Origin of the sequence: Streptosporangium sp. DT93, assembly GCF_049844535.1 — a bacterium.
Taxonomy (GTDB): domain Bacteria; phylum Actinomycetota; class Actinomycetes; order Streptosporangiales; family Streptosporangiaceae; genus Streptosporangium.
Map to the genome: position 1 here is coordinate 59,897 of NZ_JBNCLF010000006.1, position 113,731 is coordinate 173,627.

Below are 113,731 nucleotides of genomic sequence, written 5' to 3' on the forward strand. Positions count from 1 at the left end.
CGTCCCGTGGTCCGGGACGTGCCGCGCGGCGGACGGGCGCCTCGCGGTTCACCGCGGGGCGCCCGCCGCTCAGGACCGGCTGGCCTTGGCGAGCCGCTGGATCGCGGCCGCGTAGACCTCGTCGGGGTCCAGCCGCCGCAGCTCCTCGGCCAGCAGCTCCGACGTCGGACGCCGGGTCAGGGCGACCCTGCGGTCCGGCTGGCCCGGACGCGAGAGCGTGGCCAGGTGGCCGTCGGTCCGCGTGACCACGATGTCGCCGTCGGCCGCCGACAGCTTCACCGAGGTGAGGCCGGGCCCCTCGGATTCGGAGACCTTCACGGACACGCCGAGCCGCTCGCCCAGCCAGGCCGCCAGCAGCAGGGCGCTGGCGTGGCCCGCCACCGCCTCCACGCCGCCCCGCTTGACCTTGCCCACCGGCTGGTCGAACGCGGCGGCCAGCAGGCTCCGCCACGTCGTCAGCCGGGTCCAGGCCAGGTCGGTGTCACCGGGCACGTAACCGCGGGCCCGGCCGACGATCGCCTTGACCGCGTCGCTCGCGGACCGCGCGTCGACGATGCGGCGCTGGGCCAGCATGCCGATCGGGTCCTTGGCCGGCACGTCCGGGCACTCGCCGGGCCACCAGGCCACCACCGGGGTGTCGGTGAGAAGCAGCGGGCTGACCACCGAGTCGGCGTGCCGGGTCAGCTCCCCGTACAGGCGCAGCAGGATCACCTCGCCCGGCGTGGACTCGCCGAACCGGATCTCGGCGTCGAGCCGGTTGGGCTCGCCCGCGTCGCGGGAGATGACGACGAGGATGCGGGAGGGGTGCTCCCTGGCCGCCTCGGTCGCCGCCCGGACCGCGTCGTACTGCTCGCTCTCGCCGCACACCACCACCAGGGTCAGCACCATGCCGACCGCGGGGGTGCCCATCTGGTGGCGCAGATGGGTGAGCTGCGAGGAGATCTTCGAGGCGGTCGTGCCGCTCAGCATGAAACTGGTCATCTACAGCCGCCTCCAGACGCGCCCGTCGCGGGCCATCATCTCGTCGGCCGAGGCCGGACCCCACGTGCCCGCCGGGTACTCCTCCGGCGGACCCTGGGAGCTCCAGAAGTCCTCGATCGGGTCGAGGATCTTCCACGACAGCTCCACCTCCCGCTGGTGCGGGAAGAGCGGCGGGTCGCCGATCAGCACGTCCAGCAGCAGCCGCTCGTAGGCCTCGGGGGAGGACTCCATGAACGACTCGCCGTAGGCGAAGTCCATCGAGACGTCCCTGACCTCCATCGCGGTGCCGGGCACCTTGGAGCCGAACCGCACCGTGATGCCCTCGTCCGGCTGCACCCTGATGACCAGGGCGTTCTGCCCCAGGATCTCGGTGTCGTCCTTGCTGAACGGCAGGTGCGGCGCGCGCTGGAACACCACGGCCACCTCGGTCACCCGCCGGCCGAGCCGCTTGCCGGTGCGCAGGTAGAACGGCACCCCGGCCCAGCGCCGGTTGGCGATCTCCACCTTGATGGCCGCGTAGGTCTCGGTGATGGAGTCCGGCGGGATGCCCTCCTCCTCGGTGTAGCCGATGACCGGCTCGCCGCCCTGCCAGCCGGGCCCGTACCGGCCGCGCGCGGTGGCCAGCGACAGGTCCGCCGGCAGCCGCAGCGCCTTGAGGACCTTCTCCTTCTCCCTGCGCAGCGAGTCGGCCCCGAACGAGGTGGGGTCCTCCATGCCGACCAGGGCCAGGAGCTGGATCAGGTGGTTCTGGATGACGTCGCGGGCCGCGCCGATGCCGTCGTAGTACCCGGCCCGGCCGCCGATGCCGATGTCCTCGGCCATCGTGATCTGCACGTGGTCGACGTACCCGCGGTTCCAGATCGGCTCGAACAGGTTGTTGGCGAAGCGCAGCGCCAGGATGTTCTGGACCGTCTCCTTGCCCAGGTAGTGGTCGATGCGGAACACCGAGCTCTCCGGGAACACCGCGCTGGTGATCGCGTTGAGCTCCTGGGCGCTCTCCAGGTCGTGACCGAAGGGTTTTTCGATCACGACGCGGCGCCAGGCGTCGTCCGGGCCGTCGGCCAGGTCGGTCCGCTTGAGCTGCTCGACCACGACCGGGAAGAACTTCGGCGGCACCGACAGGTAGAAACCGTAGTTGCCGCCGGTGCCCCGGGTCTGGTCGATCTCCTTGAGCATCATCGCCAGCGCGTCGAACGCGCCGTCGTCGGTGAACTCGCCCCGGCAGAAGAAGATGCCCTCCGACAGCTGCTTCCAGACCTCCTCGCGGAACGGCGTCCGCGCGTGCTCCTTGACCGCGTCATGGGTGAGCTGCGCGAAGTCCTGGTCCTTCCAGTCGCGGCGGGCGAAGCCGACCAGCGAGAAGCCCGGCGGCAGCAGCCCCCGGTTGGCCAGGTCGTAGATCGCCGGCAGCAGCTTCTTGCGGGCCAGGTCGCCGGTCACGCCGAACAGCACCAGCACGCAGGGCCCGGCCACGCGCGGCAGGCGCTTGTCGCGCGGGTCGCGCAGCGGGTTGGCCTCGATCACGGCGTCGGTGATGCCGACGCTGGAGGCGGCGGTGGCCGCCGTGGTCGTGTCCGTCCCCTTGCCGGGACTCTTGTGCCCCTTGTGCCCGCCCTGACCGTCGGAGGCGCTCGCGGCGTCCTTCTTGCCCTCCCCGGCGGCCGTGGGGGAACTGTCCTTGCTCATGCGAACCTCCCGCGTCCCATCAGACCTCCCTGGCGGCGGCCAGCAGGCGCGCGACGCCCGCGACGCGGTCGGTCAGGTGCAGTCGTACGGCCGGACGCCCGCGCCCGGTCAGCGCTCCCAGGTCGCCGAGCGCCTGGGCGAGCTGGAGGCGGCCCAGCGTGTACGGCTTGCCGGGCACCTCGACGTCGTCCTCCACGGCACCGGTGATCTGCAGGAACGCGCCGTTCTGCGGGCCGCCCTTGTGGTACTGGCCGGTGGAGTGCAGGAAGCGGGGGCCCCAGCCGAAGGTGACCGGGCGGTCGGTGCGGATGGCGAGCATCCCGCGCAGCGTGGCCGCGTCGGCCCCGCTCCACACGTCCGTCATCTCCTCGAACGAGGCGCCCTCGGCGTAGGGGGCGTCGAAGGCGGCCTCGCGGTCGAGGTAGGCCATCACCGCGAGGTAGCCGTCGGAGGGGATCGCCTCCAGCAGCCGGGTGAACACGTCGGAGAGGTCCTTGGCCTCGCCCTCCCCGGGCAGCTCGCCGTAGACCTCCACCGGGCCGTCGACCAGGATCGGCGTGCCGACCGGCAGCTCGGCCCGGTCGAGCAGCGTGGCGGTGTTCTCCTTGGACTCCGACACGTTCGGCTGGTTGAACGGGTCGATGCCCAGCACCCGCCCGGCCACGGCCGTGGCGTACTCCCAGACGAGGAACTGCGCGCCCAGCGGCCCGGCCACGGTCACCACGCCGTCGGTGTCGATCCCGGCGAGCAGTTCGTCCTCGGCGTCGCCCGGGTCGGCGCCCACCACCGGCAGGATGCCCCTGCCGGACTTGCCGGTGGACTCGGCGACGAGCTGCTCGATCCAGTCGGGCAGGCCGTTGATCTCCGACAGGCCGTCCTCGATGACCAGCTTGTCGCGTCCGGCGGCCGCGGCGGCCCCCAGGGCGGCGCCGAGGTCGAGGCCGGGGTTGCCCTCGGTGCGCGACAGCAGCGGCAGCACCTCGGCGGCGTCGTCGAGCAGCCGCTCGACGTCGGCCCCGGCCAGCGCGCTGGGCACCAGGCCGAACGCGGTCAGCGCGCTGTAGCGCCCGCCGACGTTCGGGTCGGCCAGGAACACCTGGTAGCCGGCCTCGCGGGCGCTGGTCTCCAGCGGCGAGCCCGGGTCGGTGACGACGACGATCCTGCTCGCCGGGTCGATCCCGGCGTCGCGGAAGGCCTTCTCGTAGATCCGCCGGTGGCTGTCGGTCTCGACGGTGCCGCCGCTCTTGCTGGCCACGACCAGGATCGTGCTCTCCAGCCGGTCCGACAGGGCCCGGCGCACCTGGCCGGGGTCGGTGGTGTCGAGCACGGTCAGCGGCACGTCGTCGGAGGTCGTGATGACCTCCGGGGCCAGGGAGGAGCCGCCCATGCCGGCCAGGACCACGTGGTCCAGGCCCTCGGCGCGGGCCCGGCGCACCAGCGCGTCGATCTCGGGCAGCAGCTCCCGGCTGGTGTGCGGCAGGTTCAGCCAGCCGAGGCGGACGGCCGCCTCGGCCTGGGCCTCGGCACCCCACAGGGTGGCGTCGCCGGAGGCCAGCGCCTGGGGAACTCCCTCGGCGGCGAGCCGCCCCGCGGTCTCGGAGGCAAGCTCGGTGAGGTCGTCCTCACCGAACGTCACGGACACTGACATGTGCTCCCTCACGCCTTCTTCAGCTCGGCGGAGACGGTCGCCAGCAGCTCGGTCCAGGAGGCCTCGAACTTGTCCAGGCCGTCCGTCTCCAGGAAGCCGACGACGTCGTCGTAGTCGATGCCGACCTCCTTGAGGGCGGCCATGGTGTTCCACGCCTCCTCGTAGGAGGAGCGGATCGTGTCGCCGTCGATCTTGCCATGGTCGGCGGTGGCCTCGAGGGTCTTCTCCGGCATCGTGTTGACCGTGCCGGAGGTGACGAGCTGGTCGACGTAGAGCGTGTCGGGGTAGTCGGGGTTCTTGGTCCCGGTGGAGGCCCACAGCGGGCGCTGCGGCCGGGCCCCGGCCTCGGCCAGCGCCTTCCAGCGGTCCGAGGCGACGACCTCCTCGAAGGCGGCGAAGGCCAGGCGGGCGTTGGCGAGCGCGGCCTTGCCCTTGAGCGCCGACGCCTCGGGGGTGCCGATCTTGTCGAGCCGCTTGTCGATCTCGCCGTCGACCCGGCTGACGAAGAACGAGGCCACCGACTCGATGCCGCCCAGCTCCAGGCCCTTGGCCCTGGCCTGCTCCAGGCCGGTCATCCAGGCGTCCATGACCGCGCGGTAGCGCTCCAGGGAGAAGATCAGCGTGACGTTGACGCTGATGCCCTCGGCGATCACCTGGGTGATCGCCGACAGGCCCTCGACGGTGGCGGGGATCTTGATGAACAGGTTGGGCCGGTCGACCAGCCACCACAGCGCGCGCGCCTCGGCGACGGTCTTGCCGGTGTCCTTCGACAGGCGCGGGTCGACCTCGATGGAGACCCGGCCGTCGGTCCGGCCGCCGCTCTCGTAGACCGGCTTGAGCACGTCGGCGGCCCAGCGGATGTCGTAGGTGGTGATGGCGCGCACCGCCTCCTCGACGTCCACGCCGCGGATCTTCAGGTCGTGGATCTGCTGGTCGTAGGCGTCGCCCTTGCTCAGCGCCGAGGCGAAGATCGTCGGGTTGGACGTGACGCCGACCACGTGCCTGTCGCGGATCAGGTCCTGGAGGTTGCCGGTACGCAGGCGCTCGCGGCTGATGTCGTCCAGCCAGATGGAGACGCCCTGCTCGGACAGTTTCCTGAGAATCTCACTCATGATCAGTTTCCCGTCGTCTCGCCCTTGTCGGCTCCGGTCTTGGCGAGGGTCGCCTTGGCGGCGGCGGCCACGCGCTCGGCGGTCAGCCCGAACTGCTCGTACAGGGTGCGGTAGGGGGCCGAGGCACCGAAGTGGTCCAGGCCCAGGATCACGCCCTCGTCTCCCACGAACTCGCGCCAGCCCAGCGGGATTCCCGCCTCGACGGCGACGCGCGCCTTCACCGAGGGGGGCAGCACCGACTGGCGGTAGGCCGCGTCCTCGGCCTGGAACCACTCCACGCACGGCATCGACACGACCCGGGTGGTGATGCCCTCGGCCTCCAGGAGCGTGCGGGCCTCGACGGCCAGCTCGACCTCGGAGCCGGTGGCGATCAGCAGCACCGACGGCTGGCCGTCGGAGGCGTCCTGCAGGACGTAGCCGCCGCGGGCGACCTTGGTGGCGTCGCGGGTGCCCTCGTAGACCGGCAGGTTCTGCCGGGTCAGCGCCAGCGCGGCCGGGCGGTCGTGGTGCTCCAGCACGACCTGCCAGGCGGCGGCCGTCTCGTTGGCGTCGGCCGGGCGGACCACGTCCAGGCCGGGGATGGCGCGCAGCGCCCACAGGTGCTCGATGGGCTGGTGGGTCGGGCCGTCCTCGCCCAGGCCGATGGAGTCGTGCGTCCACACGTAGGTGACCGGCAGCTTCATCAGCGCCGCCAGCCGCACCGCCGGGCGCATGTAGTCGCTGAAGACCAGGAACGTGCCACCGTAGGGACGGGTGCCGCCGTGCAGCGCGATGCCGTTCAGGATCGCCCCCATGCCGTGCTCGCGGATGCCGAAGTGCAGCGTGCGGCCGTAGGGGTGGCCGGGGAAGTCCTTGGTCTGGAACTCCTCGGGGATGAAGGACGGCTCGCCCTTCATCGTGGTGTTGTTGGACTCGGCCAGGTCGGCCGAGCCGCCCCACAGCTCCGGCAGCACCGGCGCGAGGCTGCTGAGCACCTCGCCGGAGGCCTTGCGGGTGGCGACCGAGGAGCCGATCTCGAACGTCGGCAGCGCCTCGCTCCAGCCCGCCGGCAGCCGCCGGGAGGAGATGCGGTCGAACTCGGCGGCGCGCTCGGGCTCGGCCTCGCGCCAGGCGTCGTAGCGGGTGTTCCACTCGGCGCGGGCGGCGCGGCCGCGCTCGACGACCTCGCGGGCGTGCCCCAGCACGTCGGAGGGAACCTGGAAGTCCTTCTCGACCTCCAGGCCCAGGATCTTCTTGGTGGCGGCGACCTCCTCGGCGCCCAGCGCCGAGCCGTGGATCTTGCCGGTGTTCTTCTTGTTCGGCGCGGGCCAGCCGATGATCGTGCGCAGCCGGATGAACGACGGCCTGCCGGTCTCGGCGCGGGCGGCCTCCAGGGCCTCATGCAGCGCCTCGACGTCCTCGACGTAGTCGCCGCTCTGCGTCCAGTCGACGGTCTGGGTGTGCCAGCCGTAGGCCTCGTAGCGCGCGACGACGTCCTCGCTCAGCGCGATCTGGGTGTCGTCCTCGATCGAGATGTGGTTGCTGTCGAAGACGACGGTCAGGTTGCCCAGCCTCTGGTGCGCGGCGAGCGCGCTGACCTCGTGGCTGATGCCCTCCTCGATGTCACCCTCGGAGGCGATGCACCAGATGTCGTGGTCGAACACGCTGGTGCCCGGCGCGGCGTCCGGGTCGAACAGGCCGCGCTCGCGGCGGGCGGCCATCGCCATGCCCACCGCGTTGCCCAGGCCCTGGCCCAGCGGGCCGGTGGTGGTCTCCACGCCCGCGGTGTGACCGTGCTCGGGGTGGCCGGGGGTCAGGCTCTGCCACTGGCGCAACCCCTTGAGGTCGTCCAGGCTCAGGCCGTAGCCCGACAGGTAGAGCTGGATGTAGAGGGTCAGGCTGCTGTGCCCGGCCGACAGGACGAACCGGTCACGGCCCGTCCACGAGGGATCCGACGGGTCGTGCCGCATGACCCGCTGGAACAGCAGGTAGGCGGCGGGCGCCAGACTCATCGCGGTGCCCGGGTGTCCCGAGCCCGCCTTCTCAACCGCGTCCATGGCCAGAGCCCGTACGACGTCGACCGCGCGGCGGTCCAGGTCGCTCCATTCAAGGGTTGGCACGAGTTCACTGCTCAAGTGCTCGATCTCCGGATCTTTAATCGTGTGATGATGGCACCGGTCTGGCTATTTCCCGCCCACACCGGACCCTAACGGTTTCGGGCGCGCCGTCGTGGCGCGGACGCTCCGGGGGCGGGCTCGCGGGATCCGTGACCGGCGCGGACGCCTTCCCCGGGGGGTGGCGCGCCGTGCCGCTTCCGTACCCCGTGCCAGGACCGGCCCCCCCTGCAACTACAGTGAGTCCTCAAGGCTGGCTGGTGCCCGCATTCACGGATCCGCTCTAATCAGAGGTTACGCGTTGACCCCGCACGTGCTGGAAGCGCCTTAGATGGTGCTCACCGACAAGCAATCGACGGCCCCGCGCGAGCCGGGCGCGACCCCGCACGCGGCGGGCGCGGCCCGCTCCCTCGGCGACGTCGTGAAGGCGTACGTGGCCCTGACCAAGCCGCGGATCATCGAGCTGCTGCTGATCACCACGCTGCCGGTGATGTTCCTGGCGGCCAAGGGCCTGCCGCCGCTCTGGATCGCCGTCAACACGCTGCTCTTCGGCACCCTGTCGGCCGGCAGCGCCAACGCCCTGAACTGCTACATCGACCGCGACATCGACGCGGCCATGCGCCGCACCCGGCGCCGCCCGCTGGCCCGCGACCTGGTGCCGCCCACCAACGCGCTGATCTTCGGGATCGTGCTGGGGGTCCTGTCGACCCTGGGGCTCGGCCTGACGGTGAACTGGCTCGCCGCGGGCCTGTCGCTGGCCGCGAACCTGTTCTACGTGCTGGTCTACTCGATGATCCTCAAGCGGCGGACCTCGCAGAACGTGGTGTGGGGCGGGCTGGCCGGGTGCATGCCGGTGCTGATCGGCTGGGCGGGCGTCACCGGGAGGCTCGACTGGGCGCCCGTGGTGCTCTTCGGCGTGGTGTTCTTCTGGACGCCCCCGCACACCTGGACCCTGGCGATGCGCTACAAGGAGGACTACGCCGCCGCCAAGGTCCCCATGCTGCCGGTGGTCGCCACCGAGCGCCGCGTGGTGATGGAGAGCATCGCCTACACCTGGGCCACGGTGCTCTGCTCGCTGCTGCTGTGGCCGGTGGCCGGGACCACCCTGATCTACCCGGTGGTGGCCGCCGTCCTCGGCGCCGCCTGCCTGTGGGAGGTGCACCGCCTCATGGGCCGGGTCAACGCCGGCAAGACCGGGGTGGACCTGCGCCCGATGCGTTTCTTCCACTGGTCCAACGCCTACCTGGCGCTGCTCTTCCTGGCCGTGGCGATCGACTCGATGTTCGTCTGAGCCTTCCGGGGCGTGCCGGAGTCCGGGCGGGACTGGGTGTTTCGTGGTAGTTCTCCGGATTTGAGGAGACGTTCCGGCTTTACGCGAGTCTTCGCAGGGCAGGGAACCGCGAGGGGCCGAGGGGCGGTGCCAGGGGAGGGCGCTCATGGTCACCGACGGCCGGCGGGGGCGGGATCGCGAGATCACTCGCGAGAACGGCTCCTCACCCGGTATTGTCACGGAATTCCGGACGGCCGTACGGGGCCGCCGGACCGTCGGCAGGGCGTGGGGGCCCCGCCGCCGGACGATCCGCCGTCCGGTGACCCACCCGGTGATCCGTGTCCGGCCGATCTCCGACGCCGGAGGTGGATTCCCCCTGTCTGAACCGTGGTGTGCGCCCCAGCGGTTACGGTTGCCACATGTCCAGCCGTGACCCCCGATGGGTGCTCAGGGACCGCCCGTCGCGCGCTCTGATCGCCGGGCTCGTGGCGACCGGGCTCTGCGGCCTGGTGTCGCTCTCCTTCGACGTGCTGAACGGCGACCCGGTCTACTTCTTCATCGCGCTCCTGCTGGCGCTGGCGCCCGTCCCGGTACTGCTGGCCGCGGTGCTGGCGCTGGACCGGATCGAGCCCGAACCGCGCGGCAACCTGATCTTCGCGTTCGCCTGGGGCGCGGGGGTGGCCGTCCTGTTCGCCGGAGTGATCAACTCCTTCAACCTCATCTACCTGGAGAGCACCGTCCAGCTGGGCTACGACTACGCGCGCAGCCTCACCGCCACGTTCGGCGCCCCCCTGGTGGAGGAGACGATGAAGGGCCTGGTGCTGCTGGGCCTGCTCAGGTTCAGGCGCGCCGAGCTGGACGGCCCCACCGACGGCATCATCTACGCCTGCATGGTCGGCCTCGGCTTCGCCATGAGCGAGAACGTCAGCTACTACGTGGCCGCGCTCGACGAGATGGGAGCGCAGGGCCTGGCGGTGACCGTCGTGCTGCGCGGGGTCCTGTCGCCGTTCGCGCACCCGCTGTTCACCTCGATGATCGGCGTCGCGGTGGCCTACGCGGCGCAGCGGAGCGGGCCGGGCCGGATCCTCGTCATCGCCGCCGGATGGATCGGCGCCATGCTGCTGCACGGCATCTGGAACGGTTTCGCCTCCTACGTCGGCATCATCGGCCTGGCCATCGCCTACGTGCTGCTGATGATCGTGCTGTTCGTCCTGATCTGGATCGTCTTCCGCGACCGCAAGCGCATCATCGGGCTCATCCAGGCCTACCTGCCCGCCTACTGGGCGACGGGACTGGTCTCCTCCGCCGACGTCGCGATGCTCTCCTCCCTGCCGGGCCGCCGTCAGGCCAGGCAGTGGGCCAGGGCGAACGGCGGGCGGGCCGGGTCGCGGGCGATGAGCGACTACCAGCTCGCCGCGACCGAGCTGGGCCTGCTCCACGAGCGGGCCAGGGGGCACGTGATCGACGAGCCCACCTTCAACAGCGAGCAGCGGGCGCTGCTGGAGTGCATGGCCGCCTCCCGCGCGCGGTTCCCGTCCGTGCCGCCCCCTCCGCCGCCTTCCGGCCCCGGCGGGCCGGCACCGGTGTACGGGCAGGGTCCGTAGCCTGACGGCGCTCGCCGGGCGGGGGCGTCGCAGCGGCCGGACGGGGGTGGCGGCCGAGCCGCGGCCGGTCCTTCGGAGGGGTCGCCTTCGGGCCGCCGTTTCCCGGGTGCGCTCACCCCGGGCGGAGCGCCGCCTCCAGGGTGGTCTCGCGCGGCCCGGGGAAGACGGGGGAGGAGTCCAGGACCACCGAGTCCAGGAGTCCCTTGGCCGCGGCGGCGAACTCGCGGGCCGCGTAGGCGTAGGTGGAGGCCCACCGTCGTGACGAGTCGTCGCCCACGCCGAAGGTCTCCAGGCCCGCGGTGCGGCAGAGCGCGACGGCCCTGGGCAGGTGGAAGACCTGGGTGACCACGGTCAGCCGGGTGGCGCCGAACACGGTACGGGCCCGCACGCAGGAGTCCCACGTGTCGAAGCCCGCGTAGTCCAGGACGAGCGCGTGGCCGGGGATCCCGCGGGCGATCAGGTAGTCGCGCATCACGGTCGGCTCGTCGTACCCCACCCGGCCGTTGTCTCCCGACAGCAGGATCGCCCTGACCCTGCCCGCCCGGTACAGCTCTGCGGAGATGTCCAGGCGCCTGGCCAGCATGGGGGAGGGGGAGCCGTTGAAGGCCGCCGCCCCCAGCACCAGTGCCACCGGTGCCCGGGGCACGTCGGCCGTCCAGCCGGGCGAGGATTCGGCGACCAGGCGGTGTCCGGAACTGGCCAGCCAGACCCAGGTCAGCGGGGCGATCGCCAGGACGCTCAGCAGCACGGCACCCTGGTAACAGAGGCGGAGAGTCCGCCGTGACGGTGACATCCGGCCATTCTCCCGGCCGTACGGGAGCGAGGTCGAACCCGCGAGGTCAGAGCGGGGTGGAGCGGGGCCGGCGTGGGGCGGGTGCGGGGTGGCGGTCGGTGCGAGGGCGGGCGGGGAGGGGCCGGGGTCAGGCGGGGACGCGGTCGAGACGGCCGGGCCGGTCGGTGCCGCCGGTCCCCGCAGGCTCGGCGGGGACGTGCGGGCCGGTCGCGAACAGCACCCGCAGGGCGCAGACCCAGACCAGGGAGGCGCCGAGCACGTGCAGGTTCACCAGGGCCGCGGGCACGCCCGTGAAGTACTGGACGTAGCCGACGAGGCCCTGGGCCGCCTCGACGGCCAGCAGCGTCCACGCGGTCCGGCGGGCGCGCCCGGAGGCGCCGGTGATGTGCAGGGCGAACGCCAGCGCGAAGGTCAGGCCGACCGTCACGTAGGCGATGTCGGCGTGGATCCGCGCCACGGTCTCGATGTCGAAGCCGAACCGGGAGGCCATCTCGTCGCCGGAGTGCGGACCGGTGCCGGTCACCACCACGCCCGCGACGACCAGGACGAACACCGACGCCACCAGGGCCCGGGCGAGCGCGCGGACCTCGCGGCGGACCGGCCGCCCGGGACCCTCGTGCCCGGTGGCGGGCACCTGCGCCCGGGAGCGCGCGTACAGCGCGTACGCCGCCGCGGTCATGCCGATGGAGACCACGAAGTGCACGCTCACGGTGACCGGGTTGAGCGCGCTGCGCACCACCAGGCCGCCCCAGATTCCCTGGAAGGCCACGCCGATCGGCTGCAGCCAGGCCAGCAGGACCAGGTCACGGCGCCGGGGCGCCAGTCGCAGGGCGGCCAGCAGGCAGGCCACGGCGACGACCAGCACCACGAAGGTGAGCAGCCGGTTGCCGAACTCGATCGCCATGTTGATCGGCGAGATCTCGTCGTGGGCCATCGGGACGAAGCTCTCGGGCGTGCACCGGGGCCAGGTGGGGCATCCCAGTCCCGAGCCGGTGACCCGCACCGCCGCGCCCGTGACGGTGATCAGGACGTTGACGACCACCGCCGCCAGCGCCCAGCGGTGCACGGTGGGGAGGGTGGGCGGGCCCACGATCCGCGCCGCGCTCAGGACACGCGGGCCGGCCAGGGCGAGGAGGTGCTTCACGGCTCATATGGTAGGCGGCCGGGCAGGCGGTCCCGTGACGGCCCCCGGCGGCCCCCGGCGGCCCTGCCCCTTCCCGCCGTCGGCCCCGCTCTCTCCCCCACGGCCTTCCGGCCGGCCCTTCGGCCCGTCCGTGACATTCGCGGGGCCGTGGCGGGCTCGTCGGGACGGCGGGGGAACCGGCCGGGCGGGGGAACGGCGGGGGGCGGATGCGGCCCCGTAATGTCTGATTTGGTGCATTGATCCGTTTAAAGGTATGTGACATAGTACTGACGGATCCGGGCTTCGGGAGCGAGGTGGAACATGCCGGACGTGGTGGTCATCGGGGCCGGGGTCGTCGGCGCGGCCTGCGCCTACTACGCCGCCCGCGCCGGACTCGACGTGGTGGTCGTCGACCGCGGGCCCGTGGCGGGCGGCACGACCGGGGCCGGTGAGGGCAACATCCTGGTCTCCGACAAGGAACCGGGGCCCGAGCTGGACCTGGCACTGCTCTCCAACCGTCTCTGGCGCGACCTGGCCGGGACGGGGAGCGGGACGGCGACCGAGGCCGGGGCGGGAACAGCGTCAGAGACGGTGACGGCGGCGGCGATCGAGGCCGGGGCGGGAACCGGATCAGGAAAGGCGACCGGGACCGGGGGCGTGGCGGGACGGGAGGCTCCCTCCGGTGGCGGGTTCGAGTTCGAGGCCAAGGGCGGCCTGGTGGTCGCCGAGACCGACGAGGTCCTGGAGGCGCTCACCGGCCTGGCGGCCGCGCAGGGCGTCGAGCACGTCCTCGCCGGCCCCGGGGAGCTGCACGACTACGAGCCCCACCTGGCCCGGGGGTTCGCCGGAGGCGTGTTCTACCCGCAGGACGCCCAGGTCCACCCCATGCTGGCGGCGGCCGGGCTCATCCGGCTCGGCGCCGAGCGGTTCGGCCGCGGCGCCCTGATGCTGCGCACCGGCGTCACGGTGACCGGCTTCGTCCACAGGGGCGGCCGGATCGCCGGTGTCACCACCGACCAGGGCGAGATCCTGGCCGGGGCCGTGGTCAACGCCGCGGGCACCTGGGGCGGCGAGATCGCCGCGCTGGCCGGGGTACACGTCCCGATCCTGCCCCGCAGAGGGTTCATCCTGGTCACCGAGCCGCTCGCCGGGCCGCTCGTGCGGCACAAGGTCTACACCGCCGCCTACGTCACCGCGGTGGCCAGCGACTCCGCCGGGCTGGAGACGTCCGCCGTGGTGGAGAGCACCCCGTCGGGGCCCGTGCTCATCGGCGCGAGCCGGGAGCGGGTCGGCTTCGACCGCACGGTCTCCGTCCCGGTGCTCGAACGCCTCGCCCGCCAGGCGGTGGAGCTGTTCCCGGCGCTGGCGGACTACCGGGCGATCCGCGCCTACTGCGGGTTCCGCCCCTACTGTCCCGACCACCTGCCGGTGATCGGCGAGGATCCCCGGGCGCGGGGCCTCTACCACGCCTGCGGCCACGAGGGCGCGGGCATCGGCCTGGCCCCGGCCACCGGTCACCTGATCGCCCGCCTCCTGGCGGGGCTGCGTCCCGAGCTGGACCTCACCCCCTTCCGCCCCGACCGCTTCACCGAGGAGGCGTCGTGAATCCCGTCGGCAGTGCCCGCGAGGGAGACGGCCCGCCGTGCGGGGGCCTCGCGAAGGACGCTCTCGTACGGGCCGTTCCCGTCCGGGGCGCTCGCGTTCTTCCTTTCGTACGGGTCACGCCCGTCCGGGGTGCTCGCGTCCTCCCCTTCGTACGGGCCGTTCCCGTCAGGGGCGCCCACGTCCTTCCCGTGCGGGAGACGGGCGCGACCGCGGGGGACGTGCGATGAGGGGGCCGTACGACCTGGTGCGGGCGCGGCCCGAGCCGGAGTTCGAGATCGGCGTGGACGGCACCGCCGTCCCGGTGGTCCCCGGCCAGACGATCGGCGCCGCCATGCACGGCGCGGGCATCCGCTCCTGGCGGACCACCAGGTTCGGCGGACGCCCGCGCGGGCTGTTCTGCGGCATCGGGGTCTGCTTCGACTGCCTGGTCACCGTGAACGGCGTCCCCTCGCTGCGCGCCTGCCTGACCGAGGCCCGTCCCGGGGACCGGGTGACCACAGGCGGTGCCGGCGGTGCCGGCGGCTCCGCCGGCGACGAGGGGGAGAACGGACGGGAAGGGGCGGTGAGCGGCCCGTGACGCGGATCCACGACCTGGCCGTCGTCGGTGCCGGCCCCGCCGGGGTCGCCGGCGCTCTCACCGCCGCCCTGTCCGGGCTCGACGTGGTCCTGCTCGACGGCGCCTCCAGGCCCGGGGGCCAGTACTTCCGGCGTCCCGCCGAGGGGTTCCACGCCGGCCGGCCCGGTGCGCTGCACCACGGCCTCGACGGGTTCACCCGCCGCTGGGAACTGCTCGGGGAGCGGGCCGAGGTGCTGCTGCGCCACCGGGTGTGGGCGGCCGGGCGCACCGCAGGGACGATCACCCTCCACTGCCTGGAGGGCGACCGCGAGGAGCGTCCCCGCACGGTGACCGCGCGCGCCCTGCTGATCGCCACCGGCGCGTACGACAGGCCGCTGCCCTTCCCCGGCTGGGACCTGCCGGGCGTGCTCACCGCCGGGGCGGCGCAGGCGTTGCTCAAGGGGGATCTGGTCCTCGCCGGGCACAGGATCGTGGTCGCCGGTACCGGGCCGTTCCTGCTCCCGGTCGCCGCCGGCCTGGCGGACGCGGGGGCCCAGGTGCTCGGCGTGTACGAGGCCAACAGCGGGTTCGGGCTGGCCGCGCACCCGCTGCTCGCGGCCGGCCGGATGGGGGAGGCGCTGGGGTACGCGGCGCGCCTGGCCCGCCACCGGATCCCGTACCGGGGACGCCGGGCGGTGGTCGCCGCCCACGGACGGGACGTGCTGACCCACGTCACCGTCGCCACCCTGGACGCGGAGTGGCGGCCGGTCGCGACGAGGACCGTCGAGTGCGACACCCTGGCCGTCGGTTACGGCTTCGTCCCCCAGCTCGACCTGCCGGTCCAGCTCGGCTGCGCCACCCGCCGCGACCACGACGGCGGCGCGGTCGTCGCGGTGGACGCGGGCATGCGCACCAGCGTGCCCGGGGTCTACGCGGCAGGGGAGAGCACCGGTGTCGGCGGCGCCGTCCTGGCCGAGGTGGAGGGCCGCCTGGCGGGCCACGCCGCGATCGCGGACCTGGGCCGACCCGTCCCGGCCGTTTCCGTTCCCGCGGTCCCGGCCGGTTCCGTGTCGCCCGATCCCGCGCTGACCCGCCGCAGGGACCGGCTCGCCGCCTTCGCGCGCGCCCTGCAGGAGGCGTACCCGGTAAGGACCGGCTGGCAGGACTGGCTCCGCGACGACACGCTCGTCTGCCGCTGCGAGGAGGTGTCCCTGTCGGCCGTACGCGAGGCCCAGGCCATGGGCGCCGCCGACGCCCGCTCCGTCAAGCTGCTGGCGCGGCCGGGAATGGGCTGGTGCCAGGGCCGGATCTGCGGCTACGCGATCGCCTGCCTGGCCGGTGAGGACCTCGCGCCGGCCCGGCGCCCGATCGCCCACCCGATCCGTCTCGGCGCCCTCGCGACGCCGACCGGCCCTCATCCTCCCGATTCCACCGGCGAGCCCGACTCCGCCGGAGAGTCCGGTTCGACCGGTGAGATCGACCCATCGGAAGACCCGGCCTCACCGCGAAACCCGGCTCCGCCGCCAAGCCCGACCTCACCGTGAAGCCCGACCCCGCCGGAGAACCCGACCCCCTCGGGGAGCCCGGCCCCCACCGGAAGGACGAACAATGACGACCCGCGTGAAACCCTGGCACGGAGTGACGGTGGCCACCGCGCTGCCCCTGAACGAGGACCTCTCCGTCGACCTGGACGGCTACGCCGGGCACTGCCGGTGGCTGGTCGACTCCGGCTGCGACGGCGTCGTGCCGAACGGGTCGCTGGGGGAGTACCAGACCCTGACCCCCGAGGAGCGGGCCTCGGTCGTGGAGACCGCGGTGGCGGCCGTCGGCGGTGACCGGGTGATGCCGGGGGTCGCGGCGTACGGCTCCCTGGAGGCCCGCCGCTGGGCCGAGCAGGCCGGTGAGGCCGGATGCCGGGCGGTGATGCTGCTCCCGCCGAACGCCTACCGCGCCGACGACCGTACCGTGGTGGAGCACTACCGGGAGGTGGCCGCGGCGGGCCTGCCGGTGGTGGCGTACAACAACCCCTTCGACACCCGCGTCGACCTCACCCCCCGCCTGCTGGCCACGCTGTACGGCGAGGGGCTGATCGTCGGGGTCAAGGAGTTCAGCGGCGACGTCCGCAGGATCTACGAGATCGCCGAGCTCGCCCCCGGCCTGGACGTGCTCGTCGGTGCCGACGACGTGATGCTGGAGCTGGTCACCGCCGGTGCGGTCGGCTGGGTCGCCGGGTACCCCAACGCGCTGCCCGTCTCGACCGTGGCGCTGTACCGGGCGGCCGCCGAGGGGGACATGGCCACCGCGCTGCCGCTCTACCGCGCGCTGCACCCGCTGCTGCGCTGGGACTCCCGGCCGGTGTTCGTCCAGGCGATCAAGCTCTCCATGGACCTGGCCGGACGTCCCGGCGGCCCGTGCCGCCCGCCCAGGCTCGCGCTCGTCGGCGAGCAGGAGGCCGCCGTGCGCGCGGACACCGAGAAGGCGCTGGCCGAGGGCCTGCGATGACCCCGCCCTTCCACGTCCCCTCCGTCCAGCCCGTCCCCGTCCCGCCCCTGAGGGGACCCCTCTCCCGCGAGGAGCGCCCATGAGGACGAAGCGGGTCTTCCACGCGGTGGACTCCCACACCGAGGGCATGCCCACCCGGGTGATCACCGGAGGGGTGGGGGTCATCCCGGGCTCCACCATGGCCGAGCGGCGCGAGCACTTCCTGGCGAAGATGGACCACGTCCGTACCCTGCTCATGTACGAGCCGCGCGGCCACTCGGCGATGAGCGGCGCCATCCTGCAGCCCCCCACCCGGCCCGACGCCGACTACGGGGTGCTCTACATCGAGGTGTCGGGCTGCCTGCCGATGTGCGGTCACGGCACCATCGGGGTCGCCACCGTCCTCGTCGAGACCGGGATGGTCGAGGTCGTCGAGCCGGTCACCGTCATCCGGCTGGACACCCCCGCCGGGCTGGTGGTCGCCGAGGTGCGGGTGGAGGACGGCGCCGCCGTCGAGGTGACCATCACCAACGTGCCCTCCTTCAGCCTGGGCCTGGACCGCGTGGTCCGGGTGCCCGGCATCGGGGAGGTCGTCTACGACCTCGCCTACGGCGGCAACCACTACGCGATCCTGCCGATCGAGGCGGTGGGCCTGCCGTTCGAGCGCTCGCACAAGCAGGAGATCCTGGACGCGGGCCTGGCCGTGATGGGGGCGATCAACGAGCAGGACGAACCCGTCCACCCGCTGGACCCCGGCATCCGGGGCTGCCACCACGTGCAGTTCACCGCGCCCGGCTCCGACGCCCGGCACTCGCGGCACGCGATGGCGATCCACCCCGGCTGGTTCGACCGCTCGCCGTGCGGCACCGGCACCAGCGCCAGGATGGCCCAGCTGCACGCCAGGGGAGAGCTTCCGCTGGACGCCGACTTCGTGAACGAGTCGTTCATCGGCACCCGGTTCGTCGGGCGGCTGGTGGAGGAGACCCGGGTGGCGGACCTGCCCGCGGTGGTCCCGACCGTCACCGGGCGGGCGTGGATCACCGGTACCGCGCAGTACTTCCTCGACCCCTCCGACCCGTTCCCCGCCGGTTTCCTGCTCTGAACGCCCGCTCGTCGCCGCCCGCCCCGGCTCGACGGCCTGAATTCCGGCTGTCCGGAAACCGCTGTGCCGGGAGCCGGGGCAGGCTTCTCCCGGGGCGCTGGAGAGGCGATTCGTGCCCGGCGGGATGGTTGTGCGGGGAAACGGCCACTTAACGCTAACGGTCTTGTTTCGGCCCTTGACGTTGTCCTTCACTTACCCATGCAATGTCACACATCACCAGATGTGAGGAGCGGCAATGCGCGCCATCCCCCTGAAATCCTTCACGTCCCTGGCCGTTCTCGGTCTCCTGGTCACCGGATGTGGCCAGGGACTGCTCGGTGGCGGCGACGACGGCGACGCCGGCCAGGCGGCCGGCAAGAAGGACGAGCCGATCGTGCTCGGCATGCTGATCCCGCAGTCGGGCAGCGAGGCCGCCATCGGTCCCTACATGAGCAACGCGGCGCAGCTCGCGATCGACGAGATCAACGCCAAGGGCGGCGTGCTCGGCCGCCAGCTGCAGCTGAAGACCGCCGACGACGCCTGTGACGCCCAGTCGGCGGCGGCCGGTGCCAACAAGCTGGTCACCGAGGGGGTCGACGTCTCCGTGGGCGGTTACTGCTCCGGGGCGACGCTACCCACCCTGCCGATCTTCGGCAAGGCCGGCATCCCGATGATCATCCCGGCCGCCAACTCCCAGGAGCTGGTGGACCAGAAGCTCAAGCACGTCTTCCTGATCAACGGCACCGGCTCCCAGCAGGCCACCGCCGCCGAGAAGTGGATCGCCAAGCAGGGCTCCAAGAGCGTCGCGCTGATGCACGACAACACCAGCTACTCCAAGGACATCGCGCTGCGCACCCAGACCCTGCTGGAGGCCCCCGACGGTCCCGAGCCGGTCGTCACCGAGGCGGTGACCCCCAAGGAGAGCGACTACAGCGCCAACATCACCAACGTGCTGGCCAAGAAGCCCGACTTCGTCTACTGGACCGGCTACTTCCAGGAGGGCGGCCTCATCGCCCGCCAGCTCCGCCAGGCCGGCTACAAGGGCTCCATCATGGTCGGCGACGGCTCGGTCTCGCCCAAGCTGATCGAGATCGCCGGCGACGAGGCCGCCGAGGGCCTCTACGCCACCATGACCCAGACCCCCGACACGCTGGAAGGCGCCGAGGGCTGGATCGACGCGTACAAGAAGAAGTTCGGCAGCGACCCCGGGCCGTACTCCAACCAGGCCTACGACGCGGTGCGGCTGGCCGCCGAGGCGGTCACCAAGGCGGGCGGCACCGACGGCCCGAAGGTGATCGCGGCCCTGGAGGCCGTCGACGGCTTCTCGATGTTCTCCGGGCCCCTGAAGTTCACCCCCGAGCACACCCTGGCCAACGGCGGATTCCAGATCCTCGTGGTGAAGGGCGACGCCTTCGCCCTGCAGGACTCCCTCAAGTGACCGGGAACACCTCGCCCGGGGCCTGCGGCGGCGACGCCGGGGGCCTCGGGAGCGTGCCGGGCGGCGAGAGCGACGCCCGCCCGGAGCCGCCGGAGGAGCGGTCGCCCGGCTACCGGGGCAGGCACCGGAGTCCGGGCGCGAGCGGGGGCAACGGCGGCAGCGGCGGGCACGGCGGCCCGGACCGCCCGCCGGGGAAGCGGGCGGCGCGATGACGCAGCTCGTCTGGAACGGCCTGTTCGTCGGCTCGTTCTACGCCCTGGTGGCCCTGGGCTACAGCATGGTGTACGGCATCATCAAGCTGCTCAACTTCGCCCACGGCGACCTGTACATGCTGGGCGCGTTCGCCGGCTTCGCCATCCTCGGCGCGGTCGGCGGCGTGACCTCCTCGATGGCCCTGCCGCTGCTGCTGGCCGTGCTGCTGGCCACCATGGCGCTCACCGGCCTGGCCGGGGTCGCGCTGGAGCGGATCGCCTACCGCCCGCTCCGCCGCGCCCCGCGCCTGTCCCTGCTGATCACCGCCGTCGGCGCCTCCTTCGCCCTGGAGTACGGCATGCGCGCCGTGGCCGGGGCCGACCCGCGGGTCTACCCGGTACGCCTGGGCGGCACCTCGATCGAGATCCTCGGCGCCCGGATCACCCTGCAGCAGCTCGCCCTGATCGCCGTGGCGGTGGTCCTGATGGCCGGGCTCAACCTGCTGGTCACCCGCACCCGCCAGGGGCGGGCCATGCGGGCCATCGCGCTGGACCCGCGCACCAGCGCGCTGATGGGCATCGACGTCAACGCCGTGATCTCCCGTACCTTCTTCATCGGCTCGGCCCTGGCCGGGGCCGCGGGCGTGATGGCCGGGGCCTACTACGGGAAGATCGACTTCCTGATGGGCTTCCTCATCGGCCTCAAGGCCTTCACCGCGGCGGTCATCGGCGGCATCGGCAACATCCCGGGCACCATGCTCGGCGGGCTGCTGCTCGGTCTGCTGGAGTCGTTCGGCACGTTCTGGCTGGGCGGCGAGTGGCGCGACGTGTTCGCCTTCGGGGTGCTGATCCTCTTCCTGACCGTCAGACCCACCGGCCTGCTCGGCGAACGCGTCACGGAGCGGGTGTGACGGCCGCGACCAAGGTCCGCCGCCGCGGCACGGACCGTCCCCCCAGCCGGGCGTCGAAGCTCATGCAGAACAGGTGGGCCGGGCTCGCCGGCCTGCTGATCGCGCTGCTGGCGCCCTTCGTCGACGCCAGCCCGTACGCGCTGTCGGTCATGACCAGCGCGGCCATCGCCGTGATGCTCGCGGCCGGGCTGAACATCGTGGTCGGCTACTGCGGCCTGCTCGACCTGGGCTACGTCGCCTTCTTCGCGGTCGGCGCCTACACCAGCGGCGTGCTCGCCACCCGGTTCGACCTGCCGCTGATCGCCACGGTGCCCGCGGTGATCGTGGTCACCGTCATCGCCGGGATCGTCATCGGCGCGCCCACGCTGCGGCTGCGCAGCGACTACCTGGCGATCGTGACGCTCGGCTTCGGCGAGATCATCCGGATCACCGCCAACAACCTGGACGTCACCGGCGGCCCGTCGGGCATCTACGGCATCCCGACCCTGGTCGAGAACCCCGCGGTGTTCTACTACGTCACCGTGGCCGTCGTCTCGCTGGCGGTCCTCGGCTCGGCGCGGCTGGGCCGCTCCCGGCTGGGACGGGCCTGGCGGTTCGTCCGCGAGGACGAGGACGCCGCCGAGGCGATGGGCGTGCACACCTACCGGGTCAAGCTCGCCGCCTACATCGCCGGCGCGGTCTGGGGCGGCCTGGCCGGGGTGCTGTTCGCCGCGCAGCTGTCGGCCATCTCGCCGGGCAGCTTCACCTTCCTGGCGTCGGCGCTGGTGCTGATGGCCGTGGTGCTCGGCGGCATGGGCTCGGTCTCCGGCGTCGTGGTCGGCGCCGTCGTGATCAGCATCCTGCCGGAGATCCTGCGCGACCTGGCCGACTACCGCTACTTCCTGTTCGGGGTCCTGCTCATCGCCTTCATGCTGCTGCGCCCGCAGGGTCTGTGGCCGGCCCGTTCCAAGGAGGTCCCGTGAGCCTGCTGAGCGTGACCGACCTGCGCCTGACCTTCGGCGGGGTGACGGCCATCGACGGCCTGTCGTTCTCGGTGGACGAGGCGGAGATCGTCTCGGTCATCGGCCCCAACGGGGCGGGCAAGACGTCGGCCTTCAACTGCGTCACCGGCTTCTACCGGCCCACCTCGGGACGGATCACCCTGCGCGGCAGGGACCTGCCGGGGTTGCGGCCCTCGGCCGTGGCCGCCCTCGGCGTCGCGCGCACCTTCCAGAACCTGCGGCTGTTCGGCGAGCTGTCGGTCCTGGACAACGTACGGGCCGGATCGCACCTGTGGCTGCGCCAGAGCGTCTTCGACGCCCTGCTGCACACCCCCCGCTACCGGCGGTCCGAACGCGAGTGCACCGAGCAGGCCCACCACTGGCTCGACTTCGTGGGCCTGCGCGGCGACCGGTACGGGCAGGCCCGCAACCTGCCCTACGGCGAGCAGCGCCGCACCGAGATCGCCCGCGCCCTGGCCCGCAAGCCCGACCTGCTGCTGCTGGACGAGCCGGCCGCCGGTCTCAACCACGGCGAGAAGACCGAGATGCTCGACCTGATCCGGCGCATCCAGGCCCTGGGGGTGGCCATCGTGCTCATCGAGCACGACATGGGACTGGTCATGGAGGTCTCCGAGAGGGTGGTCGTGCTCAACTTCGGCAGGGAGATCGCCGACGGCCGTCCCGAGGACGTCCGGCGCAACCCGGCCGTCATCGAGGCCTACCTCGGCGGCGACATCACCGCGGGGGAGAGGGACACCGAGACCGCCGGGAGTGACGCCGATGCTTGAGATCGAGAACCTGGACGTCCACTACGGCGGCGTGCACGCCCTGCGCGGGCTCTCCCTCTCCCTCGCCGAGGGGGAGATCGTGGCCCTGCTCGGCAACAACGGCGCGGGCAAGACCACCACGCTGTCCGCGGTCTCGGGGCTGGTACGCCCCAGCGGCGGCACGGTGACCTTCGACGGACGGAAGATCACCGGTGGGAAACCGCACCGGATCACCGCGTCAGGACTGGTGCACGTCCCCGAGGGCCGCAGGATCTTCAGCACGCTCGCCGTCCACGAGAACCTCCAGCTCGGCGGCTACCTGGTCCGCGACCAGGCGGAGGTCCGCCGCCGGATCGAGCGGGTCTACGAGCTGCTGCCCCGCCTGGCGGAACGGCGCACCCAGCAGGGCGGCACGCTCTCGGGCGGCGAGCAGCAGATGCTCGCCATCGGCAGGGCCCTGGTCACCGGGCCGCGGCTGCTGCTGCTCGACGAGCCGTCCATGGGCCTGGCCCCGCTGGTGGTCGCCTCGGTCATGGAGCTCATCGCGGGCATCAACGCCGAGGGGACCTCGGTGCTGCTCGTCGAGCAGAACGCCACGGCCGCCCTCGGGATCGCGCACCGCGGTTACGTGATCGAGAACGGCGCGTGCCTGCTCGCCGGGTCCGCCGCCGAGCTCCGCCGCGACCCCCGGGTGGTCGAGGCCTACCTCGGCGGACTCTGACGGGGAACCGCGCCGCGGGGCCCCCTGCGGGGACGGCGGGCCGGGACCCCGCGGCGCCGCCCCCGCAGGGGGCCCCGGATGTTCGGTGGCCGACGGACGGCCTGGGAGGATGTGACGGTGGCGGGTTCCGCCCACCGGGACGTGGACGCGGTCGATAGGAGAGGCTCCGGTATGGCTTCGAGGGCGGACGGCCGACTCGACCTGCCCGCGGTGGGTGAGCGGCAGAGCCTGCGGGAGCAGGTGGCCCACGCGCTGCGGGCGGCCCTGATCACCGGTGAGATGCGGCCCGGCATGGTCTACTCCGCCCCGCTGCTCGCCGCCCAGTTCGGGGTCTCCGCCACCCCGGTGCGCGAGGCCATGCTCGACCTGGCCAAGGAGGGCCTGGTGGAGGCGGTGCGCAACAAGGGCTTCCGGGTCAACGAGCTGTCCGAGCGCGACCTGGACGAGCTGGCCGAGATCCGCGAGCTCATCGAGGTGCCCACGGTGACGCGGCTGGCCGGCGCCGATCGCGCGCCGGTCCTGGAGACGCTCCGCCCGATGGCGCAGGAGATCGTCGACGCGGCCGAGCGGGGCGACCTGCTCGCCTACGTCGACGCCGACATCCGCTTCCACCTGGAACTGCTCGCCCTGGGAGGCAACTCCCACCTCGTGGAGGTGGTGCGCGACCTGCGCAACCGGGCCCGCCTGTACGGCCTGTCGGGCCTTCATCGGCGCGGCAGGCTCGCCGACTCCGCCCGCGAGCACCTCGCCCTGCTGGACCTGCTCGCGACCGGGGACGCGAGCGGCGCCGAACGGCTGATGCTGCACCACATCCAGCACGTCCGGGGCATCTGGGCCGGCTCCTCCGAGCCCTGACCCCCGCGCCGCGAGCCCGGGTCAGCCGGCTCCCGGGACCACGCGGGCCGCACGTCCGGCGCCGGAGCGCCCCGCGGATCACCGGGGGAGCCCCTCGGGCCGGTCGCAGGAGCGCCGGGTCAGCCCGAGGAGCGGGTGGCGCCCAGGGTCGCGACGACCACGCAGCCGACCGCGGCCCACTCGCGCGCCTGGAGCACCTCGCCCAGCACCACCAGGCCGACCAGCGCGGCCACCGCCGGTTCCATGCTCATGAGGATGCCGAAGACCCGCTTGGGCATCCTGCGCAACGCCTCCAGCTCGATCGAGTACGGGATCACCGACGAGAGCAGGGCCACCCCCAGGCCGATCAGCAGCACCTCGGGCCGGAGCAGGTCGGTGCCGCCCGAGGGGATCCCGACGGGGGCGATCACCACGCAGGAGACGATCATCGCCAGGGAGAGCCCGGTCGCCCCCGGGAAGCGACGGCCGACCGAGGCCGACAGCAGGATGTAGGCGGCCCAGCAGGCCCCCGCGACCAGGGCGAAGGCGATCCCGGTCCAGCTGATCCTGGACGTGGCCGCCCCCCAGGGGGCCAGCAGCACCACGCCCGACCCGGCGAGCACCACCCACAGCAGGTCGAGACGGCGGCGCGAGGCCGCCACCGCGACGCCGAGCGGGCCGAGGAACTCGATGGCCACCGCGATCCCCATGGGAAGGCGGGCCAGCGCCTCGTAGAACGACAGGTTCATCACGCCCAGCGTCATGCCGAACGCCACGCCCGCCGCCACGTCCCCCCGGGTCAGCCCCCTCAGCCGGGGCCTGGCGACCGCTCCCAGGATCAGCGCGCTGATGGCGATCCGCAGGAACACCACCGCGCTCGGCGAGAGCTGGGAGAACAGGTCCTTGGCGAACCCCGCGCCCACCTGGACCGACAGGATGGCCAGCAGGACCAGCCCGGACGGCGGGACGGCGTCGGAGGCGGCCCTCAGCAGCGCCCTGGACCTGGGCAGGCCGGGCTCGTAGGGTTCTGCGGGCCCGTGCAGGGCTTCGGCGGTCACGGCACTCCTCAGGCGCAAAAAGGTCGGTGACACCTTACCGGGTGGGGCGCCTCCTCCCGGGAACGTCCGTCATCCGAGACGCGCCCCGCTCCTCGTGCCGCTCTGTACCGCTCCGTGCCGCGCCCCGCCCCTGGTGCCGCTCCGTGCCGCCGGGTCCTCAGCGGGTGTAGAGCGCCACCGTCATGCCCGGCACCCGGCCCGTCCGCCAGGCCTTGGCGCGGACGAACCCCTCCTCCCGCAGGACGGCGACCCGGGCGACGCGCGCGGCCGCCTCGGACCCGCCCCGCCAGATCACCCACACCCGGTCGCGACCGGTGAGGGCCGCGGCCAGGTCGGCGTGCTCGGGGTAGCCGAACGAGTCCGGCAGCGGGTCCGGACCGGCGAGCATCACGTCGTCGGGCAGGCCCTCGCCGCCGTAGTACAGCAGGCCCTGCCGCAGCGAGGAGCGCCCGTAGACGAGCGCGTCCCCCGGCCGGGCCTCGGCGGCCAGGATCCGCGCCGCCCGGGGGTAGTTCTCGTGGTGGCCGTCCTCCCCGCGCACGTCGAGCTGGCCGGGGAACCCGGCCGCCAGCACGCCCGCCAGCGCGAGCCCGGCGGGCGGGCGGGGCAGCGCGGCGAGCGCGAGCCCGGCCAGCAGCGCGTACGCGGGCACCGTCGCGAACAGGTAGCGGTCGACGTAGACCGGGGTGATCAGGTGGGACGTCGCGAACAGCAGCAGGGGCGGCAGGAGGGCCCAGCAGGCCAGCAGCGCGACCCAGAGCCGGTCGGCGCCGTGGCGCCGCAGGAAGGGGGCCGCCGCCGCGAGCAGGAGCAGCGCTCCCCCCGCCAGGGCGGTGCCGCCGATCATCCTGGGCAGCGCCAGGAACACGCCGGGCCCGGGCAGGGTGATCCAGCTGATCGCGTGCCGTTCGGCGAAGCCGGCCGCCGCCAGGACGGCCCCGGGGACGAACCCGGCCGCCAGGCAGGTCAGCGCCCTGGGCAGCACCCCCCGCCCGTACAGCGCGACCGCCGCCAGGTGCGACACCGCGACGAGCAGGGCGAACACCTGGGTGCAGCCGAGCAGCGCCACCGCGGCCGCGTACCCCCACCACCCCCGGCGCCGGCCGGGCTCCTCGACGGCGCGGTGCAGCGCCCAGGTGGCCAGGACCGCGGCCGCGGCGGCGAACGCGTAGGAACGGGCGTTCTGCCCGTGGTAGGACACCGACGGCAGCGCCACGTAGACGGCCGCCGCGGCCAGCCCGGCGGGCCACGAGCCCAGCCGGCGCCCCAGGTCGGCGATGAGCGCGGTGGCCACCCCGACGCCGAGCGCCGAGGGCAGGCGCATCCACCACTCGGCCTGCCCGAACTCCAGCCACAGGTGCATGAACGCGTAGTACGGCAGGAAGTGCCCGTCGATGTGCAGGGCCAGCTCCCACAGTCCCCCGGCGCTCCGGCGGGCCGCGCCGAGGGTGGCGAGCTCGTCGGAGGAGTGGGAGACCGTGGAGGAGCCCGCGACGCAGACGAGCGTGGCGACGATCCCCGCGACGAGACTCGGCCACCTCCGCGCCGGTCGCGCCGGGACCGGAGGGGAGGGACGGCGCGTCCCGGTAATGATCACCCGGAGGATGCTAGGGGGTAAAGATCATCTCCGTGCCCCTTTCGGGGAGGAAAGTGTGATCACTCCCAGCGGAAGGTGCGGGCCGTCAGCAGCAGCGACACCGCCGCCCACGCCGCCAGGACCGCCACGGCCGCGAGCGGCGGCCCCGCGCCATCGCCCAGCACCGCGCGGAGCCCGCCGGTGAGCGCGGAGATCGGCAGCAGCTCCAGCACCGGCCGCACCGTCTCGGGGAACCGCTCCAGCGGGAAGGCCACCCCGCCGCAGGCCAGCAGGACCAGGTAGACCAGGTTCGCCGCGGCGAGCGTGGCCTCGGCGCGGAGCGTCCCGGCCATCAGCAGGCCCAGGCCGCTGAACGCGGCGGTGCCCAGCACGACCAGCAGCAGCGCCGCGAGCGGTGAGCCGGCCGGGCGCCATCCCAGGCCGAGCGCCACCGCGCAGATGACCGCGACCTGGATGACCTCCACGGCGATCACCGCGAGCGTCTTGGCCAGCATCAGCCCGGTCCGCGTCAGCGGGGTCGCGCCCAGCCGCTTCAGCACCCCGTAGCGGCGCTCGAAGCCCGTGGCGATGGCCTGCCCGGTGAAGGCGGTGGACATCACCGCCAGCGCCAGCACCCCGGGGGTCATGAAGTCGATCCGGGAGCCGCCGCCCACGTCCAGGATGGGGGCGGCGGAGAGCCCGACGAGCAGCAGCACCGGGATGATCATCGTGAGCAGGAGCTGCTCGCCGTTGCGGAGCATCGCCCGGATCTCCGCGCCGGTCTGGGCCACCACCATCCGCCCCAGCGGCGCGGCCCCCGGGGCCGGGGTGAGGTCCAGGGTCGTCATGCGCGTCTCCTCAGAGGCAGGGCCGGGCGCGGCGGGGCGCTTCAACGGAGCTCACGCCCGGTCAGTTCCAGGAAGACGTCCTCCAGGGTGCGCCGCTCGATGCTGAGGTCGTCCGCGGTGACCCCCTCGGCCGCGCACCAGGTCGTCACGGTCGCCAGCAGCTCGGGCGCGACCTGCCCCTCGATGATGTAGTGCCCGGCCGGCGACTCCTTGGCCGCGCTGCCGACGGGCAGCGCGGCCAGCAGCTCGTCCAGGCAGAGCCCCGGCCGGGCGCGGAAGCGCAGCTGCCGCTCGGCGCCGGTGAGCGAGGAGGGGGTGCCCTCGGCGACCACCCTGCCCCGGTCGATGATCACGATGTGGTCGGACAGTCGCTCGGCCTCGTCCATGTGGTGGGTGGTGAGCACCACCGCGACCCCGCTCGCGCGCAGCTCGCGGACCAGCTCCCAGCAGGCGTGCCTGGCCTGCGGGTCGAGGCCCGCGGTCGGCTCGTCGAGGAAGACCAGCTCGGGACGGCCGATGACCGCCCCGGCCAGCGACAGGCGCTGCTGCTGGCCGCCGGAGAGCCTGCGGTAGGGGGTGCGGGCGTGCTCGGTCAGCCCGAGCCGCTCCAGCAGCGCGGCCGGGTCGAGCGGGCGGGCGTGGAAGCGGGCCATCAGCCGCAGCCACTGCCCGCAGCGGGCCGCGGGCGGTACGCCGCCGGCCTGGAGCATCACCCCCACCCGGGCCCGCAGCCCGGGCGCGGACGGGTCGAGCCCCAACACCTTCACGCTGCCGCCGTCGGCCCGGCGGAACCCCTCGCAGATCTCCACGGTGGAGGTCTTGCCGGCCCCGTTGGGGCCCAGCACCGCGGTGACCGCGCCACGGGCGGCGGTCAGGGTCAGTCCGTCGATCGCGGTCGTCCCGCCGTATCTCTTGACCAGGTCGACGATCGCGACGGCTGGGGAGTCCATGGCCACGAGTTTAGAGACCGCGCCCGGCGCCTCCGCTGCCGGACCACGCGTCCGGCGCGGCAGGCCGTCCCACCGGCACGCGCGAGCATGCCCCACCGGCGTGTCGTGATCCCTCCACCGGCACGCGCGACCGGTCCCGGCCGGCGTGTCACGGCCGTCCCGTCGGCACGCGCGACCGGCCCCGCCGGCCGGGTGCCGCCCCTCCCGCCGGCGGGAGGGGCCGCCTCGCCGGCGTGTCGCGGCCGGGCCACCCGGACGCCCCCGGAGGTTCTTTTGTGTGAAATTTCCGAAACCAAGGAATTCGGCCGTCCCGTCGGTGGTTGGGACGCTTCGGCTCACGTGGCCCGTCAGGGCCCGTGGGTCGTCGTGTGCCGACACGTCGGCCGACCAGTCCCATACCGGTGACCGCGGAAGGTCGCACGCCGGTGACCAGCGAGGGAGTACGAGTATGACCGCGGCCGTCGTCGAGCCGGGGGTGGCGCCGGACACGCGGCGCAGGACACTCCTGCTGCTGATCCTGGGCGCGCTGTCGGCGATCGGCCCCCTGTCGATCGACATGTACCTGCCCGCCTTCCCCGCCATCGCCGGGGGCCTGGGCACCGGGCAGGCGCAGGTGCAGCTCACCCTCACCGCCTGCCTCATCGGCGTCTCCGCCGGGCAGGTCGTCGCCGGGCCGCTCAGCGACGTCCGGGGCCGGCGGGGCCCGCTGCTGATCGGCATCGCCGCCTACGCCGCCGCCTCCCTGCTGTGCGCCTTCTCGCCCTCGGTGTACGGGCTGATCGCCTTCCGCCTGCTCCAGGGCTTCGCGGGCGGCGCCGCGCTGGTCATCGTCCGCGCGATCGTCCGCGACCTGTACGAGGGCGCGGCCATCGCCCGCATCTTCGCCACCCTGATGCTGGTGACCGGCCTGGCCCCGATCCTGGCCCCGATCGCCGGTGCCCAGCTGCTCGCCCACACCTCCTGGCGGGGCGTCTTCGTGGCCCTCAGCGTCACCGGGCTGCTGCTGCTGGTCGCGGCGCTGGCCGGGGTGCGCGAGACCCTCCCGGCCGACAGCCGCGAGAGCGGCGGGCTCCGGCACACCCTGGTGACCTTCTGGCACCTGCTGCGCGACCGTTCCTTCATGGCCGCCGCGCTGGCCGGCGGGATGGGGTTCGCCGCGATGTTCGCCTACATCTCCGGCTCGCCGTTCGTGCTCCAGGAGGTCTACGGCACCTCGCCGCAGGTGTTCTCCCTGGTGTTCGGGCTGAACGCGCTGGGCCTGACCGTCACCGCGCAGATCGGCGGGCGCCTGGCCGGGCGCCGGGTGGACCCGGCCCGGCTGATCCTGCTGGGGCTGCTGCTGAGCGTGGCCGGGGCCGCGACGATCCTGGTCACGGTCGTGGCCGGGCTGGGGCTGCCGGCGCTGGTCGCCGGGCTGTTCACGATGATGTGCGGGGCCGGGTTCGTGCTGCCGGGCAGCGGCGCGCTGGCCCTGGCCGGCCAGCCCCCGCAGGTCGCCGGGAGCGCGGCCGCGCTGACCGGCGTGCTGCAGTTCGGGCTCGGCGCCCTCGCCGCGCCGCTGGTGGGCCTGGGAGGTGAGGGCAGCGCACTGCCGATGGCCGTCGTGCTGACCGGGTTCACCGTCGCCTCGCTCGCCGTCTTCGCCGTGCTGAACCGGAGGCCGGGAGGCGTTTCCGCAGGTTAGGTAAGCCTTTCCTACGTGATGCATCACATTCTCGACACGCCAGCACTGGTTTGTCAGCGGGGAAGTAATTACGGCACACTGATGTTGTGAAATACGTGACCGGGATGCGTGACACCGAGATGGCCGCCGCCGTGCGGCTCTCCGGCGTGTCCGCCGAGCGGAGCACGCGTGCGCGCGTCGCCCGGCTCATCCTGGAGCACGGACCGATCACCGCCGCCGCTCTCGGCGAGCGGCTCGGCCTGACCCCGGCGGCGGTGCGCAGGCACCTGGACGCGCTGCTGGCCGAGGGGATGGCCGAGGCCCGCACCGCCAGACCGCGCGGCCAGCGCGGGCGCGGGCGGCCGGCCAAGCTGTTCGCGATGACCGACGCGGGCCGCAGCGCCTTCGAGCACGCCTACGACGACCTGGCCGGCAGCGCGCTGCGCTTCCTGGCCGAGCGCGTGGGCGAGGAGGCCGTGGCGGAGTTCGCCCGGTCGCAGGTGGCCGGTCTCGTCGACCGCCTGCGGCCCCAGATGAACGAGGTCCCCGCCGACCAGCGGGTCCGCGTCCTGGCCGAGGCGCTCTCCGACGACGGTTACGCCGCCTCGGCGAGCAAGGCCGGGGTCGGCGGCGAGCAACTCTGCCAACACCACTGCCCGGTGGCGCACGTCGCCGCTGAGTTCCCGCAGCTGTGCGAGGCCGAGACCGAGGCGTTCGCGCGCATTCTCGGCACGCCCGTGCAGCGGCTCGCGACCATCGCCCACGGCGACGGTGTGTGCACCACCCACGTGAGCCCCCACCGGGCTCCGGGAGCGGGCGCGCGGGAGGGCGCGATCTCGTCCCTGCCCTCCCCGCGTTCCGAACCGGCACCACCGCCGGCCGTCCACGAAACGATCGACATATCGAGCAAGGAGACCGGAAGGTGACTGTCACCGACCGCCCGGAGCTGGAAGGCCTCGGGAATTACAAGTTCGGCTGGGCCGACTCGGACGCCGCGGGAGCGACGGCCAAGCGTGGCCTGTCCGAAGAGGTCGTCCGCAACATCTCCGCGCTGAAGAACGAGCCGGAGTGGATGCTGGACCTGCGCCTGAAGGGGCTCCGCCTCTTCGGCAAGAAGCCCATGCCGAACTGGGGCTCCGACCTCAGCGGGATCGACTTCGACAACATCAAGTACTTCGTGCGCTCCACCGAGAAGCAGGCCGCCTCCTGGGAGGACCTGCCCGACGACATCAAGAACACCTACGACAGGCTGGGCATCCCCGAGGCCGAGAAGCAGCGCCTCGTCGCCGGGGTCGCCGCCCAGTACGAGTCCGAGGTGGTCTACCACAAGATCCGTGAGGACCTTGAGGAGAAGGGTGTCATCTTCGTCGACACCGACACCGCCCTCAAGGAGCACGAGGAGATCTTCAAGGAGTACTTCGGGACCGTGATCCCGGTCGGCGACAACAAGTTCGCCGCGCTGAACACGGCCACCTGGAGCGGCGGCAGCTTCATCTACGTGCCGCCGAACGTCAACGTGGAGATCCCGCTCCAGGCCTACTTCCGGATCAACACCGAGAACATGGGCCAGTTCGAGCGGACCCTGATCGTCGTGGACGAGAACTCCTACGTCCACTACGTCGAGGGCTGCACCGCGCCGATCTACACCTCCGACTCGCTGCACAGCGCGGTCGTGGAGATCATCGTGAAGAAGGGCGCCCGCTGCCGTTACACGACCATCCAGAACTGGTCGAACAACGTCTACAACCTGGTCACCAAGCGCGCCGTGGCGTACGAGGGCGCGACCATGGAGTGGGTGGACGGCAACATCGGCTCCAAGGTCACCATGAAGTACCCGGCCGTCTACCTCATGGGCGAGCACGCCAAGGGCGAGACCCTGAGCGTCGCCTTCGCCGGTGAGGGCCAGCACCAGGACGCCGGGGCCAAGATGGTCCACCTCGCGCCGAACACCAGCTCCTCGGTGATCTCCAAGTCCGTCGCCCGCGGCGGCGGCCGTACCTCCTACCGCGGTCTGGTCCAGATCGAGGAGGGCGCGCACGGCAGCGCCAGCACGGTCAAGTGCGACGCGCTGCTGGTCGACCAGATCAGCCGCTCCGACACCTACCCCTACGTGGACGTGCGCGAGGACGACGTGTCCATGGGGCACGAGGCCACCGTCTCCAAGGTCTCCGACGACCAGCTCTTCTACCTGATGAGCCGGGGTATGGGCGAGGACGAGGCGATGGCGATGATCGTCCGGGGCTTCGTCGAGCCGATCGCCCGCGAGCTCCCGATGGAGTACGCCCTGGAGCTGAACCGGCTGATCGAGCTGCAGATGGAAGGAGCCGTCGGCTGATGGGCCTCGACACCGCTGTGAAGCCCCTCTCGACGCTGCACGAGAGGGCCTCCTACGACGTGGCCGACTTCGCCGTCCCCACCGGCCGGGAGGAGGAGTGGCGCTTCACGCCGCTCTCCCGGCTGCGGGGCCTGCACGAGGGCGTCGCGGCCTCCGCGAACGTCACCGTGCACGTCGACGCCGCGCCCGAGGCGACCGTGGAGACCGTCGGCCGTGACGACGCCCGGCTCGGGCGGGCCTACGTGCCCGCCGACCGGGTCAGCGCCCAGGCGTACGCCTCCTTCGAGAAGGCCACCGTGATCACGGTGCCCCGCGAGGCCGTCGCCTCCGCGCCGACCGTGGTCACCTTCACCGGGTCGGGCACCGGCACCGCCTACGGCCACACGGTCGTGCGGCTGGAGCCGATGGCCGAGGCCGTGGTCGTCCTCGACCACCGCGGCAGCGCCGTCTACGCCGACAACGTCGAGTTCGTGGTGGGCGAGGGAGCGACGCTCAAGGTCGTCAGCCTGCAGGACTGGGCCGACGACGCCGTGCACGTCTCCCACCACCACGCCCAGCTCGCCAAGGACGCCGTCTTCCGCGGCTTCGTGGTCACCCTCGGCGGCGACCTGGTCCGGCTCTCGCCGTCGGTCTCCTACTCCGGCCCCGGCGGCGACGCCGAGCTGAACGGGCTGTACTTCGTCGACGCCGGTCAGCACCTGGAGCACCGCCTCCTCGTCGACCACTCCACGCCCGACTGCCGCAGCAACGTCGACTACCGCGGCGCGCTCCAGGGGGCCGACGCCCACGCGGTCTGGATCGGCGACGTCATCATCCGCGTCGAGGCCGAGGGCACCGACACCTACGAGCTCAACCGCAACCTGCTGCTCACCGACGGCGCCCGCGCCGACTCGGTGCCCAACCTGGAGATCCTCACCGGGGAGGTCGCCGGGGCCGGCCACGCCAGCACCTCCGGCCGCCTCGACGACGAGCACATCTTCTACCTCCAGGCCCGCGGCATCCCCTTCGACGACGCCCGGCGCCTGGTCATCAGGGGATTCTTCGCCCAGCTCCTGGAGAAGATCGAGATCCCCGAGCTCCGCGAGCGCGTCCTCGCCCGGGTCGAGGCGGAGCTCGAGAAGTGACGTTCGAGAAGGTCTGCGCGCTCGCCGACATCCCCGACGAGGGAGTGATCGGCCTGGAGGTCGGGGACGTCCCCGTCGCCCTGGTCCGCCGGGGCGACGAGGTGCACGCGCTGCACGACGTGTGCTCCCACGCCGAGGTGAAACTCAGCGAGGGGGAGGTCTACGACGGCACCCTCGAGTGCTGGCTGCACGGCTCGTGCTTCGACCTGCGTTCGGGCAAGCCCACCGGCCCGCCCGCCATCAAGCCCGTCCCCGTCTACCGAGTAAAGATCGACGGCGATGACGTCCTCGTCTCGCTCTCGAAGGAGTCATAACGTGTCTGACACCACCCCGGTCACCTCGGGTTCCACCCTGGAGATCCGCGACCTGCACGTCACCGTCGCCGACAAGGAGATCCTGCGCGGCGTCGACCTGACCGTGCGCGCCGGTGAGACCCACGCCATCATGGGCCCCAACGGCTCGGGCAAGTCCACCCTCGCCTACGCGATCGCGGGCCACCCCAAGTACGCCGTCACCGGCGGCCAGGTCCTGCTCGACGGCACCGACCTGCTCGACCTGTCGGTCGACGAGCGCGCCCGCGCCGGCCTGTTCCTCGCCATGCAGTACCCGGTCGAGGTCCCCGGCGTCAGCGTCGCCAACTTCCTGCGCACCGCGGTGACCTCGACCAGCGGCGAGGCGCCCAAGCTCCGCCAGTTCGCCAAGGACCTCAAGGCCGGCATGGACGCCCTGTCCATCGACTCGGCCTTCGCCCAGCGCAACGTCAACGAGGGCTTCTCCGGCGGCGAGAAGAAGCGCCACGAGATCCTCCAGCTGGAGCTGCTCAAGCCGAAGATCGCCGTCCTCGACGAGACCGACTCCGGCCTCGACGTCGACGCGCTGCGCGTGGTCTCCGAGGGCATCAACCGCTTCCGCGCGGGCGGCGAGACCGGCGTGCTGCTCATCACCCACTACACCCGCATCCTGCGCTACGTGAAGCCGGACTTCGTCCACGTCTTCTCCGCCGGGCGGATCGTGGAGCAGGGCGGCCCCGAGCTCGCCGACAAGCTCGAGGCAGAGGGCTACGAGGCCTACACGAAGGCGACGGCCTGATGAACGACGGCCTTGACGTGGAGAGGATCAGGAAGGACTTCCCGGTCCTGTCCCGCGAGCTTCCCGGCGGCAGGCCGCTCGTCTACCTCGACTCCGGAAACTCCGCGCAGAAGCCCACCCAGGTGATCGAGGTGATGCGCGAGCACATGGCGATGCACTACAGCAACGTGGGCCGCGCCATGCACGTGCTGGGCGCGGAGTCCACCGAGGCGTACGAGGACGCGCGCGACAAGATCGCCGCGTTCGTCGGCGCGCCCGACCGCGACGAGGTGGTCTTCACCAAGAACGCCTCCGAGGCCATCAACCTGGTCGCGTACGCCTTCGGCAACCCGATCGGCGAGGACGTGCGCTTCCGGCTCGGCCCCGGCGACGAGATCGTCGTCTCGGAGATGGAGCACCACTCCAACATCGTGCCGTGGCAGATGCTCGCCCAGCGCACCGGCGCGACCCTGCGCTGGTTCTCCGTCACCGACGAGGGCCGACTGGACCTGTCGAACCTCGACGAGCTCGTCACCGAGCGCACGAAGATCGTCTCGATCGTGCACCAGTCGAACGTGCTCGGCACGGTCAACCCGGTCGCCCCGGTGCTGGCCAGGGTCCGCGAGGTCGGCGCGCTGATGATGCTGGACGCCTCCCAGTCCGTCCCCCACAAGGGGGTGGACGTGGCCGCCCTGGGCGTCGACTTCCTGGCCTTCACCGGCCACAAGGTCGTCGGCCCGTCCGGCATCGGCGTCCTGTGGGGCCGCGCCGAGCTGCTGGAGGCCATGCCCCCGTTCATGGGCGGCGGCGAGATGATCGAGGCGGTCTGGATGGACCGCTCGACCTACGCGCCCGCGCCGCACAAGTTCGAGGCGGGCACCCCGCCGATCGTCGAGGCCATCGGCCTCGGCGCCGCGGTGGACTACCTCACCGAGATCGGCATGGACGCCGTCGCCGGCCACGAGCGCGAGCTCACCGCCCACGCGCTCGGCGCGCTGGGGGAGGTCCCGGGCCTGCGGATCATCGGCCCGGCCGACCTGGAGAACCGGGGCGGCACCGTCTCGTTCACACTGGAGGGGATCCACCCGCACGACGTCGGGCAGATCCTCGACGACGAGTTCGGCGTGGCCGTGCGCGTGGGTCACCACTGCGCCCGCCCGCTCCACCTCAGGTTCGGGATCCCCGCCACCACGCGGGCGTCCTTCTACCTGTACAACACACCGGCCGAGATCGACGCGTTGGTCCGCGGCCTCCACCACGTGCGGAAGGTGTTCGCCTAGCCATGCCCGAGCAGTCGAGCCGGCGTACGGGCGGACGGCGGGGGCCCGGTGCCCTCCGCACGGCGTCCGGCGACGCGCGAGCGCACGGCGCAGCGAACGAGAAGGTGAGCACGACCCTATGATCGCCGAGTCCATGTACCAGGAGCTGATCCTGGAGCACTACAAGCACCCGCAGGGGAGGGGTCTGCGCGACCCCTACGACGCCGAGGTCCACCACGTGAACCCGACCTGCGGCGACGAGATCACCATGCGGGTGAGGCTGGGCGACGGCGGCAAGGTCGAGGACGTCTCCTACGACGGCCAGGGCTGCTCCATCAGCCAGGCCGCGGCCTCGGTGCTGCACGAGCTGGCCACCGGCTCGACCGTCGACGACACCCTCGGCGTGGTGGACGAGTTCACCCGGCTCATGCAGGGCAGGGGGAAGATCGAGGCGGACGAGGACGTTCTGGGTGACGCGGTCGCCTTCGCGGGCGTCGCCAAGTTCCCCGCCCGGGTGAAATGCGCGCTACTGGCCTGGATGGCCTACAAGGACGCGGTCGTGAGGAGCACGAAATGAGCAAGGCTGTTGAGACGCCGACCACGGCGCAGGACGAGAGCGTCGCCCATGACGAGGTCATGGAGGCGCTCAAGGACGTGGTGGACCCCGAACTCGGCATCAACGTCGTGGACCTGGGCCTGATCTACGGGTTGCACCTCGACCCCGCCGGTGAGGGCGCCGAGAACGGCGAGGGTGGCACGGGTGACGCCGTGCTGCCGGTCGTCACCATCGACATGACGCTGACCAGCGCGGCCTGCCCGCTGACCGACGTCATCGAGGACCAGGCGCACTCCGCCCTGGAGGGCATGGCCTCCGACGTGAAGATCAACTGGGTCTGGCTGCCGCCGTGGGGCCCGGACAAGATCACCGACGAGGGGCGCGAGCAGCTCCGCATGCTCGGGTTCAACGTCTGAGACGCCTTCCCGGCCTGGTGGGAGGCCGCGTCGAGGCCCGCGGGACCCCGGGGTCGCGGGACGCCCGGGGCAGGTGGGACGCGGGGGGAAGCGTGCCGGAGACGGCTCACGCGACCCCCCGGATTCGAGCTGTGCCGAATTGTGTGAGAGTATCTTCGAGGCCGGGAAGAAAAGCCCGGCCGGGAGTGTTGACTCCAACCGACGGACAAGCGGCCGGCTGATGCCGGACGCCCCGACCGAACTCGGCACTGCGAACGCCGGGTATGCTTGATCGTGGTTTGACTGCGTGCGGGTAAGCTAGACCCGCCCCGTGCGGTGCGCCTCGACTTGCACCGCACCACCGCCCCGATGTGGGTGTTCATCCAGTGCGGCCTCAGGCCGCGCGTTCCAGGCTCGTCCTTTCGCAGAAGTGACGTGCCCCGTTCTTCTATCGAAAGGCACGAGTCTTCGTGACCATGCTTGACTCCGTTCTGCCCGAGTTCACCGAGATCACCGACATCGTCCAGGCCCCCGCGGGCCCGTCCGAGTTCACCCTTCTCGGCCTGCCGAAGCCCCTGGTGACCGGCCTCTCCCGCGCGGGTATCGACAGCCCCTTCCCCATCCAGCGGGCCACGATCCCCGACATCCTCGCCGGGCACGACGTCCTCGGCCGCGGCCAGACCGGCTCGGGCAAGACGCTCGCCTTCGGCCTGCCCATGATGACCCGCATCGCCGGCGCCAAGGCCCGTCCGGGCCGCCCGCTGGCCATCGTCCTGGTGCCGACGCGCGAGCTCGCCATGCAGGTGACCGACGCCCTCGAGCCGCTCGGCCGTGGCCTGTCGCTGCGCATGAAGACCGTCGTCGGCGGCATGTCCATGGGCCGTCAGATCGAGGCGCTGCGCCGCGGCGTCGAGGTCGTCGTGGCCACCCCGGGCCGGCTGACCGACCTCATGCAGCAGGGTGAGTGCACGCTGGACGAGGTCCAGGTGACGATCCTGGACGAGGCCGACCACATGTGCGACCTGGGCTTCTTCCCGGTGGTCAGCGCGATCCTGCAGCAGACCCCGGCCGACAGCCAGCGCCTGCTGTTCTCCGCCACCCTGGACGGCGACGTCGACAAGCTCGTGCGCCGCTTCCTCACCGACCCGGTGACCCACTCCATGGCCCCGGCCATCTCCTCGGTCGACACCATGGAGCACCACGTCCTCGAGGTCCACCGCGACGACAAGTTCCCGGTGACCGCCGAGATCGCCGGCCGCGACGGCCGGACGATCATGTTCGTGCGCACCCAGCACGGCGTGGACCGGCTCTGCAAGCAGCTCGCCCAGGTCGGCATCCGTGCCGGTGGCCTGCACGGCGGCAAGCGCCAGAACCAGCGCACCCGCATCCTGTCCGAGTTCAAGGAAGGCGCGATCAACGTCCTGGTCTGCACGGACGTCGCGGCCCGCGGCATCCACGTCGACAACATCAGCCTCGTGCTGCACGTCGACCCGCCCCAGGACCACAAGAGCTACCTGCACCGCGGTGGCCGTACCGCCCGCGCCGGGGAGAAGGGCACCGTCATGACGCTGGTGCTCCCCAACGAGCGTCGCTCCACCGAGTCGATGACCCGTCGCGCCGGCATCAAGCCGTTCCGCATCAAGGCCACCCCGGGCCACCCGCGCCTGGAGGAGGTCGCCGGTGCGCGCACGCCCAGCGGCGAGGCGATCCCGGTCTGGGAGCCCTCGGCCCCGGCCGCCAAGCAGCGTCAGGGCCGTGGCGGCTACGGCAACGGTGGCGGCACCGGCGGTGCCCGTGGCCCGCGCCGCTTCCGCTCCGACCGTCCCGCCCACGGCGCCGAGGGCGGCCAGCCCCGCGAGCGTTCCTTCGGTGACGACCGTCCCGCCGCCGGTGGTGGGGGCGGCTACCGCTCCGAGCGTCCCGCCGGTGGCGGCGGTTACCGTACCGAGCGTCCGGCCGGTGGCGGTGGCTACCGCGGTGGCGAGCGGCGTGAGCCGTTCCGCGCCGACCGTCCGGCCCCGGCCGCCGGTGGCGGCTACCGTTCCGAGCGTCCCTCGGGCGAGCGCGAGCCCTTCCGCGGCGAGCGTCAGGGCGGCGGCTTCCGCGGCGGCGAGTTCCGCGCCGACGGCCGCGGCTCGGCCCCGCGCAGCGGTGGCAGCCGCTACGGCCGCTGACCGCTGATCCACCCCCGGAGTCCCTGAGGGCTCCGGTACGACCCTCGAAGGGCCGGTACGGCATCCGCCGTGCCGGCCCTTCGGCGTTCCGTCCCCGATGGGGGTGCCGGCCCTTCGTTCCCGGTCCCTTCGTTCCCGGTCCCTCGTTCCCGGTCCCTCGTTCCCGGTCCCTCGTTCCCGGTCCGGCGGGTGCGCGGGCTCAGGGGCCGGCCGGGGCCGGATCGTGCCGCGCCCGCCGTCCGGCGGTCACCCCGGCGCACCACGGTTTCTCCTCGCCGGAGGGCCGGATCACCACTCGTCGTCGTCGTTGTCGGCGTACCAGATGTTGGTGCACTGCCGGCCTCCGTCGTGCAGGAGGCAGATCCGAACGGCTCGGTGTGCCCCGTCGACCGACGGTGTCGAATAGGTTCCGTTCGAGCCGGCGGTGATCTCGCAGTAGTCCCAGGTACCCCGGGCCTCGACCTCGTGGGTGCGCAGCCAGTTGTGGTCGCTCCTGGGGCCGGTGACGGTGAAGTTCGAGCGGTCGATGCCCAGTACGTCGCCCTTGGTCATGTACACCTTGGCATAGGCGGCGGCGTTGGTCCTTCCGCTGTAGAGGCGGGCCGTCCTGCCGTGGAGCGTCGCAGGGTACTTGAGGTCACCGGTCGCACCGGGATTGTCGTACTTGACCTCCCCGTACCCTCCGGCGGGTGTGCCTCCGTGATGGCACTTCTTCTCGGCGTGCGCGGCCGTGGGAATGCCCACCGAGAGTCCGACGGCGAAGCCGGCACCGAGTACGACGGCCATGGTGGTGTTGGCGATCCGTCTGCGGTTCGTCCGACGATGCATGAATCATCCCCCTTTGTCGCCTCCGTGTGCCCGCTCTCGTATGAACGGGAACCGGAGGTGCTGAGCCAATGATGGGGGGAGAAAATTCGCATAACAAGAAAAAAATGATCTTAGGAGTGAATGGGATGGCCCGGGATGCCCTGGGAGATTTCATGCCGCCTGACCTGCCCGAACGCGCACCTCTGAGAAGCCGGCGGGACAGGATCCGTCGCCCCGGAACACGCCGTTCCGGGGACGGATGCTCATCCGGGCGGGTGGTGGCACCGCATCGAGGGGTGTCCTTCTCAGGGCGAGGCGACCTGTGGCCGGGCGCCCGGGCCGGGGAGCACGTCGACGTCGGTCGCGTGCATCGGCCGGTGACAGACCGAGCAGTGCGGCTCGACGTGACTGATCTCGCCGCAGGCGTGGTGCCGGTAGAGCGTCGGCGGGCCGGCCTCGCCCGCCGTCCAGCGGTCGCCCCAGCGCACCATCGTCAGCAGCAGGTCGCACAGCTCCATGCCCTTGGCGGTGAGCGTGTACTCGTGGCGCGGGGGGCGGCTGGAGTACTCGGTGCGCTCCAGGACGCCCTTCTCGACCAGCCACCTGAGCCGTTCGGCGAGCACCTTGCGCGAGATGCCCAGGCTCTGCTGGAGCCGCTCGAAGCGGGTGATGCCGACGTAGACGTTCCGCAGGATCAGCGGTGACCACGGCTCGCCGACGACGTCCAGCGTGCGGGCGATCGAGCAGGCCATGTCACCGAACGGGGTCCGCTGCATGAGGGCAGTCTAGGGGAGTGGGTTCCCTGAGGAGACCATTCGCTGCTACGGTCGGCCGAGTACATTCCCTGAAGAGACTGACAGGAGCAGCACATCATGAACCTCCCGGAGATCGTGTCGCAGGAGCGCTGGAAGGCCGAGCGGGACGCGTTGCTGGCGAAGGAGAAGGAGCACACCCGCGCGCTGGACGCGCTGGCCGCCGAGCGGCGCGGGATGCCGATGGTCCGGGTGGAGAAGGACTACGTGTTCCAGGGCCCGGACGGGCCGGCGAGCCTGCTCGACCTGTTCGACGGGCGGCGCCAGCTCGTCGTGTACAGCTTCATGTGGCACGGCGGCGAGGACTTCTGCCCGGGATGCTCGATGTTCACCGACAACATCGGCCACCTGGCCCACTTCCACGCGCGCGACACCTCGCTGGTGCTGGCCTCCCGGGGCCCGCTGGAGGAGATCACCCCCTTCAGGGAGCGGATGGGCTGGACCGTCCCGTGGTTCTCCTCGCTGGGCACCGGCTTCAACGACGACATGGACGCCGGGGACGGGTTCGCCCTGAACGTCTTCGTCCGCGACGACGGCGGCGCCGTGTACCGCACCTACGTCACCAGCGGACGCGGTGTCGAGCGGCTGGGCAGCGTCTGGACCTTCCTGGACCTGACCCCGCTCGGCCGGCAGGAGCTCTGGGAGGACTCGCCCGAGGGCAGGCCGCAGACCGAGCCCTACGCCTGGTGGCGCCTGCACGACGAGTACGGCGAGCGGGCCGGGCACGCCGGGCACGCCGCACACGAAGCCTGACCGCCACCGGCCGTCCGCGTGGTTCCATGACCGGTGTGACCGGTGTGACCGGTGTGACCGGTGTGACCGGTGTGACCGGTGTGACCGGTGTGACCGGTGTGACCGGCCGGGCGGCCGGGCGGCCGTCTCGCGTCACCCGTGCGCGGAGCCGTTCCTCCCTCCGGGCGGGGGAGCGGTGCTGCCCCGGGGGGTGAGGCGCGAGGCCCCGGCCTCGTACGGGCCGACGGCCTCGCCCAGGATCAGCGAGAGCAGGTGGCGGGCGGCCTGCGCGCCGTAGGCGGGGATGTCGCGGCTCAGCGCGGTGAGCGGGGGATGGACGACCCGGGAGAGCGGGGAGTCGTTCCAGGCGACGATCGACAGGTCGCCGGGTACGTCCAGCCGCAGCTCCCGGGCGGCCGACAGGCCGGCGACGGCCATGATGTCGTTGTCGTAGACGACGGCGGTGGGCCGGTCGGGGGAGCTGAGCAGGCGCCGGGTGGCGCGGGCGCCCTCCTCGCCGGTGTAGTCGGTGTGCACGGTCACGTGCTCGGCGAGGCCGTCGCACGACTCGGCGAAGGCGCGGTCGCGCAGCACCGTGTGGACCAGGTGCGGCAGGCCGGCGACCCTGGCGATCCTGCGGTGGCCCAGGGCCAGCAGGTAGCGCACGGTCTCGCGGACGGCGCGGGCGTCGTCGGACCAGACCGGCAGCAGCGAGCCCGCCCCCGAGGGGTGGCCGACCACCACGACCGGCAGGCCCAGCGCCTCGAACGCCGGGACGCGCAGGTCGTCCACGTTCAGGTCGACGAGGATGGCGCCGTCGACGCGGCCCTCGCCCCACCAGCGGCGGTAGACCGCGATCTCCTGGTCGTGGTCGGTGACCACCTGCAGCATGAGCGCGTACGAGCGGCCGGCCAGCTCGCCCTCGATGCCGCTGATGAGCTCCATGAAGAACGGCTCCACGCCGAGCGTGCGGGCGGGGCGGCACACGGCCAGGCCGACCGTGTGGGCGTGCGCGCCGTTCAGGGCGCGGGCCGCGCTGCTGGGACGCCAGCCGATCTCCTCGGCGATCGCCAGGATCCTGGCCCGGGTGCTCTCCGACACCCCGGGCTGCCCGTTCAGGGCGTAGGACACCGCTCCCTTGGACACCCCGGCCTGCCGGGCGACGTCCGCGATCGTCGGTCTTCTCATGGTCCCCCCGTCGATGAGTGGGGCGATTCTAGCTGAACCGGTCCAGTGTTCTATTGACAGGGCCGACACATGGACTTTACGGTCTCGATACTTATCCGGTTCAGCAAGCGCATGCGGTCGCGTCTAGTCGGTTGGGAGCGCTCCCATGCTGGAGAGGAGAACTGTCCGATGCGGATTCGACGAAGGTTCGCGGTGCTCGGGACGACGGCCTGCCTGGCCGCCGCCGGATGCAGCGGAGGTTCCACCACGCCGTCCGCCCCCTCCGGGGCGCCCCCGGCCTCGGGCGCCGCCGGAGCCCCCTCGGCCCCGGCCGGCGGGGGCGGGGCGGACGCCGCGTTCCCCCGCAACGAGACCCTCTACACCAGCGGCACCCAGTGGGGACCCCCCGCCAACTGGAACCCGCTGCGCACCTGGGACTCGGCCACCGGCACCAAGGGACTCGTCTACGAGACCCTGTTCCTGTACGACCCCCAGACCGACGTCTTCACCCCCTGGCTGGCCGAGAGCGGCACCTGGACCGGCGACAAGACCTACGAGCTCACGCTCAGGCAGGGCGTGACCTGGGCCGACGGCAAGCCGTTCACCGCCGACGACGTGGTCTTCACCGTCGAGCTCGGCAAGATGAAGACCGTCCCCTACGCCAACCTGTGGGGCTGGCTGGAGAAGGCCGAGGCGGTCGACCCGAACACCGTCAGGTTCACCTTCTCCAAGGCCAACCACCAGCAGTGGGCCAACTGGGTCTACAACAACGCGATCGTCCCCAAGCACATCTGGGAGAGCCGCTCCGAGGAAGACGTCATGAACGGCGTCAATGAGAAGCCGGTCGGCACCGGTCCGTACAGCTACCACAGCCACGACCAGGACCGCATGGCCTGGGTCAAGCGGGAAGGCTGGTGGGCCACCAAGGCATTGGGCAAGGACGTCAAGCCGAAGTACGTCGTCGACGTCGTCAACTCCAGCAACGAGGTGGCGATGGGCCTGCTGCTGCAGAAGGGCCTCGACCTCAGCAACAACTTCCTGCCCGGCGTGGCCAACCTCGTCAAGGGCAACTTCGGCATCCAGACGTACTATCCCGAACCGCCGTACATGCTCTCGGCCAACACCGCGTTCCTCGTCCCCAACACCACGAAGAAGCCGCTGGACGACCCGGCCTTCCGCAAGGCCATCGCCAACGCCATCGACACCAAGAAGATCGTCGAGGGCGTCTACGGCAACCTCGTCAAGGCCTCCAGCCCCACCGGGCTGCTGCCGCAGTGGGACAAGTACGTCGACAAGGCCGTGGTGAGCGAGAAGGGCTTCTCCTTCGACACCGCCAAGGCCAAGAAGCTGCTGGCCGACGCCGGGTACAAGGACGGCGACGGCGACGGGCTGGTGGAGAACAAGGACGGCTCCAAGGCGTCCCTGAAGCTCATCGTCCCGGCCGGGTGGACCGACTGGATGGAGGCGAGCCGCGTCATCGCCGAGGGCGCCAAGGCGGCCGGGATCGACCTCGTCGCCGAGTTCCCCGACTACAACGCGCTCGTCGACCAGCGCACCTCGGGCAAGTTCGACCTGCTGCTCAACAACGAGCGGCAGCTGTCCAACACCCCCTGGATGTACTACGACTACATCTTCCAGCTGCCGGTGAACAAGCAGCAGAACACCGTCAACTTCGGGCGGTACGAGAACAAGAAGGTCTGGGACCTCGTCCAGGAGCTCGACGGCAAGAAGGTCGACGACGTCGAGGGCATGAAGGAGGTCGCCTCCCGGATCCAGAGCATCCAGCTCGACGAGCTGCCGGTGATCCCCCTCTGGTACAACGGCCTGTGGGCCCAGACCAGCACCTCGGTCTGGACGAACTGGCCCTCCTCGGCCGCCGGAACCCCCAAGAGCCCGCCGACCCTGTGGCGCAACTGGCTGGAGCTGGGCGGCGTGCTCACGCTGACCGAGCTCAAGCCCGCCGGAGGCTGACGCCGCGATCCTCGCCCCTCCCCGCGCCCGGCGCGGGGAGGGGCCCATCTCGCCGATTCGGGAGGATCGCGTGCGACGTTACTTCGGCCGGAAACTGCTCGTCTACGGCCTGACCTTCCTGGTGGCCGTCACCGTCAACTGGATGATCCCGCGCTTCATGCCGGGCGACCCGGTGCAGAGCATGCTGTCGCGGGCCAACGTGTCCCAGCCGGCCGCGGTGGAGGCGATGCGCGCCCACTACACCGCGCTGTTCGGGCTCGACCTGCCCCTGTGGCAGCAGTACCTCAACTTCTGGGCCGCGCTGTTCCGGGGCGACCTGGGGATCAGCATCTGGGTGTTCCCCACCCCGGTGACCGACCTCATCGTGCGGGCGGTGCCGTACACGCTGGCGCTGCTCATCCCCTCGATCCTGCTGAGCTGGTGGGCGGGCAACCGGTTCGGCGCCTTCGCGGCCCGGCGCAAGTGGCTCGACAACACCGCCCTGCCGATCGGGTACGTGCTGACCGCCACCCCGTACATGTGGCTGGCCATCCTGCTGGCCTGGGGGCTGGGCGTGGTGGCCGGGATCTTCCCCGTCTCGGGCGGCTACAGCTTCGCGATGCGTCCCAACTGGTCGTGGGAGTTCGTCGGCAACCTGGCGCTGCACTGGTTCCTGCCGTTCGCCTCGCTGTTCCTGGTCGCGTTCGGCGGCTGGGCCATCGGCATGCGCAACATGATCATCTACGAGCTGGAGGCGGACTACTCCACCTACCTGGCCTCGCTCGGCGCGCCGCGCAGGCTCATCCGCCGCTACGCGTTCAGGAACGCGGTGCTGCCGCAGATCACCGGCCTGGCCCTGCAACTGGGCGTGCTGGTGGCCGGGGCGCTGGTCACCGAGATCGTCTTCTCCTACCCGGGCCTCGGCCTCCTGATCCTCAAGGCGATCCAGAACCAGGACTTCTTCCTGCTCCAGGGCGCCTTCCTGTTCATCGTCATGGGCGTGCTGATCGCCAACTTCGTCATCGACATCGTCTACGTCCTGGTCGACCCGCGCACCAGGACCGGCATGGGAGGGGAGGCGACGTGACGGCCGTTCCCGCACGACGGCGCGAGGGCCTGTACTTCGCGATCCGCAACGGCAAGCTGCTGGCCGGCCTGGCCGTGCTGGTCCCGCTGCTGCTCCTGGCCGCCGCGGCCCCGCTGATCGGCGGCCAGGACCCGAACGCCTACGTCGCCGCCCCGGCCTCGGGGCCCACGGCGCAGAACTGGTTCGGCACCACCATGTTCGGCCAGGACGTCTTCTCCCAGTTCGTCTACGGACTGCGCTCCACCTTCGTCGTGGGGGCGCTCGGCGGCGGGCTGGCCGCGATCATCGGCATGGCCGTCGGCTTCACCGCCGGGTACCGGGGCGGCCTCGTCGACGAGGTGCTGAACATGATCACCAACATCGTCCTGGTGCTGCCCGCCCTGGCGGTGCTGCTGATCGTCAACGCCTACCTCGGCGTGCGCAGCGTCGGCGTGCAGGCGCTGTTCATCGGCCTGACCTCCTGGCCGTGGGCGGCCAGGGCCATCAGGGCCCAGACCTTCTCGCTGCGCTCGCGCGACTTCGTGGACCTGGCAAAGCTCAGCGGGGTGCGCACCTGGAAGATCATCGCTCGCGAGATCGCGCCGAACATGAACTCGTACCTCTTCATGACCTTCATCCTGCTGTTCGGCGGGTCGATCCTGATCGCGGCCTCGCTCGACTTCATCGGGCTCGGGCCCAGCCAGGGCATCTCGCTCGGCCTGATGCTCAACAACGCGGCCCGCTGGAGCGCCCTGCACCTGGGGATGTGGTGGTGGTTCATCCCGCCCGGCGCCGGGATCACCGCGATCGTCGGCGCCCTGTACGTGATGAACGTCGGCCTGGACGAGGTCTTCAACCCCCGCCTGCGGGAGCTGTAGTGAAGGAGAAGAGGGCATGACCCTGAGCGTTCGCGACCTGAGGGTCCACTACAGGACCCTGCGCGGTGAGGTGAGGGCCCTCGACGGCGTCGGTTTCGACGTCGCCGACGGCGAGATCCTCGGCCTGGCGGGCGAGTCCGGCTGCGGCAAGACCACCCTGGGCAAGAGCCTGATCAGGATGGACGGCCGGATGCGGCTGGCCGGGGGCACCGCCGAGCTGGACGGCGAGGAGCTGCCGCTCGGCGACGACCGCCGGATGAACCGCTTCCGCTTCGGCAGGGTGTCGCTCATCCCGCAGTACTCGATGAGCGCGATGAACCCCACCCGGAAGATCGGGAAGATGGTCGGCGAGCTGCTCGCCTCCCGGGGCGAGAGGCTGGACCTGGCCGAGCTGGAACGCCGCCTGGACCTGGTCGAGCTCCCGCGCGACGTGCTCGGTCGCTACCCGATCGAGCTGTCGGGCGGGATGAAGCAGCGGATGGTGATGGTCATCTCCACCCTGCTCGACCCGTCCCTGCTGATCGCCGACGAGATCACCTCCGCGCTCGACGTGTCGACGCAGAAGGCCGTGGCCAGGACGCTGGTGGAGTTCCGCGACCGCGGCTTCGTCCGCAGCATGATCTTCATCACCCACGACATCTCGCTGACCTACCAGATCGCCGACACGATCATGGTCATGTACGCCGGGAAGCTGGCCGAGAAGGCCCCGGCGGGCGTGATCGTCACCGAGCCGCGCCACCCGTACACCCGGATGCTCATCTCCTCGCTGCCCGAGGTCGGCGTCCGGCACGCCGAGCGCAGGCTGTCGGGCATCCCCGGCAGGCCGCCCTCGCTGCTGGACCCGCCCGCGGGCTGCCGGTTCCGGGACCGCTGCCCGCTGGCCTTCGAGCGCTGCGCCGAGGAGCCCCCGCCGATCGAGGTCGCCCCCGGCCACCACGTCGCCTGCTGGAAGGCCTGACATGCCCGCGCCACGCAGAGGGACCGCACGGTGCGCCACAACGAGCACGCCGAGCACGCCGAGCCCGTACGCGCCCGCAGGAGTGAGACGATGCTGAGCCTCGAAGGGGTCACCAAGACCTACCGGGTCGGTGCCTTCGGCACCTCCACCCTCACCGCCGTCGACGACGTGAGCCTCGACCTGGCGCCGGGGGAGGTGGTCTCCCTCATCGGCGAGAGCGGCAGCGGCAAGACGACCCTGGGCAAGATGGTCCTCGGGCTGCTCCCCCCGACCCGGGGGAGGATCACCCTCGACGGCGAGCGGGCCAGGCCGGGGAAGGCGTACTACCGGCACGTGCAGGGCGTCTTCCAGGACCCGTTCAGCTGCTACAACCCGGTCTTCAAGGCCGACCGGGTGCTCACGATGATCAGGGGCGAGTACTTCCCCGGCGTCGCCGACTCCGAGTGGCAGGGCAGGATCGAGACCTCGCTCAAGGACGTCGGCCTCGACCCCGGCCAGATCCTGGGCCGCTACCCGCACCAGCTCAGCGGCGGCCAGCTGCAGCGCCTGCTGATCGCCAGGGCGCTGCTGCTCGACCTGCGGTACCTGGTCGCCGACGAGATCACCAGCATGCTGGACGCCTCCACCAGGATCGACGTCCTCAACCTGCTCGCCGACCTCAAGGCGCGCGGGCTCGGCGTGCTGTTCGTCACCCACGACCTGTCGCTGGGCAACTACATCAGCGAGCGGGCCGTGGTGCTGTACCGGGGGCAGGTGGTCGAGTCCGGCTCGACCTCGGCCGTCTTCGGCAACCCCCTGCACCCGTACACGACCAGGCTGCTGTCGTCGGTGCCCAGGCTGACCGCCCGGTGGGGCGGCGGCGAGGACGACGGGCCCGGGGAGGTCCCCGGGCCGGACGGCCACGAAGGGTCCTCCACGCTCGTGGAGGCCGAGCCCGGTCATCTCGTCCGGCGCGCCGTCACCGGCACCACATCGCTGAGGAGCGCGAGTTGAGCACCGAACCGAGCACCGGGCCGAGGGCGCTGCACGACGGGTGGACCCTCCGGCAGGTGGACGGGGACATCTCCGGCGTCCCGGCCACGGTGCCCGGGTGCGTGCACACCGACCTGCTGGCCGCCGGGATCGTCGACGACCCCTACCTGGACGACAACGAGAACCGCCTGACCTGGATCGGCCGCTCCACCTGGGAGTACGCGACGGTCTTCGACTGGCACGACGACGGGCACGAGCGCGCCGACCTGGTCTGCGAGGGCCTGGACACCGTCGCCACGGTCGAGCTCAACGGCGTGCGGGTCGCCTCCACCGCCAACCAGCACCGCTCCTACCGCCTGCCCGTGCGCGAGCTGCTGCGCGAGGGCGAGAACACGCTGCGGGTGCGTTTCGCCTCCCCGGTGGCCTACGCCGAGGCGCGCCGGGCCGAGCTGGGCGAGCGGCCCGGCGCGTACGAGGCGCCGTACCAGTTCATCCGCAAGATGGCCTGCAACTTCGGCTGGGACTGGGGCCCGGCGGTGGTCACCTCCGGCATCTGGCGGCCGATCGGGCTGCACTCCTGGAGCGGGACCCGGCTGGCCGGGGTCCGCCCGCTGGTGCGCACCGACGGGCCCGACGGCCTCGTCGAGGTGCACGTCACCCTGGAGCACTCCGGCGGGCCCTCGGGGTCCGCGGCGTCCGGGGGGCCCGGGGGGGTCGGGGGGTCTGCGGCGTCCGGGGAGACGCCGGTGACCGTGACGGCCTCGGTCGCGGGCGTCCGGTGCGCGGTACGGACGGCCCCCGGCGAGCGCGAGGCCGTCCTGACGCTGCGGGTGCCCGGCGCGGAACGCTGGTGGCCACGCGGGTACGGCGCCCAGCACCGCCACGAGCTGACGGTGAGCCTCGCCGACGAGCCGTCCGAGCCGTCCGAGCCGTCGGTGCCGTCGGTGCCGTCGGTGCCGTCGGTGCCGTCGATGCTGTCGGGGGCGTCCGAACCGTCCGGGGCGTCCGGGAGGGGCGAGCCGTCAGGGGAGCGGTGGACGGGCCTGATCGGGTTCCGCGACGTCCGGCTCGACCGGGCCGACGACGCCTTCACCATCGTGGTCAACGACGTGCCCGTGTTCGTACGCGGCGTCAACTGGATCCCCGACGACTGCTTCCCGGCCAGGATCACCCGCGAGCGGCTGGCCGAACGCTTCGGCCAGGCCGTCGGGGCGAACGTCAACCTGCTGCGGGTCTGGGGCGGCGGCCTCTACGAGAGCGAGGACTTCTACGACCTGGCCGACGAGCTCGGCCTGCTCGTCTGGCAGGACTTCCCGTTCGCCTGCGCCGCCTACCCGGAGGAGGAGCCCTTCGCCTCCGAGGTCGAGGCCGAGGCGCGCGAGAACGTCGCCCGCCTGGCCCGGCGTCCCTCGCTGGCGCTGTGGTGCGGCAACAACGAGGTCCTGGAGGGCCACGCCGACTGGGGCTGGCGCGACGGCCTCGGCGAGCGCACCTGGGGGGCGGGCTTCTTCCACGAGCTGCTTCCGGCGGTCGTCGCCGAGCTGGACCCCACCCGTCCCTACTGGCCGGGCAGTCCCTACTCCGGGAGTCCCGACCTGCCCCCCAACGACCCGGCGCGCGGGACCCTGCACATCTGGGACGTGTGGAACCGCGAGGACTACACCCGCTACGGCGAGTACCGGCCCCGCTTCGTCGCCGAGTTCGGCTTCCAGGGGCCGCCGGTCCACGCCACGCTGCGCGCCGCCGTCAGCGGCGAGCTGGCCGCCGACGCGCCCCTGGTGCTGCACCACCAGAAGGCGCACGAGGGCAACGCCAAGCTGCTGCGCGGCCTGGGCGACCACCTGCCCGCACCGCGTACCTACGACGACTGGCACTACCTGACCCAGCTCAACCAGGCCAGGGCGGTCGTCCACGGCATCGAGCGCTTCCGCGCGCAGGCCCCGCACTGCGCGGGCACGATCGTCTGGCAGCTCAACGACTGCTGGCCGGTCACCTCCTGGTCGGCCGTCGACGGCGCCGGACGGCGCAAACCCCTGTGGTACGCGCTGCGCCGCGTCTACGACGACCGCCTGCTGGTCGTCGCCGACGGCGCGGTGGCCGTGGTCAACGACGGCCCGCGGGCGTGGGCGGGCGAGCTGGAGCTGCTCCGGCTCACCCTGGACGGCGAGCCGCTGGCCAAGGAGACGGCCGCCGTCGAGGTGGCGCCCCGCTCGGTGACCGTCGTCGCGCTGCCCGGCTCGATCGCCGTCCCGGGGGATCCCGCGGCCGAACTGCTCGTGGCCAGGCTCGGCGACCGGCGCACCGTCTCCTTCTTCGCCGAGGACCCGCGGGTGGCGTTCCCGCGCGCCGCCCACCGCGCCGAGGTGACCGCGGTGGCCGGTGGCCTGGACGTCACCGTCACCGCCGAGACCGTCCTGCGCGAGCTGGCCCTGTTCCCCGACCGCCTCGACCCGGCGGCCTCGGTCGACGACATGCTGCTGACCCTTCTGCCCGGCGAGAGCGTCACCTTCCACGTCGCCACCGGCAGGGAGCTCGACCCGGCCGCGCTCGTCACCCGCCCGGTCCTGCGCTGCGTCAACGACTGAGCCGTCCGGGCACCTGATCACCGGCAGACTCGTCCGGGCGCCGCCCGGCGCGGCCCGGTCGCCGGGCGGATCGCGTCCCGGAGCATGGACCCGTACACGCGAAGGCCGGTCGGCCCGTTAGGCTTGACGCGCACATCCGACGACGCCGAGAGAGATCATGAAGACCTTCGAAGAGCTGTACGCCGAGCTGTCCGACAAGGCGCGCACCCGGCCCGAGGGCTCGGGCACCGTGGCCGCGCTGGACGCCGGGGTCCATGCCATCGGCAAGAAGGTCGTGGAGGAGGCCGCCGAGAGCTGGATGGCGGCCGAGTACGAGTCGAACGAGCGGACGGCCGAGGAGATCTCCCAGCTCCTCTACCACGTGCAGGTCCTCATGATCGCCAAGGGGATCGGGCTGGACGAGGTCTACACGCATCTGTGAGCCGGTGCGCCCGGCTCCCGGTCTCGCAGATCCCGTCCACACCTAAGGAAACCCGCCATGCTCCGTCTCGCCGTACCCAACAAGGGGGCCCTCACCGAGGGTGCCCAGACGATCCTCAAGGAAGCCGGATACCGGGCCCGCAAGGACAGCAAGGAGCTCGTGGTCGTCGACCCGGAGAACTCCTGCGAGCTGTTCTTCCTGCGTCCCAAGGACATCGCCGTCTACGTCGGCGAGGGCACCCTGGACGCCGGGATCACCGGCCGTGACATGCTGCACGACTCCGGGGCCCAGGTCGAGGAGCTCATCCCGCTCGGCTTCGGCCGCTCCACCTTCCGCTTCGCCGCCAACCCCGGCGACTTCGACACCGTCGCCGACCTCAAGGGCAGGCGCGTCGCCACCGCGTACGCGGGGCTGCTGGAGTCCTACCTCGCCGAGCGGGGCGTCGAGGCGCGGGTGATCAAGCTGGACGGCGCGGTCGAGACCGCCATCCGGCTGGGCGTGGCCGATGCCGTGGCCGACGTCGTGGAGACCGGCACCACGCTGCGCAACATCGGCCTGGAGGTCTTCGGCGAGCCGATCGCGCACTCCGAGGGAGTGCTGATCAAGCAGGTCGGCGGGGTCGAGGCGCCGGGTCTGCGCCAGCTCATCCGCCGCCTGCAGGGCGTGCTGATGGCGCGCGACTACGTGATGATGGACTACGACATCCGCGCCGAGCGGATCGAGGAGGCCATCGCCCTCACCCCCGGCATGGAGGGACCGACGGTCTCGCCGCTGCACCGGGAGGGCTGGGTCGCGGTCCGCGCGATGGTGCCGCGCAAGGGGCACCAGCAGGTCATGGACCAGCTCTGGGAGATCGGCGCCAAGGCCATCCTGGTGACCGCCATCTTCGCCTGCCGCATCTGACCCGCCGCTCTGACCCGCCGCTCCGACCCGCCGCTCTGACCCGCCGCTCCGACCCGCCGCTCTGACCCGCCGCTCCGACCCGTCGCCGGGCCCCGGCCTGCCCGCCGCGCCCGAGGTCCTCGCCGTCCCCGGTGTCCGCAGTGTCCACAGTGTTCCCGCCGTCCTGGCCGTCCTGGCCGTCCCCGACGCCCCCGTCGTCCCCGGCGCGTCTGACAAATGTCACCGCCGAACCCGGAGGAGTGGCACTGCGACCCGGCGCCCGGCGCTCCTAGCGTTGGGGCATGAACGCGATCACCTTCACCGACGTGAGCAAGAGCTACGGGAACGTGCTCGCCGTCGACACCCTCGACCTCACCGTCGAGGCGGGGCGGACCGTCGCCCTGCTCGGCCCCAACGGGGCGGGGAAGTCGACCACTGTCGGCATGCTGCTCGGCCTGACCCGTCCCACCCGCGGCCGGGTGGAGGTCCTGGGCGGCTCCCCCGACGAGGCCGTCGCCCGCGGCGACATCGGGGCCATGCCGCAGACCGGTGACCTCATCCCCGAGCTCACGGTCCGCGAGACGGTCGACTTCGTCCGGCGGCTCTACCCCGAGCCGCTCGGCCTCGACGAGGTCCTGGAGATGGCCGACCTCACCGGCCTGGCGCGCCGCCGCGCCGACGGACTGTCCGGCGGGCAGGCGCAGCGGGTCAGGTTCGCCCTGGCCGTCGCCGGTGCGCCCAGGCTGCTGGTGCTGGACGAGCCGACCGCGGCCATGGACGTGGAGTCGCGGCTGCGGTTCTGGGAGAGCATGCGCGCCTACGCCGCCGGGGGCCGCACGGTCCTGTTCGCCACGCACTACATGGAGGAGGCCGACGAGAACTCCGACCGGGTCGTCGTCATCGCCAGGGGCCGGATCGTGGCCGACGGCACCGCGGACCAGATCAAGGCGGGCAACGGCGGGCACGTCGTTCGGTTCGCCCTCGGCGGGCAGGCCGTCGCCGGCCTCGACGCCCTGCCCGGGGTCGTGGCGGTGGAGGTCGCCGACGGCGCCGCGCTGCTGCGCACCACCGACCCCGACGCCACCGTGGCGGCCCTGTACCGCGGCACCTTCCTGGAGATCCGCGACCTCAGGATCACCGGCGCCGACCTCGAAGAAGCCTTCCTCGCCCTCACCCGGGAGCCGTGATGCCGAACCACATCAGGATCGAAGTCTTGAGGATGCTGCGCAACAAGCGCTACGCCATCTTCGTGATCGGCTTCCCCGTGGTGTTCTACCTGGTCTTCTCCAGCGTCTGGGGTGACGGGATCAGCTCCGGCGGGGCGAAGGCCTCCGCGGTCCTCATGGTCTCCATGGGCGCGTACGGGGCGATCGCGGCCGCCATGATGAGCACCGCCGTGCCGTGGGCGCAGGAACGGCGGTCCGGCTGGCTCCGCCAGTTGCGCACCACCCCGCTGCCCGGCTGGTCGATCATCGTCACCAAGCTGGTCACCTCGATGCTGCTGGTGCTGCCGTCCCTGCTGCTGGTCTGCCTGGCCGCGGTGCTCGTCCAGGGCGTCCGGCTCTCGCCGGGGGAGTGGCTGTCGCTGATCCCGATCCTGTGGATCGGCGCCGTGCCGTTCGCCGCGCTCGGCCTGACCATCGGCTCGCTGCTGCCCGGGGACACCGCCCAGTCGGCCGCGATGGTCGGCGTCTTCGGGCTGGCGCTCCTGGGAGGTCTGTGGTTCCCTGTGGAGATCATGCCCGAGGCCATGAGGAACGTCGCCCAGGTGCTGCCCTCCTTCTCCTACGCCGACATCGGCTGGCACATCGTCGCGGGGAGCGCGCCGCCGGTGTCGGAGGTGGCGACGGTCGCGGTCTGGGCCGTGGCGCTCTGCGTCGTCGCGGTGCTCGCCTACCGCCGGGCCCTCGCCCGCGCATGACGATCCTGTCCGGGCTCACCTTCGGCGGTACGGACTCGCCTCCGTCCCGCCGCAGGCGGCTGGCGGGGATCTCCATCGGCCTCGTCTACCTGTGCTTCCCGGTGCTGGAGATCGTCACCGGCGAGGTGAGCGGCGTCAGGGCCGTGTGGGGCGGCCTGGGGCTGGCCGCCTTCGTCGCCTGCTACGTCGCGACCGTGCTCAGCCCGGCCGACTTCGGCGAGCCGACCCGCCTGACGTACGGGCTCCTGGGGGTGACCACGCTCCTGGGGGTCGGCCTGGCGGCGGCCTTCGGGGGCGGCTGGACGACCCTGCCGATCTACATGACCGTGGTCTACAGCATGGCGCTGAGTCCTGGGCCGTCGGCGGTGGGCGTCGCCGCGATGGCCGTCGCCGTCCTGCTGATCGGCCTGCTGAAGGAGCACGACCTCGGCACCACCCTGGTGCTCTTCTTCCAGGTCGTCACGCTCGGCGTGCTGTTCATGGGCATGCGCAACACCAGGATGCTGGTGATGCGGCTCCGCCGGGCGCAGGAGGAGGTGGCGCGGCTGGCGGCGAGCGAGGAGCGGCTGCGCATCGCCAGGGACCTGCACGACCTGCTCGGCCACAGCCTGTCGCTGATCGTCCTGAAGAGCGAGCTGGCCGGGCGGCTGGCCGAGGACGGCTCGGAACGGGCCGTGGCGGAGATCCGCGACATCGAGTCGGTCGCCAGGCAGGCGCTGGTCGAGGTGCGCGACGCCGTCACCGGCTACCGGCAGCGCGGCCTGGCGGGCGAGCTGGACGGCGCCCGCGCCGCCCTGGAGGGGGCGGGGACGAAGGTGACGATCCGGCTCGCCGGCACCCCGCTGCCCGGCGCGCTGGAGGAACTGCTCGGCTGGGCGGTGCGCGAGGGCGTCACCAACGTCATCCGGCACGCGCGGGCGACGCGGTGCGAGATCGAGGTGACCCTCGACGAGAGGGCCGCCACCCTGGAGATCGTCGACGACGGGCGGGGCGCCGACCCCTACGGGCCGGGCAACGGGCTGACCGGCCTCACCGAGCGGATACGGGTGGCGGGCGGCACGGTGTCCGCCGGTCCGCGCGCGCCCGGTTTCGCCCTGAGGGTGGTGGTCCCGCGTGGCTGACCCCGGGCAGGGACGAGCGGACGCGCCCGGCGCGGCGGGCGCGGTGATCCGGGTGCTGCTGGTGGAGGACCAGGCGATGGTACGGGGCGCGCTGGCCTCGCTGCTCGGCCTGGAGCCCGACATCGAGGTGGTGGGGGAGGCGGCCTCGGGGGAGGAGGCGCTCGCCGTGGCGCTGGAGATCCGGCCCGACATCGCGCTCCTCGACGTCGAGATGCCCGGCGGGGACGGCATCACCGCCGGGGCGCGGATCCGCGCCGCGCTGCCCGCGTGCCGGGTCATGATCCTGACCACCTTCGGGCGTCCCGGCTACCTGCGCAGGGCGATGGAGGCGGGCGCGATGGCCTTCCTGGTCAAGGACAGCCCGGCTCGCGAGCTGGCCGCCGCCGTACGGCGGGTCCGCGGCGGCGAGCGCGTCATCGACCCGGGCCTGGCGGCCGCCGCGCTCAGCGCCGGCCCCAACCCGCTGTCGTCCCGCGAGCGCGACGTCCTGGCCGCCGCCGAGGGCGGCTCCAGCATCGCCGACATCGCCGGCCGCCTGCACCTGTCGGAGGGCACGGTCCGCAACTACCTGTCCTCGGCCATCCAGAAGACGCACGCCCGCAACCGCACCGAGGCCGCCGAGCGCGCCCGTACCCAGGGCTGGCTCTGACCTGAACCCCGCGCGGCGCCGGAAGGACTTCGGGCAGGGGGAGACCCGGGGGCGCGCTCCGCCCGGAGCCCCGCGCGGCGTCAGGAGGACCGAGGGCCACGGCCTCCTCGGCCTCGGACACCCGGGACCGGCTCTTACCGGATCCCCGCGCGGCGTCAGGAGGAGAGGGCCGCGGCCTCCTCGGCCTCGATCTGCTCGTTCCACTCGCGCTTGGAGGAACGCCAGGCCTCGTCGTCGCGGCCCAGGCGCCAGTAGCCCGAGATGGACAGGCTCGACAGCGGGATGCCGCGCTCGGTGCGCAGGTGACGCCTGAGCTCGCGGACGACGCCCGCCTCGCCGTGGACGAAGGCGTGCACGGCGCCCTCGGGGAAGTCGAGCTCGCGGACCGCCTTGACCAGCACCTCGCCGTACGGGGCGTCTCCCCGGTGCAGCCAGACGATCCTCACGTCGCCGGGGGAGTCGAGCCGCTGCTCCTCCTCGGGTCCTTCGACCTCGACGAAGGCCCAGGCCGGCGCCCCGGCGGGCAGGTGCTCCAGGGCGACGGCGATGGCGGGCAGCGCGCTCTCGTCACCGGCGAGCAGGTGCCAGCCGGCCTCGGGGTCGGGGCTGTAGGCGCCGCCGGGGCCGAAGAAGTGCAGCTCGTCGCCGGGCCGGGCCCGGTCGGCCCACGGGCCGGCGAGGCCGCTGTCGCCGTGGTGGACGAAGTCGATCGTCAGCTCACCCGCCTCGGCGTCCCAGCGGCGCACGGTGTAGGTGCGGGTGGTGGGCCACTGCTCGCGGGGCAGGTCGCGGCGGACGGCCTCCATGTCGAACGGCCGCGGGTAGCTCACCCCGGCCGGGGGGAACAGCAGTTTCACGTAGTGGTCGGCGTACTCGTCGGCGCTGAAACCGGCGAGGCCCTCACCGCCGAGCACCACCCGGATCATGTGGGGGGTGAGCCGTTCGGTGCGCAGGACCCGGCCGGTCGTCACCTTCCGCGCGGGGCGCGCTTCCTTGCCGTCTGCCATGTGGTCACTCCCGGGGGTATGAGTTAGGTAAGCCTAAGTCTTACCTTACGTCACCTCAGGGAGGCCACGGCCTTGACCGCCTGGTCGACCTGCTCCGGGGTGGTGACGATTCCGGGACCGAAGCGCAGGTAGACCTCCTGGTACGGGGTGACGCTGGTGATGATCCGGTGGTCCGCGCGGAGCCTGCCCGCGGCGGCCGGGGCGTCCAGGCCGTCGATCGCGCAGCAGACCAGGCCCGCGGACAGCTCGGGGGAGCGGGGGGTGACCAGCCGCACGTTGGGCAGCGCGGCGAGCCCGGCCTTGAGCCGGGTGGCCTGCTCGGTGATCCTGGCGGCCACCCGCTCCCTGCCGATCGCCTCGTGGAAGGCGAACGCCTCGCTCAGCGCCCAGCGGTGCTCGAAGCTGTGGTAGCCGCCCGGGGTGCCGAGCAGCCCGCCCGGCCCGTACGGCCGGTACGGCTCGCCCGTCTTCTCGCCGGCGTCGAGGTCGATCCTGCCGGAGAAGGTGGGGATCACCGGGAGCAGCGCGTCCCAGGCCTTCTCCCGTCCCCACAGCACGCCGGTGCCCCGGGGGCCGAACAGCCACTTGTGGGTGCCGGAGGTCAGGAAGTCGCAGCCCAGCGTCTCGACCTGGTCGGCCACCGCGCCGAGACCGTGCACCCCGTCCACGCACAGCAGCGCCCGGTCGGCGGCGTCCCTGTCCCGGTTGGCCTCGGCGATCATGTCGGCGATCGCCCTGACCGGCATCCGCACCCCGGTCCCCGAGTGCACCCAGGTGATCGCCACCACCCGCGTCCTCGCCCCGAGCCCGGCCTTGAGCCGGGAGACGATCTCGTCGGCCGAGGCGGTGGCCGGGTCCTCGTAGAGGCGGACCCTGCGCACCCGGGCGCCGGTCCTGGCGGCGAGCAGCCGCAGGCCCTCGTGGGTGGCGTAGAAGTCGTGCTCGGTGCTCAGCACGTCCTGGCCCGGCAGCAGCCGCATGCCGGTGTAGAGCAGGCCCAGGCCCATCGTGGTGCTGTCGGTCAGCGCCACGTCGGGGGCGTCGGCGCCCAGGTAGGCCGCGGCGGCCTCGCGCACGATCTCCTCGCGGTCCTCGCCGTGCAGGTAGGCGTCGGTGTCGGTGTCCAGGCCGCGCCGGTGCTCCTCGATCGCCCGCCGCACCGGCGCCGGGTGGGCGGCGAGCACGTAGGCGGCGAACTGGGCGTAGGAGGGGTCCAGCGGGAACTGGGCGCGGACCGACTCCCAGTCGGCGGGATCGAGGTCCGGTGTCCGCGACCCGGCCGCGGCTCCTGAGCCGCCCGGGGTGCCTGAGCCGCCCGCGGTGCCGGAGGTGCAGCCGGACAGCGTGCCCCCGGCCACCAGTCCCGCGCCCAGCAGTCCCGCGCCGAGCAGCCTCCGCCGCCCGACGGCGGGTCCCTGATGGTCCATGCCGTGCCCCCCGCCGCCACCCCGTGCCCGTGTACGCCCCTTCATATCGGGATCATTCGCCCCTGCCAAGGGTGGGCGTCGTGAATCTACAACGTAAAGACGGCTGGCCGGCGCGCAGCACCTCAGTGACTCATCGTCGCGACCTGGCGGATCAGGTCGGCGACGCGGACGATGCCCATGCAGCGGCCGACCTCGTCGGTGACGACCAGGTCGTCGTAGACGCGCTCGGCGTCCTGGCCCGCGACCTGCATGGCCGCGATGGCCGGGGTGGTCCTGGGAACCGTGCGGGCCGGGTCGGCCAGCCGCCCGGCGGGCTTCTTCCCGTGCAGGGCGTGGCCGAAGCGGCCGGCGATCGACAGCAGGAAGCGGCTGCGGTCGAGACTGCCCCTCGGACGCTGGTAGTCGTCCACGAGGATCACGCTGGTGATCGACGGCTCACCGCCGAAGGCGTCGGTCACGGCCTCGGCGGTGGCCTCGCAGGGGAGGGTGACCGCGGGCAGCAGGAACTCCTGGACGCGCGGGCCGAGCACGAACCGCGACGGCTCCTGCTCGACGACGGGGAGCGGGACGCGCACGCGCCCGGACGGGCCGGGGACCAGCAGCGGCCCCTGCGCCAGCCGCACCCCCCAGCCGCGGACCGCCGCGAGCTGCGCCTCGTCGCGTACGCCGGGGGCCAGCACGTGCGCCCCCGTCGACCGGGCGAGCCTGGACAGGCCCTCGCCGACCGCGGCGCGGCGCGGGTCGCGGGCCGCCTGGGCGACCAGGCCCGGGGAGAGCACCGCCAGGTACGGCGCCGCGTCGGCGAGCAGGTCCAGCGGGATGTGCCCGGTCCCCAGATCGCCCACCGCGATGAGGTAGCCGATGGCGCGCAGGCCGTCCAGGCCGGTGAGCAGGGAGCGCCGCTCGAACTGGGCGAAGTCCCCCCGCAGGGTGAGGATCACCTCGCGGGGCCGCCGGCCGGACGCGCGCAGCGCCTCGTGGAGCGGTGCCAGCGCGGCCGACCCGCCGATCACCGCGGCCGCGGGGAGGGTCAGCACCAGCGGGAGCGGGACGTCGCCGCCGGCGAGGCCGCGCACCGTCTCGACGGTGGAGGAGATGTTGCCCTGGCCCTGGGAGGCGCCGTTCGCCTGGAGGGCGATGACGCCTCCGGTGTCGAGGTCGACGACGGGCGCCGCGTGAGCCGTCGCGGCGGGCGCCGCGTGGGCGGGCGGAAAGGCGTGCGCTCTGGTCGTCACGTTCGGAGCGTGGTGCCTCCCGCGGCGTTGCAGAAGTGACTCACGGTGATGTTCACCGACATTTCGCTGTCCGTTGACATCGATCGACGGGGTCGTGCGGTGGCCCCGGCGCCCGCGGCGCCCGGTAGTGTCTCGTGCCATGACGTCGCGACCGGCCAAGGGGGGAGGCCGCTGGGTCTCGGTGGCGCCCGAGCGGCTGAACCGCTGGATCGACGGCTTCGTCGAGCGGCACGGCCCGCCGGAGGTCACGGCCTCGCCCGATGTCGTACGACTTCGGGGGGCGGACGGTGCGGTGGCCGAGTGCCAGGTGCCCTTCCCGCCGCTGACCGGCCCGGGGGGCGGGCCGATGGCCCGGCTGGTCACCCACGTGCGCACCGAGCGCAGGATCGGCGTGCTGCTGGTACGGCTGGGCGGCCACGCGGCCGGGGTCTTCCAGGGCGAGGAGCTGATCTCCTCGAAGGTGGGATCGCGGCAGGTCCACGGCCGCAGCGCCGCGGGCGGCTGGTCCCAGCGGCGCTTCGCCCGGCGCAGGGAGAAGCAGGTGGACCAGGCGCACGAGGCCGCGGCCGAGGTGGCGCTGCGCGTCCTGGCCCCGCACGTGGAGGGGCTGGAGGCGGTCGTGCTGGGGGGCGACCGGCGGGCGGTCGACGCGCTGCGGCCCGACCGCAGGCTGGCGCCGATCTTCGCGCTGGAGGCCGAGCCCTTCCTGACCGTCCCCGATCCGCGGCTGGTGGTGCTCAGGGACACCCCCGCCCAGTTCCGCGCGATCCGCATCAGGGTGACCGACCCCGCGTAGCCGGATCCTGGACGGCCCGCTCCGGGTGATCGGGTCCGCGTCGAGGCCGCCGGTCCGCGTGGTCCGGGTCCGGATCCGTGCCGGGACGAGCGGCCCCGCGTGACGGGAGCCGGGTGATCGGGTTCGCGCCGGGCCGGCCGGCCGGCGTGGTCCGGTCCGTGCCGGGGTGGGCGGTCCCGCGTAATCGGGGGGAAGAAGGCCGGTGACGCGCCGTACACTGATCGGTATGCGCACTCCCGATTGACCGTCGTCCCGATGAAGGCGAGACGGCCGAGCCGAGAGCCGGGAGACACAGGGCGCGGCGGGTTCGGCCACAGTGAAGCGAGCCTGTGTATTTCCTGCTGGGAGTGTTCTCCAACCATGATCGTAGCTTCTGACATCGAGCTGAGGGCCGGCGCGCGGCTGCTCATCGAGGGTGCCTCGTTCCGGGTCAATCCGGGCGACAAGATAGGGCTCGTCGGCCGTAACGGGGCCGGCAAGACGACGCTGACCCGGGTGCTCGCGGGGGAGGGGTCGGCCGCGAGCGGCACGGTCTCCATCACCGGCGAGGTCGGCTACCTGCCCCAGGACCCGCGTACCGGGGACCTGCACGTGCTGGCCCGCGACCGGATCCTGTCGGCCCGGGGGCTCGACCAGGTGCTGAACGAGCTGCGCGAGGCCGAGGTCGGCATGTCCTCGGCCGACGACCGCACCCGCGACCGCGCGGTCCGCGCCTACGGGCGCCTGGAGGACCGGCTGCACGTGCTGGGCGGGTACGCCGCCGAGTCCGAGGCCGCCTCCATCGCCTCCAGCCTGGGGCTGCCCGACCGGGTGCTCGGCCAGCCGCTGGAGACCCTGTCCGGAGGGCAGCGCAGGCGGGTGGAACTGGCCCGGATCCTGTTCAGCGGGGCGGAGACTCTCCTGCTTGACGAGCCGACAAACCACCTAGATGCGGACTCAATCGGGTGGCTTCGTGATTTTTTACGATCTCACCAGGGCGGCTTGATCATTATCAGCCACGATGTGGGACTTCTTGAAGCGACGGTAAACCGCGTCCTGCACCTGGACGCCAACCGCTCCGTGATCGACACCTACAACGTCGGCTGGAAGTCCTATCTGGCCCAGCGGGAGACCGACGAGAAGCGCAGGCGTCGTGAGCGCGCCAACGCCGAGAAGCAGGCCTCGGCCCTGATGTCACAGGCCGACAAGATGCGCGCCAAGGCCACCAAGGCCAAGGCCGCGCAGGACATGCAGCGCCGCGCAGAGCGCCTGCTGTCGGGCCTGGAGGTGGAGCGGCGCAGCGACAAGGTCGCCAAGCTGCGCTTCCCCCAGCCCGCCCCGTGCGGGCGCACCCCGATCATGGCCGAGGGGCTGTCGAAGTCGTACGGCTCGCTGGAGGTCTTCACCGACGTCGACGCCGCGATCGACCGGGGCAGCCGGGTCGTCATCCTGGGCCTGAACGGCGCGGGCAAGACCACGCTGCTGCGCATCCTGGGCGGGATCGAGCATCCCGACACCGGCGCGGTCAAGCCCGGTCACGGCCTCAAGCTCGGCTACTACGCCCAGGAGCACGAGACCATCGACCCCGGGCGCACCGTGCTGGAGAACATGCGCTCGGCCGGGGGAGAGCTCGCCGACGTGGAGCTGCGCAAGGTGCTGGGCTCGTTCCTGTTCACCGGCGACGACGTGGAGAAGCCCGCCGGGGTGCTGTCCGGAGGGGAGAAGACGCGGCTGGCGCTGGCCACGCTGGTGCTGTCGGCGGCCAACGTGCTGCTCCTGGACGAGCCCACCAACAACCTCGACCCGGCCAGCAGGGAGCAGGTTCTATCGGCCCTGGCGTCCTATTCTGGGGCGATTGTGCTCGTCACGCATGATGAGGGTGCTGTAGAGGCTCTACGACCCGATAGGGTGATCTTGCTACCTGACGGAATCGAAGACGCGTGGAGCGAGGAATTTTCCGATCTTGTGGCACTTGCCTGATCTTAATTTGAGCGGGTACGGATCTTTTCCCATGGAGTAGGTAGCCGATCTCGCTGAAATGACTGATCATGGCGTGTGTAACGCTGCGGAAGTCTGGCACTACAGGAGGTACTCGTGGCCGACACACTGAAGAAGGGCACCCGGGTCACCGGGGCCGATCGTGAAAAACTGGCCTCCGATCTGAAGAAGCGATACAGCGCCGGTGAGAGCATCCGTGCTCTGGCCGCTTCGACCGGCAGGTCATACGGGTTCATCCACCGCATCCTGAGCGAGTCCGGTGTGACTCTGCGCGGGCGCGGCGGAGCCACCCGAGGCAAGTCAAAGCGCTGACCCCGCCTCGGAACGCGCGACCGCAGCCGCTCGATCCCCCACACGCCGACACCGTCCCGCCCGGACCTGTAGAACCTCATTCTGGAGGTCGATAGGCTCGGGCGAGGCGGAGACGGAAGGCGGGAGAAGAGGCGATGGCGGAAGTGTCGTTCGAGGGGACTGCGGAGGAGATCTCCCTCAAGGAGGTCGGTCTGCGCTACGAGGTGGACGGCGAGATCGCGACGATCACGCTGGACCGGCCGGACAAGCGGAACGCTCAGACGTTCGCGACCTGGTCGGCTCTGGCTCATATCGGTGACGGCCTGCCGCAGCAGGTGAGGGTCGTCGTGATCAGAGGTGAGGGGCCGTCCTTCTCGGCGGGGATCGATCTGAGGATGTTCACCCCGGAGGGGGTTCCGGGGCAGGGGTCGTTCGCGTCCTCCGTGGCGCTCGGGGAGGCGACGTTCGCCGACCGGGTGGCGCGGGCCCAACGAGGTTTTCTCTGGCTGAGGCGTCCCGACATCGTCTCGGTGGCAGCGGTTCAGGGCCACGCGATCGGTGCGGGGTTTCAGCTGGCGCTCGCCTGTGACCTGCGGGTCCTGGCGGACGACGCCAAGCTGTGCATGAAGGAGCCCGCCCTCGGGCTGGTCCCCGACCTGACCGGCACCAAGCCGCTGGTCGAGCTGGTGGGGCTGTCCAGGGCGATAGAGATCTGCCTGACCGCCCGTGTCGTGGGGGCACAGGAGGCAGCGCGGATCGGCCTGGCCGAGCTGGTCGTCGCGCCCGGGGAGCTGGACGAGGCCGTACGGGACCTGACGGCCGCGCTGCTGGCCACGAACCGGGACGCCGCGACGGCGACCAAGCGGCTGCTCCAGGGCGCTTCGGGGCGCACCCTGGAAGAGCAGGCCGCGGCCGAGGGCCGCGAGCAGGCGGCGAGGATCAAGGCACTCTTCGGGGAGGGGAGCGGGAAGGCCCCCGGCTAGGCGCGTACCGGCTGCGACCAGGACCGGACCGGTCTGTGTGTTCGCCCGGAGCTGACGGGGGAATGGGCGTGCCTCTCGCGGTGCTCGCATCGAGGAAGGAGGCCGGATGACGATGATGGGCGGGGGCTTCGGACCCCAGATGATGCGCTCGATGCGGCGCGACAGCTCGGTGACCAAGGAGCGCCTGGCGCCGGGCACGGTCCGGCGCATCGCCCGCTACGCCCGTCCCTTCTCCCGGCACATCGCGGCCTTCCTCGCGCTGGTCGTGGTCGGCTCGGTCATCGTGATCGCCAACCCGCTGCTGATGAAGGCGATCATCGACGACGGCATCGGCGCGAGGCGCACCGGGGTCGTGATCGCCCTGGCCCTGGTCATCGCGGGCCTGGCGGTCGCCGACGCGGCGCTCACCCTGGCCCAGCGCTGGTTCTCCTCGCGGATCGGCGAGGGCCTGATCTACAACCTGCGCACCGAGGTCTTCGACCACGTCCAGCGCATGCCCGTGGCCTTCTTCACCCGCACCCAGACCGGCGCCCTGGTCTCCCGGCTCAACACCGACGTCATCGGCGCCCAGCGGGCCCTGACCAGCACCCTGTCGTCGGTCGTGGCCAACGTGGTCATGCTGGTGCTGGTCCTCGGCGCCATGCTGGTGCTCTCCTGGCAGATCACCGTGGTCGCCCTGGTGCTGTTGCCGATCTTCATCCTGCCCGCCAAGTGGGTCGGCAGGAAGATGTCCGGGCTCACCCGCGAGCAGATGGAGCTCGACGCCGAGATGAGCTCCATGATGACCGAGCGGTTCAACGTCGCCGGGGCCATGGTCGCCAAGCTCTACGGCCGCCCGGCCGACGAGGCCTCCGCCTTCTCCGGGAAGGCCGGGCGGGTGCGCGACGTGGGCGTCACCGTCGGCATGTACGGCACCGTCTTCCGCGCCGCCCTCGGCCTGGTCGCCGCGCTGGCCACCGCCCTGGTGTACGGGGTGGGCGGCGTGCTGGCCGTCTCCGGGGCCTTCGAGCTGGGCACCCTGGTCGCGCTCGCCGCCCTCCTGATGCGCCTGTACGGCCCGCTGACGAGCCTGTCGAACGTGCACGTGGACGTGATGACCGCCCTGGTCAGCTTCGACCGGGTCTTCGAGGTGCTGGACCTGCGGCCCATGGTCGCCGAGCGGCCCGGCGCCGAGCCGGTCCCGCCCGGCCCGGTCGCGGTCGAGTTCGACGACGTCCGGTTCACCTACCCCTCGGCCTCGGAGGTGTCGCTGGCCTCGCTGGAGGCGGTGGCCCGCCCCGACACCGGGCCCGGCCACGAGGTGCTGAGCGGTGTCACCCTCACCGCCCGCCCCGGCGAGATGGTCGCCCTCGTCGGCCCCTCGGGCGCGGGCAAGACGACCATCACCGCCCTGGCCTCCCGGCTGTACGACGTCTCGGCCGGCGCGGTCCGGATCAACGGCCTGGACGTGCGCGACGCCACCCTGGACTCGCTGCGCGACACCGTCGGGGTCGTCATGCAGGACGCGCACCTGTTCCACGACACCATCGGGGCCAACCTCCGCTACGCCAGGCCCGGGGCGAGCGAGGAGGAGATCTGGGACGCGCTGCGGGCCGCCCAGATCGCCGACCTGGTCCTGGACCTGCCCGACGGGCTGGAGACCGTGGTGGGCGACCGGGGCCACCGGCTGTCGGGCGGGGAGAAGCAGCGGCTGGCGCTGGCCAGGCTGCTGCTCAAGGCCCCCCGCGTGGTCGTGCTGGACGAGGCCACCGCCCACCTGGACTCCGAGTCCGAGGCTGCCGTCCAGCAGGCCCTGAAGGTCGCGCTGGCCGGGCGTACCTCGCTGGTCATCGCCCACCGGCTCTCCACGATCCGCGAGGCCGACCAGATCCTGGTGGTCCAGGACGGCCGCGTGGTCGAGCGGGGCCGCCACGAGGAGCTGCTGGCCATGGGGACGGTCTACGCCGAGCTCTACCGCACCCAGTTCAGCGAGGCGTCCTGAGGGCTTCGTCGCATCCGGTCCGGCCAGGCGTCCTGACGGGCTCCACCGCGTCCGGTCCCGCGAGGCGCCCCGAGGGCCGGTGCCCGCCGGCGGGACATCCCGGAGGGCGGGCACGGCTCCGAGTGGATCTTCAAGCGCCGATGGTGTAGATCATGTGATCGTGGATGACCGCCTGAGACGTGATGAGCTGACCGACGACGAGTGGGAGTCCCTGGTATCGCTGCTGCCCGCTCACGCCCGGCAGGGAAACCGGTGGGCCGACCACCGCACGATCATCGACGGGGTGTTCTTCCGCACCAGGACCGGTTGTTCCTGGCGGGCGCTGCCGGAGACGTACGGGAAGTGGAAGACCGTCTACAACCGTCACCGCCGCTGGACGCTGGACGGCACCTGGGAGACGATCCTGAAGACCCTGTGCGCCGGGGACCCCCTCCCGGCCAGGCCGGGGGACATCCGCCCGTGGGCGACGTTCGAGGTGCCGGCGTACTGACGCGGTGACGTCGTGACCGGCGCGCCGGGCCGGTGGGCGGCCCGGTGTCAGGGCGGCCCGGTGTCAGGACTGCGGGGCGTATCCCAGGCGGGCGAGCTCCTCGCGGGCGACCTTGGAGACCAGCTCGGCGTCGGTCTCGCGCAGGCGGGTGCGCCAGATGCCGACCCTGGGCGCGGCCGGTCCCAGCAGGGCGATCTTCGGCACCCGGGTCTCCAGGAAGCGGGAGAGCCCGTCCACGGTCTCGGCGGGCGAGGAGACCAGGTCCTCGTACCGCACGGTGTGCAGCTGGTCGCGGGGCAGCTCCTGGTGCAGGGAGGCCGACAGCCTGACCGCGCTGCGCCAGCGCAGCGCGCACTTGCCCGCCGTGGGCATCGCCTTCCAGCGCTCGCTGTGCTCGCCGGAGTTGACGCCGAGGAAGGGGTTGGGGAACTCCGTCTCCTCGCTCAGCATGGAGGGCTTGAACCAGGTCATCGACGCGGGGTCGGCCAGCATGTCGGCGGCCACGTCGCGGCCGTCCCTGATCAGCTGGACGAAGCGGGCGTCGGGGAAGGCCTGCAGCAGCACCGGGGCGCTGTAGATCAGGTCCGGGCTGGCGTCGCCGAAGCGGGCCACGGCGTCCGAGGTCGTGCACGGCCCCGCCCCGGTCACGCCGCCGGCCTCCCGGCAGGGGGGCGGGCACTCCGCGCAGGCGCCGGGCAGGAGCTGCCAGGACTCGGCCAGGGCGTCGCGCAGCACGCGGGTCGCCCCCATGCCCCGGCCGGCGATCGAGGGCCGCCGGGCGAAGGCGTAGACGACGTGCGCCACCGCCGCCCGCCCCATGGTCACGTGGAAGCCGGGGGAGCGTTTCAGGGCGCGGGCCAGCAGGTCCGCGCCGGAGTGCGGGGCGGCGAGCACGAACACCGGCCTGCGGACCTTGATGCCGTTGACCACCAGGATGTGGGGCGGAGGTCGCATATGAAAGCCCAGTGTGGCACCGTTTGCGGGGTGAACGAACCGGCCGCCGGACTGACGCTCCCGTCCCCGCCGCGTCCGGGCGACACGGTGGCCGTGGTGGCGCCGTGCGGCCCTCCCGATCCCGAGCGGCTGGCGCGCGGCGTCCGCGTGCTGGAGGGCCTCGGCCTGAAGGTCGTCACCGGCCCGCACATCCTGGAGCGGGACCGCTACCTGGCGGGCTCGGACGCCGGCCGGGCGGCCGACCTGCACCAGGCCTGGTGCGACCCCGCGGTGACCGCGGTGTTCTGCGCCCGCGGCGGCTACGGCGCCACCCGGATCCTGGGCCTGCTGGACTGGGACGCCATGCGGGCCGCCGGGCCCAAGGCGTTCGTCGGCTCCAGCGACGTCACCGCGCTGCACGGCGCGCTCGCGGTGGAGCTGGGCATCGCCTCCTGGTTCGGCCCGATGCCCGCCTGCTCCACGATCAGCGACCCGGAGGGGCCCGAGCCGCGCACGTTCGGGAACTTCACGGCCGCCCTCGCCGGCACGCCGCCCCCGATCGCCGGAGACCGGGTGATCACCGGTGGGGCCGTCACCGCCCCGGTGACCGGCGGCAACCTCAGCCTGCTGGCCGCGCTCTGCGGCACCCCGTACGCGCTCTCGGCGCGGGGGAGGATCGTCCTGCTGGAGGACGTGGCCGAGGCGCCGTACCGGATCGACCGGATGATCACCCAGTTGTCCCAGGCGGGCGCGCTCGACGGGGCCGCCGGGTTCGTCCTGGGCTCCTGGGTCGGCTGCGGGGACCCCTACCCGGTGCTGGAGGAGCTCCTCGGGCCGCTCGGAGTGCCCGTGATCGCAGGTCTCCCGATAGGTCATGGAAAGCCACAATTTTCCGTATTACTAGGGACACTTGGTGCTATTGATGCAGAATCGTGCTCTCTGGCCTACTCAACCGGGGGCGCGAGCACGGCACTCTAGGTGCGAACCTAGGAGGAAACCGGCAGAGGGGACGCACGCGTGAGATTGTTCCGGCGGCACCGCGACCGGCGGCCCGAGACGCCCCGGCGTCCGGTCGAAGACGTCGATCTCGACTCCCTGCTGGCCCTGGTCGCGGACACCCTCGGCTACGCCTGCGCCTTCGAGCCCGGCGGTGCCACCCTGACGCTCACCGGCCCGCGCCGTCTGGCGGTACGCCTCACCGGGCTGCGCGCCGAGGCCCTGCGGCGCTCCCGCGAGGACTGGCCGGTCCTCGTCTCCGGCCATCTGGCCCACGCGCTGGCGACCGCGGACGAGCCCTTCGACGCCTGCGATCTGGACCAGGTCCGGCCGATGCTGCGGACCCGCATCCAGCTCGACGACGACCTCGACCCGGCCCACGTGGTCGGGCGCCACCTCACCGCCGACCTGGTCGAGGTCCTCACCGTCGGCCCCGCCTCCACCGGCTCCGGGGGCCTCACCGGCCGCCCGGTCCGCCCGGAGGAGGTCGGCTGCTGGCCGATCACCGCCGGGCAGGCGCTCGACCTGGCCCTGGAGAACGCCCGCCGCGACGAGCGGCTCTCGGTGACCGAGGGCGATCTCGGCGGCGTGGCGGTCCGCAGGCTCACCGGCTCCACCGAGGGCGCCGCGGCCCACCTGCGCAGGCTGGGCGACTACCTGCGCGTCCCCTCCGACGGGGTCCTCGTCGCGCTGCCCGACCCGGCGACGCTGATCGTGCACCCGGTCGAGGGCATCGGCGTGGTCCGCGCGATCGAGCGGCTGCGGCTGTTCGCCCAGCGGGAGTTCGACCGCCGGGCCGGGGCTCTCAGCCCGCAGGTCTACTGGTGGCACGCCGGCCGGCTCTCCCTGATCAGGGCCGACCTGATCGACCAGGACGGGCAGACCCGGCTGGTGGTCGCGCCCCCGCCGGACTTCGCCCGCGTCCTGGCCGCCCTGGCCGTACGGTCCGAGGGCGGCGCGGACGGCTGACCGCCGCGCGACGGAACCTCGACGAGCCTCGACGGCGCCTCGACGGCGTCGCGTGCGAGGACGCCGTGTGCGGGAAGCGCCGTGCGGGAGAACGCCGCGTGCGGGCATGTCGGGTATCGCCATGCCGCGTGCTGCGGCGTCGCGTGCGAGGACGCCGTGTGCCGGAATGCCGGGCACAGGCGTGCCGTGTGCCGGAACAAGGGCGGCCCGGTCCAGTTCTTCGTGCCGGGACGACGCCGTACCGGGTCCTGGACCGGTCCACACGTGCCCGCGCGCCCCGTGCGGGGGCGCCGGATGCGGGATGATGGGGATCTGGATCTACGAGGGGTGGGACATGGCGCAGTGGTGCCTCGGTGTCGATCTGGGAACGAGCTTCTCCGCCGGGGTGATGGCGGCCGAGGGGCGCTTCGACGTCCTGGAGGTCGAGGGGGAGCGGCGCATCCCCTCCGCCGTCATGCTCGACGAGCGGGGGACGCTCGTGGCGGGCCGGATCGCCCAGCGCGGGATCGCGATCAGCCCCGAGCGCGTCGAGCGGAACCCCAAGCGCTACGTGGGCCGCGGCCGCATGCTGCTGGGCGGCGTCCCGGTGGACGTGGCCGACGCCCTGGCGGCCCTGCTGGAGCTGTTCGTCAGCGAGGGGCGCCGCCGGTTCGACGGGGCCGATCCCGACTGCATCGCGCTGACCCACCCGGTGGCCTGGGGCTCCGACCGTAAGGCCGTGCTGCTGGCGGCGGCCAGGAAGGTCGTCAGCGGTGTGCGGATCGCGCTCGTCGACGAGCCCGTCGCCTCGGCGCGCTACTACGCCTCCGCGGGCCGGGCGGCCGGAGGGTCCCGGCTGGCCGTCTACGACCTCGGCGGCGGCACCTTCGACGCGGCGGTGCTGGCCGCGGACGGCGGTGACTTCGAGGTCGTCGGCGAGCCCGGGGGTAGCGACGAGATCGGCGGGGAGGGGTTCGACGAGCAGGTCTTCGCGTTCCTCGGCACCCAGATCGAACGCCTCGACGCCGACTGGTGGATGCAGGTCACCACCAACCCCGAGCGCCGCTACGTGAGCTACGCCGCCGACCTGCTCACGATGGCCAGGGAGGCCAAGGAGACGCTCTCGAAGTTCGACACCTCCTCGCACTACGTGGTGGGCATCAACGAGGACGTGCACATCACCAGGGCCGACCTGGAGGGGCTCATCGGGGAGGAGATCACCCGCACGGTCGACATCCTGGACCGGACGATCCGCGACGCCGGGGTGGAGCCGGACGAGCTGTCCGCGGTGTTCATGACCGGTGGTCCCAGCCGGATGCCCCTGGTGCAGCAGGCGGTGCGCGAGCGCTTCGGCGACCGGGTCAGGACCTACGACGACCCGAAGATCGTGGTCGCGTACGGTGCCGCGCAACTGGCCTGGAGGCTCAAGGTCGAGCACCGGGAGCCGGGCACGACGGCCCCGGGGATCCCGGTGTCCGGCACCCCCGTGGCCGGCCCCTCGGTGTCCGGCGCCGCCCCCTCCGGTGCCCAGGTTCCCGGTGTCCGGGTCCCCGGCGTCCCGACCGGCGGCCACCGGGCGTTCAGCGGGCCCGAGGGAGGCGCCACCGGGGGACACCGGATGCCCACGACCCCCGGTGCCGTTCCCGGTGTCGCAGGCGGTCACCGGGACCCCGCCGCCCGGACGGCCGGCGCCGGGGGAGGCGGGGGCGGCGGGGGCGGCGGAGGCGGCGGAGGCACGGCGGGCGGGCCCGTCGTCCAGGGGATCGAGAAGGTCCTGGACGGCGTGCTGGAGGCGCGCCTGGTGGCCGGCCGGGTCTTCGTCCACCAGGCCTTCGGGACCGGTCACCTCCTGCGCAGGCTCGACGGGGTCGGGGGCCGCCACGACCGTGAACTCGGCTTCGGCAGGCTCGTGGAGTGGGGCGCCTCCCCCGAGGGCGTCGTGACGGTCGAGCAGGTCGGGCCCGCGCAGGTGCTGGTCCGCACCCTCACCCCCGACCTGGCCGTCCGCGCCACCCACCCGCTGCAGATGTGGGACGACCCGACCGTGATCGCCCACGGCCGCACCGCCTGGGTCTTCTTCCACTCCCGGCAGAGTGTCCCGGCCGACGCCTCGACGGGCCTTCCCTGGGGCGAGACCGGGCAGCTCGCCATGATCGAGCTCGACCTGGGCGGGGGCTTCGCCTTCCAGGCCCTCCAGCCGCGCGAGCTGGGCCCCTACTCCCAGTGGTTCCTGAACGAGGACAACAGGCTGCGCCGGCTGCTCGACCAGGAGGCGCCCAGCGGCACCGAGCCGTCGTCCTCGGTGGGCGCGCCGGGCTGCACCGTGGTGCTCGGGCAGTTCAGCAGCAACAGGCCGATGTTCCAGAACCGGCACCAGGACTTCCGGCCGTGGCAGGTGCTCTGCCTGATCGACCCCGGCGGCGTGGTGCGCCCGACGGTACGGGAACCGGGACGCCCCTGGCTGCACCAGGTCGTCCTGCACCGGGGCCGGTGGTTCACCTCCAGCTCGGCGGGCCTGGAGGCCGACGCCGCCGACGGCAGGACCAGGCTGGTCATGCCTCGCCCCCGGGGCGGCGCCCTGCGCTGGTTCCCCGCGGGCAACGAGATCTACGCGGTCGGCACCGACCAGGTGAGCCCCGCCAGGGGCTGGTCCGTCGGGATCTTCGACCAGCGGTCCCAGAAGCTGGAGTTCCTGATGGGCAAGCAGTCGGCGACCCTGGCGGGCCACCTCACCTCACGGCACCGCTGGGAACGGCCCCGGCTGGTCGCCGACGGGGACTCCCTGTGGATGACCATGCTGGACGCGGGCCGCAGCAGGCTGGTGCACGTCACCCCGTCGGGGGCGCGTGAGGTGCACCGCACGACCGGCACGTTCGAGCCGGTCGCCCGGGTCTCCGGCGGGCTGCTCTGCCTGCACCGGTCCGCCGACCCGGCCGGTACCACCCGCGACCATCCGGCGACGCTGGTGCACCTGCCGCTCTGACCGCCCTCCGTCCCGGCCGTCCCGGGATCACCCCGGCCACCCCGGCCGCCGTCCTCGGTCCACCGGTTCCGAGGGAGCGGTGCGCGTTCACCGTCCCCGCACCGGTGTTTCGGTTCACCGGTCCTCGACCGGCGCGGGCGTGACCGGCGGGGACGTGACCGGCGGGGACGGGACGGCGGAGGGTGGCGCCGGGCGGGACGTCGTCGCGTGGTCGGCGGGCGGGCGGGCGGGCGGGCGGGCGGTCGGTTGAGGGAGATCTCCGCCCCCGTGACGCGTGTCGCCGGTGTCGGCCGTGGACGACCGTTTAAGGTGATGTCGTCCGTGTCGCGTGATCATCAGCGGACCGGTGTGATCTCCCCTCGTGTGCCGATGCCGAAGCCAGGGGAGAGCTCATGATGCGCAGACACGTCCTTGTCGCGGGATGCGTTCCGGTGGTCACCGCGCTCGCTCTCGCGGTCGTTCCGGCCCGCGCCGACCGTCAGGACGCCGCCGCCCCGCTCCCGGTGACGGTCGAGGCCTCGGCGGCCCCGGGCGCTCCGGTGACACCGGGCGCCTCGGCCGCAAAACCGCCGCCGGGCATGCTGGAGGCCATCCAGCAGGACCTCAACATGAGCAAGGCGGAGGCCGAGGCCCGCCTGCTCAACGAGGAACGCCTGCTCCCGGTCGCGGCCCGGCTGAAGGAGAAGCTCGGCGACCGCTTCGGCGGCGCGTGGTTGCGGACCAAGACCGCGCACACCCTGGTGGTGGCCACCACCAGCGCGGCCGACATCCCCCGGATCGTCGTCGAGGGTGCCCAGGCCGAGGTCGTCCCGCATTCGCTGGCGCAACTGATCACGATCAAGAACAGGATCGACGCCGTCCTGCCCCCGCTTCCGCTGGTCTCCAGCGTGCGCTACGTCGACGTCAAGCGCAACAAGGTGGTCGTCCTGGCTCCCGAGCCCCAGCAGGTCGCGGTACTCGTGGAGAAGGCGGACGTGGAGCCGGCGGCGGTGACGATCCAGCCCTCGGTCGAGGTCCCCCTGCCCCTCTCCGCCCCGTCGTACGACCTGGTGGGCGGTGCCGCCTACTACATCGGCCCGATCAACCGCTGCTCGGTCGGTTTCTCGGTGCTCAAGGGCACCCAGGAGGGTTTCGTCAGCGCGGGCCACTGCGGCAGGAAGGGGGACGCCACCTCCGGTTTCAACCGCGTTCCCCAGGGCGTCTTCCAGGAATCGACGTTCCCCGGCCGCGACCACGCGTGGATCGTCGTCAACAAGCTCTGGAAGACCGTCCCCGCGGTGGACAGCGGCGCGGAGTCCACCGTGCCCGTCTCCGGTGCACGGCAGGCCGTCGAGGGGGCCTCGGTCTGCCAGTCCGGGTCCACCACCGACTGGCAGTGCGGCCGCGTCCAGCAGCTCGACGCCAGCGTCACCTACTCCCAGGGCATCGTCGGCGAGCTGACCCGCACGAGCATCTGCGCCGAGCCCGGCGACTCGGGCGGCCCGATCATCTCCATCGACCAGGCCCAGGGCATCACCTCCGGCGGCTCGGGCGACTGCGCCTCGGGCGGCACCACCTACTTCCAGCCGATCGGGGAGATCCTCGCCGCCTACGGCCTGACCCTGAAGACCGCCGAGGAGGCGCCGTCGTCGGGCGTCGACGCCGACTGCGCCGACTACCCGAACCAGCTCACCGGCACCCTGACCAAGGGGCAGGACGACTACCGGTCGGCCACCCCCTACCTTTCGATCGTCTCCGGCCTGCACCTCGGGTGCGTGAACGGTCCCGAGGGCGCCGACCTCGACCTCTACCTGGAGAAGTGGACGGGCCTGAAATGGTTCGTCGTCGCCCCCGGTGACAGCCTGACGCCCGACGAGACGGTCAGCCACTACGGCACCCCCGGTGCCTACCGCTACCGGATCACCGCCACGGCCGGCTCGGGCGCCTACACCCTGGGATTCAAGACGCCCTGAACCTTTCCGCCCCCGGTGCCCCGCGGGACCCGGCCGTCAGGCTCCCTGGGGGTGACGCCGCCACAGCAGGCAGAACTCGTTGCCCTCGGGGTCGGCCAGCACGACGAAGGGCTCCTCACCCCTCTGCCCGACGTCGACGCGGGTGGCGCCCAGCCCGACCAGCCGTTCGACCTCGGCCTCCCAGTCGCCCCCGTCGGGGACGTGCAGGTCGGGGTGGTTGCGGTTCTTGTCGCGCTTGGGGGCGTCCGTCCGCTGGAGCCAGACGGTGAGCGAGCCGTGCGGCGCGTCCGCCGGCGGCCACAGGTGCGGGCTCTCCCCGTCGTGCTCGATCTCGTAGCCCAGCGCCGCCGACCAGAACGCCGCCATCCTCCTGCTGTCGTGCACGTCGAGCGTCCACTGCGCGAACCGGCTCGTCACGATGTCTCCTCCTTGCGATCCCGGCCTCGGCCTGCGCCGCCGGACGCGGTTCCGGCGGCGCCGTGGGGCCTACCCACGGGCGCCGGTGACAGACGGCCTCCTCACACCGGGGTGCCCGCGGCGCCCAGGGCGGCCACCGCGGAGGCGAGCTCGGTCCGCAGCTCCCGCCCCCGGGTGGTGAGGGTGCCGATCGTGGCGATGCGCTCCTGGCCCGACGTGCGGGCCTTGAGGCGCTCGGCCGCCGAACGCGCGGAGGCGGACCTCAGCTCGGCCTTCCTGGTCTCCAGCTCCCTGCGCCGCCGGGCCAGGCTCTCGTCGGCGGTCTGCTCGACGCCCACCCGCCAGGTCGCCACCATCCGCTCCAGGTCGAGGGTCATCTCCCGCGCGACCACCGAGAACTGGTCGCGCAGCGCCCCCCTGATCGCGGCCTGGCTGCGCTGCACCTTCTCCATCGAGCGGCGTCCCATGAAGATGGCCGCCCCGATGGCCGGTGCGACCAGGATGAAGCCGACCGGGCCGAGCAGGGCGGTGGCGAAACCGCCCAGCGAGAGCCCGATCGAGGCCGACGGCAGCACGTCCCGGATCAGGTCCACGCCGCCCGCGTCGTCGGCCGCCATGTCGCCCCTCACCTGCACCTGCGACAGGCCGGGCATCGCCCGCCCCCCTCCGGCCAGGTCGACCGGATCCATGCCGAGGTCGCGGGCGAAGGCGTCCAGGGTGGTCCTGGACAGCGCCTCCACGTCGTAGACGATCTGCGACCAGGCGGCCTCCAGGGAACGCTGGACGCTCTCGGGCAGCTCCGCCATGTACTGGTCGACCTGGGCCTGCTTCTTCAGCGTGGCGATCGTGTTCTCGTACGGCTGGCGGATCTCGGCCACCCGCGCCGCCACGATGCCCGCGACCTCGCGCCCGAGGAAGGTGTTGGCCACCACGCCCGCCCTGCGGCGACCGGCCAGCTCGGTCAGCTCGGCCAGCCCGGCGTCCACCGCGGCGAGGCGTTCGGCGACGTCGCCCTCGTCGTCGGAGCCCGCGGCCACGTCGTCCCTGGCGCCGGTCGCCAGCGAGCCCAGCACCGACAGGGCGGCGGCGACCACGGTGGCGCCGCGCGCGGAGTCCCTGCCCTCGGCGAACCCGCGCAGGTGGCGTTCGAGCACGTCCATGCCGCTGCGCGCCCGCAGCGAGTCCGCCCGCTCGGCGCGTCCCTCGCGCCGCTTGGCCTCCGCGGCCTCGGCGAGCTTCGCGCTCACCGGGATCCACGGCGCCTCCAGCAGCGGCGCCAGCGTCGCCGCCCTGCCGGGGGTCTCCGCGATCGCCTCGGTGACGAACGTCCTCAGCCGCGCCCTGTTCTCCTCCATCAGGCTCCGCCAGTTGGCCGAGTCCTCCACCTTGGTCAGCACGAACGCGATCGCCTGGACCCGCTCGGCGGCCTCGGCGAGGAACTCCAGCTCGTGCCGGAGCACCGGCTGGTCCTGGGCGCTGAGCGTGAACAGCAGGGCGTCGGCCCGCTGGAGCATGGCCACGGTCACCTGCCGGTGGCCCACCGTCAGGCTGTCCACGCCGGGGGTGTCGAGCAGCCGCAGGCCGTCCAGGAGCGGGGAGTCCAGGGTGATGTCGACGCTGACGACGTCGCGGCGCTTGCCCGCGTCGCCGCGCATGGAGGCGTAGTCGGGGATCGACTCGACGGTGATCGGCGTCCGGACCGGGCCCGCGTCGGTGGCGCGGTGCACGACCGCGGTCAGGCGCGGGCCGCGCCGCAGCGACAGGAAGCAGTTGGTGGCGACGTCGGCGTCGACCGGCAGCAGGTCGGGGTGGCCCACCAGGGTGTTGAGCAGGCGGCTCTTGCCGCGCTTCTGCGCCCCGGCGACCACGATGTCGGTGCACTCGTCCTTCCAGCGGCCCGCGCAGGCGGCCAGCACCTCCGCCAGGTCCGGCCTGCCGCACTGCCCGGCCAGCGCGTGGACCTCGTTGGCGTAGCGCAGCAGCCGGGCCACCGGGCCGTTCGGGTCGGGGGTCGTCATCGGATACCTCCAGCGTGGGGACGCGGGACGTCGGTCCCGTAACGCGCCCAGACGGTCTCGTACGCCTCGCAGAGCGTCTCGGCCGCGCGCCGCTGCCGCAGCGAGAGCGGCCGGTGGGTGAGGACCCGCAGCCGGGCGGCCAGGGCGGCGGCGCGGCCCGCCACCTCGGCGGGCGGGGCACCGGGCGGCGCCCCGAGCTGGGTGGCCAGCTCGGTCCCGGTGGTCAGCAGTTCCAGGGCCCGCCGGTCGTCGGCCGGGACCAGGGGGGAGGCCCGCAGCGCCTCGACGGCGGCGGGCGACACCCGCAGCACCGGGAGCGCCTCGCCGCCGCCGGTACCGCCGGTGCCGGCGGCGGCCTCCTCGGCGTCCAGTGCCGCCGAGACGAGGTCCTCCAGGACGGTCAGCACGTCCCTGGCCCGGTGCCCGCCGGTGCGGCCCTCGCTCATCATGGCGAGCGTGCGCCAGCGCGTCGACGCCGCCGTGGCCGCGGCGGCGACCTCCTCGTGGGACGCCTCAGGGGGCAGGCCGAGCCGGCCCGCGGGCTCGTCGTGGCGGGCCAGGCGGAGCAGCTCGCCGGTCATCTCCTCGTTCAGGACCAGCGTCCCGCGGCCGAGCGCCTCGGCGGCGGTGAAGATCCGCAGACCGCCCAGGGCGGTCGCGATCGGGCGGTTCTCGTCGAGCTGGGCCGCCAGCGCGTCCAGGGTGACGCGGTCGGACCCCAGCGCGGGCGTGCGGGCGATCGCGCGCAGCCGGGTCAGCGCGTCGAGCGCCTTGAGCTGGTCGGCGCGCCGCGCGAAGTGGGCCAGTCCCGCCGCGACGGAGCCGGTGGCGGCCCGTCCGGCCGAGGCGTAGCCCGAGCGCTCCAGCAGCAGGGTGGTGAGCGCCCCGGGGTCGGCGGTCCCGCTCTCGCGCACCGCCCGGACCGCGACGGTGAGGCCGTAGCGGTGCAGCCGCTCGACCAGCCGGTGGCGCACCTTCGCCGGTACGGGCAGCTCGGGCGCCGTGCGGAAGTCCTCCAGGTCCAGCAGGTAGTCCTCCAGGTCGTCCTCGTCCATCGCGGCCAGCGCCTCCAGCGCGGCCGTCTCCTCGGCGTCCAGCGGGCAGGCCCGCGCGGTCTCGGCCAGCAGGCCGATCACCGGGACCACGTCGAAGACCGAGGTGCGCAGGTCCCGGTACCCCTGGGCGGCCAGCCGCCTGGCGGTCGGCCAGGGGTCGTCCTCGTCGCCGCGCCGGTCGACCTGGCCGAGCACGGCGAGGGTGTTGACGCAGCTCATGCCGGAGGCGTCGGTCAGCGCGCGGAACTCCGACAGGGTGGTGTCGTCGAACTTCTGCACGTAGCGGAGCACGTAGATCATCGCCTGGGCGCGGTCGTCCTCGTCGCCGGAGCCGAACAGCATGCTCCTGGCCGCGCGCTCGTTGGACGCCGTCACCGTGTTCATGCCGGGGGTGTCGACGATGGTGATCGTGCGCAGCGACGGCAGGTCCAGCGCGACCCGCAGCCGCCGGACGCGGGACACCTCGACGCCGAGGTCGGCGGGGAGGCGATGGCCGGGCAGCAGCCGCGAGTGGGCCACCCCGCCGTCGGTGAGCTCGATCGTGATGCGGCCGTCGTCCTCGCCGTACTCGTACTGGGTGACCACGAACGTGCACTCGCCGGCGTCCACCGGCGCGACGGGCAGCCCGAGCAGCGCGTTCACCAGGGTGGACTTGCCGCTGCTCACCGCGCCCGCCACCGCCACCCGCAGCGGCGCGTCCAGCCCGGCGCGCACCTGCGCCACCCGCTCGCGCAGGTGCGCGCCGGCCAGCCGGGCGACGGTGGTGTCGCACAGCCGCCGCAGCAGCTCCGCGGGCCCGGCACTCATGGTTTCTCCATAATCGACCTGAATCCGAGATTGTTACGGTCCAACATCATGACTGGGTGGTTCGTGCCGGCCGGCGAACCGGCCCGGCGTCAGTGGCCCGGCGTCAGTGGCCCGGGGTCCCGTCGCGGTAGACGACGACCCTGGGGACGCGGACCACGCGCTGGCCGTCGGCGTACCCGCGCCTGACGGTCTCGGCGACGAGGTCGTGCAGGTCGGGCCGGGGGGCGGGCTCGGTGCCCGACGCCTCGTGCAGGCGCGGGTCGAACCGCTGCCCGTCCGCGACGATCTCCCGCACACCGGCCCGGTTCAGCCCGTCCAGCAGCGTCCCGGCCAGCCGGGGGTGCCGCTCGGCGAGCTGGTCGCGGTAGCCGATGCAGGCGGTCACCAGGGCCTCGCGGCCCGGGTTCCCGTCGGCGAGGAGCCGTTCCACCTGCTGCGCCAGCGCCGGGCTGACCCCGCTCCCGGCCATCTCGGCCAGCGCGGCCGTCAGCGGGTCGCATGCCGGATCGGTTCCCGGGACGGTGCCCGGATCGGCTTCCGGGCCGTCGGCGGGTTCGGTGATCCCGTCGTCCGCCGGTCCCGGCGCTGTCCCGGGGAACGGCGGCGTCGAGGGCGCCTCCGGGAACGAGGGCGTCTCCGGGAACGAGGGCGTCTCCGGGAACGGGGGCGCCGGTCGTGGCCCCGGGAGCGGGGGTGCCGTGCCGGGATCCCTCCCCGGCTCCGTGCCTCCCGTTCCCCGGCCGTCCGGTCCGGGAAACGGCCCCGGAACCGGCCCTGGGAGCGGCCCGGGGAGCGGTTCCGAGACAGGTCCCGGGAGCGGCCCGGGGAACGGTCCCGAGACCGGTGCGGCGAACGCCGCCGTGGACGATCCGGCGAACGGCGCCGGAGCCGGTGCGACACGGCTCCGGTGCCACAGGTACAGGCCCGCGGCCACGGCGGCCAGCACGGCCACCGCCCCCGCGAGCACCGCCGGCAGCGGAAGGATCCCGATCGGCGTCTCCACCGTCCCGAATCCCGCGCCGGGAAGACCGGGCGCGATGCCCGCCCGTTCCGGTCGCGGGGGACGGACGCCGTCCGGCGGCACGGGCGACGCGCCGGCCGGCCGCACCACCCCGCCCCCGGTCGCCGCGACGCAGCCGGCCAGCGCGGGCCACGCCGCCGCCCGCCACGCGCGTGCGGGCCGGGCGCGTGCGGATCGGGTGCGGGCGGGCGGGCGGCGTGGCGGCACGGGCCTGGCCGGGAGCGGCGGGGCGGGGAGCGCGCGTCGGTCCCTCATGGTCGCCTTCCTGTCGGCGTCCCGTGTGACCCGGGTCCGGGTCCCCTCCTCGGTACGGTCACACGGGTTCACGCCGGTTCGTGGGAATCAGACGGTCGGGAAGGGGCCCGCGGTCTCGGTGTAGTCCGAGACGCCGTCACCGTTCAGGTCGACCCGGGTCTCGTCGATGTAGCCGTCACCGTCGTGGTCGAGGTAGACGACGTCGGTGACGCCGTCACCGTCGGTGTCGTAGCGCTCCTCGTCGGCCAGGCCGTCCCCGTTGACGTCGATCAGCTGGGCGTCGGTGCCTCCGTCGCCGTCGTAGTCGACGAAGTCGGTGGTCACGTCGAAATCACTCATTGGTACGTCCCTTTCCGGTGGTGTTACAGGAGATGAGAGTCGCGATCACACGGGATTGTTGCGGACGTAGGCCATCTTTCTGGGTGAATTTTCAGAAAAGAGCCCTTCCAGCCTCCCTGTCCTCCCAGAAAAGCGGACGAACCACCCGAAAGCGCCCTAGCTGAGCGCGCGGGCGGTGTGGATCAGGGGCACGTGGCTGAACGCCTGCGGGAAGTTGCCCACCAGCCGGTTGTAGCGGGGGTCGTACTCCTCGGCGAGCAGGCCGACGTCGTTGCGCAGCGAGAGCAGGCGCTCGAACAGCTCGACGGCCTCGTCCTTGCGCCCGATCATCGCGAGCGCCTCGGCCAGCCAGAAGCTGCACGCCAGGAACGCGCCCTCGCCGCCGGGCAGGCCGTCCACGTCGTTGTCGGGGGAGACCGGGTAGCGCATCACGAAGCCGTCGACCATCAGCTCGCGCTGGATCGCCTCCACCGTGCCGGCCACGCGCGGGTCCTCGGGGGGCAGGAAGCCGACGATCGGGATCAGCAGCAGCGCCGCGTCCAGCTCCTGCGAGCCGTACGACTGGGTGAAGGTGCCGCGCACCGGGTCGAAGCCCCTGTCGCAGATCTCGGCGTGGATCCGGTCGCGCAGCTCCTTCCAGTTCTTCAGCGGCCCCGGCTTGCCGAACGCCTCCACCTGCCGGACGGCCCGGTCCAGCGCGACCCAGCACATGACCTTGGAGTGCACGAAGTGCCGGCGCGGGCCGCGGACCTCCCACAGTCCCTCGTCCGGGTCCCCCCAGTGCCGCTCGACGTAGGAGATCAGCTCGAACTGCAGGGTCCACGCCCGCTGATCGGCCTCCAGGCCGGAGACGCGCGACAGGTGCAGGGAGTTCATCACCTCGCCGTAGACGTCGAGCTGGAGCTGGTCCACGGCGCCGTTGCCGATCCTGACCGGCCGGGAGTTCTCGTACCCCGGCAGCCAGTCGAGCTCCATCTCCGGCAGCCGCCGCTCCCCGGCGACGCCGTACATGATCTGCAGGTCCTGGGCGCGGCCCGCGATGGCCCGCAGCAGCCACGAGCGCCAGGCGCGGGCCTCGTCGAGGTACCCGGCGCCGATGAGCGCGTCCAGGGTCATGGTGGCGTCGCGCAGCCAGCAGTAGCGGTAGTCCCAGTTGCGGACGCCGCCGATGTCCTCGGGCAGCGAGGTGGTGGGGGCGGCGACGATGCCGCCGGTGGGGGCGTACGTGAGCGCCTTGAGGGTGATGAGCGAGCGGACCACGGCGTCGCGCCACGGCCCCTGGTAGGTGCACTTCTCGACCCACTCCGCCCACAGCGCCTCGGTCTCGGCGAGCTGGTGGTACGGGTCGATCTCGTCGGGGCGGAGCTCGTGCGAGGGGTGCCAGGTGAAGACGAACGCCATGCTGTCCCCCTCCGACACGGTGAACCGGGCGTGGTGGGCGTAGTCGCCGCCCTCCAGCGGGACGGGGGAGTGCAGCCAGACCGAGTCGGGGCCGCCGACGGCCTGCAGGAGGTCGCCGTCACGGCGCACCCACGGCACGATCCGGCCGTAGTCGAAGCGGATGCGGATCTCGGTGGACATCTCCACCGTCCCGGACACGCCCTCGACGATCCGTACCAGGTCGGGGTTGGTGTGCCGGGTGGGCATGAAGTCGACGACCCGGACGGTGCCGGTCGGGGTGTCCCACTCGCTCTCCAGGACGAGGGTCTCGCCCCGGTAGCGCCGCCGGGTGGCGCGCGGGCGCTCGGCGTGCGCGGGCCCGATCCACCACTGCCCGTGCTTCTTGTCGCCGAGCAGCGCCCCGAAGCACGAGGGCGAGTCGAACCGCGGCAGGCAGAGCCAGTCGATGGAGCCGTTCCGCCCGACCAGGGCGGCCGACTGCATGTCGCCGATGAGCGCGTAGTCCTCGATCCACATGCCTTGACGCTAACGCCTCGGCCCCGGTGCCCGCTCCCGGCCGCGCCCGTCGCCCGGCCTCCCGGGGGACGGGCGCCGGTGTCCTCGTCACGGGACGGCCCGCCCCGCCGGGTGCTCGCGCATCATGGCGTGGAGCCGGCCGGCGAACGCCAGCAGCACCAGCGACGCCACGACGGCGATCCCCGCCAGCGTGAGGAAGTAGGCGGGCTCCGACAGGTACCGTCTCAGCCGCCAGGTCTGCCCGCCCACCGCGTCGCCCACCGAGAAGGAGATGAACCACAGCCCCAGCATCTGGCTCTTGAACGCCTCGGGGGCGAGCTTGGTGGTGACCGACAGCCCGACCGGGCTCAGCGCCAGCTCCCCGAAGACCTGGACGAAGTAGACCAGCACCAGCCACCACACCGAGATCCTGCCGCCCAGGGCGAGCTGGGCGGCCAGGGCCATGAGCATGAAACTCACCCCGTTGAGGAACAGTCCCGCGGCGAACTTCTGCGGGGCGCTCACCCGGTTGCCCAGCCTGACCCACAGGGCCGCGAAGACCGGCACCAGGATCATGATGAAGAACGGGTTGAACGCCTGGGTGGTCGCCGGGGTGATCCGGACGCCGAACATCGACAGGTCCGTCCTGTTCTGGGCGAAGAACAGCAGCACGGTCGGCGCCAGGTCGTAGATCATCCAGAAGATCGCGGAGGCGATGAAGAGCCAGATGTAGGCCTTCACCCGCGAGTGCTCGTCGTCGGTCAGGTTGTGGCTGCCCAGCAGGACGTAGCCGAAGTAGAGCACCGGCACGGCCACGATGAACAGCGTCATCACCAGCGCGAAGGCGTCCAGCGTGAACGTGCCCGACGCGACCCAGGCGCCCAGCGCGCCCGCGACCACCACGACGGCGGCGACGACGGCGAGCAGGAAGTGCCCGCGCTCGGCCGGGGTCATCCGGTGGCCCGGCCGCTCGCCCACCCCCTTCAGGTGGCGCCCGCCCAGCACGTACTGGACCAGGCCGAGCGCCATGCCGACCGCCGCCGCGCCGAAGCCCAGGTGCCAGCGGTCCCCCGAGGCCAGCCAGCCCACGACGAGGGGGGCGACGAAGGCGCCGATGTTGATGCTGAGGTAGAAGATCGAGAAGCCCGCGTCCCTGCGCCCGTCCTCGTCCGGAGGGTAGAGCCTGCCGACCATCGTGGAGACGTTCGGCTTGAGCAGGCCGGTCCCGACGATGATCAGCAGCAGCCCGAGCACCACGAAGACGCCGCCCCTGACCGGGACGGCCATGCTGATGTGACCGAACATGATCACGAAGCCGCCCCAGAGCACCGCCCTGCGGGCGCCGAGCACCCGGTCGGCGATCCAGCCGCCGGGCAGGGCGACGAGGTAGATCAGCGCGCCGTAGATGCCGATGATCCCCTGCGAGGTCTGCTCGCTCAGGCCGAGGCCGCCGGTCGCCGGGGAGGCGGCCATGAAGGTGGCGAGGATGGCCCGCAGGCCGTACCAGCTGAAACGCTCCCACAGCTCGGTGCCGAAGAGCGTGGCCAGGCCGCGCGGGTGCCCGAAGAAGGTCCTCTCGCGAGTCTCTCCCTGCGATGACATACGGTCCCCCCGGTGCCACGGTGTGATCGGACGGCCACTCTACGTACGACATCCGCCGACACGCGGACGCGGTTGTGCAACGTGGCGTTTCTTCTCCCTTTCAGGGGCTTGTCCGGAGGGAAGGGCGTGTGGTGCGATGCATGCCACTTGCGCAAGCAAACACTTTCTGGAGGGAGCGCCATGGCCGGTGTCCTTGACGAGCGCGCGGAGATCGAGCGGGAGATCGCTGGTCGCACGGTCTGCGATCAGCTGAAGGAGGCCGCCGAGGGCAACTCCGACGCCCCCGCCTACTCCGACCCGGTCGAGGGGGGCTGGTCGACGCTGACCTACGCGGAGGCGCGCGGGCGGGTCCTGGAGATCGCCGCCGGATTCGCCGCCCTCGGCCTGGAGCCCGGCGAGGCCGTCGCGCTCATGATGGTCAACCGCAGCGAGCACGTGCTGGCGGACCTGGGCGCGGTGCACGCCGGCGCGGTGTCCTGCTCGGTCTACTCGACGTTCGCCCCCGAGCAGGTGGCCTTCGTCGCCTCCGACGTGCGGGCGAGGATCGCGGTGCTCGGCGGCCCGGCCGAGCTGGCCAGGTGGGAGCCGGTCCTCGGCGACCTCCCCGAGCTGCGCACGATCGTCATGCTGGAGGGCGCGCCGGCCGGTGACGACCGGTTCATGGGCTGGGACGACTTCCTGACCCTGGGCCGCGAGCGGCTCGCCGCCGACCCCGGGGCCGTCGACGCCCGCTGGCGGGCGGTGAAGGCCGACGACGTCCTCACCGTGCTCTACACCTCCGGCACGACCGGCAACCCCAAGGGCGTGCCGCTGACCCACGCCAACGTGTTCTTCGAGGTCGTGGCCACCAACCGGATGGCCGACCTGCCGGTCAGGGGCACCCAGATCTCCTACCTGACCTACGCGCACATCGCCGAGCGGGTGCTCAGCCTCTACCTGCCGCTGTTCAAGTTCTCGCACACCCACTTCTGCACCGACCTGGCCCAGCTCGGCGCCACCCTCGGGCAGGTCAAGCCGGTGCTGTTCTTCGGCGTCCCCCGGGTGTGGGAGAAGATGATGGCCCGCCTGCAGGCGCTGCTGGGCTCCCAGTCGGAGGAGCAGCAGGCGGGCGTGCGCGCGGCCATGGCCGCGGGACTGGCCTACGTCGAGGCCAACCAGTTCGGGCGCACCCCCTCGCCCGAGGTGGCGGCCGCCTACGAGCAGGCCGACGCCTCCCTGCTGTCGATCATCCGGTCGATGATCGGTTTCGAGAACGCCGGCTGGCTCGCCACCGCCGCCGCCCCCATGCCGCTGGAGGTCCAGCGCTTCTTCGCCGGTCTCGGCCTGCGGATCCTGGACGTGTACGGGATGACCGAGACGACCGGCGCGTTCACCGCCAACGCCCCCGAGCGCTTCAAGCTCGGCACGGTCGGGCCGGCCGGGCCGGGCGTCGAGGTCCGCATCGCCGAGGACGGGGAGATCCTCACCCGCAGCCCCGCCAACACCCGCGGCTACCTGGGACGCCCCGAGGCCACCGCCGAGCTGATCGACGCGGACGGCTGGCTGCACACCGGCGACGTGGGCTCCATCGACGAGGACGGCTTCGTCAGCATCGTCGACCGCAAGAAGGAGCTCATCATCACCGCCGGGGGCGAGAACATCTCCCCGGCCAACATCGAGAACTACCTCAAGGAGCACCCGCTCATCGGCCAGGCCCTCGCCTACGGCGACGGCAAGCCGTACCCGGTGGCGATCCTCACCCTCGACGGCGAGGTGGCCCCCGGCTGGGCCCAGGCCAACGGGATCGCCTTCGAGACCCTGGGCGACCTGGCCGAGCACCCCGACGTCCTCAAGGCCGTCGAGGGCGCGATCGCCACGGCCAACGAGAAGCTGGCCCGCGTCCAGCAGGTCAAGCGCTGGCGGCTGCTGCCGGTGGAGTGGACGGCCGAGACCGCCGAGCTCACCCCGAGCCTGAAGCTCAAGCGCCGCATCATCCACGCCAAGTACGCCGAGATCATCGACGAGATGTACCGCGACTGACCACGTCGTCGCCGCCTCCGGGGAACGAGGGCCGTTCCCCGGGGTGGCGGTGTCGGCCGGTGTCGCCGGGCGGTGGGGGCGCCGTTTTGCCCAAGGGGGCGTGTGTCCTCTACCGCCCTGTTACCGGCGACCTCCTAGCGTCGTGACGCATGACGATCAGAGTTCTTCTCGCCTTTCTGGCGGCGGGAGCCGCGACCCTGCCCGCGGGGGCCGTGCCCCGGCCGGTGGCCCCGTCCCGGCCGGTGACCGTACCCCCGGCCACCGCCGTCGAGGACCTGACGATCCGCTCGGTGACCCTGCGCCCCCCGGCCCCGGTGGTCGGACCGGCCGACTCGGTGCGCATGGTGGTGGAGGTGGTGGCCCGGGGCGTCACCGGACCGGAGGGGGTGACGCTCAAGGTCGAGCCGGGCGCGCCGCCCGGCTCCCTGGACACCTTCTTCCCCCTCACCGCCCCCCGCCGGCAGGCCCGTCCCGGCAGGACCCCGGCGTCCCGCCCGGGTGGCGGGCCCGGTGGCGAACCCCGCCCCGCCCCCCGGCCGGGGCACGGCCACGACCGCGAGCACGGCCCCGCCCTCGCGCCGGGCCCGGCACCCGTCCCCTCCGCCTCCGCCCGCCTCGGCGCGCGGACGCGGACCGCGCCCCCGCCCGGGGACGGCTGGGAGACCTGGCGGTTCGCACCGCAGAAGAGCCTGAGCCGCTGGTATCCGGCCGGACCCTGGACCGTCACGGTGACCGCGAAGGCCGCCGACGGCACGGGGATCACCGGGTACCGGGGATTCCTGCTGAAGCGCCTGACCCGGTTCGGCGGCGTCGAGGTGGCCGGGCGGGGCCCGGCGGTGCGGGTGACGGGCGTGCTGAACCGGGTCGACCCGCAGGGGCACCTCGACTACGCCCCCTTCCCGGCCCAGCCCGTGGAGATCCTGCACCGGCCGGGACGGGAACACGCCTGGAGGACGGTGGCCGAGGTGATGACCGACTCCCACGGACGCCTCACCCGGACCGTGCGGGGCCGCACCGGCGGCGAGTGGCGCCTGCGCTTCGAGGGGACGAGCCGCTACGCGCCCAGGACGGGCGTCGTCCACCGGGTCGCGGAATAGGAGAACGCCCGCCGTCCCGCCGGACACGCCCCGCCCGGTCAGACCAGTCGGACCGGAGCACGGACCTCCCGGCCGGACGGAGGGCGAACCACCCGATCGAACCGGAACGCGGAACCGCGTCCGGGTCACGCCCCGCCCGGTCAGGCCAGGGCGTGGACCGCGGCGCCGAACAGCGCGGGCATCCGCCGCGCCGCCGGGACGATCAGCCGTCCCGCCGCCCGGTAACGGCGGGTGCCCACCAGCGCTCCGGTCAGCATCCGGTGCCGCCACGACAGCCGCCGCCAGGCCGGCTCGTACGCCCCGGGGGTACCGGCCCGCAGGCAGTCCACCAGCAGCCGCGCGGAGGTCAGCGCGAGCGACACCCCCTCGCCGGTGAGCGCGTCGACGTACCCCGCCGCGTCGCCGACCAGCAGCACCCGTCCGGCGACCCGGTGGCGGACCCGCTGGCGCAGCGGTCCCGCGCCGCGCACCGGGGTCGCTGGCACCCCGAGCCGTTCCAGGAGCGCGGGGAAGTCCGCCAGGTGCTCGGGGTAGCCGCGCCGCCGCGAGCTCAGCACCGCCACGCCCACCAGGTTCTCGCCCACGGGCGTCACGTACGCCTCGCCGTCCGCCGCCCAGTGCACCTCGACGAAGTCCGTCCACGGGGCGACCGCGTAGTGCCTGCGCAACCCGTACCTGCGCGGTCCGCGGCAGGGCAGCTCCAGGCCCAGCCGGGCGCGCAGCGGCGAGTGCAGCCCGTCGGCGGCCACCAGCCAGCGGGCCCGCAGCCCGGCGGCCTCGACCCGGTCGTCGCTCTGCCGTACGTCGTCCACCCTGCCGGGCACGACCCGCACGCCCAGCTCCCGCGCCCGCCCGGCCAGCGCGGCGTGCAGGGAGGTCCGCCGCACCCCCAGGCCGGGCCCCTCGCGGAACTCCGCCTCCACCTCGTGGCGCCGGTCCAGGTAGCGGATGCCGCGCAGCGGCCTGCCCTCCACCGGAACGCCCAGCTCCCGCAGGGCCGCGGTGCCGCTGGGCATCAGGCCCTCGCCGCACGCCTTGTCCACCGGTACGGGCCTGGGCTCGACGACCACCGCCTCCATCCCGGCCCGGGCGGCGTGGATGGCGGTGGCCAGCCCGGCGGGCCCGCCGCCCGCGATCAGGACGTCGATCACCCGCTTCCCCGCCCACCGGCCGGCGCCGACGAGCCGGGCCCGGTACCGGGCGCCGCCCCGGGCCCGGTGCCGTTCGCGGTGCTCGTCGCGGTGCCGGGCGGCATGCCGGCCGAGGCCGCCAGGGCGTCGTCCTCGCAGCGGATCCGCACCACCATCAGCGCGGCGTTGAGCACGGTGAACGCCAGCGCGGTCACCCACGCGCCGTGCACCAGGGGCAGCGCCGCGCCCTCCACCGCCACCGCCACGTAGTTGGGGTGGCGCAGCCACCGCAGCCGGTAGGGGCCGCGCTCCACCAGCGGCATGCCGGGGACCACGATCACCTGGGTGTTCCACTGCGGCCCCAGCGCGGTGATGCACCACCAGCGCAACCCCTGCGCGGCCACCACCAGGGCCAGCATCGGCCAGCCGAGCGCCGGGACGAAGGGCCGGCCGGCCAGGGCGGCCTCCAGCAGGCACCCGGCCAGCAGGCCGGTGTGCAGGGCGACCATCCACGGGTAGTGGCCCCGCCCGTACGTCACCCCGCCGCGCTCGGCGCTCCAGCGCGCGTTGCGCCGCGCGACGACCAGCTCGGCGACGCGCTCCAGCCCCACGAGCAGCACGAGCAGCACGTACCAGGACGACAACTGCCAGGACATCGGGCTCCTCTACCAGCGCAGCAGGACGAGTTCGGAACAGAAGCCCGGCCCCATCGCCAGGAGGAGCCCGGGCGTGCCGGGCGGGGGCGGCCGCAGGGCCAGCGTGTCCCGCAGGACGTGCAGGACCGAGGACGACGACAGGTTCCCGATCGTGGCGAGCGATCGCCAGGTGAGGTCCAGTGCCCCCTCCGGGAGCTCCAGCGACTCCTGCACCGCCTCCAGCACCTTGGGGCCGCCCGGGTGGCACACCCACGCCGTCACGTCCCCGGCGGTCAGCCCGTGGTCGGCGAGGAAGCCGTGCACGTCGTCGGCCAGGTAGGTGCGCACCACCTCCGGGACGCTCGCGTCGAGCACCACGCGGAAGCCGGTGTCGCCGACCTCCCAGCCCATCACGTGCTCGGACGCGGGGTACAGGTGGCTGCGCGAGGCCACCACCCGGGGGCCGGGCGCCGGGGAGGACGCCGCCGACCCGGAGAGCCGGGACGTCCCGGACGCCGGGGAGGTCCCGGCCGGGCCCGCGGGGCCTGCGGAACCGGGCGTCCCGCCCGCCGGGGAGGACCCGGCCGGTCCGCGGGGCCGGGTCGTGGCCGCGGTGAGCGGCGAGGTCCCGGCGCGGCCCGGCCGCCACTCGTCGCCGCAGGCCACCACGGCCGTCGCACCGTCGCCGAACAGGGCGCTGGCCACCATGTTGGCGACGGAGGCGTCGCCGCGCTGCAGGGTCAGGGAGCACAGCTCGACGGAGAGCAGCACGGCCAGGTGATCCGGCCAGCCGCGCAGGTAGTCGTGCAGGCGGGCGACCCCGGCGGCCCCCGCGACGCAGCCGAGACCGAAGATCGGGGTCCGCTTGACGTCCGGGCGCAGCCCGAGCCGCCCGGCGATGCGGGCGTCCACCGACGGCGCCGCCAGGCCGGTCACCGAGGTGAAGATGATCATGTCCACGTCCTCGGGCGCCGCCCCGGCGTCCTGGAGCGCGCCGCTCACCGCCTCCACGCCCAGCTCCATCGCCGTCTCCACGAAGGCGGCGTTGGCCGCCCCGAAGCCGTCCAGCTTGGCGTACCGGTCCAGCGGCAACGTCAGATGACGGGACTCCACCCGTGCCGAGGCGTGCAGCCGGTCCAGCAGCAGGCGGCTCGACCCCTCGGGCAGGCACGCGCGCGCGAACGCGTCGGTGATCTCTGCCTGGGAGTGACGGTTCGGTGGAAGCGCGCCGCGAACAGCGACGATTCGCGTCATCTGATCAACTACCCCCGGCTCGTGAAAAGCAGACACCTCCCTTTTGCCCAGCCGCGTCCGTGGCATGCGTGGCAACGCCCCCGATGCCCGCTTTCCGGGGCGGTCCGGCTTACCATCGATCGTTGACATCCTCCTCCGTCCGGGAGTCCGTCCGAGGGTCCGTCCGAGGGGCCGTCCGCGGGCGGGGGATCCGACGGCGCCTACCACAGCGGGACGAGGTCGCGTGACGACGAGCCGGTCACCGAAGCCGGGTCCGGAGCCGGTGCTCCGGTCCGTGCCGGGACTGCTGATGGCCTGCCATCCGGCGCCGACCGTGGCGGTGACCGTCCTGGTGACCGCGCTGGCCGTCGCGAGCGGGCGCGACGCGGCCGGGTGCGCCCTGGTGGCCGCCGCCGTGCTGGCCGGGCAGCTGTCGGTCGGCTGGTGCAACGACGCGGTGGACGCGGAGCGCGACGCCGCCGCGGGCCGTACCGACAAGCCCGTCGCCGGTGGCGCGGTGGGCGTGCGCGCGGTGTGGGCCGCCGCGCTCACCGCGCTGGCGCTGTGCGTGCCGCTCTCGCTGGCCTCCGGCCCGACGGCCGGGACCGTCCATCTCGCCGGCGTCGCCGCCGCATGGGCCTACGACCTCGGGCTCAAGGCGACCGTGTTCTCCTGGCTGCCGTACGCGGTGGGGTTCGGCTCGCTGCCGGCGTTCGTCACGCTGGGCCTGCCGGGACATCCCTGGCCCGCCTGGTGGGTGGTCCTGGCCGCCGCGCTGCTCGGCTGCGGGGCGCACCTGGCCAACGTGCTCCCCGACATCCCCGCTGACCTGGCGGGCGGTGTCCGCGGCTGGCCGCAGCGGCTGGGCGCCGGTCGCGTCCGCGTGCTGATCCCGCTGCCGCTGCTGGCGGCGACGGCCGTGCTCGTCCTGGGGCCCGGACGGCCGCCGGGACCGGGGGAGTGGGCCGCGCTGGCGGCGGCGGGCGCCCTCACCGCGGGCGGGCTGGCGCTGGGCCGTACCTCGCCGCGCGTGCCGTTCGCCGCGGCGATCGCGGTCGCCGCGGTCGACGTCGTGCTCCTCCTCGCCCGCGGCACCGCCCTCACCGGCTCCTGACCGGAGAACCGGTACGCCTGACCGGTACGCCTGATCGGGACGTCTTACCCGGACGCAGCCGGGGGAGCGGGAAGGCGGGGGCGCGGGAGCGGGGGAGCGGTCAGTGTGCCGGTGCGGGCACCGGCTCGTCCCAGGAGATGCGGTGGTCGTACAGCCAGGACATCGCACCCGGCTTCATCGCGTACCGCATGATCACGGGTAGCGCGAGGTCGCGGACGAAGGCGCCGGCGACCCCCGGGGCCTTGCCGCTCCCGTTGCGCCTGCCCTGCGCCACGACGCGCTCCACCCGCTCCCGGCGCAGGCGCTCGAAGGCGGCGAACGCCTCCCGGGGGACGGGGACGTCGCGCAGGCACCTGCCCAGCGTCACCGCGTCCTCGATCGCCATGGAGGCCCCCTGGCCCGCAGAGGGCGAGGTCGCGTGCGCGGCGTCGCCCACGATCACCATGCGCTCGTTGAACCAGCGCGGGACGGACGGGAAGTCGTAGGTGTTCCAGGCGGGCGGGATGTCGCCGGTCGCGCGGACGATGTCGAGCATCGGCCCGGTGTCGTCCCTGAAGAGCTCCTCCAGCCGGACGCGCCACTGCGCCGGGGTGATCGCCGCGAGCTCCTCGCGGGTCGGCTCCCGGGGGCTCGGCGGGTTGGCGAACCACCACACCTGGCCGTCGGGGTGGATCAGGTAGCCGAAGAAGCACCTCCTGCCGAAGACGAAGTAGCTCGTCCCCGGCTCGCCCGGCACCGTGACGCCCGTCGCGAAGCCGCCGGTGTTCAGCAGCCCGACGTGCCGGGCGCGGGGGGCGCCGGGATCGATGAGCGCGCGGGTGCGCGAGCGCAGCCCGTCGGCGCCGACCAGCAGGTCTCCCTCGGCCTCGCTGCCGTCGGCGAAGACCGCCCGCACCCCGTCGCCGGTGATCGAGGCGTCGGTGAGGCGCCTGCCGTAGGTGACCCGCACGCCGCGCCGCACGGCCTCGTCGCGCAGCGTCCGGTAGAGGTCGGAGCGCTTCACCGTCCTGCTGGGCTGGGTGAGGGTGGCGAGCCGCCTGCCGCGGCCGTTGACGATCACCATCCGGGGCGAGTCCATGCCCAGGGCGGCGACCTGCTCGCGCAGGTCGAGGACGCGCAGCGCCTCGAGCCCGTTGACCGCGATGGTCAGGAAGGCGCCCACGCCCTCGGAGCCGCGGTCGTAGGCCTCGAAGACCTCCACGTCGAGGCCCGCGCGCTGCAGCGCCATGGCCGTCACCGGGCCCGCGATGCCCCCGCCGATGATCAGAGCTTTTTTGGTCATATAATGACTATACATAGAATGACTATACAGCGCCACGCCGTACGATGGCGTCATGTCCACGAGGCGTTCACCCCTGGCCATGGCGCTGCTCTCGCTGGTCGCCGAGGCGCCGATGCACGCCTACCGGATGCAGCAACTGATCAAGGAGCGGCACAAGGACGACGTGGTCAACGTCGCGCAGCGCAACAGCGTGTACCAGACCATCGACCGCCTGCTCCGTGAGGGCCTCATCGCGGTCCGCGAGACCTCGCGCGAGGAGAACCGCCCCGAGCGGACCGTCTACGAACCCACCGAGCCGGGCCTGGAGACGCTGCGGACCTGGATGCGCACGATGCTCTCCACCCCGGCCCGGGAGTTCCCCGAGTTCCCCGCCGCGCTCGCCTTCCTGCCCGTGCTGCCGCCCGAGGAGGTCCGCGCCGCGCTCGACGAGCGCCTGGACTCCCTCGCGGCGCGGCTGGCGACGCTGGAGCGCGAGTTGGTCGAGGGCGCGACCTTCCTGTCGCGCGTGTTCCTGGTGGAGTCGGAGTACCAGCGCGCCGTGCTCAGGGCCGAGTCCGACTACGTCCGCGAGCTCGCCGAGGACCTGCGCTCCGGGCGGATCACCTGGCCTCGTTCCCTGTAGGGCGAGGGCGTTTCGGATAACCGTTCGGCCATTATCAGGTCGGAAACAAAAGCGGCCCGGTCCGCTCCTCGCTGTCCGAAAAGCTTTTTCTGAAACCGTGTTAAAGGAATGACCGAAACACGGGGTCAACGGCAGTGATCGCCCGTCTCCGCCTGCGGGGAACGCCTTTTCTTGCCATTTTCCGCTTTTCTTAGTTGTTTTGTAGGTTTTCGCGGTGAGCCCGGCGTCCCGGCGGGGGATCGTGCCCTCCCGGAGGTCGCGAGGACGCGTATCAGGGCCGTTCCGGGGCGTTGACCTCGCGCGGGCGGGGCCGGGGGCGCGGATGTCCGCGGGCGTTCCGGGCAGCCGTCCGCGCGCCTCAGACCAATGACATTTCCCCCATTGACACCTTCTGGACATTTAGGGAATATGCAGAAGGTTTTCATTCGCCTCCAGCATGATCACAAAGCCCGCCGGGCCTTCCGTGCGGGCTTCCGGGACGATTCATCCTTCTTTTCCGACCGACGCGACGCCCTTTCCGGTCCGCCGACATCCCGTGCCCGCAGCGGGCGCCCCCACGTTCACCGTCCCTCTCGACGCCACCGGCACCGCGTGACACGACCGCGCCGGCGGTGTGATCACGCCTGCCCGAACGCCCCCGACGAGAAGACCAGCCGCCCCAGCATCAAGGAGTTCGACGGTGAACACAGAGAAGGAGGGGGCGGCGCCGATCCTGCCGCCGTCGGAGACGCCGCAGACGGGGAAGGAGTGCCTGGCCCTGCACGGAGGCGAGCCCGTCCGCCGTACCCCATGGCCGACCTACGACAAGGGGGCCGTCTTCGTCCACCCCGAGGACGAGGAGGCGGCGCTGCGCGCCATCCGCAGTCACCTGTACTTCCGCTACGACTACCGCGCCCAGCGCGACACCGAGTGCGGCAGGTTCGAGGAGGACCTCTGCCGCTACCTCGGCAGCAGGCACGCGCTGGCCGTGTCGAGCGGCACCACCGCGATCGCGCTCGCCATCATGGCGGCGGGCGTCCCGCCGGGCTCCCTGGTCGCCTGCCCCGGCTTCACCTTCGTCGCCACCCCCAGCGCCATCGTGCTCGCCGGATGCACCCCGCTGCTGGTGGAGGTCGACGAGAACCTGCAGATGGACGTCGAGGACCTGCGCCGCCGCTGGAGACCCGAGATCAAGGCGATCCTGGTCGTCCACATGCGCGGCTTCGCCGCCGACATGGAGGCGCTGACGCGCTTCGCCGCCGAGATGGGCGTGCCGCTGTTCGAGGACGCCGTCCCGGCCTTCGGCGCCGAGCTGGGAGGCCGCAAGCTCGGCACCTTCGGCCTCGCGGGCGCCTTCAGCACCCAGTCCGACAAGTCGCTCAACTGCGGCGAGGGCGGGTTCCTGGCGACGGACGACAGCGTGCTCTACGCCCGCGCGGTGGTGCTCTCCGGCGCGTACGAGGGACGCTACCGCAGGCACTTCCCGGACGGCGAGCCACCGATCGCCACCGACCTGGACCTGCCGCTGCTCAGCTTCCGGATGGACGAGATCCGCGCCGCCCTGCTGCGCGCGGAGATGAAACGGCTGCCGATCCGCCTGGAACGCTTCCGCGGCAACTACGCCTACGTGGCCCGGGCGCTCGCCGACCTGCCCCAGATCGCCATCCGGCGGCCCGTGGAGCCCGGCGCCTACCTGGGCGAGGCGTTCATCTTCCGCGTCCCCGGCGTGGACGCGAAGTGGTTCGCCCGCGCGCTGTGCTGCGAGGGCGTGGACGCGCGCAACCTCGGCTCCGACGAGGACACCAACGTGCGGGTCTTCTGGAACTGGCGGTTCCTGTTCGGTTCCCGGGACGTCGAGGAGATCAAGGAGTTGCTGCCGGCGACCACCCGCCACCTTCAGGAGGCGATCGACATCCCGCTCTCCTCCAGCCTCACGACCGACGACTGCGACCACCTGATCGGCGCGGTCCGCAAGGTCGCGGGCGCGCTCGGATCCGGTCACCCCGCACCGGCCGGCACCACCGCCGTCGGGCAGTAGGGGTGGCTGCCTCCGCACAGGGGAGCCGGATCCCGCGCCGTGCCCTCCTCGGGGTCTTCGGCGGGCTGTTCTGCGGCTACCTGGGACTCACCTCGGCGATCCCGGTGCTGCCGGGCTTCGTCAGGGAACGCTTCGGCGCGGGGGACCTCGCGGTCGGTCTGGTGGTCACGGCGACGGCGCTCACCGCGCTGCTGGTGCGTCCCGTCTCCGGCCACCTGGCCGACACCTACGGCCACCGGCGCGTCATGCAGGCGGGCGCGCTGCTCGTCGCCACCGGCGGCCTGCTCTACTTCCTGCCGCTCGGCCTGGGCGGTCTCGTGGCCGTCCGCCTGCTGCTCGGCGTCGGCGAGGCGGCGCTCTTCACCGCCGGTGCCGTCTGGGTCGTGTCGCTCGCGCCGCACGAGCGGCGCGGGCAGCTCATCGGGCTCTACGGCGTCAGCATGTGGGGCGGGATCTCGGCCGGGACCTTCCTCGGCGCCGTGCTGCTGGACCTCGGCTACGGCGCGGTCTGGGGCTTCAACGCCGCCGCCGCCCTCCTCGGGCTGCTGCTGATCGTCTCCGTTCCGGCGTCCTCCCGCGCGGCCCGGCCGGTCACGGAACCACAGGACGTGGAACCACAGGCCGCCGAACCACGGGTCGCCGGACAACCGCTCACGGAACCACGGGTCACGGAACCGGCGCTCAAGGAACCGCCGGTGGCGGAAGGACCGGCGAAGGACCCGCGCGGCAGGTGGGAGACCCTGCTGCCGCGTCCCGCCCTGCTGCCCGGCCTGGCGCTCGCGCTCGCCGCCGCCGGATACGCCGGCGTCGCCGCCTTCGTCGTCCTGCACCTGCAGGCCAGGGGCACGGGATCGGGCGTCGTGGCGCTCAGCGTCTTCAGCGCCGTCTACGCCGGTACGCGGCTGGTCATCGGCCACCTGCCGGACCGGCTCGGGGCGCGCCGGGTCGCGACCTGGTCCGGCATCGGGGAGGCCGCAGGCCTGCTGATCATCGCCCTGGCGCCGAACCTGCCCGTCGCCGTGATCGGCAGCGTGGTCATGGGCGTCGGGTTCTCGCTGCTGCACCCCTCGCTGGCCCTGATGGTGATGGACCGCACCGACCCCTCCCGGCAGGGGGCCGCGCTCGGCGCGTACACCTCCTTCTGGGATCTGGGCCTGAGCGTCTGGGGGCCGCTGCTCGGGATGGTCGCGGCGGGTCTGGGGTATCCCGCCGTCTTCGTCGCCGGAGCCTGCTGCGCGGCGGTGGCCGTGGCGGTGGCGCTGAGCGTCCGCCGGCCGGACGCGGAGCCGGCGGCGTCGAGTCGAGTCAGGAGCACGCCTTGAACACATCGGACCGGTCCCCGCTCACGATCCTGTGCGTCACCGGATGGTGCCGCAACGGCAGCACCATCATCGGCAACATCCTCAACGAGGTCCCGGGGGTCTTCCACGTCGGCGAGCTGCACTTCCTGTGGATGAACGCCGTGGGCAGGGGCTCGAACACCTCCTGCGGCTGCGGCAGGCCGCTCGTCGAGTGCCGGATCTGGTCGGAGGTCCTGCGATCCGTCCGGCCCGCCGGGCTCTCGGCGGAGGCGCACGCCGCCGTCGTCCGCCGCCGCCAGCTGTCGTGCGTGCGGACCCGGCACACCTGGCGCGTCCTGCGCCGGGGCCTGTACCGCGACGACGTCCGCGAGCACGCCGAGCTGATGTCGCGGACCTACCACGCCATCGCCGGGGCGACGGGCGCGCGCGTGATCGTGGACACCACCAAGATCCCCGGCGAGGCGGCCCTGCTGCCCCACCTCGACGGGGTGCGGCCCTACTACGTCCACCTGGTACGCGACCCGCGGGCGGTCGCCCAGTCCTGGAGCAGGGAGAAGGAGTACTGCTACGTCATGTCGTCGCCGAAGAGCACGGCCTACTGGCACGGCTTCAACGTGGCCTCGCAGGCGATCCTCCGGCACAACAGGGAACGGTCGGTGTTCCTGCGCTACGAGGACTTCATCGCCGACCCCGCAGGGACGATCGACAGGCTGCTCCGGTTCTGCGGCGCCGGCCCGGACGGCAACCCGATGCGCGGCCGGACGGTCGACCTGCGTCCCAACCACACCGTCACCGGAAACCCGGACCGCTTCCACGCGGGCACGACCCTCATCAGGGAGCGGGACGACTCCTGGACGACCGAGCTCGCGTGGCCGGCCCGGCTGGCCGCGACGACGCTGTCCTGGCCGCTCTTCGGCCGCTACGGCTACCCCCTCGGCGGCCCCCGCACACCCGCACACCGGTAAGCCCCGTACACCCGTAAGACCCGCACACCCGCGAACCCCGTACACCGGAGTCACCGGCGGGCGTCCGGCAGGCACAGAGGAGGACGGTTGGACCTGGGACTCGACGACAGGGTCGCGCTCGTCGCCGGAGGATCGAGCGGGCTCGGTCTCGCCACGGCCATGGAACTGGCCAGGGAGGGCGCGCACGTCGCGATCGGCGCGCGCGATCCCGGCCGCCTCGCCGAGGCGGAACGACGCCTGAAGGAGGTGGCGCGCGGGCGCGTCCACGCCACCCGCGTCGACATCACCGACGAGGCCGCGGTCCGCCGCTGGGTCGACGACGTCGCCGCCGGCCTCGGCGCGCTCCACATCGTCGTGGTCAACGGCGGCGGCCCGCCGATCGGCACGGCCACCCGGTTCGAGCCGTCCGAGTACCGGGGAGCCGTCGACCGGGTGCTGCTGCCCGCGGTGACCCTCGCCCTGGCCGCGCTGCCGCACCTGCGGGCCGCGCGCTGGGGACGGCTGCTCTTCGTGACCTCGGAGACGGCGAGCGTTCCCGTCGCCCAGCTCGCGCTCTCGGGGATGACGCGTGCCGCCGTCGTCCGCTTCGCCCAGTCCCTCGCCTCGGAGGTCGGCCGCGACGGCATCACCGTCAACGTGCTGGCGCCCGCCGCGACCCGTACCCCGGCGGTGGAGCGGGCCGCGGCGAAGCTGGCCGGGGACGACGGCGACCCCGAGGCGGAACTGCGCGCCATGGGGCGGCACAACGCGCTGGGCCGCATCGCGACGCCGGAGGAGTTCGCCGCCGTCGCCGCCTTCCTGGCGGGGGAGCGCGCCTCCTTCGTCACCGGCGTGGTCCACCTGATCGACGGCGGCGCCAGCGTGGTGGGACCCGCGGCCCCCCACCTCACCTCCGCGGCCAAGGACACCTACACCTGACCCCGAGCCCCCGACCTCACCTCCGCGGCCAAGGACACCCACACCCGACGACCCGAGCCCCCGCGACCGAGACCGTCCACCCCCGCCGGCCACGGAACCCCGTGGCCGGGACACCCGCGCCCGGCGACCCCGCCGGACCCGGGACCCGCCGCACCGGCGAGCACCAGGAAGGAACCCGTGATGTCAGTGACCGGCCACGCGTACACCGAGAGGGACGTCGAGGACTTCTTCGACCAGACCCTGCGCACCTATCTGAGCTTCTGGGACGGCGACGGCGTCCTGCACACCGGGTACTTCGCCGGCGACACCGACGACGACTACCGCGCCGCCGCCGAGCGGACGTCGGAGATCCTGGCCGCGGACGCGATGATCGACGGCTCCTCCTACGTGCTGGACGCCGGCTGCGGCTGCGGCAACTTCCTGCTCCACCTGGCCGGGCGGTTCGGCTGCCGCGGCGAGGGGCTGGACCTCAGCGCCGAACGCGTCACGTTCGCGCAGGAGGCGCTGAGGACGCGCGGCGGGCTCGACCTGACGTTCCGCCAGGGGTCGGTGACGCGGATGCCCTACGAGGAGGGAACCTTCAGCCACGTCGTCAGCCAGGACGCGCTCTGCCTGGTGCCCGACAAGGCGACCAGCCACACCGAGATCCACCGCGTCCTGCGCCCCGGCGGGATCTTCGCCTTCTCCGACTTCCTCCAGCCCAAGGAGGAGGTCGGCGAGCGCGCCCGCAAGCACGTCTACGACCGGGTGAGGTGGAACGGGGGCTTCTCGTTCGTCGGCTACCAGGCCGCCCTGGAGCGGGCCGGCTTCGAGATCCTCCTGGCCCGCAACCTGGAGAGCCACATCCGGCAGACGTACCGCGTGCTGGGGAAGACCGCCGCCGAGCGCGCCGAGGCGACGACGGACACCGCGGCCCGCGAATGGATGCTGGCCTTCTCCGAGTCCTGTGCGGAGATCCAGATCGCCATCGACGAGGGCGAGTTCGGCTGGGGCATGTTCGTCGCCCGCAGGCCGCACACCGCCACGTCCTGACGCCGGCCCCTACCGAGCAGTTCCCGGACCACCAGTGAGTGAGGAAGTCATGCAGCGCGACGAAGGCGTGAAGCGGACGATGGCGGAAGTCGTCGCCCAACGGAAGAACGAGATGTCACCCGGCCGGATGTTCGTGGAGGCCTGCGCCGCCAAGGGACTGGAGGCCTCCGTCGAGTACGACGTGACGATCACCGACTCGCTGACCAGCTCGCGCAGGAAGCCCCGCTACCCGGCGCGCAACATGCTCAAGGTCGTCGACCTGTCCCGCGACCCCCGGCGCTTCTACTGGCACGAGAGCCCGCCCCGGCCGGGCGACCCCGAGGTCGACGAGGCCGACCTGAGGCGGGAGGCGGCCAACCGCTTCCACCGGTCGCCGATCCCCGAACTGCACACGACCACGGCGTGGGTGCAGGTCCCGCCGGAGCTGTGGGAGGACCCCGAGACGTTCGAGTCCTTCATCAACTACCGGCTGATCGTCCGCCTCGGCACGGCCGAGAACCACACGATCATCCGCGGCGAGGGCGGGCTGCTGAACATCCCGGGCATCCCGCGCATGACGTCGAAGGGGCCGTTCACCTCGACGATCCTGGCGGCCTGCAACGAGGCGGAGCAGATGGGGGGAACGGCCGACGGGCTCATCATCAACCCCGTCGACTACTACCGGTTCATGGGACAGGGCAGCCTGATGGACGACCTGGAGAGGAACGGCGTCTTCATCGTCAGGACCCGCCTGGTCGACCCGGGGACCGCCATCGTCGGCGACTTCGGGCACGGCGCCCAGCTCTTCGACGCCGGACGCTCGGTGATCCGCTTCGAGGAGCCGCCGCCGGGCACCTTCGCCGAGCCCGGCATCGCGCTCAAGGCCGAGATCTACGAACGGGTCGTGGTCAACCTGCTGACCAACGTCTTCATCGTGACCCTGTAGAGGCCCGCACAGGAAGGACGCGACCATGACGGCGATGCCCGCCCCGAAGACCCCCCAGCCCATCCGGTACGACCCGGACGCCCTCGTCGTCGGCGGCGGCATCGTCGGCCTGTTCTGCGCCTACCACCTGCGCCTCGCGGGCCTGAACGTGACCGTCGTCGAACGCGGGCCGATCGGCGGCCCGCAGTCCTGCTCGTACGGCAACACGGGCTTCGTCGGCACCCAGGGCGCGCTCCCGCTGGCCGAACCCGGCGTGATGGCCCAGGGAATGCGCTGGCTGCTCGACCCGGAGAGTCCCTTCCACATCAGACCCCGCCCGGACCCCGCCCTGCTGCGGTGGCTCTGGCACTTCCGCCGGGCCTGCAACGAGCGGGACGCGAGGGCGGGCTTCCGGGTGCTCGTCGACATGAAGAAGCGGAGCCTGGACATCCTCCGCGAGCTCTGCTCCTCGGGCGACCTCGCCCCGGCCTTCGCCGCCCCGGGCATGCTGCTCACGTACCGGACGCGGGAGGGGTTCGAGAAGGCGTGCCGGTCGGTGCCCGCGACGGTGGCCGGCGGGGTGCCGCTGCGGGTGCTGGGGCCGGGGGAGCTGCGCGAGCTCGAACCGGACGCCGAGTTCGACGTCCACGGCGCCCTGTACAACGAGGAGGGCGCCTACCTGCGCGTCCCCGAGTTCGTCACCGGGCTGGCCCACCGGCTGCGGGAGATGGGCGTCGAGATCCACGAGGGAACGGAGGTCGTCGGCTTCACGGCCGGGGCAGGGAAGGTCAGGCGGGTCAGGACCACGCGCGGTGACTTCACCCCCGCCGAGACGGTCGTCGCCGCCGGGACGTGGTCGGCGGAGTGCGCCGGGGAGCTCGGCGTCGGCCTCGACCTGCAGCCCGCCAAGGGCTACTCGATCACGGTCAAGACGCCGGCGGGCGCCCCCCGGCTGCCGGTCCTGTTCGGCGAGGGGAAGGTCGCGCTCGTACCGCTCGGGGACCGCCTGCGCTTCGGCGGGACCCTGGAGCTGTCGGGCATGGACGCCACGATCTCCCGCCGCCGGGTGGACGGCATCCTGCGCACCGTCCACACCTACCTCCCGGCGCTGGAACGGACCGAGATCCTGGAGACCTGGAGCGGTTTCCGCCCCTGCAGCCCGGACGGGCTGCCCTTCCTGGGACGAGCCGGCTCCTACCGCAACCTCTCCGTCGCGTGCGGCCACGGCCACATCGGCATGGGCCTCGCGCCGGTCAGCGGGAGGCTGATCGCCCAGATCGTCACCGGGGAGCGACCCGAGATGGACCTCACGCCGCTGCGGCCCGGACGCTACGGCGGCCGGTTCCCGCGCCGGCGGCTCCGGCACTGAACGCGGGCCGCCCCGCGTCCGGCCGCCGGGCCCGTCCCGCGGGACGGGCCGTTCACCGCGACACCGTCCCAGACGGGAGAGGACCGAGATGAAAGCCGAGACCGAGCCCAAGACCGAGACCGAGCCCGACACCGAGACCAGGACCGGACCCGAGTCCCGGGCCGAGTCCCGCGCCGAGTCCCGGGTGGGGAAGGGGCACGACGTCGCCGTCGGCGTCATCTGCATGGACACCTCGTTCACCAAGATCCCAGGTCACATCCGCAACCCGGCCACCTTCGGCTTCCCCGTCCTCTACCGGGTCGTGGAGGGCGCGACCGCCGAACGCGTGGTGACCCAGGCCGACCCCGCGCTGCTCGGCCCGTTCGTCGACGCGGCCCGGGACCTCCAGGCGCGGGGCGCGGCGGCCGTCACCAGCGGCTGCGGCTTCCTCGCCATCTTCCAGAGGGAGCTGGCCGACGCGGTCACGGTGCCGCTGTACTCCTCCAGCCTGATCCAGGTGCCCATGGTCGCCCGCATGATCCGTTCCGACCAGAAGGTCGGCCTGCTGGTCGCCAAGGAACGCTCCCTCACCCGGCGCCACCTGGCGGGAGTGGGGGCCGAGGACGTCCCGGTCTGTGTGGCGGGCATGGAGGAACAGCCGGAGTTCCGCGAGGTCATGCTGGAGGCCCGCCGCCCCGATCTCGACGCCGCCCGCCTGGGCCGCGAGGTGCTCGCACAGGCCGAACGGCTGGCCAGGGAGAACCCCGACATGGGGGCGCTCGTCATCGAGTGCACCGACCTGGTGCCCTACGCGCACGCCGTCCAGGAACGGATCGGCCTGCCGGTCTTCGACATCGTGACGCTCACCGAGATGGTCCACCACGGCCTCACCCGCACCCCCTACGGTGCCCGCTGAACGAGCACCGCACGGCCGGGCCGCCACGCGAACGGACGCCGCGTCCTCGTGCCCGGGACACCGTCCCGGGCACGAGGAGCGCGCACTCACCCCTTGTAGTTGAACACCTGGCGCAGGGTGTGCCGGACCGCGACCAGGTCCTTCTGGTCGTCCATCACCTGGTCGATCGGCTTGTACGCCTCCGGGTGCTCGTCCACCAGGGCGGCGGCCCGGTTCGCGTTCCAGGTGCGGCCGCGCATCGCCTCGGTCAGCGACGCCGCCGACAGCTCCCGCCTTGCCCTGGTACGCGACATCCTGCGGCCCGCCCCGTGGGAGCAGGAGTTGTACGACAGCGGGTTGCCCAGACCGCGCACGATGTACGAGCGCGTCCCCATCGAACCCGGGATCACGCCCTCGTCACCGGTGTCGGCCTTGATGGCCCCCTTGCGGGTGATCCACAGGTCCTTGCCGTCGTGCTTCTCCCGCTGGGTGAAGTTGTGGTGGCAGTTGATCGTCCTGATCCGCTCGCCCCCGCCGACGACGCGGAACAGCGCGTCGCTCAGCACCGCGTCCATCCGGGCACGCGAGGCCATGGCGTACGCCTGCGACCAGAGCATGTCCTCGATGTAGGCGGTGAACTCCGGCGTGTTCTGCACCAGGTAGGCCAGGTCCGGGTCCTCCAGGCCGACCTCCTGCCGCTTCATCAGCTTCTTGGCGTCGACGATGTGCTTGGTGGCGAGCTGGTTGCCGATGCCGCGCGAACCCGAGTGCAGCACCGTCCAGACCCGGTCACGCTCGTCGAGGCAGACCTCGACGAAGTGGTTGCCGGACCCGAGGGTGCCGAACTGCAGCGAGACCTTCCTCTCCTGCTGGGGGGTCAGGCCGGTGTGCGGGCGGCCGAGGTCGTCCAGCGCGCGGTCCAGCGACGGGTCGTCGTGCCCCTTGCCGACACCGGCCGGGATGCGCCTCTCCACCAGCGGCATCAGCGCGGCGAGGGTGTCGGGCAGGTCGGCGGCGGTGAGCGTGGTCTCGGTCGCGACCATGCCGCACCCGATGTCGACGCCCACGGCGGCCGGGATGATCGCTCCCTCGGTGGGGATCACCGATCCGACCGTCGCGCCGATCCCGACGTGCGCGTCGGGCATGAGGGCGACGTGGCCGGAGACGAACGGCAGGCGGGCGGAGCGCGCGGCCTGCGTGATCGTGCCCTCGTCGATCTCGCTGGCCCACGAGACCAGGTTCGGTGCGGGACGGTTCGGCATGATGATCTCCTTCGTTGCGAGATCCAGTCTGCTGCCGGCGAAGCGAGAATCCCACCCATTTTATCCGGCACCACGCCGCCCCTCGCCGCAGCCGGAACCGCAGCCGAACCCTCGGCCGAGACCGCGACCGCGACCGCGAACAAGACCGGAACAGAAGTGTGAGGAATCAACCACTTCGGGGTGATGTTGAACCGGTGACGGCCCGTCCGGGGCCGGGCGGGTGGTAGGCCGTAGGCTGGTCCCCTGTTCGCACAGGCGACCGACCGGAAGGTGGCACTCCGTGTTGCAGGACTCGTTCGGGCGTGTGGCGACCGATCTGCGGGTGTCCCTCACGGACCGCTGCAACCTGCGCTGTTCCTACTGCATGCCCCCCGAGGGGCTGGAGTGGCTGCCCAAACCCGAGCTGCTGACCGCCGACGAGATCGTCCGGCTGGTCACCATCGGCGTGGAGCGGCTGGGGATCACCGAGGTCCGCTACACCGGGGGCGAGCCCCTGCTCCGCCGCGAGCTGGCCGACATCGTGTCCCGTACCGCCGTCCTGACCCCCGCCCCGCAGGTGTCGCTGACGACCAACGGGATCGGCCTGAGCCGGATGGCGGCCTCGCTGGCCGCCGCGGGCCTGAGCCGGGTCAACGTCTCCCTCGACACCCTCGACCGCGAGACCTTCAAGCGGCTCGCCCACCGCGACCGGCTGGACGACGTGCTGCGCGGCCTGGAGGCCGCCGACGCCGCCGGACTGCGCCCGGTCAAGGTCAACACGGTGCTGATGCGCGGGATCAACGACCACGAGGCCGTGCCGCTGCTCCGCTACTGCCTGGAGCGGGGATACGAGCTCCGGTTCATCGAGCAGATGCCGCTGGACGCCCAGCACGGCTGGACCCGGGAGAACATGATCACGGCCGACGAGATCCTCGCCCGGCTCGGGGAGGCGTTCCGGCTGACCGGCGACGACCCGGTGGAGCGCGGCAGCGCCCCGGCCGAGAGCTTCCTCGTCGACGGAGGCCCGGCCGGGGTCGGCGTCATCGGCTCGGTCACCCGCCCGTTCTGCGGCGCGTGCGACCGGGTGCGGCTCACCGCCGACGGGCAGATCCGCAACTGCCTGTTCGCCACCGACGAGTCGGACCTGCGGGCCGCGATGCGCTCCGGCGCCGGGGACGACGAGATCGCCGAGCGGTGGCGGTCCGCGGTCAGGATCAAGAAGGCCGGTCACGGCATCGACGACCCGTCCTTCCTGCAGCCCTCCCGACCGATGTCCGCCATCGGCGGATGACGACCCGCTACGACGCCTGCGTCCTGGCGGGCGGCCTCGCGCGACGGCTGGGCGGTCGCGACAAGCCCGGCATGCGCGTGTCCGGACGTCCCCTGGTCGAGTCGGTGGCCGCCGCCGTGGCCGGCGCGGACAGGCTGGTGATCGTCGGCCCGTCCCGCCCCGGGCTGCCGCGCGCGCTCTTCCGCAGGGAGGACCCGCCGGGCGGCGGCCCGATCCCGGCGCTCCGGGCGGGGATGGCCGAGGTGACCGCCCCATGGGTGGCGCTGCTCGCCGCCGACCTGCCGTTCCTGGAGGCCGGGCACGTCGCGGCGCTGCTGGAGGCGGTCTCAGGGGAGGAACCCGCAGGGGACCGGGAGCCGCCGGCCGGGGCGGTGCTCGCCGACGACGACGGCCGTGAGCAGTGGCTCGCCGGGGTCTGGCGGACGGAGGGCCTGAAGGGGGCACTCGCCCGTTACGAGGGCCGTTCGCTGCACGGCCTGCTGGCCCCGCTCTCCCCGGCCGTCCTTCGCCTCACCGGCCGGCCGTGGTTCGATTGCGACACCATGGACGATCTACGACGGGCCCGCGAGGCGAGGCCGGGTCCCGACGACGGGGACGCGGCGCCGTGAGACCGGCCTGACCGAGAACGACCGGCCTGACCGAGAACGACCGGCCTGACCGAGAACGAGGAGTGAGCGTTGAACGTGCTGGAGGAGTGGACCGCGCTGGTCTGCCGGGAGCTGGGCATCGATCCCGCGACGGTCGACCGTGACGAGCTGCTGGACCTGACCAGGGAGGTCGCGCACGGGGTCACCCGGCCGGCCGCGCCGCTGACGGCGTATCTGCTCGGCCTGGCCCAGGGGGCGGGGACGGCACCGCCCGGCACGGTGGAGAGATTGACCACCCTGGCGCGCGACTGGGAACAGGCGACGCCCGAGACATTGGGCGATAAATAACAAAACAACGAGTAAAATAAGCAATGTTTGATAAAAGGGCGACGCCGGGTGGTTACGGGGGCAAACCACCCGGCGTCGCTTCATCGGCGTTCCGACGGGGGCCCGGAACGCCGGCAACAGTGCCCCGACGGGGGACCAGGGCACTTGGTTAAAGCGTACACCTACTACCCTTGGGATGCGTCAAGACTTAGTCACGACCCGATCTCGCGTCGATGGCGCGGGATCTCGCTCTGTGTGTAATCCCCCAAGTCGGGGGCATCGGACGGCCCGCGTGGCGGCGCGTTGGCCCCGATCACGGCGGCGTATGGTAAAAAGATCGCTCCGGCGAAGAGCAGGAGCCGTACGGGCATCGGGGCGGGCACGGTGAAGGCGAGAATCAGGCAGAGCAGCCGGATCCCCATCTTGATGAAGTAGCTCTTCTCGCGCTTGCCGATGTCATCGCTCAGGGAGGGCTGTGCGTCGGTCACCTGATGAACCACCGGGCGTCTGCGCCATCCGTTCACGATTCCCAATCTAGGCCTCATAACGACCGGCTGAGAACGGTCATGCGGTCACCGCTTTCTGGGAACAAGCATGAGATGACAGATCGAACGTACCGGGTGACCGAAGTGGTCGGAACGTCGGGGGAGAGCGTCGAGGCCGCCGTGCGCAACGGCGTCCGCCGCGCCTCCAGGACCCTGCGCCATCTCGACTGGTTCGAGGTGACCGAGATCAGGGGGCACATCGAGGAGGGGGAGGTCGGCCACTTCCAGGTCTCGATGAAGGTCGGATTCCGCCTGGAGGACGACGAGGACGACTGAGCCTGTACGCCGGGCCCTCCGGTGACGCAGACTGCCGGGGTGGACGAGAGACGGAGCGGACGGGCACGGATCGCGCTGGCCGCGGCGATGGTCCTGCTGACGGGCTGCGCGGGCCCCGCGGACTCACCCGCCGGGGCCGTCGCCGGGCGCCCCGGGGCGGCCTCCGGGCCCGCCGCGACCCCGCGGCCCGCGGCACCACCGCGATCCGCCACGACGCCGGAAGCCGACACCACGCCGCGGGCGGGTACGACGTCGCGGCCCGGGTCAGGGGGGGACACACTGCTGCGCCAGAGCGCCACCGAGGTCGCGCGGACGATCCGCAGCCTCCGGAAGATCGACGATCTTCCGATGTACGAGATGACCTTCCACGGCTCCTACGACCGCGAGGCCCCCCTCGGCGAGGGGGAGCTGGCCGCCTCCGCCGACGGCTGGGCCTGCTCGCTGTTCGCCCTCGACGGTGACCGGCCGCTGTTCGGCCGCAACTTCGACTGGGACCCCAACCCGGCGCTGATCGTCCACTCCGACCCGCCCGACGGCTACGCCTCGGTCTCCGTCGTGGACCTGTTCCACCTGCTGGGCCGCTCGACCCCGCCTGACCCGGCCTCCGCCTCCGACCGCCGCAGGATGGCCCACGCGGTGCTCGCCCCGTTCGACGGCGTCAACGAGAAGGGCCTGGCGATCGGGATGGCCACCGCGCCCGAGGGCGGGCTGCCCAAGCCCTCTCCCGACCGCCCCGAGCTCGGCAGCGTGCGCGTCATCCGGATGATGCTCGACGAGGCGGCGACCGTGGACGAGGCGGTGGCGATCATGCGCCGCTACGACGTGGACTTCACCATCGGGCCGCAGGTCCACTACCTGATCGCCGACGCCACCGGCAGGTCGGTCGTCGTGGAGTACGCCCGGGGCAGGCTCAACGTCATCGACGACCGGATGCTCACCAACTTCACCATGACCGGCACCTCACCGGCCCAGCGCCGGGCCGACGGCCGCTACGGCACGCTCGCCCGGGGGCTGCCCGCGGCCAGGGACTGGAGTGACGCCATGGGCCTGCTCCGGAGCGTGGCCCAGACGCACACCCGCTGGTCGGTCGTCTACGACCTCACCGACGCCACCGCCCGGGTGGTGACGGGCCAGCGCTGGGACCGGGTGCACACCGTCCCCCTCTTCCAGCGCTGAACGGGGCCGGGCGGGGCCCGGACGCCCCCGCGAGCCACGCGGGGTCACGCGGGGTCACGCGGGGTCACGCGGGGTCACGCGGGGGCACGCGGGGGCACGCGGGGGCACGGTGCGAGGATGCCGCGTCCGAGGTTGTCGACCAGGGCGTCCGCGAACGCCGGGGTGAGCGGCTCGTCGGGCAGGAGGAGGCGGTGGTAGCAGGCGCCCCAGAGCTGGTCGACGACGACCTGCGGATCGACGTCCCGGCGGATCTGCCCGGCGTCCCTGGCCTCGGTGAGACGATCGACGGCGAGCCGCCTGCGGTCGCGCGAGTAGTTCTCCGACCAGGCCCTGGCGAGGTCGGGGTCGTCCTGGGCCGCGCCGACGAGGTGGGCGATCGCCTTTCCCACCTCGGGCCGCAGGAGCAGCGCCACGAAGGCGCGCAACTGGGTGCGGAGATCGTGTTCGACGTCGCCGGTCGAGTCGAAACGAAGCCGTTCCTCGACGTGCGCGAAGTACGCCTCCGCCGCCAGCGCCCCCGGTGATCGCCACCACTTGTAGATCGTGGCCTTGCTGGCGGGGGCCGCCCGCGCGACCCTGTCGAACGTGACGGCCGATATCCCGTCCTCCAGGAGGAGCCGGGCCGTGGTCTCGAGAACGGCCGCGCGCACCTCGTCCGCCGACCGCCTTCTGCGGCCCGGCGAAGGCCGTGGCGGGGCCGGTGCCGTCACGGGGGCCTCCTCGTCCGGCGATCCGCCGATGGGACTCACCTGCCTTGGGATCCAGGGGGACGGGGTCAGGCGATGCCGCCGTTGACGTACACGACCTGGCCGTTGATCCAGCGGGCGTCGATGAGGCCGAGCACCGACCGCGCGATGTCGTCCGGGGTGCCGAGCCGCTCCAGCGGGGCGAGGGAGGACAGGTGGTCGACGACCTCCTGCGGCTTCCCGTCGAGGAACAGCGGCGTCGCGGTCGGGCCGGGGGCGACCGCGTTCACGGTGATGTCGCGCCCGCGCAGTTCCCGCGCCAGGATCAGGGTGAGGGCCTCGACGGCACCCTTCGACGCGGCGTAGGCGCCGTAGTTCGGCTGCTGCAGGCGGGTCACGGACGTCGAGAAGTTGACGATGCTCCCGCCGGCGCGGACCACCCGGGCCGCGGCCTGGTTCACGACGAACGTCCCGCGGACGTTGGTCCGCTGCACCCGGTCGAAGTCGCCGAGGTCCATCTCCGCGATCGGCCCCAGGGGCATGACGCCCGCGGTGTGGACGACGACGTCGACACCGCCGAAGGCGGTGCGCGCCCGCTCGAACAGGTCCGCGATCCCGGTCTCGTCCGCCACGTCGGCCCCGGCGGTGATCGCCCGGCCACCGGCGGCCTCGACGGCCTCGGCCGCGGCCTGGGCGCGGTCCCGGTTCCCGCTGTAGTGGACGACGACGTCGAAGCGGCGGCCGCCGAGGTGCGCGGCCACGGCGCGGCCGATCCCGCCGGATCCGCCGGTGACGACGGCGACGCGCGAGGTTTCCGAGCCGGTCATGGGGCCTCTTCCGTCAGTGAACAATCTGTACACAGTGGAGCGTACGTCACTATGGACAAACTGTACAAACGCGGCGAGCGCGTCCGGTGGCCCCGCGGGGACACCGGACGCGCTCCGGCGCGGGACGTCAGCTGGCCTGGCTGACCGTCGACATGTTGAAGTCGGGCACCCGGACCGCGGGCATGATCGCGCGGTTGAAGTAGTCGCCCCACTCGCGCGGCAGGGTCTGCTCCGAGGCGCCCACCTCGGTCAGGCGGCGCAACAGGTCCACCGGGCTCTCGTTGAAGCGGAAGTTGTTCACCTCGCCCACGACCTCGCCCTTCTCCACCAGGTAGACGCCGTCGCGGGTCAGCCCGGTCAGCAGCAGCGTCTGCGGGTCGACCTCGCGGATGTACCACAGGCAGGTCAGCAGCAGGCCGCGCTCGGTGGAGGCGATCATCTCCTCCAGCGACCGGCCGCCCTCGGGCCCCCGCATGATCAGGTTGTCGATGACCGGGGTGACCGGCAGGCCGGTCAGCTCGGCCGTGTGCCGGGTCTGCAGCAGGCCGGCCAGCCTGCCGTCGGAGATCCAGTCGGTGGGCGCCAGCGGCAGCCCGTTGTCGAACACCGAGGTCTGCCGCCCGGAGGCGTGCGCCACCACGAACGGCGGGCACTCCACCCCGGGCGCCCCCGGGTCGGAGTACAGCCGGATCGGCAGCGGGGACAGCACGTCGCCGACGCGGGTGCCGCCGCCCGGCCGGGAGAAGACCGTGCGCCCCTCCAGGGCGTTGCGGGCCCCGGCCGTCCAGTACAGGTAGATCATCAGGTCCGCCACGGCCGTCGGCGGCAGCAGCGTCTCGTACCGGCCCGCGGGCAGGTCCACCCGGTTCCCGGCCCACGCCAGCCGCCTGGCCAGCACGGCGTCCAGGGCCGCCACGTCGACGTCGGCGAAGTCGCGGGTGGAGACCCCGGTCCAGGCCGAGCGTCTCATGTCGGGGGACTTGGCGTTGAGCTCCAGGCGGCCGGTGGGCTGGACGTGCCGGAGGCGGGCACCGGCCGAGGTGCCCACGAAGGTCGTCGTGACCCGGTGCTCGGCGAACCCGTACAGCCTGCGCCCGCCCGCCTCGGCCGCGGCGAAGGCCTCTCCCAGGGCGGGGGCGAAGACGCCGAAGACCCCGATCGAGGTCGGCTCGGCGGGATCGTCCCAGTCGCCGGAGCGGGTGCCCTCCAGCAGTGGGCGGGCGTCCTCGGACGGCCGCGCGTCCTCGGCGGCGTGGTCGGCCGCGGCCACCACGTCGTCGAGCCCGTCCGGCCCGACCGCCGCCCGCGACACCACGCCCACGCCCCGGCCCACGATGGAGATCACCGTGAGCTGGGACGAGCGCGACACACCGTTGGTGGTGAGGGTGTTGCCCGCGAAGCGCAGGTTGGCGCTCGACCCCTCCTCCACGATCACGACGACGTCGTCGGCCGTGGAGAGGTCGAGCGCCCTCTCGACCATCTCCTGGGGGCTCATCCCGTTCCTCTCCCGCCGGCCGTCGTGGTCACCGTGCTCCCCGCCCTGCTCTCCGTACGCGTTCACGTTCCACTCTCCCGGGCGGTGTTCAGCACGCGCACGCCGCGGAAGAGCGCCGACGGGCAGCCGTGGCTGACCGGGGCGATCTGTCCCGGCTGGCCCTTGCCGCAGTTGAAGGCCCCGCCCAGCACGTACGTCTGCGGCCCGCCGAGTGCCGCCAGCGATCTCCAGAAGTCGGTCGTGGTGGCCTGGTAGGCGACGTCGCGGAGCTGGCCGGCGAGGCGGCCGTTCTCGATGAGGTAGAACCGCTCGCCCGTGAACTGGAAGTTGTACCGCTGCATATCGATGGACCAGCTCCTGTCACCCACCACGTAGACGCCCCGGTCGACGCCGGAGATCAGCTCCTCGGTGGAGGGGCCGTCCGGCGCCGGGCGGAGCGAGACGTTGGCCATCCGCTGGATCGGGGTGTGGCCGGGGGAGTCGGCGAAGGCGCACCCGTTGGAGGCGCCCAGGCCCTTCAGCAGCGCCATCCGCCGGTCGAGCTGGTAGCCGACCAGGACGCCGTCGGAGACGATGTCGAACTCCCGGGTGGCGACGCCCTCGTCGTCGTAGCCGATGGTGGACAGGCCGTGCTCGACGGTGCGGTCACCGGTCACGTTCATCGCCTCGGAGCCGTACACCAGCTCGCCGAGCCGGTCGAAGGTGGCGAAGCTCGTCCCGGCGTAGGCCGCCTCGTACCCCAGGGCCCGGTCCAGCTCGGTGGCGTGCCCCACGGACTCGTGGACGGTCAGCCACAGGTTCGACGGGTCGATCACCAGGTCGTACAGGCCCGCCTCGACCGAGGGGGCCCGGAGCTTCTCGTCGAGCAGCTCCGGGATGCGGGCGAGCTCGGCGGGGAAGTCCCAGCCGGTGCCGGTGAGGTACTCGTACCCCCGGCCGACCGGCGGGGCGAGCGTCCGCGCCGAGTCGAAGCGGCCCTCCAGAACCCGCATCGCCTGCAGCCGGGGATGGACGCGCACCCGCTGCTGCGTGGTGACCGTCCCGGCCGTGTCGGCGTAGAACTTCTGCTCCTTGACCTGCATCAGCGACGCCTGCGTGTGGTCCACCCCGGGATCGCGCAGCAGGCCGCCCGACCAGTCGGCGAGCAGCGCCGCCTTGTCGCTCATCGGCACCTCGAACGGGTCGAGCTCGTAGGAGGAGACCCAGGTGACGTCGGCGTGCACCGGCTCGGGCGCCAGCTCCACGGGCTCGCGGTTGACCGCCGCGCAGACGACCGCCACCTCCACCGCCTGCTCGGCGACCGCGACGGCCGCCTCGGCGGTGAGCTCTATGCCTCCGGCGAACCCCCACGTGCCGTCCTTGACCACCCGCACGGCGTACCCCAGGGTGTCGGCGTCGATGGCCCCCTCGGTCGCGGTGTCGGACAGGCGCACGGTCTGGCCGCGGATCCGTTCCAGGCGGAAGTCGGCGTGCTCGGCGCCCAGGTCACGGGCACGCTGCAGGGCCGCGTCCGCCAGCCGCCGCAGCGGGAGGGCGAGGAAGTCGGCATCGATCTGGCGCATGTCGACGATCCTAGCGGCGTGATCTTGTCCCCCCCGGACAAGAGGGTTACCCCCCGGTAGCCGATACCGTCTGACCATGGCTCGCTCTGTTCTCGTAACCGGCGGCAATCGCGGCATCGGCCTCGCGATCGCCCGCGAACTCGCTCAGGCCGGCGACGACGTCGCCGTGACCTACCGATCCGGACAGCCCCCCGAGGGCCTGTTCGGCGTGCGCTGTGACGTCACCAGCACGGCGGACGTGGACGCCGCGTTCGCGAAGGTCGAGGCCGAGTACGGTCCGGTCGAGGTGCTCGTGGCCAACGCCGGCATCACCCGGGACACGCTGCTGCCGATGATGAAGGAGGAGACCTTCACCGAGGTCATCGACGCCAACCTCACCGGCGCCTACCGGGTCGCCAAGCGCGCCACCCGCGGCATGCTCCGCCTCAAGCGGGGACGCATCGTGCTCATCTCCTCGGTGGTGGCCATGCTCGGCTCGGCAGGGCAGAGCAACTACGCCGCCTCCAAGGCGGGCATGATCGGCTTCGCCCGGTCGGCGGCCAGGGAGCTCGGCTCGCGCAACATCACCGTCAACGTGGTCGCCCCCGGTTTCGTGGAGACCGACATGACGGCCGAGCTGGACGAGGTGTACCAGGAGCAGATCAGGAAGAACATCCCGCTGGGCCGCTACGCCAGCGCGGAGGAGATCGCACGCGTGGTCAGGTTCGTGGCCGGCGAGGACGCCGCCTACATCACGGGGGCCGTCATCCCCGTGGACGGCGGTCTGGGAATGGGGCACTGACATGGGAATCCTCGACGGCAAGCGACTTCTGATCACCGGCGTCCTCACCGACGCCTCCATCGCCTTCACGGTGGCCAAGCTGGCCCAGCAGGAGGGCGCGCAGATCGTGCTCACCGGCTTCGGCCGGCTCAGCCTGGTCGAGCGCATCGCCAAGCGGCTGCCCGAGCCGCCCCCGGTGCTGGAGCTCGACGTCACCAGCGAGGAGCACCTCGCCTCGCTGGCCGACCGGGTCGGCGAGCACCTCGGCGGGCTGGACGGGGTCGTGCACGCCATCGGCTTCGCCCCGCAGACCGCCCTGGGCGGCAACTTCCTGAACACCTCGTGGGAGGACGTGGCGACCGCCGTGCAGGTCTCCACGTACTCGTTCAAGTCGCTCGCGGTGGCCGCGCTCCCGCTGATGAAGGAGGGCGGCGCGATCGTCGGCCTGGACTTCGACGCGACGAAGGCCTGGCCGGTCTACGACTGGATGGGCGTGGCCAAGGCAGGGCTGGAGTCCTGCTCCCGCTACCTGGCCCGCGACCTCGGCAAGCAGGGCATCCGGGTGAACCTGGTCGCCGCGGGCCCGATCCGGACGATGGCCGCCAGGAGCATCCCCGGTTTCGTCGAGTTCGAGGACAGCTGGCCCGCCAAGGCGCCGCTCGGCTGGGACGTCAACGACCCGGGCCCGGCGGCCAAGGCGTGCGTGGCCCTGCTGTCGGACTGGTTCCCCGCGACGACGGGCGAGATCGTCCACGTCGACGGCGGCGTGCACGCCATCGGGGCCTGACCTTCTCGCATCCCTTCCGCGCCCTTTTCGCGTCCCGGCCGTGCCCTGATCGCCCCGCGGGGGATCGTCCGGCCGGGACGGGGCGCGGTCCGGCCGGGTGTTCCGGTGGCGGTCCGGCGGACGGGTCACCGTGGACGGATCACCGCGGGGCTCACCCGGGCGCCGTTCCGGTAGGCCCGGTGCCCGGGCCGCCCGCTCCTCAGGCCACCCGGTGGTGTCCCGGCGGAGCCGGCTCGAACGGTATCGACTCCGTGACCTTCCGCCTGCTGTACAGCAGGCGCACCGCGAGGATCGCCCCGACGAGCACCACCGTGGTGAGCACGGTGCCGGCCGTGTCGGACGACCTGCTAGGCGTCACCGGCCGCTCGTCCCGCATCTGCCGCTGGAGTTCCTGCATCAGCGGGGCCGGCCAGAGCAGTTCCACCCGGGGGGCCTCGGCGTCGACCAC

At 72.6% G+C, this 113,731-nt stretch carries 102 protein-coding genes (1 of these 102 only partly in view); 66 read left to right on the forward strand and 36 right to left on the reverse strand.

The features are described from left to right. Window positions 1–69: 69 nt before the first annotated feature. Genes ACLQ2R_RS14970 through tkt form a run of 5 tightly spaced genes read right to left on the reverse strand, consistent with a single transcriptional unit; the run spans window position 70 to window position 7,463 of the window. Window positions 70–981, reverse strand: coding sequence for a glucose-6-phosphate dehydrogenase assembly protein OpcA (locus ACLQ2R_RS14970; protein WP_425960094.1), 912 nt, complete (start codon window positions 979–981; stop codon window positions 70–72). Continuing rightward, window positions 982–2,667 carry a glucose-6-phosphate dehydrogenase gene (gene zwf / locus ACLQ2R_RS14975; RefSeq protein ID WP_425960095.1) on the reverse strand — a complete coding sequence of 562 codons (1,686 nt, stop codon included), beginning with the start codon at window positions 2,665–2,667 and terminating at the stop codon, window positions 982–984. It abuts the gene before it with no gap. A 19-nt stretch (window positions 2,668–2,686) separates the two neighbouring features. Then, entirely contained in the window at window positions 2,687–4,315 is a 1,629-nt protein-coding gene (locus ACLQ2R_RS14980) for a glucose-6-phosphate isomerase (protein WP_425960096.1), read from the reverse strand. An 8-nt stretch (window positions 4,316–4,323) separates the two neighbouring features. Further along, on the reverse strand, window positions 4,324–5,427 hold the full coding sequence (tal, locus tag ACLQ2R_RS14985) for a transaldolase (protein WP_425960097.1): 1,104 nt from the start codon (window positions 5,425–5,427) through the stop codon (window positions 4,324–4,326). Window positions 5,428–5,429: 2 nt separating this feature from the next. Continuing rightward, window positions 5,430–7,463: a transketolase gene (gene tkt, locus ACLQ2R_RS14990; RefSeq protein WP_425960462.1), complete on the reverse strand. Its 2,034-nt coding sequence runs from the start codon at window positions 7,461–7,463 to the stop codon at window positions 5,430–5,432. A gap of 388 nt (window positions 7,464–7,851) precedes the next feature. Here tkt and ACLQ2R_RS14995 point away from each other — a divergent pair, with 388 nt between their 5' ends. After that, the gene (locus ACLQ2R_RS14995) at window positions 7,852–8,811 is read left to right on the forward strand and encodes a heme o synthase (RefSeq protein ID WP_425960098.1); all 960 of its coding nucleotides are present in this window, start codon (window positions 7,852–7,854) and stop codon (window positions 8,809–8,811) included. 398 nt (window positions 8,812–9,209) lie between these two features. Beyond that, on the forward strand, window positions 9,210–10,394 hold the full coding sequence (locus tag ACLQ2R_RS15000) for a PrsW family intramembrane metalloprotease (protein WP_425960099.1): 1,185 nt from the start codon (window positions 9,210–9,212) through the stop codon (window positions 10,392–10,394). 112 nt (window positions 10,395–10,506) lie between these two features. On the opposite strand, the gene ACLQ2R_RS15005 is transcribed toward ACLQ2R_RS15000, so the two are convergent. Both ACLQ2R_RS15005 and ACLQ2R_RS15010 read right to left on the reverse strand, forming a co-directional pair. Beyond that, on the reverse strand, window positions 10,507–11,142 hold the full coding sequence (locus ACLQ2R_RS15005) for a SanA/YdcF family protein (protein ID WP_425960100.1): 636 nt from the start codon (window positions 11,140–11,142) through the stop codon (window positions 10,507–10,509). Window positions 11,143–11,314: 172 nt separating this feature from the next. Further along, on the reverse strand, window positions 11,315–12,331 hold the full coding sequence (locus ACLQ2R_RS15010; protein ID WP_425960101.1) for a COX15/CtaA family protein: 1,017 nt from the start codon (window positions 12,329–12,331) through the stop codon (window positions 11,315–11,317). 300 nt (window positions 12,332–12,631) lie between these two features. Between ACLQ2R_RS15010 and ACLQ2R_RS15015 the strand changes: the two genes are divergently transcribed. The 12 genes from ACLQ2R_RS15015 (at window position 12,632) to ACLQ2R_RS15070 (ending at window position 23,896) form a co-directional block, all read left to right on the forward strand. Beyond that, window positions 12,632–13,915: an NAD(P)/FAD-dependent oxidoreductase gene (locus ACLQ2R_RS15015; protein WP_425960102.1), complete on the forward strand. Its 1,284-nt coding sequence runs from the start codon at window positions 12,632–12,634 to the stop codon at window positions 13,913–13,915. A 223-nt stretch (window positions 13,916–14,138) separates the two neighbouring features. After that, on the forward strand, window positions 14,139–14,492 hold the full coding sequence (locus ACLQ2R_RS15020) for a (2Fe-2S)-binding protein (protein ID WP_425960103.1): 354 nt from the start codon (window positions 14,139–14,141) through the stop codon (window positions 14,490–14,492). Next, a complete protein-coding gene (locus tag ACLQ2R_RS15025; RefSeq protein WP_425960104.1) occupies window positions 14,489–16,015 on the forward strand; it encodes an NAD(P)/FAD-dependent oxidoreductase in 1,527 nt (508 codons plus the stop codon). Before ACLQ2R_RS15020 ends, ACLQ2R_RS15025 begins: the two co-directional genes overlap by 4 nt. Window positions 16,016–16,079: 64 nt before the next feature. Next, window positions 16,080–16,973 (forward strand): dihydrodipicolinate synthase family protein, encoded by an 894-nt coding sequence (locus ACLQ2R_RS15030; RefSeq protein WP_425960105.1) that lies wholly within the window; start codon window positions 16,080–16,082, stop codon window positions 16,971–16,973. A gap of 79 nt (window positions 16,974–17,052) precedes the next feature. Continuing rightward, entirely contained in the window at window positions 17,053–18,054 is a 1,002-nt protein-coding gene (locus ACLQ2R_RS15035; RefSeq protein WP_425960106.1) for a proline racemase family protein, read from the forward strand. 235 nt (window positions 18,055–18,289) lie between these two features. Beyond that, window positions 18,290–19,471 carry a branched-chain amino acid ABC transporter substrate-binding protein gene (locus tag ACLQ2R_RS15040; RefSeq protein ID WP_425960107.1) on the forward strand — a complete coding sequence of 394 codons (1,182 nt, stop codon included), beginning with the start codon at window positions 18,290–18,292 and terminating at the stop codon, window positions 19,469–19,471. Next, on the forward strand, window positions 19,468–19,683 hold the full coding sequence (locus tag ACLQ2R_RS15045; protein ID WP_425960108.1) for a hypothetical protein: 216 nt from the start codon (window positions 19,468–19,470) through the stop codon (window positions 19,681–19,683). Before ACLQ2R_RS15040 ends, ACLQ2R_RS15045 begins: the two co-directional genes overlap by 4 nt. Beyond that, entirely contained in the window at window positions 19,680–20,573 is an 894-nt protein-coding gene (locus ACLQ2R_RS15050; RefSeq protein ID WP_362803742.1) for a branched-chain amino acid ABC transporter permease, read from the forward strand. The genes ACLQ2R_RS15045 and ACLQ2R_RS15050 overlap by 4 nt, the downstream gene beginning before the upstream one ends. After that, window positions 20,570–21,535 (forward strand): branched-chain amino acid ABC transporter permease, encoded by a 966-nt coding sequence (locus ACLQ2R_RS15055; protein ID WP_425960109.1) that lies wholly within the window; start codon window positions 20,570–20,572, stop codon window positions 21,533–21,535. Before ACLQ2R_RS15050 ends, ACLQ2R_RS15055 begins: the two co-directional genes overlap by 4 nt. After that, window positions 21,532–22,341: an ABC transporter ATP-binding protein gene (locus ACLQ2R_RS15060; RefSeq protein WP_425960110.1), complete on the forward strand. Its 810-nt coding sequence runs from the start codon at window positions 21,532–21,534 to the stop codon at window positions 22,339–22,341. The genes ACLQ2R_RS15055 and ACLQ2R_RS15060 overlap by 4 nt, the downstream gene beginning before the upstream one ends. Then, entirely contained in the window at window positions 22,334–23,041 is a 708-nt protein-coding gene (locus tag ACLQ2R_RS15065) for an ABC transporter ATP-binding protein (protein WP_425960111.1), read from the forward strand. Before ACLQ2R_RS15060 ends, ACLQ2R_RS15065 begins: the two co-directional genes overlap by 8 nt. Before the next feature lie 171 nt (window positions 23,042–23,212). After that, window positions 23,213–23,896, forward strand: coding sequence for a GntR family transcriptional regulator (locus ACLQ2R_RS15070; RefSeq protein ID WP_425960112.1), 684 nt, complete (start codon window positions 23,213–23,215; stop codon window positions 23,894–23,896). Window positions 23,897–24,015: 119 nt separating this feature from the next. On the opposite strand, the gene ACLQ2R_RS15075 is transcribed toward ACLQ2R_RS15070, so the two are convergent. The 4 genes from ACLQ2R_RS15075 to ACLQ2R_RS15090 form a co-directional block, all read right to left on the reverse strand. Beyond that, window positions 24,016–24,933 carry an EamA family transporter gene (locus ACLQ2R_RS15075; RefSeq protein WP_425960113.1) on the reverse strand — a complete coding sequence of 306 codons (918 nt, stop codon included), beginning with the start codon at window positions 24,931–24,933 and terminating at the stop codon, window positions 24,016–24,018. 157 nt (window positions 24,934–25,090) lie between these two features. Next, window positions 25,091–26,530: a glycosyltransferase family 39 protein gene (locus ACLQ2R_RS15080; RefSeq protein WP_425960114.1), complete on the reverse strand. Its 1,440-nt coding sequence runs from the start codon at window positions 26,528–26,530 to the stop codon at window positions 25,091–25,093. Window positions 26,531–26,589: 59 nt separating this feature from the next. Then, window positions 26,590–27,357, reverse strand: coding sequence for an ABC transporter permease (locus ACLQ2R_RS15085; RefSeq protein ID WP_425960115.1), 768 nt, complete (start codon window positions 27,355–27,357; stop codon window positions 26,590–26,592). 41 nt (window positions 27,358–27,398) lie between these two features. Then, window positions 27,399–28,307, reverse strand: coding sequence for an ABC transporter ATP-binding protein (locus ACLQ2R_RS15090; RefSeq protein ID WP_425960116.1), 909 nt, complete (start codon window positions 28,305–28,307; stop codon window positions 27,399–27,401). A gap of 448 nt (window positions 28,308–28,755) precedes the next feature. Between ACLQ2R_RS15090 and ACLQ2R_RS15095 the strand changes: the two genes are divergently transcribed. The 10 genes from ACLQ2R_RS15095 (at window position 28,756) to ACLQ2R_RS15140 (ending at window position 38,881) form a co-directional block, all read left to right on the forward strand. After that, entirely contained in the window at window positions 28,756–29,991 is a 1,236-nt protein-coding gene (locus ACLQ2R_RS15095) for a multidrug effflux MFS transporter (RefSeq protein ID WP_425960117.1), read from the forward strand. A 104-nt stretch (window positions 29,992–30,095) separates the two neighbouring features. Further along, window positions 30,096–30,896: a helix-turn-helix transcriptional regulator gene (locus ACLQ2R_RS15100; protein ID WP_425960118.1), complete on the forward strand. Its 801-nt coding sequence runs from the start codon at window positions 30,096–30,098 to the stop codon at window positions 30,894–30,896. After that, window positions 30,893–32,305, forward strand: a complete 1,413-nt coding sequence (sufB, locus tag ACLQ2R_RS15105; RefSeq protein ID WP_425960119.1) for a Fe-S cluster assembly protein SufB — start codon at window positions 30,893–30,895, stop codon at window positions 32,303–32,305. Before ACLQ2R_RS15100 ends, sufB begins: the two co-directional genes overlap by 4 nt. Continuing rightward, window positions 32,305–33,429: a Fe-S cluster assembly protein SufD gene (gene sufD / locus ACLQ2R_RS15110; RefSeq protein WP_386244291.1), complete on the forward strand. Its 1,125-nt coding sequence runs from the start codon at window positions 32,305–32,307 to the stop codon at window positions 33,427–33,429. The genes sufB and sufD overlap by 1 nt, the downstream gene beginning before the upstream one ends. Continuing rightward, window positions 33,426–33,743, forward strand: coding sequence for a Rieske (2Fe-2S) protein (locus ACLQ2R_RS15115; protein WP_425960120.1), 318 nt, complete (start codon window positions 33,426–33,428; stop codon window positions 33,741–33,743). The genes sufD and ACLQ2R_RS15115 overlap by 4 nt, the downstream gene beginning before the upstream one ends. Window positions 33,744–33,780: 37 nt before the next feature. Then, complete coding sequence (gene sufC, locus ACLQ2R_RS15120; RefSeq protein WP_425960463.1) at window positions 33,781–34,518, forward strand: Fe-S cluster assembly ATPase SufC; 738 nt, start codon at window positions 33,781–33,783, stop codon at window positions 34,516–34,518. Continuing rightward, entirely contained in the window at window positions 34,518–35,777 is a 1,260-nt protein-coding gene (locus tag ACLQ2R_RS15125; RefSeq protein ID WP_425960121.1) for a cysteine desulfurase, read from the forward strand. The genes sufC and ACLQ2R_RS15125 overlap by 1 nt, the downstream gene beginning before the upstream one ends. 118 nt (window positions 35,778–35,895) lie before the next feature. After that, on the forward strand, window positions 35,896–36,333 hold the full coding sequence (sufU, locus tag ACLQ2R_RS15130) for a Fe-S cluster assembly sulfur transfer protein SufU (protein WP_425960122.1): 438 nt from the start codon (window positions 35,896–35,898) through the stop codon (window positions 36,331–36,333). Further along, window positions 36,330–36,728, forward strand: a complete 399-nt coding sequence (locus ACLQ2R_RS15135; RefSeq protein ID WP_425960123.1) for a metal-sulfur cluster assembly factor — start codon at window positions 36,330–36,332, stop codon at window positions 36,726–36,728. Before sufU ends, ACLQ2R_RS15135 begins: the two co-directional genes overlap by 4 nt. A gap of 455 nt (window positions 36,729–37,183) precedes the next feature. Then, complete coding sequence (locus tag ACLQ2R_RS15140; protein WP_425960124.1) at window positions 37,184–38,881, forward strand: DEAD/DEAH box helicase; 1,698 nt, start codon at window positions 37,184–37,186, stop codon at window positions 38,879–38,881. 288 nt (window positions 38,882–39,169) lie between these two features. Here the strand turns inward: ACLQ2R_RS15140 and ACLQ2R_RS15145 are convergent, their stop codons facing one another. Together ACLQ2R_RS15145 and ACLQ2R_RS15150 are read right to left on the reverse strand one after the other, a co-directional pair. After that, the gene (locus ACLQ2R_RS15145; protein WP_425960125.1) at window positions 39,170–39,709 is read right to left on the reverse strand and encodes a hypothetical protein; all 540 of its coding nucleotides are present in this window, start codon (window positions 39,707–39,709) and stop codon (window positions 39,170–39,172) included. Between the two features lie 284 nt (window positions 39,710–39,993). After that, the gene (locus tag ACLQ2R_RS15150; protein WP_425960126.1) at window positions 39,994–40,464 is read right to left on the reverse strand and encodes a winged helix-turn-helix transcriptional regulator; all 471 of its coding nucleotides are present in this window, start codon (window positions 40,462–40,464) and stop codon (window positions 39,994–39,996) included. Window positions 40,465–40,560: 96 nt separating this feature from the next. Here ACLQ2R_RS15150 and ACLQ2R_RS15155 point away from each other — a divergent pair, with 96 nt between their 5' ends. Next, window positions 40,561–41,253, forward strand: coding sequence for a DUF899 domain-containing protein (locus ACLQ2R_RS15155; RefSeq protein ID WP_425960127.1), 693 nt, complete (start codon window positions 40,561–40,563; stop codon window positions 41,251–41,253). A 132-nt stretch (window positions 41,254–41,385) separates the two neighbouring features. Here the strand turns inward: ACLQ2R_RS15155 and ACLQ2R_RS15160 are convergent, their stop codons facing one another. Further along, window positions 41,386–42,420 (reverse strand): LacI family DNA-binding transcriptional regulator, encoded by a 1,035-nt coding sequence (locus tag ACLQ2R_RS15160; protein ID WP_425960128.1) that lies wholly within the window; start codon window positions 42,418–42,420, stop codon window positions 41,386–41,388. Window positions 42,421–42,588: 168 nt separating this feature from the next. Between ACLQ2R_RS15160 and ACLQ2R_RS15165 the strand changes: the two genes are divergently transcribed. From ACLQ2R_RS15165 to ACLQ2R_RS15220, 12 genes are all read left to right on the forward strand, one after another. Beyond that, entirely contained in the window at window positions 42,589–44,370 is a 1,782-nt protein-coding gene (locus tag ACLQ2R_RS15165; protein WP_425960129.1) for an ABC transporter substrate-binding protein, read from the forward strand. 70 nt (window positions 44,371–44,440) lie between these two features. Then, entirely contained in the window at window positions 44,441–45,436 is a 996-nt protein-coding gene (locus ACLQ2R_RS15170) for an ABC transporter permease (RefSeq protein ID WP_425960130.1), read from the forward strand. Further along, window positions 45,433–46,293, forward strand: coding sequence for an ABC transporter permease (locus tag ACLQ2R_RS15175; RefSeq protein ID WP_425960131.1), 861 nt, complete (start codon window positions 45,433–45,435; stop codon window positions 46,291–46,293). Before ACLQ2R_RS15170 ends, ACLQ2R_RS15175 begins: the two co-directional genes overlap by 4 nt. Before the next feature lie 16 nt (window positions 46,294–46,309). Beyond that, window positions 46,310–47,251: an ABC transporter ATP-binding protein gene (locus ACLQ2R_RS15180; protein WP_425960132.1), complete on the forward strand. Its 942-nt coding sequence runs from the start codon at window positions 46,310–46,312 to the stop codon at window positions 47,249–47,251. A gap of 90 nt (window positions 47,252–47,341) precedes the next feature. After that, the gene (locus ACLQ2R_RS15185; RefSeq protein WP_425960465.1) at window positions 47,342–48,244 is read left to right on the forward strand and encodes an ABC transporter ATP-binding protein; all 903 of its coding nucleotides are present in this window, start codon (window positions 47,342–47,344) and stop codon (window positions 48,242–48,244) included. Continuing rightward, entirely contained in the window at window positions 48,241–50,808 is a 2,568-nt protein-coding gene (locus tag ACLQ2R_RS15190) for a glycoside hydrolase family 2 protein (RefSeq protein ID WP_425960133.1), read from the forward strand. The genes ACLQ2R_RS15185 and ACLQ2R_RS15190 overlap by 4 nt, the downstream gene beginning before the upstream one ends. A 157-nt stretch (window positions 50,809–50,965) precedes the next feature. Next, complete coding sequence (locus tag ACLQ2R_RS15195) at window positions 50,966–51,229, forward strand: phosphoribosyl-ATP diphosphatase (RefSeq protein ID WP_386244253.1); 264 nt, start codon at window positions 50,966–50,968, stop codon at window positions 51,227–51,229. A 57-nt stretch (window positions 51,230–51,286) separates the two neighbouring features. Further along, the gene (gene hisG, locus ACLQ2R_RS15200; protein WP_425960134.1) at window positions 51,287–52,132 is read left to right on the forward strand and encodes an ATP phosphoribosyltransferase; all 846 of its coding nucleotides are present in this window, start codon (window positions 51,287–51,289) and stop codon (window positions 52,130–52,132) included. 281 nt (window positions 52,133–52,413) lie between these two features. Continuing rightward, window positions 52,414–53,298 (forward strand): ABC transporter ATP-binding protein, encoded by an 885-nt coding sequence (locus tag ACLQ2R_RS15205; protein WP_425960135.1) that lies wholly within the window; start codon window positions 52,414–52,416, stop codon window positions 53,296–53,298. Further along, the gene (locus ACLQ2R_RS15210; RefSeq protein ID WP_425960136.1) at window positions 53,298–54,032 is read left to right on the forward strand and encodes an ABC transporter permease; all 735 of its coding nucleotides are present in this window, start codon (window positions 53,298–53,300) and stop codon (window positions 54,030–54,032) included. The genes ACLQ2R_RS15205 and ACLQ2R_RS15210 overlap by 1 nt, the downstream gene beginning before the upstream one ends. Beyond that, window positions 54,029–55,153 carry a sensor histidine kinase gene (locus tag ACLQ2R_RS15215; RefSeq protein ID WP_425960137.1) on the forward strand — a complete coding sequence of 375 codons (1,125 nt, stop codon included), beginning with the start codon at window positions 54,029–54,031 and terminating at the stop codon, window positions 55,151–55,153. Before ACLQ2R_RS15210 ends, ACLQ2R_RS15215 begins: the two co-directional genes overlap by 4 nt. A gap of 43 nt (window positions 55,154–55,196) precedes the next feature. Then, window positions 55,197–55,802: a response regulator transcription factor gene (locus tag ACLQ2R_RS15220; RefSeq protein WP_425960466.1), complete on the forward strand. Its 606-nt coding sequence runs from the start codon at window positions 55,197–55,199 to the stop codon at window positions 55,800–55,802. A gap of 155 nt (window positions 55,803–55,957) precedes the next feature. On the opposite strand, the gene ACLQ2R_RS15225 is transcribed toward ACLQ2R_RS15220, so the two are convergent. The 3 genes from ACLQ2R_RS15225 to ACLQ2R_RS15235 all read right to left on the reverse strand — a co-directional run bounded on the left by ACLQ2R_RS15225 (window position 55,958) and on the right by ACLQ2R_RS15235 (window position 59,471). Continuing rightward, a complete protein-coding gene (locus ACLQ2R_RS15225) occupies window positions 55,958–56,809 on the reverse strand; it encodes a siderophore-interacting protein (RefSeq protein ID WP_425960138.1) in 852 nt (283 codons plus the stop codon). Between the two features lie 50 nt (window positions 56,810–56,859). Further along, window positions 56,860–58,236 carry an aminotransferase class V-fold PLP-dependent enzyme gene (locus ACLQ2R_RS15230; protein ID WP_425960139.1) on the reverse strand — a complete coding sequence of 459 codons (1,377 nt, stop codon included), beginning with the start codon at window positions 58,234–58,236 and terminating at the stop codon, window positions 56,860–56,862. Between the two features lie 122 nt (window positions 58,237–58,358). Then, on the reverse strand, window positions 58,359–59,471 hold the full coding sequence (locus ACLQ2R_RS15235) for an EAL domain-containing protein (protein ID WP_425960140.1): 1,113 nt from the start codon (window positions 59,469–59,471) through the stop codon (window positions 58,359–58,361). A 139-nt stretch (window positions 59,472–59,610) separates the two neighbouring features. On the opposite strand from ACLQ2R_RS15235, the gene ACLQ2R_RS15240 reads away from it, so the two are divergent. The 6 genes from ACLQ2R_RS15240 to ACLQ2R_RS15265 all read left to right on the forward strand — a co-directional run bounded on the left by ACLQ2R_RS15240 (window position 59,611) and on the right by ACLQ2R_RS15265 (window position 65,989). Next, window positions 59,611–60,267 (forward strand): acVLRF1 family peptidyl-tRNA hydrolase, encoded by a 657-nt coding sequence (locus ACLQ2R_RS15240; protein WP_425960141.1) that lies wholly within the window; start codon window positions 59,611–59,613, stop codon window positions 60,265–60,267. A 360-nt stretch (window positions 60,268–60,627) separates the two neighbouring features. After that, window positions 60,628–62,226, forward strand: a complete 1,599-nt coding sequence (locus tag ACLQ2R_RS15245) for an ABC-F family ATP-binding cassette domain-containing protein (RefSeq protein WP_425960142.1) — start codon at window positions 60,628–60,630, stop codon at window positions 62,224–62,226. A 114-nt stretch (window positions 62,227–62,340) separates the two neighbouring features. Further along, entirely contained in the window at window positions 62,341–62,556 is a 216-nt protein-coding gene (locus tag ACLQ2R_RS15250; protein WP_344903296.1) for a helix-turn-helix domain-containing protein, read from the forward strand. Between the two features lie 134 nt (window positions 62,557–62,690). Continuing rightward, complete coding sequence (locus ACLQ2R_RS15255; RefSeq protein WP_425960143.1) at window positions 62,691–63,518, forward strand: enoyl-CoA hydratase/isomerase family protein; 828 nt, start codon at window positions 62,691–62,693, stop codon at window positions 63,516–63,518. A 106-nt stretch (window positions 63,519–63,624) separates the two neighbouring features. Beyond that, window positions 63,625–65,499, forward strand: a complete 1,875-nt coding sequence (locus ACLQ2R_RS15260; RefSeq protein WP_425960144.1) for an ABC transporter ATP-binding protein — start codon at window positions 63,625–63,627, stop codon at window positions 65,497–65,499. Between the two features lie 160 nt (window positions 65,500–65,659). Continuing rightward, on the forward strand, window positions 65,660–65,989 hold the full coding sequence (locus ACLQ2R_RS15265; protein ID WP_425960145.1) for a transposase: 330 nt from the start codon (window positions 65,660–65,662) through the stop codon (window positions 65,987–65,989). Between the two features lie 63 nt (window positions 65,990–66,052). Here ACLQ2R_RS15265 and ACLQ2R_RS15270 read toward each other — a convergent pair whose 3' ends face one another. Further along, window positions 66,053–66,943 carry a sulfotransferase family protein gene (locus tag ACLQ2R_RS15270; protein WP_425960146.1) on the reverse strand — a complete coding sequence of 297 codons (891 nt, stop codon included), beginning with the start codon at window positions 66,941–66,943 and terminating at the stop codon, window positions 66,053–66,055. Window positions 66,944–66,973: 30 nt separating this feature from the next. Here ACLQ2R_RS15270 and ACLQ2R_RS15275 point away from each other — a divergent pair, with 30 nt between their 5' ends. From ACLQ2R_RS15275 to ACLQ2R_RS15290, 4 genes are all read left to right on the forward strand, one after another. Further along, window positions 66,974–67,900, forward strand: coding sequence for a S66 peptidase family protein (locus ACLQ2R_RS15275; protein WP_425960147.1), 927 nt, complete (start codon window positions 66,974–66,976; stop codon window positions 67,898–67,900). Between the two features lie 39 nt (window positions 67,901–67,939). After that, entirely contained in the window at window positions 67,940–68,887 is a 948-nt protein-coding gene (locus ACLQ2R_RS15280) for a hypothetical protein (RefSeq protein ID WP_425960148.1), read from the forward strand. A 301-nt stretch (window positions 68,888–69,188) separates the two neighbouring features. Then, window positions 69,189–71,849, forward strand: coding sequence for an Hsp70 family protein (locus ACLQ2R_RS15285; RefSeq protein WP_425960149.1), 2,661 nt, complete (start codon window positions 69,189–69,191; stop codon window positions 71,847–71,849). Window positions 71,850–72,241: 392 nt separating this feature from the next. Next, entirely contained in the window at window positions 72,242–73,801 is a 1,560-nt protein-coding gene (locus ACLQ2R_RS15290) for a S1 family peptidase (protein WP_425960150.1), read from the forward strand. A gap of 36 nt (window positions 73,802–73,837) precedes the next feature. On the opposite strand, the gene ACLQ2R_RS15295 is transcribed toward ACLQ2R_RS15290, so the two are convergent. The 7 genes from ACLQ2R_RS15295 to ACLQ2R_RS15325 all read right to left on the reverse strand — a co-directional run bounded on the left by ACLQ2R_RS15295 (window position 73,838) and on the right by ACLQ2R_RS15325 (window position 83,211). After that, window positions 73,838–74,218, reverse strand: a complete 381-nt coding sequence (locus ACLQ2R_RS15295; protein ID WP_425960151.1) for a VOC family protein — start codon at window positions 74,216–74,218, stop codon at window positions 73,838–73,840. A gap of 101 nt (window positions 74,219–74,319) precedes the next feature. Then, complete coding sequence (locus ACLQ2R_RS15300; RefSeq protein WP_425960152.1) at window positions 74,320–76,236, reverse strand: dynamin family protein; 1,917 nt, start codon at window positions 76,234–76,236, stop codon at window positions 74,320–74,322. Continuing rightward, entirely contained in the window at window positions 76,233–78,098 is a 1,866-nt protein-coding gene (locus ACLQ2R_RS15305) for a dynamin family protein (protein ID WP_425960153.1), read from the reverse strand. The genes ACLQ2R_RS15300 and ACLQ2R_RS15305 overlap by 4 nt, the downstream gene beginning before the upstream one ends. 103 nt (window positions 78,099–78,201) lie before the next feature. Next, a complete protein-coding gene (gene grpE, locus ACLQ2R_RS15310; RefSeq protein WP_425960154.1) occupies window positions 78,202–79,374 on the reverse strand; it encodes a nucleotide exchange factor GrpE in 1,173 nt (390 codons plus the stop codon). An 87-nt stretch (window positions 79,375–79,461) separates the two neighbouring features. Then, on the reverse strand, window positions 79,462–79,713 hold the full coding sequence (locus tag ACLQ2R_RS15315) for a hypothetical protein (protein ID WP_386233858.1): 252 nt from the start codon (window positions 79,711–79,713) through the stop codon (window positions 79,462–79,464). A gap of 156 nt (window positions 79,714–79,869) precedes the next feature. Continuing rightward, a complete protein-coding gene (locus ACLQ2R_RS15320; protein WP_425960155.1) occupies window positions 79,870–81,630 on the reverse strand; it encodes a glycoside hydrolase family 15 protein in 1,761 nt (586 codons plus the stop codon). An 87-nt stretch (window positions 81,631–81,717) separates the two neighbouring features. Next, window positions 81,718–83,211 (reverse strand): peptide MFS transporter, encoded by a 1,494-nt coding sequence (locus tag ACLQ2R_RS15325; RefSeq protein WP_425960156.1) that lies wholly within the window; start codon window positions 83,209–83,211, stop codon window positions 81,718–81,720. Window positions 83,212–83,391: 180 nt separating this feature from the next. Between ACLQ2R_RS15325 and ACLQ2R_RS15330 the strand changes: the two genes are divergently transcribed. Next, on the forward strand, window positions 83,392–85,230 hold the full coding sequence (locus tag ACLQ2R_RS15330; RefSeq protein ID WP_425960157.1) for an AMP-dependent synthetase/ligase: 1,839 nt from the start codon (window positions 83,392–83,394) through the stop codon (window positions 85,228–85,230). A gap of 149 nt (window positions 85,231–85,379) precedes the next feature. Beyond that, window positions 85,380–86,327 carry a hypothetical protein gene (locus ACLQ2R_RS15335; RefSeq protein ID WP_425960158.1) on the forward strand — a complete coding sequence of 316 codons (948 nt, stop codon included), beginning with the start codon at window positions 85,380–85,382 and terminating at the stop codon, window positions 86,325–86,327. Between the two features lie 140 nt (window positions 86,328–86,467). Here the strand turns inward: ACLQ2R_RS15335 and ACLQ2R_RS15340 are convergent, their stop codons facing one another. From ACLQ2R_RS15340 to ACLQ2R_RS15350, 3 genes are read right to left on the reverse strand one after another with little or no spacing between them, the layout of a single operon-like run. Next, on the reverse strand, window positions 86,468–87,478 hold the full coding sequence (locus ACLQ2R_RS15340) for an NAD(P)/FAD-dependent oxidoreductase (RefSeq protein WP_425960159.1): 1,011 nt from the start codon (window positions 87,476–87,478) through the stop codon (window positions 86,468–86,470). Then, window positions 87,475–88,113, reverse strand: coding sequence for an isoprenylcysteine carboxyl methyltransferase family protein (locus ACLQ2R_RS15345; protein ID WP_425960160.1), 639 nt, complete (start codon window positions 88,111–88,113; stop codon window positions 87,475–87,477). Before ACLQ2R_RS15345 ends, ACLQ2R_RS15340 begins: the two co-directional genes overlap by 4 nt. Before the next feature lie 9 nt (window positions 88,114–88,122). Then, window positions 88,123–89,346, reverse strand: a complete 1,224-nt coding sequence (locus tag ACLQ2R_RS15350) for a 3-oxoacyl-[acyl-carrier-protein] synthase III C-terminal domain-containing protein (RefSeq protein WP_425960161.1) — start codon at window positions 89,344–89,346, stop codon at window positions 88,123–88,125. A gap of 223 nt (window positions 89,347–89,569) precedes the next feature. On the opposite strand from ACLQ2R_RS15350, the gene ACLQ2R_RS15355 reads away from it, so the two are divergent. After that, complete coding sequence (locus ACLQ2R_RS15355) at window positions 89,570–90,439, forward strand: UbiA family prenyltransferase (protein WP_425960162.1); 870 nt, start codon at window positions 89,570–89,572, stop codon at window positions 90,437–90,439. A 100-nt stretch (window positions 90,440–90,539) separates the two neighbouring features. Here the strand turns inward: ACLQ2R_RS15355 and ACLQ2R_RS15360 are convergent, their stop codons facing one another. Continuing rightward, a complete protein-coding gene (locus tag ACLQ2R_RS15360) occupies window positions 90,540–91,721 on the reverse strand; it encodes an FAD-dependent oxidoreductase (protein ID WP_425960163.1) in 1,182 nt (393 codons plus the stop codon). A 52-nt stretch (window positions 91,722–91,773) separates the two neighbouring features. Between ACLQ2R_RS15360 and ACLQ2R_RS15365 the strand changes: the two genes are divergently transcribed. From ACLQ2R_RS15365 to ACLQ2R_RS15405, 9 genes are all read left to right on the forward strand, one after another. Further along, window positions 91,774–92,343, forward strand: a complete 570-nt coding sequence (locus ACLQ2R_RS15365) for a PadR family transcriptional regulator (RefSeq protein ID WP_425960164.1) — start codon at window positions 91,774–91,776, stop codon at window positions 92,341–92,343. Between the two features lie 679 nt (window positions 92,344–93,022). Then, window positions 93,023–94,360 carry a DegT/DnrJ/EryC1/StrS family aminotransferase gene (locus ACLQ2R_RS15370; protein ID WP_425960165.1) on the forward strand — a complete coding sequence of 446 codons (1,338 nt, stop codon included), beginning with the start codon at window positions 93,023–93,025 and terminating at the stop codon, window positions 94,358–94,360. Between the two features lie 2 nt (window positions 94,361–94,362). Next, complete coding sequence (locus ACLQ2R_RS15375) at window positions 94,363–95,682, forward strand: MFS transporter (protein WP_425960166.1); 1,320 nt, start codon at window positions 94,363–94,365, stop codon at window positions 95,680–95,682. Beyond that, window positions 95,679–96,626, forward strand: coding sequence for a sulfotransferase (locus ACLQ2R_RS15380; RefSeq protein WP_425960167.1), 948 nt, complete (start codon window positions 95,679–95,681; stop codon window positions 96,624–96,626). Before ACLQ2R_RS15375 ends, ACLQ2R_RS15380 begins: the two co-directional genes overlap by 4 nt. Before the next feature lie 87 nt (window positions 96,627–96,713). Beyond that, entirely contained in the window at window positions 96,714–97,544 is an 831-nt protein-coding gene (locus ACLQ2R_RS15385) for an SDR family NAD(P)-dependent oxidoreductase (RefSeq protein ID WP_425960168.1), read from the forward strand. A 180-nt stretch (window positions 97,545–97,724) separates the two neighbouring features. Further along, window positions 97,725–98,576, forward strand: a complete 852-nt coding sequence (locus ACLQ2R_RS15390) for a class I SAM-dependent methyltransferase (RefSeq protein WP_425960169.1) — start codon at window positions 97,725–97,727, stop codon at window positions 98,574–98,576. Between the two features lie 49 nt (window positions 98,577–98,625). Further along, window positions 98,626–99,501 carry a family 3 encapsulin nanocompartment shell protein gene (locus tag ACLQ2R_RS15395; RefSeq protein WP_425960170.1) on the forward strand — a complete coding sequence of 292 codons (876 nt, stop codon included), beginning with the start codon at window positions 98,626–98,628 and terminating at the stop codon, window positions 99,499–99,501. Window positions 99,502–99,526: 25 nt separating this feature from the next. Continuing rightward, complete coding sequence (locus ACLQ2R_RS15400; protein WP_425960171.1) at window positions 99,527–100,849, forward strand: NAD(P)/FAD-dependent oxidoreductase; 1,323 nt, start codon at window positions 99,527–99,529, stop codon at window positions 100,847–100,849. 88 nt (window positions 100,850–100,937) lie between these two features. Further along, window positions 100,938–101,744, forward strand: coding sequence for an aspartate/glutamate racemase family protein (locus ACLQ2R_RS15405; protein ID WP_425960172.1), 807 nt, complete (start codon window positions 100,938–100,940; stop codon window positions 101,742–101,744). Window positions 101,745–101,830: 86 nt separating this feature from the next. Here ACLQ2R_RS15405 and ACLQ2R_RS15410 read toward each other — a convergent pair whose 3' ends face one another. Next, entirely contained in the window at window positions 101,831–102,985 is a 1,155-nt protein-coding gene (locus tag ACLQ2R_RS15410) for an RtcB family protein (protein WP_425960173.1), read from the reverse strand. A gap of 280 nt (window positions 102,986–103,265) precedes the next feature. Between ACLQ2R_RS15410 and moaA the strand changes: the two genes are divergently transcribed. The 3 genes from moaA to ACLQ2R_RS15425 all read left to right on the forward strand — a co-directional run bounded on the left by moaA (window position 103,266) and on the right by ACLQ2R_RS15425 (window position 105,190). Next, complete coding sequence (moaA, locus tag ACLQ2R_RS15415) at window positions 103,266–104,255, forward strand: GTP 3',8-cyclase MoaA (RefSeq protein WP_425960174.1); 990 nt, start codon at window positions 103,266–103,268, stop codon at window positions 104,253–104,255. Then, window positions 104,252–104,863, forward strand: a complete 612-nt coding sequence (gene mobA, locus ACLQ2R_RS15420) for a molybdenum cofactor guanylyltransferase (RefSeq protein WP_425960175.1) — start codon at window positions 104,252–104,254, stop codon at window positions 104,861–104,863. The genes moaA and mobA overlap by 4 nt, the downstream gene beginning before the upstream one ends. A gap of 75 nt (window positions 104,864–104,938) precedes the next feature. Beyond that, window positions 104,939–105,190 (forward strand): DUF6457 domain-containing protein, encoded by a 252-nt coding sequence (locus ACLQ2R_RS15425; protein ID WP_425960467.1) that lies wholly within the window; start codon window positions 104,939–104,941, stop codon window positions 105,188–105,190. A gap of 191 nt (window positions 105,191–105,381) precedes the next feature. On the opposite strand, the gene ACLQ2R_RS15430 is transcribed toward ACLQ2R_RS15425, so the two are convergent. Continuing rightward, a complete protein-coding gene (locus tag ACLQ2R_RS15430) occupies window positions 105,382–105,693 on the reverse strand; it encodes a DUF3099 domain-containing protein (RefSeq protein ID WP_386233783.1) in 312 nt (103 codons plus the stop codon). Window positions 105,694–105,768: 75 nt separating this feature from the next. Between ACLQ2R_RS15430 and ACLQ2R_RS15435 the strand changes: the two genes are divergently transcribed. Both ACLQ2R_RS15435 and ACLQ2R_RS15440 read left to right on the forward strand, forming a co-directional pair. After that, window positions 105,769–105,990 carry a dodecin gene (locus tag ACLQ2R_RS15435; protein WP_425960176.1) on the forward strand — a complete coding sequence of 74 codons (222 nt, stop codon included), beginning with the start codon at window positions 105,769–105,771 and terminating at the stop codon, window positions 105,988–105,990. Window positions 105,991–106,029: 39 nt separating this feature from the next. Beyond that, complete coding sequence (locus ACLQ2R_RS15440) at window positions 106,030–107,166, forward strand: linear amide C-N hydrolase (RefSeq protein WP_425960177.1); 1,137 nt, start codon at window positions 106,030–106,032, stop codon at window positions 107,164–107,166. Window positions 107,167–107,240: 74 nt separating this feature from the next. Here ACLQ2R_RS15440 and ACLQ2R_RS15445 read toward each other — a convergent pair whose 3' ends face one another. From ACLQ2R_RS15445 to ACLQ2R_RS15460, 4 genes are all read right to left on the reverse strand, one after another. Next, window positions 107,241–107,876 carry a TetR-like C-terminal domain-containing protein gene (locus tag ACLQ2R_RS15445; protein WP_425960178.1) on the reverse strand — a complete coding sequence of 212 codons (636 nt, stop codon included), beginning with the start codon at window positions 107,874–107,876 and terminating at the stop codon, window positions 107,241–107,243. A 65-nt stretch (window positions 107,877–107,941) separates the two neighbouring features. Then, window positions 107,942–108,679 carry an SDR family oxidoreductase gene (locus ACLQ2R_RS15450; protein WP_425960179.1) on the reverse strand — a complete coding sequence of 246 codons (738 nt, stop codon included), beginning with the start codon at window positions 108,677–108,679 and terminating at the stop codon, window positions 107,942–107,944. A 127-nt stretch (window positions 108,680–108,806) separates the two neighbouring features. Next, window positions 108,807–110,174: a metallopeptidase TldD-related protein gene (locus ACLQ2R_RS15455; protein WP_425960468.1), complete on the reverse strand. Its 1,368-nt coding sequence runs from the start codon at window positions 110,172–110,174 to the stop codon at window positions 108,807–108,809. 62 nt (window positions 110,175–110,236) lie between these two features. Next, the gene (locus tag ACLQ2R_RS15460) at window positions 110,237–111,736 is read right to left on the reverse strand and encodes a TldD/PmbA family protein (protein ID WP_425960180.1); all 1,500 of its coding nucleotides are present in this window, start codon (window positions 111,734–111,736) and stop codon (window positions 110,237–110,239) included. A 76-nt stretch (window positions 111,737–111,812) separates the two neighbouring features. On the opposite strand from ACLQ2R_RS15460, the gene ACLQ2R_RS15465 reads away from it, so the two are divergent. Both ACLQ2R_RS15465 and fabI read left to right on the forward strand, forming a co-directional pair. Further along, window positions 111,813–112,517 (forward strand): beta-ketoacyl-ACP reductase, encoded by a 705-nt coding sequence (locus ACLQ2R_RS15465; protein WP_362807901.1) that lies wholly within the window; start codon window positions 111,813–111,815, stop codon window positions 112,515–112,517. Between the two features lies 1 nt (window position 112,518). Beyond that, window positions 112,519–113,283, forward strand: coding sequence for an enoyl-ACP reductase FabI (gene fabI, locus ACLQ2R_RS15470; protein WP_425960181.1), 765 nt, complete (start codon window positions 112,519–112,521; stop codon window positions 113,281–113,283). Between the two features lie 199 nt (window positions 113,284–113,482). Here the strand turns inward: fabI and ACLQ2R_RS15475 are convergent, their stop codons facing one another. Beyond that, window positions 113,483–113,731 carry the 3' portion of a hypothetical protein gene (locus ACLQ2R_RS15475; protein ID WP_425960182.1) on the reverse strand. 801 nt of this gene lie beyond the right edge of the window, so the window shows 249 of its 1,050 coding nt (coding positions 802–1,050); the start codon falls outside the window, past its right edge; it ends in the stop codon at window positions 113,483–113,485.

Excerpts from the sequence above, each read along its gene's own strand:
- sufD (WP_386244291.1), top strand. The coding sequence starts at position 32,305 with ATGGGCCTCGACACCGCTGTGAAGCCCCTCTCGACGCTGCACGAGAGG.
- ACLQ2R_RS15400 (WP_425960171.1), top strand. The coding sequence starts at position 99,527 with ATGACGGCGATGCCCGCCCCGAAGACCCCCCAGCCCATCCGGTACGAC.
- ACLQ2R_RS15365 (WP_425960164.1), top strand. The coding sequence starts at position 91,774 with ATGTCCACGAGGCGTTCACCCCTGGCCATGGCGCTGCTCTCGCTGGTC.
- ACLQ2R_RS15285 (WP_425960149.1), top strand. The coding sequence starts at position 69,189 with ATGATGGGGATCTGGATCTACGAGGGGTGGGACATGGCGCAGTGGTGC.
- ACLQ2R_RS15260 (WP_425960144.1), top strand. The coding sequence starts at position 63,625 with ATGACGATGATGGGCGGGGGCTTCGGACCCCAGATGATGCGCTCGATG.
- ACLQ2R_RS15290 (WP_425960150.1), top strand. The coding sequence starts at position 72,242 with ATGATGCGCAGACACGTCCTTGTCGCGGGATGCGTTCCGGTGGTCACC.
- ACLQ2R_RS15460 (WP_425960180.1), bottom strand. The coding sequence starts at position 111,736 with ATGCGCCAGATCGATGCCGACTTCCTCGCCCTCCCGCTGCGGCGGCTG.
- ACLQ2R_RS15350 (WP_425960161.1), bottom strand. The coding sequence starts at position 89,346 with ATGACGCGAATCGTCGCTGTTCGCGGCGCGCTTCCACCGAACCGTCAC.
- ACLQ2R_RS15180 (WP_425960132.1), top strand. The coding sequence starts at position 46,310 with ATGACCCTGAGCGTTCGCGACCTGAGGGTCCACTACAGGACCCTGCGC.
- ACLQ2R_RS15020 (WP_425960103.1), top strand. The coding sequence starts at position 14,139 with ATGAGGGGGCCGTACGACCTGGTGCGGGCGCGGCCCGAGCCGGAGTTC.
- ACLQ2R_RS15210 (WP_425960136.1), top strand. The coding sequence starts at position 53,298 with ATGCCGAACCACATCAGGATCGAAGTCTTGAGGATGCTGCGCAACAAG.
- ACLQ2R_RS15240 (WP_425960141.1), top strand. The coding sequence starts at position 59,611 with ATGACGTCGCGACCGGCCAAGGGGGGAGGCCGCTGGGTCTCGGTGGCG.
- ACLQ2R_RS15050 (WP_362803742.1), top strand. The coding sequence starts at position 19,680 with ATGACGCAGCTCGTCTGGAACGGCCTGTTCGTCGGCTCGTTCTACGCC.
- fabI (WP_425960181.1), top strand. The coding sequence starts at position 112,519 with ATGGGAATCCTCGACGGCAAGCGACTTCTGATCACCGGCGTCCTCACC.
- sufU (WP_425960122.1), top strand. The coding sequence starts at position 35,896 with ATGATCGCCGAGTCCATGTACCAGGAGCTGATCCTGGAGCACTACAAG.
- ACLQ2R_RS15345 (WP_425960160.1), bottom strand. The coding sequence starts at position 88,113 with ATGTCCTGGCAGTTGTCGTCCTGGTACGTGCTGCTCGTGCTGCTCGTG.
- ACLQ2R_RS15185 (WP_425960465.1), top strand. The coding sequence starts at position 47,342 with ATGCTGAGCCTCGAAGGGGTCACCAAGACCTACCGGGTCGGTGCCTTC.
- ACLQ2R_RS15305 (WP_425960153.1), bottom strand. The coding sequence starts at position 78,098 with ATGAGTGCCGGGCCCGCGGAGCTGCTGCGGCGGCTGTGCGACACCACC.
- ACLQ2R_RS15150 (WP_425960126.1), bottom strand. The coding sequence starts at position 40,464 with ATGCAGCGGACCCCGTTCGGTGACATGGCCTGCTCGATCGCCCGCACG.
- ACLQ2R_RS15410 (WP_425960173.1), bottom strand. The coding sequence starts at position 102,985 with ATGCCGAACCGTCCCGCACCGAACCTGGTCTCGTGGGCCAGCGAGATC.
- ACLQ2R_RS15155 (WP_425960127.1), top strand. The coding sequence starts at position 40,561 with ATGAACCTCCCGGAGATCGTGTCGCAGGAGCGCTGGAAGGCCGAGCGG.
- ACLQ2R_RS15450 (WP_425960179.1), bottom strand. The coding sequence starts at position 108,679 with ATGACCGGCTCGGAAACCTCGCGCGTCGCCGTCGTCACCGGCGGATCC.
- ACLQ2R_RS15245 (WP_425960142.1), top strand. The coding sequence starts at position 60,628 with ATGATCGTAGCTTCTGACATCGAGCTGAGGGCCGGCGCGCGGCTGCTC.
- ACLQ2R_RS15165 (WP_425960129.1), top strand. The coding sequence starts at position 42,589 with ATGCGGATTCGACGAAGGTTCGCGGTGCTCGGGACGACGGCCTGCCTG.
- grpE (WP_425960154.1), bottom strand. The coding sequence starts at position 79,374 with ATGAGGGACCGACGCGCGCTCCCCGCCCCGCCGCTCCCGGCCAGGCCC.
- ACLQ2R_RS15065 (WP_425960111.1), top strand. The coding sequence starts at position 22,334 with ATGCTTGAGATCGAGAACCTGGACGTCCACTACGGCGGCGTGCACGCC.
- ACLQ2R_RS15040 (WP_425960107.1), top strand. The coding sequence starts at position 18,290 with ATGCGCGCCATCCCCCTGAAATCCTTCACGTCCCTGGCCGTTCTCGGT.
- ACLQ2R_RS14980 (WP_425960096.1), bottom strand. The coding sequence starts at position 4,315 with ATGTCAGTGTCCGTGACGTTCGGTGAGGACGACCTCACCGAGCTTGCC.
- ACLQ2R_RS15135 (WP_425960123.1), top strand. The coding sequence starts at position 36,330 with ATGAGCAAGGCTGTTGAGACGCCGACCACGGCGCAGGACGAGAGCGTC.
- ACLQ2R_RS15195 (WP_386244253.1), top strand. The coding sequence starts at position 50,966 with ATGAAGACCTTCGAAGAGCTGTACGCCGAGCTGTCCGACAAGGCGCGC.
- ACLQ2R_RS15070 (WP_425960112.1), top strand. The coding sequence starts at position 23,213 with ATGGCTTCGAGGGCGGACGGCCGACTCGACCTGCCCGCGGTGGGTGAG.
- ACLQ2R_RS15315 (WP_386233858.1), bottom strand. The coding sequence starts at position 79,713 with ATGAGTGATTTCGACGTGACCACCGACTTCGTCGACTACGACGGCGAC.
- ACLQ2R_RS15390 (WP_425960169.1), top strand. The coding sequence starts at position 97,725 with ATGTCAGTGACCGGCCACGCGTACACCGAGAGGGACGTCGAGGACTTC.
- ACLQ2R_RS15030 (WP_425960105.1), top strand. The coding sequence starts at position 16,080 with ATGACGACCCGCGTGAAACCCTGGCACGGAGTGACGGTGGCCACCGCG.
- ACLQ2R_RS15455 (WP_425960468.1), bottom strand. The coding sequence starts at position 110,174 with ATGAGCCCCCAGGAGATGGTCGAGAGGGCGCTCGACCTCTCCACGGCC.
- ACLQ2R_RS15335 (WP_425960158.1), top strand. The coding sequence starts at position 85,380 with ATGACGATCAGAGTTCTTCTCGCCTTTCTGGCGGCGGGAGCCGCGACC.
- ACLQ2R_RS15000 (WP_425960099.1), top strand. The coding sequence starts at position 9,210 with ATGTCCAGCCGTGACCCCCGATGGGTGCTCAGGGACCGCCCGTCGCGC.
- hisG (WP_425960134.1), top strand. The coding sequence starts at position 51,287 with ATGCTCCGTCTCGCCGTACCCAACAAGGGGGCCCTCACCGAGGGTGCC.
- ACLQ2R_RS15085 (WP_425960115.1), bottom strand. The coding sequence starts at position 27,357 with ATGACGACCCTGGACCTCACCCCGGCCCCGGGGGCCGCGCCGCTGGGG.
- ACLQ2R_RS15255 (WP_425960143.1), top strand. The coding sequence starts at position 62,691 with ATGGCGGAAGTGTCGTTCGAGGGGACTGCGGAGGAGATCTCCCTCAAG.
- ACLQ2R_RS15145 (WP_425960125.1), bottom strand. The coding sequence starts at position 39,709 with ATGCATCGTCGGACGAACCGCAGACGGATCGCCAACACCACCATGGCC.
- ACLQ2R_RS15015 (WP_425960102.1), top strand. The coding sequence starts at position 12,632 with ATGCCGGACGTGGTGGTCATCGGGGCCGGGGTCGTCGGCGCGGCCTGC.
- ACLQ2R_RS15215 (WP_425960137.1), top strand. The coding sequence starts at position 54,029 with ATGACGATCCTGTCCGGGCTCACCTTCGGCGGTACGGACTCGCCTCCG.
- ACLQ2R_RS15325 (WP_425960156.1), bottom strand. The coding sequence starts at position 83,211 with ATGTCATCGCAGGGAGAGACTCGCGAGAGGACCTTCTTCGGGCACCCG.
- ACLQ2R_RS14995 (WP_425960098.1), top strand. The coding sequence starts at position 7,852 with ATGGTGCTCACCGACAAGCAATCGACGGCCCCGCGCGAGCCGGGCGCG.
- ACLQ2R_RS15225 (WP_425960138.1), bottom strand. The coding sequence starts at position 56,809 with ATGGCAGACGGCAAGGAAGCGCGCCCCGCGCGGAAGGTGACGACCGGC.
- ACLQ2R_RS15320 (WP_425960155.1), bottom strand. The coding sequence starts at position 81,630 with ATGTGGATCGAGGACTACGCGCTCATCGGCGACATGCAGTCGGCCGCC.
- ACLQ2R_RS14970 (WP_425960094.1), bottom strand. The coding sequence starts at position 981 with ATGACCAGTTTCATGCTGAGCGGCACGACCGCCTCGAAGATCTCCTCG.
- ACLQ2R_RS15140 (WP_425960124.1), top strand. The coding sequence starts at position 37,184 with ATGCTTGACTCCGTTCTGCCCGAGTTCACCGAGATCACCGACATCGTC.
- tkt (WP_425960462.1), bottom strand. The coding sequence starts at position 7,463 with ATGGACGCGGTTGAGAAGGCGGGCTCGGGACACCCGGGCACCGCGATG.
- ACLQ2R_RS15465 (WP_362807901.1), top strand. The coding sequence starts at position 111,813 with ATGGCTCGCTCTGTTCTCGTAACCGGCGGCAATCGCGGCATCGGCCTC.
- ACLQ2R_RS15270 (WP_425960146.1), bottom strand. The coding sequence starts at position 66,943 with ATGCGACCTCCGCCCCACATCCTGGTGGTCAACGGCATCAAGGTCCGC.
- ACLQ2R_RS15100 (WP_425960118.1), top strand. The coding sequence starts at position 30,096 with ATGCGTGACACCGAGATGGCCGCCGCCGTGCGGCTCTCCGGCGTGTCC.
- ACLQ2R_RS15230 (WP_425960139.1), bottom strand. The coding sequence starts at position 58,236 with ATGGACCATCAGGGACCCGCCGTCGGGCGGCGGAGGCTGCTCGGCGCG.
- ACLQ2R_RS15035 (WP_425960106.1), top strand. The coding sequence starts at position 17,053 with ATGAGGACGAAGCGGGTCTTCCACGCGGTGGACTCCCACACCGAGGGC.
- ACLQ2R_RS15125 (WP_425960121.1), top strand. The coding sequence starts at position 34,518 with ATGAACGACGGCCTTGACGTGGAGAGGATCAGGAAGGACTTCCCGGTC.
- mobA (WP_425960175.1), top strand. The coding sequence starts at position 104,252 with ATGACGACCCGCTACGACGCCTGCGTCCTGGCGGGCGGCCTCGCGCGA.
- ACLQ2R_RS15360 (WP_425960163.1), bottom strand. The coding sequence starts at position 91,721 with ATGACCAAAAAAGCTCTGATCATCGGCGGGGGCATCGCGGGCCCGGTG.
- ACLQ2R_RS15330 (WP_425960157.1), top strand. The coding sequence starts at position 83,392 with ATGGCCGGTGTCCTTGACGAGCGCGCGGAGATCGAGCGGGAGATCGCT.
- ACLQ2R_RS15405 (WP_425960172.1), top strand. The coding sequence starts at position 100,938 with ATGAAAGCCGAGACCGAGCCCAAGACCGAGACCGAGCCCGACACCGAG.
- ACLQ2R_RS15300 (WP_425960152.1), bottom strand. The coding sequence starts at position 76,236 with ATGACGACCCCCGACCCGAACGGCCCGGTGGCCCGGCTGCTGCGCTAC.
- ACLQ2R_RS15395 (WP_425960170.1), top strand. The coding sequence starts at position 98,626 with ATGCAGCGCGACGAAGGCGTGAAGCGGACGATGGCGGAAGTCGTCGCC.
- ACLQ2R_RS15435 (WP_425960176.1), top strand. The coding sequence starts at position 105,769 with ATGACAGATCGAACGTACCGGGTGACCGAAGTGGTCGGAACGTCGGGG.
- ACLQ2R_RS15095 (WP_425960117.1), top strand. The coding sequence starts at position 28,756 with ATGACCGCGGCCGTCGTCGAGCCGGGGGTGGCGCCGGACACGCGGCGC.
- tal (WP_425960097.1), bottom strand. The coding sequence starts at position 5,427 with ATGAGTGAGATTCTCAGGAAACTGTCCGAGCAGGGCGTCTCCATCTGG.
- ACLQ2R_RS15205 (WP_425960135.1), top strand. The coding sequence starts at position 52,414 with ATGAACGCGATCACCTTCACCGACGTGAGCAAGAGCTACGGGAACGTG.
- ACLQ2R_RS15160 (WP_425960128.1), bottom strand. The coding sequence starts at position 42,420 with ATGAGAAGACCGACGATCGCGGACGTCGCCCGGCAGGCCGGGGTGTCC.
- ACLQ2R_RS15090 (WP_425960116.1), bottom strand. The coding sequence starts at position 28,307 with ATGGACTCCCCAGCCGTCGCGATCGTCGACCTGGTCAAGAGATACGGC.
- zwf (WP_425960095.1), bottom strand. The coding sequence starts at position 2,667 with ATGAGCAAGGACAGTTCCCCCACGGCCGCCGGGGAGGGCAAGAAGGAC.